Consider the following 111,075-nt stretch of genomic DNA (forward strand, 5'->3'; position numbering starts at 1 on the left):
CCGAAAACAAGCCGACGCCCGAGGAGATCCGGACCTGCCGCCCCTTCCTCAAACGCTCGCGGGAAATGTTGCCGAGCGCGCGGGTGTTCATTGCGCTCGGGCAGATCGCGCACCAGTCGACGGTGAAGGTGCTCGGCGGGAGGCTGCCCAAGGCCCCGTTCGCGCATCTTGCCGAACACCCAATGCCCGGCGGTGAGGTGGTGCTCGATAGCTATCATTGCTCGCGCTACAACACCAACACGGGGCGGCTGACGCCCACGATGTTCCAGGCGGTGTTCGCGCGCGCGCTCGAACTCAAACCGTCTTGAGATAGTCGAGATAGGCGCCCTCGGGAGGGCCGTCGAGCGCGCCCATGACGGGCGCGAGCGCATCCTTGGGCAGATGTTCGCCCGCGGCCTTGTGCGCGTCGACCGTTTCCCATCGTTCAATGAAGACGAAACGGCGTTCATTGCCCACATCGCGGAGCAACTCCACCCCCTCGCTGCCGGGGATGCCCCGCACGGCGTCGGCGAGCTGCCGCAGAGCCGTTTCCAGAACTGCATCCTTGCCCTCGGCGGCGTGCATTACATAATGGCGCGCAACGGTCATGTTACTCTCCCTTGTCTGCGAGGTCAGATATCCTCGGCCAATCGGCCATAGAGATCGGGGCGGCGGTCGCGGAAGAAGCCCATGCCTGCACGGTGCTTGGACGCACGCGCGAGGTCAAGCGTCGCGACTATCGCGCCGGTGTCTTCCCGGCCAAGGCTCTGCTGATAGTCGCCCCACTCGTCGGCGATGAAGCTGTGACCGTAGAAAATCTGGCCATTTTCGTTGCCGATGCGGTTGGCGGCGACAATCGGAACGACGTTCGACACGCTGTGCCCCACCATCGCGCGTTGCCACATGCGGCTGGTGTCGAGTTCGGGATCATAGGGTTCGGAGCCGATCGCGGTGGGGTAGAAGAGCAGTTCGGCCCCCATCAACATCATCGCGCGCGCGCACTCGGGATACCACTGATCCCAGCAGATGCCGACGCCGATCGTTCCATAGCGCGTCTCCCACACCTTGAATCCCGTATTGCCGGGGCGGAAGTAGAATTTCTCTTCATAGCCGGGCCCGTCAGGGATGTGGCTCTTGCGATAGACGCCCATCACCTGGCCTTCGTCGTCGATCATCGCCAGGCTGTTATAATGATGCGGCCCGTCGCGCTCGAAGAAGCTGGTCGGGATATAGACCTTCAACTCGGCGGCGAGCTTCCCCATCGCCAGCACCGCGGGATGCTCGGCGGTCGGGCGTGCGCGCGCGAACAGCGCTTCGTCCTCGACCTGGCAGAAATAGGGACCTTCGAAGAGTTCGGGGGGGAGGATGATCTTCGCGCCACGCGCTGCGGCGTCGCGGACGAGATCCGAGACCGCGGCGATATTGGCGTCGATGTCGTCGGTGAGCGCGAGCTGCAATGCGGCGACGGTGATCTCGGTCATCGGGAAAACCTCTTCGGAAACGGTGCGCGCGACATAGAGGCCCGCGCCCGCGCGGCCAAGGGGGCGGCGCGGAAATGCGTACCCGGCCGGGCCGGGGCGGTGGCCTTAACTTCACTTAACTTCGCATTTTTCCCACAAGCGCGCATGTTGATTCGGCTTCCTCAAGGGGCGGGTCAAAATGTGACCGGAGGAAGCGTATCAAGAGCGGGATGTGTAGGACAGGGGTGCGGGTGGAAGTGCTATCGGATGGCTTGTTTTAAGGAAAGCTGCGGTTAGGTTTCTTCTGCGGACATGCCTTGAAATGCCGCTCAGAGCGTTTCAGCCCGTTTCCAAGCCGAGAAGTTCGGGGTGGGCAAAGCCCACCCCGCGCGTCTTACAGACCGTCAAGGCCCTTGCTGACCAGGATATTCACCGCAACGCGGCGGTTCTGTGCCTTGCCGTCGACGGTGTCATTGCTTGCCACCGGATCCGCTTCGGACATCCCTGTGGGGGTCAGCATGCGATAGGGTTTCCAGCCGCAGGCCTGCTGAAGATAATTGACGACGCGACCGGCGCGCTTGTCGCTCAGCTCCTGGTTGAATTCCTGGCTTCCCGTGGAATCGGTGTAGCCAACGACGAGCAGCAGAGCGTTATCCATCCCCTCGGCCTGGCTTGCCGCGGCGCAAAGATCGGCTTGCGCCTGTTCGGACAGCACCGCCTTGCCGGTGTCGAAGTTCACGTTCGTCGTGCCTTTGACATTGTACTGGTCGATATCACCCATGCGGCCGCGCAGCGCCTCCGTTGCCTCAGTCTGTTCGGCAAAGCGCTGGTCGGTGCCGTTATGGATCATCGACGCGGTCTTGAGGTCCTTGTTCTTGAGAACGATCTGGCTCGCCATCAGGTCGCCGCCGCCCTGCAATGTATCGACGGTGACGGGCAGGCCGTTGAGCAGCGATGTCGCGGCAAGCCTGCTGCGATTGAGGCCCAAAAACCCCCCGCTGGCCTTGATCCGGGTGCTGTCGTTGATGGCGATGATCGTCTTGGTGCCATCGGCGGACGTGACCTGCATTCTGTCGCCGCTGCGCGCAGAGATGATGCCTTCGATCTCTGGCCCTTCGGTCATCTCAGCCGCTTCAGGCGAAGACGTGTCAGATACAGTTCCCGAGAGACCGGCCTCGGGCTGGGCCTGCTCTTGCGCAGCCAGGCTGGCCGATGCTGTCCCGGCAAGCATGGCAAGCAACAAAAATACTCTTGGGCTTTTGGAAACGACATTCATTACGTTACTCCTTGTCAGCCCCCCCTCCATCTAGCTTCATTGAGATGTGCGGCATGTAGCCGCACCTGAGCACCATGGATTTCCCGCCTGTTCGGACAAACCTTTCGCGCAGATGAACGCGCCCGGTGACTGAGGTGGTTGTGCGGGTAATTCGACCGAATCGTGCGGCGGACCGATGCAAACTGCGCCGCACGAACGAGCGCTCATGCAGGCAAGATTGAGAATCCGTTTCTCACCCCATCCGAAGCATTCGTCTGGCGCCGCCTTCGAGTCGGCTTTCGGTGAGCCCTGGACCAGTCTTGAATGACCGGTTGAACCCGCCCGCGCAAAGCCGCCGTTCGCCCCTGCACCCGCTCAAAGCCCCCGCACCCGCGGTCTGCGGGCGGCTTGCAGCTTTTCCTCGGCTTCGGCCAGCCATCGCTCGGTCGTCCGTCGCCGCGCATCGGCCTCTGCTGCCGCATCGCGGTCAGCACGCTCGATCGCCTGACGGCTGGCGGTGCAGTTGCGGCGCCATTGGCGGTCATAGGCGGCCATAGCGCGGGTGGCGCGCGTGTCGCGTTCGCGCCCCAGCGCGGTGAAGACGCGCAACTGCTTGCCAAGCGCGAGTTCGCGGCGGACGCCGACGAGCTGGCCGCCACGGATGACGCCGACCAGATCGCCATTGAGCGACCGGTCGAGCAGCTCGGCCTTACGATCGCGCACTGCTTCCTCCTGCGCGCGTGCCCAGGCATCGTCGAAGCTGTCGGCGCCGAGTTTGAGTCGAAGCTGATAGGCGCTGCGCGCGCTCATCCCCACGGCGCGCGCGGCATCGGCGACCACGCCATAATGCGCGAGCGCGACGATGAAGGCGCGCTGGCGATCGGCATTCCAGCCGCTTCGCCGGCGACGCTCCATCGGCACGGGATCGAAGGCGAGGAGATCGGCGAGGCCGTCATCCTCATCAATTGCGGTCGGACTGGTCGGCATCCACCAGCTTATCGCCGATCGGGGCGGCTGTAGGACAGCGGGATTTTCGGTGGGCTCCGGGGCTGAGCCCAACCTTGAGGCGTGGCGGCGCTCGCGATCGAGGGGGTTCGCTGTCAGTCAGTGCTCCGGGCTTGACCCGGAGCCCATGCCTGAAGCGGCGCTACCCCCGACGACATGGACTCCTGCTTTCGCAGGAGCACTGAGGCATGATGGCTTCGCGCGGAACCCGGTTGGCTTTCAGCGCGGAACCTGCTGGCTGATGCAGTGGAAGCTGCCGCCGCCGAACAGGATATGGTCGGCGCGTAGCCCAACGGCTTTGCGATCGGGGAAGAACGCCTGGATCGCGGCAACTGCTGCATCGTCGTTGGCGGTGCCATAAACGGGTACGACGACCACGGCATTGCCGATGTAGAAGTTCATGTAGCTCGCCGGGATCACCTCGCCGTTACGGATGACGCGGCCGGGGGAGGGGATGGGGACGACCTCGACACCCATCGCTTCGGCGCGTGCCTTCGCATCGGCATAGATGGCGGCATTGGGATCGTCCTCGCCCTCCGCGACGGGGAGCGCGAGGCGATTGGGACCGACGAAGCGCGCGAGATTGTCGACATGGCCGTCGGTATGATCGTTGAGCAGGCCGTCGCCGAGCCAGAGCACGCGATCGAAGCCGAGATCGCCCTTGAGACGCGCCTCGATCTCGTCGCGCGTCAGATCGGGATTGCGGTTGGGATTGAGCACGCACTGTTCGGTGGTGACGACAAGCCCCGTGCCACCGGCGTCGATCGCGCCGCCCTCGAAGATCCAGTCGCAGCGCGTGACGGGGAGGGAGATGGTGTCCGCGAGGATGCCGCCGATCTCGCGATCGCCGGGCAGGTCGTATTTGCCGCCCCAGCCATTGTTATCGAAATGACGCGCCTGCCGGTCCGCGCCGGTGGCGACGATGATCGGGCCGGTGTCGCGCAGCCAGATATCGCCGAACACATGCTGTTCGACGATCACGCCGGGCGCTGCGAGTGCGCGCGCGGCTTCGGCGGACTGCACGTCGGCCGCGATCAGGTGGACCGCTTCGCCCGCGCCATCGGCATGGACGGCGTTGGCGAAGGCCGCGACCTCGCGGCGCGCGAGGTCGAGAACGCCGGGCCATTCGGGCTCATGGCTGGGAAAGCCGATCCAGACGCGCTCGTGCGGCGCCCATTCGGGAAGCATCGTTAGAGTCATCAGAATTTACCGCTCGTCCTGAGTAGCCGTTGAGCTTGCCGAGACGGGGTATCGAAGAACCGGCACAGTGCGTCCTTCGATACGGGCTCTCGGCTGCGCTCGATCCCTACTCAGGATGAGCGGGATTGGGAATGGCTGACGGTCTTGGAGCCAAATCAACTTCGCGCCTTCGCGCCTTCGCGTGAGCCAGTGAATGTGTCACGCGAAGACGCGCAGAGGGCTACTTCCCCGCGCGGCTCTTGTCGCGGGTCGCGCGGAATTCGTCGCCCTCGTTCCAGTTGGGCCAGGCGCTCGAATTCGCGAGTTCACGGCCGAGCGCGTAGTAGAGCTGGAGGTCCTGCACCGCGCCGTCCCAGTTCCAGTTGGGATCATATTCGTCCGACGCCTGATGATAATGCTTGTCGGTGTATTCGGCAGCGATCTTCTTGCCGCGCGCGACGCCACCGTCGACCTGATCGTCGCCGCTGCCCGCGTTGAACATCGGCACGCCGAGCTTCGCCATGCTGAAATGGTCCGAGCGGTAGTAAAAGCCCTTTTCGGGCGTGGATTCGGGCGAGATGTAGCGCCCCTGCGCCTTCACCGCCTTTTCGAGGATCGGGTCGAGCTGCGATTTGCCGATGCCCACCGAGGTCACGTCCCTGGTGGGGCCGAGGATGTTGAGTCCGTCCATATTGACGCCGCTGACCGTGTTGGCGAGCGGATAGATCGGGTTCTCGGCGTAGTATTTGGAACCGAGCAGCCCCGATTCCTCGGCGGTGACCGCGAGGAAGACGAGCGAGCGGTCGGCGGCACCCGCCTTGACGTGCGCCTCGGCCATCGCGATCAGCCCCGCGGTGCCCGTGGCATTGTCGAGCGCGCCGTTGCAGATGTCGTCGCCGGTCTCGTCGGGCATGCAGCGGCCGAGATGATCCCAATGCGCGGTGTAGAGGAAGGTCTCGTCGGGACGCTTCGTGCCCGGAAGGATACCGATCACGTTCTTCGACTTGCTGCGCTTGATGGCGTTGTCGAAGCTGACCGAGGCTTTCACGCCCAGCGGAACAGCCTTGAAGCCGGGCTGTTTCGCCGCGGCTGCGAGCGCCGCAAAGTCCTTGCCCGCCGAGGCGAAGAGCGCTTCGGCCGCGGGCTTCTGGATCCAGCCGACCGCCTGGCTCTGGTCCATATGGTTGTTCACGTCGTCCGCGCCGAGTTGCGGGCCGGTCCAGCTCGAATCCACGGTCTTCCACCCGTAAGCCGCCGGCTCGGTGTCGTGCACGATGATCGCGGCCGCGGCGCCCTGACGCGCGGCTTCCTCGTACTTGTAGGTCCAGCGGCCATAATAGGTCATCGCGCGGCCGTTGAAGGTGCCGCCGACATCGGGCTTCTGCCAGTCGGGATCGTTGATGAGGATGACGACGGTCTTCCCCTTCACGTCGACGCCGGTATAGTCGTTCCAGCCGCGCTCGGGCGCGTTGACGCCATAGCCGACGAAGACGACCTCGCTGTCCTTGACCGCGATATTGGGCAAGACGCGGTAGGTGCCGATCACCATGTCCTTGTGGAGCGCGAAGGCGAGCGGGGTCTTGCCGCCCGAAATCGTCAGCGGCGTGACGTTGCTGTTGGTGATCTCGACCAGCGGGACATCCTGGAACCAGCTTCCCTTGTTGCCGGGCTTGAGGCCGGCCTTCTGAAAGCGTTCGGCGATCAGCGCGACGGTCTTTTCCTCGGCGGGCGTGGTCGGCGCGCGGCCCTCGAAGGCGTCCGATGAGAGCGTCTCGGTGACGGACTTGAGAGTCTCGAGCGAGATCGCTCCCGGCTGCGCGTGGGCGCTGGCGGCGGCAAGGGCGAGCGGGGCGGCCGCAAGCAACAGAATTGAACGCATCGGCGATGTCCTCGGAAAATGCTTTGGTTGCGGACTTCATGGCAGCGCCGCGAAGCGCATGCAACGCCGCGCCGACCAATTCGCTATTGCGCGCGACCAATGTTCGCGGCAGCATCGTCAATGTACTGAATTCTGGGGGGAATAGAATGCATCGTTTTGTTGCCGCGTTGTTTGCGGCCACCATGCTCGTGCCTGTCGCGCAGGCGCAGGAAGGCGACGCAGCCGCCCTGTTTGGGGCTCGCGAATATGTCGAAGATGTCAGCCTGTCACCCGACGGCCGTCGCATTGCATTCATCGTGCCCGCCCCTGGGCGTGGATCAACGCTCTACACCGCCGAGGTCGCGGCTGGCGCTGCTTCGGTCCAGGCAGCCTATTCGGACGGCGATCCCGAACGTCTGCGCGACTGCGGCTGGGTGTCGAACACGCGGCTCGTGTGTCAGGTGAGAGGGATGACCGATCAGGGTGGAGTGAAGATCGGCTTTTCACGGCTGATCGGTGTGGATGCCGACGGCAAGAATATGAAGCTGGTGAGCGCACGGACGGGATCGCGTGCGCTGCGCATGAACCAGTATGGCGGGGACGTGCTCGACTGGTTGCCGGGCGAAGACGGCGCGATCCTGCGTACGCGCGACTTTGTGCCCGAATTTTCGACCGATACGCGCCTTGCGCAGAAGGAAAACGGTTTGGGCGTGGAGCGCGTCGACACGCTGAGTCTGTCGAGCAAGCGCATCGAATCGCCGAAGACCGACGCGGTCGAATATATCTCCGATGGCTATGGCCGGATCCGCATGATGGGCAGTCTTCCGAAGAGCGACATGACGGGCTATTCGCAACAGACGCTCAAATATTTCTATCGCCCCAAGGACGGCGATGGCTGGCGCGAGTTCGGCAAGCTCGATCTGGTGACCAACGCGGGCTTCAATCCGATGGCGGTCGATCGCGATCTCGACGCGGTCTATGGCTTTCGCGGCAAGGACGGTCGTCAGGCGCTGTACCGCATCGCGCTCGACGGCACGATGAAGGAGGAGCTGGTCTATGCGCATCCCGAGGTGGACGTCGACGGACTGGTACGCATCGGACGCCAGCATCGCGTCGTCGGGGCAACCTTCGCGACCGACAAGCGGCAGACCGTCTTCTTCGATCCCGCGCTGAAATCGCTCGGCGCGGCGCTTTCCAAGGCGCTGCCGGGGCTGCCTTTGGTGACCTTCATCGATTCGAGCCTCGACGAAAGCCGGCTGCTGCTTCGGGCAGGGAGCGACACCGACCCGGGGCGTTATTATGTGTTCGACAAGAAGGCCAAGAGCCTGAACGAGGTACTGCTGTCGCGGCCGCAACTCGAGAATGTGAAGCTGGCGCCCGTGAAGCCAGTGAGCTTCAAGGCGGCGGACGGCACGATGATTCCGGGCTATCTGACGTTGCCCGCAGCAAGCAACGGCAAGAACCTCCCGACCATCGTGATGCCGCATGGCGGCCCCGGATCGCGCGACGAATGGGGCTTTGACTGGCTCGCGCAATATTACGCCAATCGCGGCTACGCCGTCCTCCAGCCCAATTTCAGGGGATCAGCCGGCTATGGCGACCAGTGGTTCCAGAAGAACGGTTTTCAATCGTGGCGGACCGCGATCGGCGACGTGAACGATGGCGGGCGCTGGCTGGTCGCGGAAGGGATCGCCGATCCGTCGAAGCTGGCGATCGTCGGCTGGTCCTATGGTGGCTATGCCGCGCTCCAGTCGGCGGTGCTCGATCCAGACCTGTTCAAGGCGATCATCGCGATCGCGCCTGTCACCGATCTGGAAAGGCTGCGCCAGGAATCGCGCAACTACACGAACTTCCGCCTGGTCGACGCCTTTATCGGGGCCGGGCCTCATGTGCGCGAAGGTTCGCCCGCGCAGAATGCCGACAAGATCAAGGCGCCCGTGCTGATGTTCCACGGCGATCTCGACGCCAATGTCGATGTCGCAGAGTCCCGGTTGATGGCCGAGAAGCTGACAGCGGCGGGCAAGAAGCACGAACTGGTCGTCTATCCCAAGCTCGAGCACTCGCTGGTGGATTCGAAGGTACGAACGGAAATGCTCAGCAAGAGCGACGCGTTCCTGCGGACGTCTCTCGGCATCAAGTGAACGAAAAAGGGGTGGCCGTTTCCGGCCGCCCCCATTACCTGCCCAATCGAAAACCGATCAGCGCGAGTAGAACTCGACGACCAGATTGGGTTCCATCTTCACCGGATAGGGCACTTCGTCGAGCGAAGGCACGCGGGTGAAGGTGACCTTGGCAGCGCCATCGACCGCGACATAGTCGGGGATGTCACGCTCGGCGAGGCTCTGCGCTTCCATGACCAGCGCCATTTCCTGCGCCTTCTTGCCCAGCGTGATCTCGTCGCCCGGCTTCACCAGACGCGACGCGATGTTGCACTTCACGCCGTTCACATAGATGTGGCCGTGCGAAACGAGCTGGCGCGCCGAGAAGATCGTCGGCGCGAACTTGGCGCGGTAAACGAGCGCGTCGAGGCGACGCTCGAGCAGGCCGATCAGGTTCTGGCCGGTGTCGCCCTTCATGCGGGCGGCCTCGAAATAGGCCTTTTTGAACTGCTTCTCGGTGACTTCGCCGTAATAGCCCTTGAGCTTCTGCTTCGCGCGGAGCTGGATGCCGAAGTCCGACATCTTGCCCTTGCGGCGCTGGCCGTGCTGGCCGGGGCCGTATTCGCGGCGGTTGACGGGGCTCTTGGGGCGACCCCAGATGTTCTCGCCCATGCGGCGATCGAGCTTGTACTTGGCGCTGTTGCGCTTCGACATGTCAGTTCCTTCAATTGCTACAACGTGATCCGTCCGCAAGGGACGGGGTTAGTCCCGGTACCGCTCTGCTGGTGATCGATGATCGAGGCAGGGCCGCCGCTTCACCGGGGTGCGGGGCCAATTGCGAAGGGCGCGCTAATACGCGCGCTGACGTGAAAGTCAAGTCTCGTGGCCCTGTCAGAGCACGCCGCTGCGGCCTTACTGGGTCATGCGCTGAACGTTGCGAAGGTCGTTCGCATTGCGCTGGTCTTCCGTCGCCCATTCCTCAGCCGTCTTGCAGATTTTCTTCTTGGCGAGGCGCGTACCTGTCGCCTGCTTGTTGGCGCGGCAGATCTTTTCAGCCTTCGGCTCCTTGGCTTCGTCGGACGACGCGAAGGCCGGCGTCAGGACCAGGGCGGACGCAACACAAGCAACGAACAAACGCATGGCAATTGCCCTTTCATACGAACTCAAGATGCCGCTGGAGAACATAATTCCTCACAAATGTATATGGTGATATTGCGTGCTCGACGTGGCAGTTTTGCGCCGCTAGATCGCCGCCATGATCGAAAAACGCAAAGCAGCCGAAGCGTGCGAGACGATGATGGAGGTTCGCGCCGGCGTCGATTCCATCGACCGTGAACTGTCCAGGCTCCTGGGGGAGCGCTTCCGCTTCATGGAGGCGGCGGCGCGGATCAAGCCCGAGCGGAACATGGTGCGTGACGAGGCGCGCAAGGCGGAGGTGATCGCCAATGCGCGCGCAAATGCAGCGATCAACGGTTTTCCAGCCGAGGTTGCGGGTGATCTCTGGGAAGTGCTCGTCGAGGCGTCGATCGCCTATGAGCTCGACGTCTTCGATCAGCGCTGACGCGGATTGGCGAGGCTGGAGAGCACGCCGCGCAACGTCCGCACCTCCATGCTGTTCCAGCCCGGCTTGGTGAGCAGCGTGCGCAGCGTGCGCCGCGTGGAAGGCGCGCGATCGGGCGGGAAGAAATAGCCGGCCTTATCCAGCATCGTGTCGAGCTGTCCGATCATGCCGTCAAGCTCCTCCTGCGGCGCGGGCGGATCAATCTCGACCGAGGGTGGCGAGGCTAGGGCTACCCCCCCCTCGGCTTCGCTCGGGGCATGCTTTGACCATTCATAGGCGACGAGGATCACCGCCTGGGCGAGGTTGAGCGAACCGAATTCGGGATTGATCGGGACGGTCAGGATCTTGCGTGCGACCGCGACATCGTCGGTTTCGAGGCCGGAGCGTTCGGGGCCGAAGAGGATCGCCGATTTGCCGGGTGCGGCGCGCATTTCCTGCGCCGCCTCTTCGGGCGTGACCACGGGCTTGGTGACACCGCGCTTGCGGACGGTGGTCGCGTAGATGTGCTGGCAGTCGGCGACAGCTTCGGCGACGCTATCGAAGACCTGTGCGCGTTCGAGCACGATATCGGCGCCCGAAGCGGCGGGGCCCGCCGAAGGGTTGGGCCAGCCATCACGCGGGGCGACGAGCCGCATCTCGGTCAGCCCGAAATTGAGCATCGCGCGCGCGGCCTTGCCGATGTTTTCGCCGAGCTGTGGACGGACGAGCACGATGGCGGGGGCCCTTCGAGACGGCACTTCGGCTTCGCTCAGTGCCTCCTCAGGATGAGCGGACATGACGGTATCCTTTTGCATCCGCTCATCCTGAGGAGAGGCTGAGCTTGGCGAAGCCTCGTCTCGAAGGATTGTTCCGCGGCGGGAAAGTGCACGAACCGCATCCCAATCGCCCCGAATAAGTGCTTCCTTCTTGGCGCGCGACCAGCCCTTTAACTGCTGCTCTACGGCAAAGGCTTGATCGCGATCAGGAAAATTCTCGGCCCACACCAGTTCGAGGGGGCGGCGGGTGTGCGTGTAACCGGGAATCTCGCCGTGTTGATGCTGGGCAACGCGTGCGTCCAGATCATCGGTGTGGCCGATATAATAACTGCCATCGGCGCAGCGGAGCATATAGGTGAAGAAGCTCACCGCATGCCCTCTGGCTGCGGTCCTTCGAGACGGGCCTTCGCCATGCTCAGTCCCTCCTCAGGATGAGCGGGCGGGGCGAGGCGGCAGCGCCGGATCACTTGTCCCCCATTTCCTTCACCGACCCTGCGAACTCCTCGAAATCCCTGGCTTCGGTGAAATCCTTGTAGACCGAAGCGAAGCGGATATAGGCGACGCTGTCGAGCGCCTTCAGGCCGTCCATCACCATGCCACCAAGCTGGGCGGCGGTCACTTCGCTCTCGCCGCTCGTTTCGACCTGGCGCTGGATAGCGGAGACGAGCTTGTCGATGCGCGCCTGATCGATAGCGCGCTTGCGGCACGCGATCGCGATCGAGCGTTCGAGCTTTTCGCGTTCGAATGGCTCGCGGCCGCCTTCGCTCTTCACGACGGTCAGTTCGCGGAGCTGGATGCGCTCGAAGGTGGTGAAACGCGCGCCGCAACCCTCGCACTGGCGCCGCCGGCGGATCGCCGCCCCGTCTTCGGTGGGGCGGCTATCCTTTACCTGGCTGTCGTCATGACCGCAGAACGGGCACTTCAAGGATCAGGCCCCCGGATAGATCGGGAAGCGATTGCACAGCGCGCGGACGCGGGCCTTCACATCGGCCTCGACCGCTGCGTCGCCCTGCTCGCCCTTGGCCTTCAGCCCGTCGAGCACGTCGGCGATCATGTTGCCGATTTCGCGGAACTCGGCGACGCCGAAGCCGCGCGTCGTGCCCGCGGGGCTGCCGACGCGGATGCCGCTGGTCTTGGTCGGTGGCAGCGGATCGAAGGGGATGCCGTTCTTGTTGCAGGTGATCGCCGAACGCTCGAGCGCCTCGTCGGCGTCCTTGCCCGTCACGCCCAGCGGGCGAAGGTCGACGAGCGCGAGGTGCGTGTCGGTGCCGCCCGAGACGAGATCCGCACCACGCTCCTTGAGCGTCGCGGCGAGCGTCTTGGCGTTCTCGACCACTGCCTTGGCGTAGCTCTTGAACTCGGGCTGGAGCGCTTCGCCGAACGCGACCGCCTTTGCGGCGATCACATGCATCAGCGGGCCGCCCTGGAGGCCGGGGAAGACCGCCGAGTTGATCTTCTTCGCGATCGCTTCGTCATTGGTCATGATCATGCCGCCGCGCGGTCCACGCAGCGTCTTGTGCGTCGTAGTGGTGACGACATGCGCGTGATCGAAGGGGGTGGGGTGGACGCCGCCCGCGACGAGCCCCGCAAAGTGCGCCATGTCTACCATGAAGATCGCGCCGACTTCATCAGCGATCGCGCGGAAGCGTGCGAAATCGATATGACGCGGATAGGCCGAGCCGCCCGCGATGATCAGCGTGGGCTTGTGTTCCCTGGCGAGCTTTTCGACCTGATCGAAGTCGATCAGATGATCTTCCTGGCGTACGCCGTACTGCACCGCGTTGTACCATTTGCCCGACAGCGCGGGGCGCGCGCCGTGCGTCAGGTGACCGCCCGCGTCGAGGCTGAGGCCCATGATCGTGTCGCCGGGCTTGGTCAGCGCCAGCATCACCGCGCCGTTCGCCTGCGCGCCCGAGTGCGGCTGAACGTTGGCGAAATCGCAGTTGAAAAGCTTCTTCGCGCGGTCGATCGCGAGCGTTTCGACCTCGTCCGAAGGTGCGCAGCCCTGATAGTAGCGCTTGCCCGGATAGCCCTCGGCATATTTGTTGGTGAAGACCGAGCCCTGCGCCTCGAGCACCGCGCGCGAGACGATGTTCTCGGAGGCGATCAGTTCGATCTGGTGCTGCTCGCGGTCGAGTTCGTGCGCTACGCCCGCGAACACCGCGGGGTCGGCATCGGCGAGGCCGCGGGTGAAGAAGCCGGTGGGCTGGACGTCGCTCAGATTGGCGGGATTGGTGCTCATGCGGACTCCTTCTCGAAGCGGGGATGGGAGAGCTTATCGACGCGGCGGGCATGGCGATCGCCGCCAAACTCGGTGGTGAGAAACACCGCAAGGCAATCCTTGGCGATGTCGACTCCGATCAGCCGTGCACCCATCGCGATCACGTTCGCGTCATTATGCTCGCGTGCGAGCCGCGCGGAAAGATGATCCGAGACGAGCGCGCATCGCGCGGCGGGGTGGCGGTTGACCGCGATCGAAATGCCGATGCCCGATCCGCAGAGCACGATGCCGCGATCGGCCTCGCTCTCGGCGATCGCGTGCGCGAGCTTGTAGCCATAGTCGGGATAATCGACGCTCTCGATGCCGTCGGGGCCGAGGTCGGTCACCTCATGGCCCTGTTCGCGCGCCCAGTCTGCAAGCGTCGCCTTCAGGTCGACAGCGGCGTGATCGGAAGCGATGGCGATGCGCATGGCTGCGCTCCTGAATGCTGAGGATGAATCGAATGCGCGCTCTCTAGGCGAGCCGCGCACGAAACGCCACCCAATATGGGCATGGACAGGGGCGGGTCCAATAGGGCTATATCGCGGCCTCGCACCGCCAAGTTGAGGATGATCCCATGCGCCATAGCCTTTTTCTGATCGCTGCCGCGGGGCTGCTCGCCGCCTGCGGAGAAAAGACGGCCGACAACGCCGCCGGCACCAACGAGGCGCTCGGCAATATCGAGGAAGTGCCCGCGAACGAGGAGCCCGTCGACGCCAACGCCGTCGACATGGGCGCCGCGGATACCAGCGTCACCGATGGCTGGGTCGGCAAATGGGTCGGTGTGGAGGGGCTCGCGCTCGATGTCGCCAAGGCGGATGCGCCGGGAAGCTATACCCTGAAGGTGACACTGCTTGACGGCACGAGCACCTATACGGGTGCCGGGGCGGGCGAAGTGATCCGCTTTACGCGTGACGGCAAGGAGGCGACGCTTCGCCGCGCGACCGGCGACGAGACCGGGCTTAAATATCTGGCGGGCAAGAAGGATTGCCTGATGATCCAGCCCTCCGAGGGTTTCTGCCGCGACTGATCGCGCAATCAGGAGGGATGCCCCCTGCCGAATGGCGGGTGCGCCAACGCGGCGGCGATCTCTATAGTCGCATCTTGCGCGACCGGGCGCTTTGGCGTTCGATTTTCACGCGACCAGTCGCTACACGCGCTGAAAATTACCAGAGGATACAGGCTTGATGACTTCCTATGACGTGCTCATCGTTGGTGCCGGTCACGGCGGGGCGCAGGTGGCGGTGGCGCTGCGTCAGCACGGCTTCGAGGGCACGGTCGCGATCGTCGGCGACGAGCCTGAAATCCCCTATGAGCGCCCGCCGCTCTCCAAAGACTATCTCGCGGGCGAGAAGGCTTTCGAGCGCATCCTGATCCGCCCTGCGACATTCTGGAGCGAGCGCAAGGTTGACATGCTGACGGGCAAGCGCGTTGCCGAGGTTGATCCCGCAGCCAGGACCGTGACGCTCGCGGGCGGCGAATCGATCGGCTATGGCAAACTTGTCTGGGCGACCGGCGGCAGCCCGCGGATGCTCGCGTGCGAGGGCACCGATCTCAAAGGGATCCACGTCGTCCGCACCAAGGCCGATGCCGATGCCATGATTGCTGCGCTCGACAGCACGACCGACGTCGTGGTCGTCGGCGGCGGCTATATCGGGCTCGAGGCCGCGGCGGTGCTCGCCAAGTTGGGCAAGAGAGTGACCGTGCTCGAAGCGCTACCGCGCGTGCTGGCGCGCGTCGCGGGCGAGCCGTTGTCGCGCTTCTACGAGGCCGAGCACCGCGCGCATGGCGTCGAAGTGCGCCTCGACGCGAGCATGGCGGGCTTCGAGGGCGAAGGCGGTGAAGTGTCCGGCGTGCGGATGGAGGATGGCGAGGTGATCCCCGCGCAGATGGTGATCGTCGGCATCGGCATCATTCCCGCCGTCGGTCCGCTGCTCGCCGCGGGGGCCGCGGGGGGTAATGGCGTCGACGTCGATCCCTTTTGCCAGACGTCGCTCCCCGACATCTATGCGATCGGAGATTGCGCCGCGCATGTGAACGATTTCTGTGACGGCGAGCGCATCCGGCTGGAATCGGTGCAGAACGCAAATGATCAGGCGAACACCGTCGCCAAGGCGATCCTCGGCGATCCGCAGCCCTATCACGCGGTGCCGTGGTTCTGGTCCAACCAGTACGACCTGCGCCTCCAGACCGTCGGGCTCTCGACGGGGCATGATGATGTCGTGCTGCGCGGCGATCCCGCGGCGCGGTCCTTCTCGGTGATCTACCTCAAAAAAGGCCGCGTGATCGCGCTCGACTGCGTCAACGCGACCAAGGACTATGTCCAGGGGCGCAAGCTCGTCACCGAACGCCTGTCGCCCGACAAGGCGAAACTTGCCGACGCGAGCGTACCGCTGAAAGAACTCGCCGCCTGAAGCGCGTGCCGCTACAAGAGCGGTGCTGCAAGGGAGCCGCGTTTGGACCATGCGACGCGCAAAGACGGCGCCGATGAGGCCCGTGCGCAACTGACCGCCGCGCTCGCGCGCGTGGCGGCGGAAGACCGCGCCGCGCTACGCGACGTGTACGACCGCACCTCGGCGAAACTCTTTGGCATCTGCCTTCGTATCTCGCAGGATCGGCAAGGGGCGGAGGATATATTGCAAGAGGTCTATGTCAGCGTATGGAAACGGGCGGGCAGCTTCGATCCGAAGCGCGCGAGCCCGATCACATGGCTGGCGACAATCGCGCGCAATCGCGCGATCGATTGGAAGCGTGCGCAGGGGCGACGGCAGGCCGAGCCCGTGGAGACCGCGCTGCAGCTTGCCGACGATCGCCCGCTCGCGCCCGAACTGCTGATCGCCGAGGAGGAGCGGCGGCGTCTCGCCGATTGCCTCGAAATGCTCGAGACGCGGCATGAACAGGCGATCCGCCGCGCCTTTTTCGACGGGCTGACTTATGCCGAGCTTGCCGAGCGCATGGATGTGCCGCTGGGTACGATGAAGAGCTGGATCCGCCGTGGTCTGATGCGGTTGAAGGACTGTCTCGACAATGGCTGAGCCCGAGATCCCTTCCACGCCCGACGAACTCGCCGCCGAGTTGGCGCTGGGCGTGCTCGAAGGCACCGAGCGTGTCGAGGCCGAGCGTCGGATGCTCGCCGATCCCGAATTCGCGCGCGCGGTAGAGGCGTGGGGTGAAAGGCTGGCGCCGATGGCGTTTGCGGTGCCGGCCGAGGCGCCTCCCGAAACGCTGTGGCCGCGAATCGATGCCGCTATCGGCCGGGCGGCGCGCGGCGGCGACGTCGTCGTTCAGATGCAACGGTGGCGCATGCTTGCAATCACGTCGAGCGCCATCGCGGCTTCGCTCGCCGCCTTCCTGGTGCTGGGTCCCGTAAGGGCGCCCGCGCCGGCGCCGCAGGGTCCAGCGATGATCGCGCAGCTTTCGCCTGAGGACGCGGGCGCGGTGCTGCTGGCGGCATGGCATCAGGACAAGCGCATGTTCCGCGTCACGCCCGCGACGATGGCGATGCCCGAGGATCATTCGCCTGAATTGTGGTTGATCCCCGCCGATGGCCGTCCGCGCTCGCTGGGCGTCATCAGGTCCACGGGGCAGACTGATATCGTCATCCGCGCCGAGATGATGCCGCTCGTGACGGGTGGCGCCACGCTCGCGATCACGATCGAACCCAAGGGCGGTTCGCCGACGGGCAAACCGACGGGGCCTGTCATAGCATCTGGAAAAATGTCGACGATTTAGAGCATCGTGAGTTAAATCAGACCCGCTCATCCTGAGGAGCCGTTGAGCTCGTCGAAGTGAGCAGGTGTGAACGTCCCCCGGACGTTCACAGCCGTGTCCGGGGGACACGGCGACCTGCCTCACCGTCTCGAAGGACGCATGGAGCCAGATCCTTCGAGACGGGTCCCTTCGACGCCGCCTGCTGCGTCGCTCAGGACATGCTTCGCCTTCGCTCAGCCCCTCCTCAGGATGAGCGGTGAGGCGATGCCGATTCAACGCACAATGCTCTAAAACTTCCGTGCATCCGCGATCCTCTTCGCTGCGTAGCTGCGGCGCGTCCCTGCCCAAGGGGCCACCGACAGGAAGAGGAACGACAAGATGCAGAAATCCCCGCTCAAGATGATTTCGGTCGCATTGGTCTCGATCGCGCTGGCCAGCGGCGCTGCGACTGCGCTTTATGCCGGCAATCCGATGGTCGGCGGCGCTGCGATGTATCCGACCAAGGACATCGTCGACAATGCGGTCAATTCGAAGGATCACACGACTCTCGTCGCCGCGGTCAAGGCGGCGGGGCTGGTCGACACGCTGAAAGGGGCGGGGCCGTTCACCGTCTTTGCGCCCACCAACGCCGCGTTCGACAAGCTACCTGCAGGCACAGTCGATACCCTGCTCAAACCCGAGAACAAGGCCATGCTCACCTCGGTGCTGACCTATCACGTCGTCCCCGGCCGCATGACCGCGGCCGATATCGAGGGCGCCGCCAGCAGCAACGGCGGCAAGGCGGAGCTGAAGACGGTCCAGGGCGAAAATTTGACCGCGTGGAAACAGGGTGGCGCCTGGTATCTGACCGACGCCAAGGGCGGCAAGGCGAAGATCACGATCGCCAATGTGATGCAGAGCAACGGCGTAATCCACGTCATCGACACCGTCGTGATGCCCTGACCAACGCCGAAGGTCCGCGCTCGCCAGGCCCTCCAGTCACGGTCGGCGCATGGACCCAGAGACTGATCGTTCGAGGAGGCAGCGCTACGCGCTTCCGCCGAAAGCGTGACTCAGGCTCTGTTGATATGGTTGCGACCTTGATCGTTTCAGGCTGATTCAGCCTGAAACGATCAAGGTCGGGGCCCGCCGCAATCCCGGTCGGCGGGCCCAACCGTCTTCGAAGCTACGTCGATCTGTCATACCCCGGTCATCGCCGGCCCATAGGGCGCTGCTCAGCCGGCGGCGCATGGGGCGCTCGCGGTTCGGGAGGGCCACATGGGCGCAGCCGCAATCAGCGCAGGTTCGGAAAATTCAAGGCAGGATCGCGTCCGCCAGGCGGTTCTGCGCGACATGAAGCTGAGCAAGCAGGGGCTTCTTGACCGCGCCTTCGCGCTCGCCTTTCGCCGACTCGTCTATGCGCAGATCTGGGAAGATCCCGTGGTCGACCTTGAGGCGCTGGCGATCACGCCCGACTGCCATGTCGTCACCATCGCGAGCGGCGGCTGCAACGTGCTGTCGTATCTGACCGCCAACCCCGCTGCGATCACCGCGGTCGACCTCAACACCGCGCACATCGCGCTCAACCGGCTGAAGCTGGCCGCGGCAGGGCACCTGCCCGGACACGATGCCTTCTACCGCTTTTTCGGCGAGGCCGACCGTGTCGAGAATATCGCGGCCTATCACGATCATGTCCGCCCGCATCTTGACGATACGTCGCGGCTCTACTGGGAAGCGCGCGACCTGACGGGGCGGCGCCGCATCACGGGCTTCGCCAAGGGCATCTACAAGCGCGGCCTGCTCGGCAATTTCATCGGCACCGCGCATCTGCTCGCGAAACTCTACCGCCTCGATCCGAGCGAACTGCTGGCAGCCGAAAGCCTCGAGGAACAGCGCGCGATCTTCGACGCGAAGTTCGCGCCGGTGTTCGACAAGAAGTTCGTGCGCTGGCTGACCGACCAGCCCGCTTCGCTCTTCGGACTGGGCATTCCGCCTGCGCAATATGAAGCGCTCGCGGGCGACGACCCCCAAGGCATGGCCGCGGTGCTGCGCCAGCGGCTGGAGAAGCTGGCCTGCGACTTTGACATTCGCCAGAACTATTTCGCCTGGCAGGCCTTTGGCCGCGGCTATGGCAAGGGCCCGGGCGCACCCGTGCCGCCCTATCTCGAGCGCGGCAACTATGAGGCCGTGGTGGAACGGATCGGCCGCGTCGAGATACGCCACGCCAATTTCGTCGAGTATCTGGCACAGAAGACGGGTGCGAGCCTTGATCGCTATGTGCTGCTCGACGCGCAGGACTGGATGAGCGACGCACAGCTCACGCATCTCTGGGCGGAAATCACGCGCACCGCGAAACCTGGCGCGCGTGTCGTCTTCCGGACTGCGGCTGAGCCAAGCCTGCTGCCTGGGCGCGTGCCTAGCGCCCTGTTCCATCGCTGGCATTATGAGGCCGAGAAGTCGGCCGACTATACACGGCGCGACCGCTCCTCGATCTATGGCGGGGTCCATCTCTACGTGCTGAAGCCGTGAGCGCGGTGGCAAGTGTCGATGCCGCCCGGCACATGGACGGCATCTACCGCTATCAGCGGCATATCTACGACCTGACGCGCAAATATTATCTGCTCGGGCGCGACCGGCTGATCGCGCGCCTGAACGTGCCGGTGGGCGGATCGGTGCTCGAAATCGGCTGCGGGACGGGGCGCAACCTGATCGCGGTCGCGCGCGCATGGCCGCACGCGCAATGCTTCGGCCTCGACATTTCGCCCGCGATGCTGGAAACCGCGACGGCTACCGTCGCGCGCGCCGGATTTGCCGGGCGGCTCGCGCTTGCGCAGGGTGACGCCACCGCATTCGTCCCAACGGCACTGTTCGGCCGCGCGGCGTTCGACCGGGTGTTCCTCTCCTACACGCTCTCGATGATCCCGGGCTGGCAGCGCGCCATCGGGGCGGCGTGCGATGCGCTTACCGAGAGCGGCACGCTTCACATCGTCGATTTCGGCCAGCAGGAACGGCTGCCGCGCACCTTTCGCATACTGCTCAGGGCATGGCTCTCGCGCTTCGACGTTAAGCCGCGAGCAGATTTGCCGAAGGTGCTCGCCGATGTCGCCGACGCGCGCGGCATGGTCCTCGAATTCACGCCGCTCTGGCGCGGCTATGCGTGGGAAGCCGTGCTCAGGAAGCCGAGGCGGGCTGTTTGATATCGGCCGCCCAGTCGATCGCGGCCTGTTGTTCGCCGGGTTCGAACGTCTTCAGCTCGATGAAGGGCAGCAACATGCCGGCGCCGTGGATCATCGTCCTGATCCATTGCTTGTCGGTCACCACCGCCTCGCGCTTGAAGCGGGTCCAGTCGCGGATATGGCCAAAGCCATAGCGCAGATCCTCGAGCGCCGCCTTGAAGGTGATGTCCTCAAAGCCCGTCAGATCGAGCATCACGGCGATGCGATCATGCGCCTTCAGCTTGGCGTCGACGTCCGCGATCAGACGGTCGAAATCCTCCTTGGTGAGCGTGCCCGAAATGGCATAGGCGCCCAGATGATCGGGCGACGGCAGGATTGTCAGCATGGCATACCTCCTGCCGCAGGAACGCCGCCCTGCCTGACGCGGTTCCGCGCGGCTTATTCGGCGTTTCGCGTCGCGGTGAAGGAAAAGGCGATGTCGACCCCGGCGGCGATCGCCTCGGTGTCTGCCCATTCGCCCTGGCCCACGCCAAAGGCGGTGCGGTCGATCCGGCTGGTGCCCGAGACGCTGGCCTTGTCTCCGTCTATGCGCAGCGTGAAGCGCAGCGTCGCCGGCTTGCTGATGCCGCGCAGATCGAGCGTGCCACGCGCTTCATAGCGATCGCCGTCACGGTGGCGAATATCGCGCGACGTGAACACCGCGCCGGGATGCGCCTCGGTGTTGAAGAAGTCGCTGCCCTTGAGTGCATCGTCGCGCTGGCCATCGCCCGTGCCCGCCGACGCGAGGTCGACGGTGACGCGGATGTTCGACTTGTCGAGCATATCGGGGCTGAACCTGATCGAGGCGCGCCAGCGCCCGAAGGTGCCGTTGATCGCCTCGCCGTTCCAGCGCGCGGTGAAGCCGAGCCGGCCGCCTTGGGCTATTGTCCAGTCGGCGAGCGGTTGTGCCTCCGCTACGGGCACCGCTTCCTGTACATTTTCGGCAGGGGCCTGAACAATTTCGGCCGGGGTGGGCGGTGCGACGGGCGCTGGTGTCACCGGCACCGCCGCGGGAGCAGCAGTCCGCGCGCGATCGGGAAAGGCCATCTTGCCGGCTGTGAGCCCCGCCAGAATGAGCAATAACGCGCCGATCGCGGCGGGGATCGCACGGCCGCGTGCGAAGGGGATCATCCGCTGGAGCTCGGGCTTGCCGAGCAGCCATTGATGGCGCAGCGCACCTGCGATGTGGAGCACGAACAACCCGACCGCGAGCCATGCCATGCTTTCGTGGATCACTTCGGCGGGGTCGTGAAGCGCGCGGCTAACGGGAAGATGCGGCAGGGGGATGACGCCGTAGAGCAGCGTCGGCACCTGGATCTTCGAGGTGGAGACGATCACCCAGCCGGCCAATGGACCGATGATCATGACCGCATAGAAAAGCCAGTGGACGATATTGGCGAGGGTGCGTGCCCATGCCGGGCCTTCGGAGGGCACCGGTCGCGGTACGGTGAAGCGGATGGCGAGCCGGATCAGCGTGAGCACCAGGATGGTGACGCCCACCGACTTGTGGAGTTGGTAGCGCTCGAAGAGTTCGGGGCTGTTGGGCCCCTCGAGCGCCCAGCCCAGCGAAATCTGGAAGGCGAGCGCGAGTGCGATCAGCCAGTGGAGCGTGATGGCGGCATAGCTGTAGCGGGTTGGCGGCACGGACACCTCTGATGGCGTGGCTTCCGTGTTGGTGAACAGCATAACCGGCTTCGGTACAAGCCGTTGTGGCTTACGCCGCCTTGCGCATCTCCAGCCGTTCCCAGATCTCGACAAGCGCCTGGGTGAGTTCGCGCATCATCGCTTCATTGTGCGCGGGACCCGGCGTGAAGCGCAGGCGCTCGGTGCCGCGTGGTACCGTGGGATAGTTGATCGGCTGCACGTAGACGCCATACTCGGCAAGCAGGATGTCGCTGATCTTCTTGGCCTTGACCGGATCGCCGACCATCAGCGGAACGATGTGCGTGGTCGAGGGCAGGACGGGAAGACCGGCTCCGGCGAACAAATCCTTCAGCATCTGCGCCGCGGCCTGCTGGCCGTCGCGCTCGACGCTCGAACTCTTCAAATGGCGGACCGCCGCAAGCACGCCCGCGACGAGTACGGGCGAGAGCGAGGTCGTGAAGATGAAACCCGGGGCGTACGAACGGATGACGTCGATGATCATCCGGTCGGCGGCGATATAGCCGCCCATGACGCCGAACGCCTTGCCCAGCGTGCCTTCGATGATCGTGACGCGGTGCGCGACCTCGTCACGCTCCGAAATGCCGCCGCCGCGCGGGCCGTACATGCCGACCGCGTGGACCTCGTCGAGATAGGTGAGCGCGTTATACTTGTCGGCGAGATCGCAGATCGCGGCGATCGGCGCGATATCGGCGTCCATCGAATAGACGCTTTCGAACGCGATAAGCTTGGGCGTCTCGGGATCCTCGGCCGCGAGCAGCTCCTCGAGATGTTCGAGGTCGTTGTGGCGGAAGACGCGCTTCTCGCAGCCCGAATTGCGGATGCCCGCGATCATCGAGGCGTGGTTGAGCGCGTCGGAAAAGATGATGCAGCCGGGCAGGATCTTGCCGAGCGTTGCGAGCGTCGCCTCGTTCGAGACATAGCCCGAGGTGAAGAGCAGCGCGCCCTCCTTGCCGTGCAAGTCGGCAAGCTCGTTCTCGAGGTCGATATGGTAGTGGGTGTTGCCGCCGATGTTGCGCGTGCCGCCCGAGCCGGCCCCGACGTCATGCAGCGCCTCTTCCATCGCGGCGATCACCTTGGGGTGCTGACCCATCGCGAGATAGTCGTTGGAGCACCAGACGGTGATCGGCTTGGGACCATTATGCCCCGCGAAACAGCGCGCATTCGGGTAGGCACCCTTGTTGCGCAGGATGTCGATGAAGACGCGGTAGCGGCCCTCGGCATGGAGCCGATCGATCGCCTGGCTAAATACGCGCTGATAATCCAATGCTCTGCCCTTCAGACTCTTGTCTGCCTCTGGCCCTTTTGGCCAGCCTTTACGCTTCGTGCCCCCCGAATGCCAGCGCGAACGGTTCGCAACAAGACGCGATTATTGCGATCAGAGTGGATGGGCGGATCGATCAGGCGCGAACCCCTCGACCCGCGCAACCCGGAACGGATGCGGACATGCTAACCAGCTCGCCTCTTGAGGGCCGGTGCGAGCATGCCGACATCGCGCCGGTAACGCTCGTAGTCCTCCCCAAACAGCCGCACGAGGTCACGCTCCTCATACTGGATGGCGATGAGCATGTAGATCGACATCCCCACCGCGAGCAGGAGGTGGCCCGCGCTCATCACCGGGGTTGCCCAAAAGGCGATGAAGAAGCCGCTATAGAGCGGATGCCGCACCATCTTGTAGAAGAAGGGCTGGCGGAACCTCGGTTCGGCGGGCGCCGCGTCGCGCAGATGCAGCCAGACCTGCTTCAGCCCGAACAACTCGAAATGACTGATCAGGAAGGTGCTCAGAAGCACGATGAGCCAGCCCAGGCCAAACAGTCCCCACAACACCGCTGCGCCCACCGGATTGTCGACGGTCCAGACGTTGGTCGTGATCGGTCGCCATAGTGCAAAGAGCAGGATGAGCACCAGACTTGCCACCAGCACATAGGTGCTGCGTTCGATCGGTTTGGGTACGATCCGCGTCCAGGCGCGTTTGAAGCCCTGTCGCGCCATGATCGAGTGCTGCAGGCCAAACAGCATGATGAGCAGGGCGTTCACGACGAGCGCTGGAGCCAGTTCGGAAGCGGGCCCCCGGTCTACCGTCCGCGGGACTGCGGGGAAATTCCCGACAAACGCGATCAGGTAAAGAAAGGTCGAAAAGAAGACGAGATACGCCACCACACCAAACAGCAGGTATAGCCCTCTGGCCATGATCCCCTCCATGTCGTCTGGTCGTTTCGCAGACTTATCACAGTTCGGGCGAGCACGCTAAACCTTCGGCACGCCGGCGTTAGCGGCTTGAATGGCCTAAAGTGTTTCGTCGAGCGTAAGCCCATAGCTGCGAAGCGCGGGCCGCATGGCTTCGAGATCGGGATTGGCGGCTGTGAAGACTATCGTCCCCGGACCAGGGGCGCCGGGCCATTGCTGGCCTTGCGTGAGAGAGGCGATCCGGCGCGCTATGCCTTCAGCCCCGTGGACGAAAGCGAGAGCGTGGGGCGAGGCGGCGGCAAGTTCGGCCTCGACCAAAGGAAAATGCGTGCACGCGAGGACGACGATATCGAGGCGATCGCCGCCGGGCTGGCCGGTCATACCCGTCATGGCGCGCGCGAAGATCGCCGGGTCGGGCGTTTCGCCGCGCAGTTTCGCTTCCGCGGCCTCGACCAGTTCGGCGGAGCCATGGCGCAGGACAAGGCAATCCGCCGCGAACCCGGCGGCGAGGTTGTCGACATAGGGTTGGCGAACGGTGGCGTCGGTGCCGAGCACGCCGATCACGCGGCTTTTGGACGCAAGCGCCGCGGGCTTGATCGCGGGGACGGTGCCGACGATCGGAAGCTCGAGCGCCGATCGGACGTGCGCGAGCGCGATCGTCGACGCGGTGTTGCACGCGATGACGATGATGCGCGGATGGTAGCGTTCCGCAAGTCGGCCCAGCAGCGCGGGAACGCGCGCCGCGATCTCCGCCTCGCTCTTGGTGCCGTAGGGAAAGCCCGCATTGTCCGCAGCATAGACGAACGGCGCATGCGGCAGCAGCGCGCGGGTTGGCGCCAGCACCGAAAGCCCGCCGACGCCGGAATCGAAGAACAGGATCGGGCGGGTGTCGGTCATCGCCGCTTCCCTAGAGCACTTCCCGAAAAAGTGGGAACCGGTTTTTCGGTCAGGAAGTGCTCCAGATATTGAGACGAGAGCCTTTCTTATCCGGCAAGGCGATTCCGCCTTGCCGGGAAAGGCTCGAGCAGCGTCCCGCGCGCGTGCAATTGCGCCGTACTGATCCAGATTGTTGCGAGAGCGCGATAATTGGCTATGGTCCGGCTCTGAAGAAAGGGCGGTGGACGCGATTGTGATTGGGGCACCCTGGATCGCGCCGGCGACGGCACTCATCATGGGCTATCTGCTCGGCTCGATCCCGTTCGGGCTGATCCTGACGCGCTACTTCGGCGCGGGCGATCTTCGCGCGATCGGATCGGGCAATATCGGCGCGACCAACGTGCTCAGGACAGGGCGCAAGGGGCTTGCCGCGGCAACGCTGCTGCTCGACGCCGCCAAGGGCGCTATCGCCGTCCTGATCGGCGCAGCGCTGGTCACCGGCGGGGGTGCGCTCGCCGCGGTCGGCGTGTTTTTCGGACATTTATATCCGGTCTGGCTCAATTTCCGGGGCGGCAAGGGGGTTGCCACCTTGTTCGGCATCGCGATAGCTGCCAACTGGATTTGCGGACTGATCTACGCCGTGATCTGGATAGGAGCGCTGGTGATCACCCGGACCTCCTCGCTTGGCGGCATGAGCGCGGCGATCGCGCTGCCCGTGGTTGCAGCCGTGATCGGGCGCTTCGATCTGGTCGTGCTGTTCCTGATCTTCACGTTGATGGTTTTGTGGAAACACCGCGAAAACATCATGCGACTGCTGGCGGGAACCGAGCCGCGCATTGGCGAGAGCAAGGATCCGGGCGAGGGTGGCTGACACCGAGCCGGCGCTGCGAGCGGAGGACGACCGGCTCGACCGGCTCCGCCTGATCCGCTCCGCCAATATCGGTCCCATTGGCTATGCGCAGTTGCTGGCGCGCTTCGGCACGCCCGCAGCCGCGCTCGATGCGATCCCCCGGCTTGCTGCGCGTGGTGGCGGACGGGTGCCGCGCATTGCCGATGCGGCGGGTGTCGCAGACGAAATTCGCGCGGTCGAGCGCCTCGGCGCGCGCTATCTGTTTCGCGGTCAGGGCCTGTACCCACGATTGCTGGGTGAACTTGAAGATGCACCGCCGGCGCTGATCGTGCGCGGCAAGCTCACGCTTCTCGACAGGCCCGCGATCGCGATCGTCGGCGCGCGCAACGCTTCGGCTGCGGCGTGCCGCTTCGCGCGGCAACTCGCGCACGAACTTGCCGGGGAGGGGATGCTGGTCGTCTCCGGCCTCGCGCGCGGCATCGACACCGCAGCGCATGTCGGATCGCTGGGCTTTGGAACCGCGGGCGTGATCGCAAGCGGGATCGATATCGCCTTTCCGCCCGAAAATGCCGAGCTTCAGGAGCAGATCGCGCGCGATGGACTGCTGATCGCTGAACAGCCGCCGGGACGCGAGCCGCTGGCACGGCATTTCCCGTCGCGCAACCGGATCATCGCAGGCATGGCGCAGGGGAGGGTGGTGGTCGAGGCGGCGCCCCGCTCGGGCTCGCTCATCACGGCGCGACTTGCCAATGAGGCGGGACGCGAGGTGATGGCGGTACCCGGATCGCCGCTCGATCCGCGCGCCCAGGGCTGCAACCTCCTGATCCGCGAGGGGGCGACGCTCGTCCAGTCCGCGGCCGACGTAATCGAGGCGATCCGGCCCCTCGACGGGCGGATCGTGGCGCAGGGCGCACTGGGTTATGATGGCCCCCCGACCGATCACGACGCGAGTGAGAGTGAGCGGCGGATCGTGACGAGTCTGCTCGGCCCCGTACCGGTGAGCATAGATGAGATCATTCGGCAGGCTGACATGCCCCCCGCCATCGTCCAGACCGTGCTGCTCGAACTCGAGCTGGCCGGGCGGCTCGACCGTCACGCAGGAGGCCGTGTGAGCATCATCGTCTGATTGCCTCTTGACGCCTGCCCCACTACCTCACCAGCCTCACGCGTATACGCGTAACAGGGATCAGAACCACTTCCATGCAGCTTGTCATCGTCGAATCGCCCGCCAAGGCGAAGACCATCGAGAAATATCTGGGCGGCGATTTCCGCGTGCTCGCCTCCTATGGCCATATCCGCGACCTGCCTCCCAAGGACGGCTCGGTAGACCCCGATGAGGGGTTCGCGATGCAGTGGGAGAATTACGCCGACAAGGGCAAGCAGCTCAAGGCCATCGCTGACGAGGCGAAGAAGGCCGACCGCCTGATCCTCGCGACCGACCCTGATCGCGAGGGCGAAGCGATTTCGTGGCACGTGCAGGAAGTGCTGCGCGCGAAAAAGGCGCTGCCACAAAAGGTTGACCGCGTTACCTTCAACGCGATCACAAAGGCGGCGGTGACCGATGCGATGAAGGCGCCGCGCGCGCTCGACGAGGATCTGATCGACGCATACCGGGCGCGCCGTGCGCTCGACTATCTGGTCGGCTTTACGCTTTCGCCCGTGCTGTGGCGCAAGCTGCCCGGCGCGAAATCGGCGGGGCGCGTGCAGTCGGTCGCGCTCAGGCTGGTGGTGGACCGCGAGCGCGAGATCGAACTGTTCAGACCCCAGGAATATTGGTCGGTCTTCGCCGATATGGAGCAGGACGGGCAGGGCTTCATTGCGCGGCTCGTACGCTTTCAGGGCGAGAAGATCGACCGGCTGACGATCGGCAATGCGGGCGATGCTGAGAAAGCCAAACAGGCCGTAGAGGCGGGGCGCTTCAGCGTCGCTTCGGTCGAGACCAAGCCGCTCACGCGCAATCCGCCGCCGCCCTTCACCACCTCGACCCTGCAGCAGGAGGCCGCGCGCAAGCTCGGCTTCTCGGCGAGCCACACGATGCGCGTGGCGCAGGCGCTCTACGAGGACGGCGCGATCACCTATATGCGTACCGATGGCGTCCAGATGGACGGCAGCGCGATCTCCGCGGCGCGCAAGGCGGTCGCCGATCGTTATGACGGCAGTTATGTGCCCGACAAGCCGCGTCAGTACACGACAAAGGCCAAGAACGCGCAGGAAGCGCACGAGGCGATCCGGCCCACCGATTTCTCGAAGGACAAGGCCGGCTCGGGCGATCATGCGCGGCTTTACGACCTGATCTGGAAGCGCGCTCTGGCAAGCCAGATGGCCTCCGCGCGGCTCGAACGCACCACGGTCGAGATGACCGACGGGACGGGTCAGACCGCGCTGCGCGCAACGGGGCAGGTCGTGCTCTTCCCCGGCTTCCTCGCGCTCTACGAAGAGGGCCGCGACGATCAGGAAGACGAGGACAGCCGCCGCCTGCCGCGCATGGCCGAGGGCGACGCGCCCGCGAAGAAGGCGGTGCATTCGGAACAGCATTTCACCCAGCCCCCGCCACGCTTCTCCGAGGCGAGCCTCGTCAAGAAGATGGAGGAACTGGGGATCGGGCGTCCGTCGACCTATGCGTCGACACTGCAGACATTGAAGGACCGCAATTACGTCCGCATCGAGAAGAACCGCTTCTTCGCCGAGGAGAGCGGGCGGCTGGTGACGGCGTTCCTCGAACGCTTCTTCGAACGCTATGTGAGCTATGATTACACCGCGGGTCTCGAGGAGGAACTCGACGAAATTTCGGGCGGCCGCGCGCAGTGGCAGGCGGTGCTTGAGGCGTTCTGGAAGGATTTCAAGCCCAAGACCGCGCAGGTGATGGAGCAGAAGCCGTCGGACATCACCGCAGCGCTCGACACATTTCTTGAGCCCTTCCTGTTCCCCGACAAGGGCGACGGCAGCGATCCCCGGCTCTGCCCCAATTGCGGCGAGGGCCGGCTGGGGCTGCGCGGCGGGCGCTTCGGCGCGTTCGTGGCGTGCTCCAACTATCCGGAGTGCAAATATACGCGCCGTTTCGCGCAGGGCGGCGGCGAAGGGGAGAATGGCGACGCCGGTCCGGCCGAACTGGGCGAAGATCCGGTGACGGGCGAAAAGGTGACGCAGCGCTCGGGGCGCTTCGGGCCCTATATCCAGCTCGGCGAGGGCAAGGACGCCAAGCGCGCCTCGATCCCCAAGGACGTGCCGGGCGAGGATTTCGGGATCGAATGGGCGCTCAAGCTGCTGTCGCTGCCGCGCACGATCGGCGACCATCCCGAAAGCGGAAAGCCGATCACCGCGAGCATCGGTCGCTACGGCCCCTATCTGGCACATGACGGCAAATATGCGCGGCTGCAATCGACCACCGAGGTGTTCGAGACGGGCATGAACGCGGCCGTCGTCAAGCTCGCCGAGGCGGCCAGCGGCGGCGGACGCCGTCAGGGCTCGCGCGAACCGCTGAAGGTGCTGGGCGCGCATCCGCGCACCGAGCTTGAGATCAAGCTGATGGAAGGGCGCTTCGGCCCCTATGTGACCGACGGCACCACCAACGCGACGCTCCCCAAGACGCTCGCGCCCGACCAGTTGACGCTGGAAGAGGCGGCGCAACTGATCGACGATCGCGCGGCGAAGGGGCCTACCAAGGGCAAGAAGAAGCCCGCGGCGAAGAAGGCGCCTGCGAAGAAGGTACCGGCCAAGAAGGCCGCGCCGAAAAAGGCGGCTGCGAAGAAGAAGGCGGAGTGACCGGGACGGCGGGCTGGGGCGCTTAAATCGTCACCAGCCTGTCGTCGCCGAGCGATGAGAGCAGGCCGACGAGCCCGCCCGCCTCGATGTCCGGGCCGAGTGCTTCGGCGTCGAGAGATGCGAGCGCTAGGCCCGTCTGGCAGGCGATCAGGCGGACGCCCATTGCGCCGCATTCCTCGACAAGCTGCGCGAGCGTGGGAAGGCCAGCCGCAGCATAGCGCGCATCATCGGGGCATACATGCGGTGGAGCGGCCAGCGCGACCGCATCGGCGTGGAGATAGACGCGCGTGGGTGCATCGGTCGCGGCATTGGCGGCTGCGATCGAGAGCGCCGCGTGAAAGCACGACGGATCTGCGCTGGTGACGATGATGGTCAGGCCGCGCATGCCGGGCATCCGGGATCCTTTGGCAAATTGAGCGTGCGGAACCGGAACGATAGCGCGTCGACGAGCAGCAGCTTGCCCGCGCTGTCCTCGCCAAAGCCCGTAATCGCGCGGATCGCCTCCAACGCGGCGAGGCTGCCCATGACGCCGGTCAGCGCGCCGAGCACGCCCTGATCGGCGCAGCTCACATCGGGTCGGTCGGGATCATGGCCCACAAAGCAGCGATAGCAGGGCTTGTCGATCTCCCAACCGCGATAGGTGGCGAGCTGCCCCTCGAACTGGCCGACCGCGGCTGAGACGAGCGGGATGCGCAGCTTGAGCGCGGCGTCGGCGACGGCGAGGCGCGTCGTGAAATTGTCGCAGCCGTCGAGGACGACATCGACGCCGGCGAGCAGCATTTCGGCATTGTCGGTGGTGATGCGCTCTTGCCGGAGCGTCAGCGCGACATCGGGGGTCAGGCGCGCGACGGCGTCGGCTGCAGCCTCGACCTTGGGGCGGTCGATATCGGCGGTGGCGAACAGGGTCTGGCGCTGAAGGTTGGAGAGCGAGACTGTGTCGTCATCGATCAGCGTCAACCGGCCTACGCCCGCGGCGGCGAGATACTGGATCGCGGGCGATCCGATCCCGCCCGCGCCGATCAGCGCGATATGGGCGGACAGCAGTTTCGCCTGACCCTGTCCGCCAATCTCCTTGAGGATGATGTGGCGGGCATAACGGTCAAGCTGGGTGTCGGAGAGGTTCATCACGCGATCCGGTTCATACCCGTTCGTGTCGAGCGAAGTCGAGACACGTCTGACGCTTGTGCTGACGTCCCTCGGCTACGCTCGGGATGAACGGTGTGCCTTACCCCTGGAGCGCGTGGACGCCCGTCGAGCCGAAGCCGCCCGCGCCGCGCGCGGTGTCGTCAAGTTCCTCGACCTCGGCGAAGACAGCGCGCTGGACCTTTGCGGGGACGAGCTGCGCGATGCGTTCGCCGCGGCGGACCTCGAAGGACTCGCTGCCGTGGTTGATCATGATCACCTTCATCTCGCCGCGATAATCCGCGTCGATCGTGCCGGGCGTATTGGGCATGCTGATCCCGTGCTTGAGCGCTAGCCCCGAGCGCGGGCGCACCTGCACCTCATAGCCCTCAGGGATAGCGATCGCGAAGCCGGTAGCCACAGCATGACGGCCGCCGGGGGCGAGCGTCACGTCCTCGGCCGAGACGATATCCATGCCCGCGGCATGTTCGGTGGCATAGTGGGGGAGGGGCAGGCCCTCGCCATGAGGCAGGCGCTTGAGCGCGATCGAGATGGTCATTTTCGCCTTTCGAGAATCGTATCGAGGGCATAGCGGCCCGCGCCCTGAGTCGCAAAGAGCAAGCCAAGCCCGACGAGGACGATTGCGGGCCACCATTCGCGAAAGCTTTGGTTCCAGTGGACCATGACGACGGCGACGATGAAGTTGAAGGCGAGCAGCAGCCCGGCCCAGCGCGTGAACATCCCGAGGATCAGCGCGATGCCGATCAGGAACTGCGCCCAGACCGAAAGCGGCGCCATGAATTCGGGCGCGGCGAAATTGTTGACCTTCAGGAAGCCGACGAACTCGGCCATGCGCCCGGCGCTGGCGATATTGTCCCAGACGCCGTAGATCAGGAAGCTGCCGGTGAGCCAGCGGAGCGCAAGGAGCGCGAGATCGGTGAAACGGGCAAGCGGAGTGAGCAGCAGCAGGTCACGGTTCATCGGTCTTCCCCCTTTGTCGCGCCCGTCAATCCTCCTTGAGCGCAGCGGCGATGCGTTCGGCAATCCTCATAGCGACGACGTCCTTGGGCTGGTCGTCCCAGCTCTCGACGCCGTTTCCGGTCACGATATGGACGCGGTTTCGGTCGCCTCCCATCACGTCACCCGAGACATCGTTGGCGATGATCCAGTCGGCGCCCTTGCGCGCACGCTTCGTCTCGGCATGCGCGAGCACGTCATTGGTCTCTGCGGCAAAGCCGACGAGCAGACGGGGGCGCTTGTCGGAGCGCGCGAGCGTGGCAAGGATGTCGGGATTTTCGGTGAGCGTCAGCGTCGGGGCGGTTTGATCCTCAGCCTTCTTGATCTTGGTTTCTGCCGCTGCCTCGGTGCGCCAGTCGGCGACCGCGGCGACCATCACCGCGGCATCGGCAGGAAGTGCGTTGTCGACGGCGGTCGCCATCTCGCGCGCCGTCTCAATATCGATCCGGTCTACGCCCGCCGGGGTGATGAGATCGACGGGGCCGGAGACGAGCGTCACGCGCCCGCCAAGCATCGCAAGCGCGCCCGCAATCGCAAAGCCCTGCTTTCCCGACGAGCGGTTGGCGATATAGCGCACGGGGTCGATCGGCTCATGCGTCGGGCCGGCGGTGACGAGGATATGGCGCCCGGCGAGCGGCAGCGATGCTTTGGGCTTCGCTGGCGCGGTGAAGCCGCCGAAATGCGCGCGGATCGCTTCCATGATCGCCTCGGGCTCGGGAAGGCGGCCGGGGCCGAATTCGCCGCACGCCATCGGACCTTCGTCGGGATGGAGCACGATCACGCCGTCATCGCGCAGTCGCTTCACATTGCGCTGCGTGGCGGCATGCCCCCACATGCGCACGTTCATCGCGGGAACGGCCATCACGCGCTTGTCGGTCGCGAGCAACAGCGTCGCGGCAAGGCTGTCCGAAATGCCATTGGCCATCTTCGCCAGCAGATCGGCGGTGGCGGGGCAGACGATAACGAGATCGGCCTCGCGGCTAAGGCGGATATGCCCCATCTCGGCCTCGTTCTTGAGATCCCACAGGCTGGTGTGGACGGGTTGTTCGGAAAGCGCCGCAAGCGTCATCGGCGTGATGAACTGTGCGCCGCCATCGGTGAGCACGCAGCGCACCGACATGCCCGCCTTGCGGATCAGACGGATGAGTTCGCACGACTTGTAGGCAGCTATGCCGCCGCCGACGATGAGGAGGATCCGTTTGCCTTGCATAGCTCAATAACCCGTCAACAGCATGTCCAGCGCGTTCATGATTTCACCATGTCGATCAGCCAGCGAGGTAACCGGCCTGTCCAGAATTTTCACGGGGACCGCCAAGGCAAGTTGCGTTACCATAACGACTTTCTCGCCATTTACATCGAATATCGGGTGAAGGCGCGTTGCCGCCTTGGCGCCCGAGGCGGGCAGCAGCGGCACCGTGAAGCGCGTGTCAAAATCGCCGAGGAGATCAGCCTGACAATCCAGCAGATAGCCAGAGCCGTCCGGCGCTGTGTAGACATCGAACCGCGCCATCAGAACCGACGATAACGCGCGAGCGGCAGGCCGTGCTCTTCAACATAGCCGTTCCAATACTCGATCGCCTCGCGGTTCTCTTCCAGCCATTGATCTGCCCGAGTCTTCGCCACCTGTTCCTCCAGCCCGCGCTCGCAGGCTTGGGAAATGTTGACGTTGAGTCGTTTTGCTTCCTCGATCAGTTCAGCGCTGAGCGACACATTGGTTGCGCGCTTCTGTGCGGCATTCGTGCGGGCCATGGTGTCCTCGTCAGTTATGCGCATAAGATATGCGCATAGGCGTTTGGGTCAAGCCCAACCCGAAAGCGCCATCGCCGCGGCCGCGCCGGCCGCGGCCGCCAGCACGGCCACCACCGCGTAACGCCAGCCGCCGCCGATGCGGATCACCTCGATCTCCTTGAGCGGCGGGGAGGGAGGCGCGGCGCCCAGCGGCGGGAATTCGGCCTCGATGCGGCGGATCAGGTCGGGAAGCCGGCGCAGCGTCCGGAAATCGAGGATCAGCCGGTCGGCGATCGCGGCCTCGGGCCCAAGCTCGGTGCGCATCCATTCCTGAACGAAGGGCCCGGAGGTTTCCCACATGTTGATGTCGGGATCGAGCGAGTGCGCGACACCCTCCACCATCACCATCGTCTTCTGGAGGAGGAGCAGGTGCGGCTGGGTCTGCATGTCGAAATCGCGCGTGATCGCGAAGAGCCCGTCGAGCATCTGGCCGATAGAGACGTCTTTCACGGGAAGCCCGCGGATCGGCTCGCCGACTGCGCGCAGCGCGGTGGTGAACTCGTCGACATTGTGGTGCGGCGGGACATAGCCCGCCTCGAAATGGATCTCGGCGACGCGGCGGTAATTCGCGGTCAGCAGGCCATAGAGGATTTCGGCAAGCCAGACGCGCGCCTGACGGTTGATCCGGCCCATGATGCCGAAATCGATCGCGCCGATATCGCCGTTGGAGAGAACGAACAGATTGCCCTGGTGGAGATCGGCATGGAAGAACCCTTCCGAGATCGCCTGGCGCAGAAAAGCGCGGACAAGACGCCCCGCTATCGCCTTGGGGTCGTGACCCGCAGCGATCAGGTCTTCGCGCTTCGAAAGCTTGATGCCGTCGAGCCATTCGAGCGTCATCACGCGCCGTGCGGTGCGCTGCCAGTCGATCGCGGGGACATGATAGCCCGGCTCGGCCTCCATCGCCTCGGCGAGTTCGGAGGCCGATGCAGCCTCGCGGCGCAGATCGAGCTCGCGCAGCGTCCACTGCCGGAAGGTCGCGATGACGAGGCGCGGGCGCAGCCGTGCGAGCTCGCCGCCGATCGCCTCGGCCTGCGCAGCCGCCCATTCATAGGTCTCAAGCGCCTCGGCGAATTCTTCCTCAATTCCCGGGCGCAGCACCTTCACCGCTACCGTATGTCCGTCGGTCGTGACCGCCTTGTGGACCTGCGCGATCGAGGCTGCGCCAACGGGATCGGGATCGATGCTCTGGAACAGCGCCTCGATCGGCTTCCCCAGCGATTCCTCGATGCTCTGCCGGATCAGTTCGAAGGGGGCCGGGGGCAGTGCGTCCTGCAGACGCAGCAGGTCCATCGCCGCGTGCTCGCCGACCAGATCGGGGCGCGTCGCGAGCGACTGGCCGAGCTTGATCGCGGCAGGGCCGATTGCCTGAAAGGCCTCGGAATAATTGGGCTGTTTGGGGACGCGCGCGCCGAAACGCGCGAGCCGCATCAGCCGGCGCACGCGCGGCGGGGTCAGTGGATCGCGCTCGATCCCGCGCAGCGCGCCGTGACGTGCGAGCGTCCGTCCCCATTTGAGCAGGCGCCAGGTGTGGACGACGGGGTGGGTCATGCAGATGTACCCCGGCGAAGGAGTATCGGGTCGGATCGTCCCCCGGGCGATCCTTGAACATGCGGGGCATGTTCAACCCGATGCTGGTCCAGAGTTTCCCGTCGCGCTGGATCCCGGCCTTCGCTGGGATATGAAGCGCCAAGGCGCATCATATCTTCCAGCCGCTATGGATGGCGACAAGGCCGCCGAGCAGCGGCTCGACGCGTGTCTGGACGAAACCGGCCTGGCCGATCATGCGTTCAAAGCCTGGCATATCCGGAAAACGGCGGATCGATTCGATCAGGTAACGATAGCTGTCCTCGTCCTTCGCCAGCACCTTGCCGAGCTTTGGTACAAGCTTGTGCGAATAGCTGTCGTAGACCTCGGCGAAGCCCGGCCAGAGCGTGGTCGAGAATTCGAGGCAGAAGAAGCGACCGCCGCGCTTGAGCACGCGGTGCGCCTCGCCCAGCGCCTGTTGTATATGCGTCACGTTCCGGATGCCGAAGGCGATCGTGTAGGCGTCGAAGCTCGAGCTCGGAAAGGTCAGCGTTTCCGCATTTTGTTCGGACCAGATGAGTCCTTCAAGCTTGCGCTTCTGCGCGCGCTCCATCCCGACCGTGAGCATTTCGGGATTGATGTCGGAGACCGTGATCTGCGCGCCCGAGGGGTGCATGCGAAAGGCGATGTCCCCGGTCCCGCCCGCCATGTCGAGGATTGCCTCCCCGGCACGCGGCTTCACCCGGCGGACAAACCGGTCCTTCCACAGACGGTGCATGCCCCCCGACATCGCGTCGTTCATCAGGTCGTAGCTTTTGGCGACATTGGAAAAGACCGCGCGGACGCGGCTGGCCTTTTCGCTGGCGTCGACATTCTCATAGCCGAAGGAAACGGTCTCGCTCATGGGCGCTTCCTGTAGCCAAGGCTTGTTGCGGGGGCAAACGCTGACTGGACTGATTTTCGTATGAAAACCAGTCCAGACCCCTCTTGCGCGATTTCCAAGCCGCCGGGTGGTTCCAACCCGCTCGAAATCGCTCTAGCTGTTTCTTATGCCAGAATTGCCAGAAGTCGAAACCACCGTCCGCGGCCTCGCAACCGTCCTGCAGGATCAACTGCTTTCATCGGTGGAGCCACGCCGCGCCGATCTGCGTCGCGCCATTCCCGTCGATCTGCGTCAGCGGCTCACGGGCGCGCGGGTCACCGGGCTTTCGCGCCGCGCCAAATACGGGCTGATCGATACCGATCGGGGCGACACGCTTGTCTTTCATCTTGGCATGTCGGGGCGCTGGCGCGTCGATCCCGAGGATATCGGCGTCCATGACCATCTGGTGATCGAGACCGGAGCGGGGCGGCGCATTGCGCTCAACGACCCGCGACGATTCGGATCGCTCGACCTTGTCGAGTCGGCGGCGCTCGAAGATTTCGCGCCCTTCGCCGCACTGGGCCCCGAGCCTTTGGGCGCGGATTTCGACGGGGCGCATCTGGTGCGCGTCTTCAAGGGCCGCGTTGCGCCAATAAAGGCGCTGCTGCTCGACCAGCGGACCGTGGCGGGGCTTGGTAATATCTATGTGTGCGAGGCGCTCCACATGGCGGGAATCGCGCCGACGCGTGCGGCGGGACAGGTCGCACGCAAGCGGCTCGATTCGTTGGTGATCGCGATCAAGGACGTGCTTGCCGCCGCGATCGAGGCGGGGGGATCGACACTCAGGGACTATGCGCGACCCGACGGCGAACTCGGCTATTTCTTCAAGCAATGGCGCGTTTATGGGCGAGAAGGGCAGGGTTGCCCGGGGTGCGGTGCTTCGGTACAGCGCCGCGTCGACAGCGGCCGATCGACCTTTTACTGCGGAAAATGCCAACGGTAGAGCCTGGTCGGTGGAGATTGAAGCGCATGGCGCTTCAATCGAGAACGTGAATCAGGCTCTATTCAATAGTTGGGACCTCGATTCACGTTTCAGGCTCATTTTAGCCTGAAACGATCGAGGTCCGCTGGTTGACGATCGGACGAACCAACGTTATTGGGGCCGCTTTCCGGGCGCGGACGACTCCGCGCCTTGTTCATTTTCGCAAACGAGGCATTGACGATGGCGAATACGCCGCAGGCAAAAAAGCGCATTCGGCGGAACACCCGTCGCGCCGAGATCAACGGCAACCGTATCGGCCGCATCCGCACCTTCGTGAAGAAGGTCGAAGCTGCGCTGCTCGCGGGCAACAAGGACGAAGCCAAGGCCGCTCTCGCCGGCGTTCAGCCCGAACTGGCTCGCGGTGTCTCCAAGGGCGTCCTTCACAAGAATACCGCCTCGCGCAAGTTCTCGCGCCTCACGAAGCGGGTCGCAGCCCTCGGCTGATTGACCCATTTCGGGAACGAGCTGCAATGCCCGCCGACGCAAAGCGTCTGGCGGGCATTTCATTTTTGTTACGCTTACGTGTCACAACCCAAGCTTAGTCCACGATTCGCGCTTTCGACTAATTGCGCGCCTGTCTGTAACCAGTAGAAAATCCTCATAATTTCAGGGGATTTGGGCAATCGCACGGGATTCCTGAGTCAAGCTGGTTTATTTCAATATTTTGACATGAGCGGCCTTGATCGCGCTCCGATTCCGTCCGTAAAACTCCTCTTCCCGGTGAGTCGAATCGCTTGCCGAAGCAGCAGATTTCAGTAGCTTTTCGTGTCGGAACAATGAGTTGCGGCCAGGATATAGTGTTGCGTGCAAAAAGGGGCGCTCCAACAGGGGCGTGTGGGGCAAGGGGCGAGGCGTGTACCTGATGGCGGATTCCGAAAGGCTGGGCAGTGCGGTTGAGGCGAATCAGGGAACGCTGATCGACGCCTGGACTGCCGTTCGCGCCGGCCTGCGCCGCGATTGCGGCGCAAGGACCTTCGATCACTGGCTGAAGCCGATCCGGCTCGGTAAATACCGCGTCGAGGACCGCACGGTCGAGATGGTGCTGCCGTCGCCATTCATGGCACGCTGGGTCGAATCGCACTTTGCCGAGCGGCTCGCGCTCGCCTGGCGCACGCATGCCCCTGAAATCCGTGCGGTCGAGATCATCGCCAACGACAATATCGACGGTGCCGCGGTCTATTCGGCGGAGATCGAAGCCAAGGACGCGCCGCTTCCCGTCGAGGAGGTGCTGTCGTCGGAGACAAGCACGCTCGATCCGCGCTTCACCTTCGACACCTTTGTGACGGGCGAGGCCAACGCGCTAGCCTGCAATGCGGCGCGCGTGCTTGCCGAGGGCGGCGTGGCATTCAACCCGCTGTTCATCCACGGCGCGACGGGGCAGGGCAAGACGCACCTGCTGCACGCGATCGGCCATGGTTTTGCCGCGCGCAATCCTGGCTCCACGGTGCTCTACATGTCCGCCGAGAAGTTCATGGTGGAGTTCGTTTCCGCAATGCGCGCGCGCGATACGCTGGGCTTCAAGGCGCGGCTGCGTTCGGCTGACCTGCTGATGATCGACGACGTCCAGTTCATCGCGGGCAAGGGTTCGACGCAGGAAGAGTTCCTTCACACCGTCAACGAGATCATGGCCACGGGCCGCAAGCTCGTGATCGGCGCGGACCGCAGCCCGCAGGCGCTTGAAGGCGTCGAGGGGCGCATATTGTCGCGTCTCGCAATGGGGCTGGTGGCCGATATCCGGCCTGCAGACTACGCGCTTCGCCTGGAAATTCTGCGCCGCAAGGCCGCGGGCCACCCCGGCATCCCCGAAGAGGTCGTGCTGTTCCTCGCGCAGCGCATCGCGAGCAACATTCGCGAGCTCGAGGGCGCACTCAACCGCGTGGTTGCTTATTCGCTGCTCAATGCGCGGCCGATCGACCTCGATTTCGTGCAGGAAGTGCTCGCCGACGTTCTCCAGGCGAGCCAGCGCCGCGTGACGATCGACGAGATCCAGCGCCGCGTCTGCCAGCATTTCGACATCCGCCAGAACGACATGGTTTCGGCCCGCCGCGCGCGCGCGATCGCCCGCCCGCGCCAGATCGCTATGTACCTCGCCAAGCGCATGACGCCGCGTTCGCTGCCCGAGATCGGGCGCAAATTCGGCGGGCGCGACCATACCACCGTGATCCACGCCGTTCGCCAGATCGAGAAGCTTCGCGCGAGCGACGCCGAGATGGACAACGACATCCGCACGCTGATCCGCACGCTCGAGGGCTGAGCGCGCCCCACAATCGATAGAGCGCGCCAGCGGGTGCGCCGGCGTCGGTTGATGCAGCCACTTTTGCCCACCCGAATCTTCACGTACTTGATCCCATTCACTGAGTTGGGGGGCGGGAGTGAACGGCAAGCATCTCATAGGAACCGGCATAGGGCTTGGCTTCGCGGCTATAGCGGTCGTGCTGGGTATCAACCATTTCGCCAACGCCGAGGGTGGCGCGAAGCCCGCTGCGGCACCCGTTGATGAGCGTGTCGCAGCCGTGCGCGTCAACCTGGCGGACGATCAGACCTATTACCTGACCGCCAAGGTCAATGGCGTGCCGATCCGTTTCCTTGTCGATACCGGGGCTACGATCACCGTGCTGCGCCTTGTTGACGCGCAGAAGGCGGGCATTGCGTTGCGTGCCTCCGATTTCACAGGCGATGTCGAGGGGATCGACGGCCATGCCGCGGTTGCCGAGATTGTCATCAATCGCCTCGAAGCGGGCGAAATACTCGTCAGCAATATCGAGGCAGATGTCGATCAGGGGGCGCTGGACGTATCGCTGCTGGGGCAGAATTTCCTGTCCAGGCTCGAGCGCATCGTCATCGAGGACGGCGTCATGACATTGCAGGGCAAGCCCGCCATGTGAGGGAAGGTCATCTCCACTGCACTGCGCGGTGGTAAAAAAAAGCCCCGGCATCGCCGGGGCTTTTTTCGTCAGTAGCCTCTCGCCTCGCTCTTGGGCGGGGGCGGGACGGTGATCTTGACGGTCTCGCCCGAATTGCCCGGGAAGCCCGTGAACATCGCCTCGATCAGATTGGGCACGAGGTAGGTGAGCTTGTTGCTCGACGACACTGCCTGTGCCTTGCCTTCGAAGACGCGCTGGCCATCGGCCCTGCGTTCGATCACCATGTTCAGGTCGCTGGTATAGACGGTGTAGCTCTGGATATCGTTATAGCCAAAGCCGCCGAACATGAAGGGATCATAGAAGCCGCGGACATAGCCGTAGCGGCCCCAGCGACGGTACGGACCCCAGTAGAAGGGATCATTGTAAAAGCCTGCGCCATAGCCCGTGGGATAGCTGCGGATCTTTTCTCGCCCCTTGTCGATGCCGTAGTCGAGCTTGACCACCAGTGTCGCGTCACCGCCGCTGGCCGGTTGATAGCCAAGCTGCGCCAGACGGGCGCTGACGAGCCCGGCATATTGCGAGAATTCGAGGCCGCCTTGCATCTCCGGATCGAGCGCAGCCACGGTAAAGGTCTGTCCCTGCGGCACCGGCATCGCCTGGAAGCGGCTGACGTCCGCCTTGAAGTTGGTCGCGCAGCCGCCCAGCGCAAGCAGCGCCACCGGAGCGATTGCGAACATGATCTTGCGTTGGATCGACATTGTCGGGGCCCTTGATTGCCTATGCGCGTGTAAACTCAGTTGCCTACACGCATAAGTCAAATTGGCTGAACAAGAATTGAACGCACGGTCCGTCGATCAGGTTGCACGCCTCGTCCTGTGGACCAGTCCCAGCGCCTCATAGGCGGCGTCGAGCGTCGGCTGCGCGAGCGTGCGCGCCTTTTCAGCGCCCTTGGCGAGGTGGTCGTCGAGTGCGGTCGAATCCGAACGCAGCGCGTTGAAGCGCGCGGTGATGGGGGCGAGCGTTTCGACAAGAAGATCGGCGAGCGCTGGCTTGAACTGGCCGAAGCCCTGGCCGGCATATTCAGCCAGCACCTCGGCGGGCGTCTTTTCGGCGAGCGCGGCAAAGATGTTGACGAGGTTCTTCGCTTCGGGCCGGCCTTCCAGGCCGTCGAGGCTTTCGGGCAGCGGCTCGGGATCGGTCTTCGCCTTGCGGATCTTCTGCGCAATCATGTCGGCGTCGTCGGTCAGGTTGATGCGGCTCATGTCCGATGGATCGGACTTGGACATCTTCGATGTGCCGTCGCGCAGCGACATGATCCGCGCCGCGGTCGCGCCGATATAGGGCTCGGGGATCGTGAAGATCTCGCGTTCGAAATCGGTGTTGAACTTGATCGCGATGTCGCGCGTCAACTCGAGATGCTGGCGCTGGTCCTCGCCGACGGGAACGTGGGTCGTCTGATAGATCAGGATGTCCGCGGCCTGGAGGACGGGATAGACATAGAGGCCGACGCTCGCGCCCTCGCGGTTCTTGCCCGATTTCTCCTTGAACTGCGTCATGCGGTTGAGCCAGCCGATGCGCGCGGTGCAGTTCAGCAGCCAGGCAAGCTCGGCATGCGCGGGCACCTGCGCCTGGTTGAACAGGATCGACCTGTCGGGATCGATGCCCGCGGCGATCAGCGCCGCCGCCATTTCGCGCGTGTTCTGCCGGAGTGCTGCAGGATCATTATGGACGGTGATCGCGTGGAGATCGGCGAGGAAATAGAGGCACTCACCCTCGTCCTGCATCTTCACCCAGTTCTTGATCGCGCCCAGATAGTTGCCGAGGTGGAGATTCCCCGTGGTCTGGATTCCGGAAAGAACGCGCATCAGACTGCCTTTTTCTTACGCATGAGGACGAGGATCGCATCGCGGTCCATGCCGCCGATGAGGAACGCGACGAGGAAATAGACGGCGCCGCCGGTGCCGACGAGCGCGAGGACGCCCGCAAGCCGTTCGGCGACCGAGCCAGCGAACCAGTCGCCCAGCAGCATGCGCACGCCCGCGAGCGCCGCGACCATCGCGAGACCCGCGGCGAACTGGCGGGCTATCCGGCCCCATAGCCAGGGCTGGATGCGGAAATGCCCGCGCTTGCTCAGGATCACATAGAGCATCACGCAGTTGAGCCACGAGCAGAGCGAAATCGCCGCGGCAAGCCCATAGATGCCAAAGGACGGGATCAGCGCGAAGTTGAGCGCGATATTGGCGAGCAGCACCACGCCCGCGGTCTTCACGGGTGTTTTGGTGTCCTCGCGCGCATAGAAGCCCGGCGTGATGACCTTGACCAGCACATAGGCGGGCAGGCCCGAGGCGATGATGGCCAGCACGTTGCCGGTGATATAGGCGTCGTTCGCCGTGAACTTGCCGCCCTGGAACAGCGCGGCCACGAGCGGACCCGCGACCACCGCCAGCGCGAGCGCGGCGGGGAGGCAGAGCAGCATAGACAGGTCGACCGCATTGCCTTGCACCTTGGCGGCCTCTTCGGGCTCGCCCTTGGCGATGAAGCGGCTGATATGCGGCAGGATCGCGGTGCCGAGCGCGGTGCCGATCACCGAGAGCGGGAGCTGGTTGAGGCGATCCGAATAGTTGAGATACGACATCGAGCCTTCGGGCAGCCGCGTCGCGAAGAACGTGTCGATGAGCTGGCTGATCTGGTAGACGCCCGCGCCCAGCGTCGCGGGGATGACGACAACGAAGAACTGCTTCACCCCCGGAGTCATTCTCGGCTTGCGCAGCGCCAGCGACACGCCCGCCCGGCGCGCGCTGTTCCAGAGCAGTGCGAGCTGAAGGAAGCCGCCCGCGGTGACGCCAATTGCAAGCGCGGTTGCGCTCGCAGCCCCACCGGTCGGCACGACGAGCAGCGCAATGAGCATCGCGACGTTCAGCAGCGCGGGCGCGAAGGCCGCCGCGGCGAATTTGGTCAACGAATTGAGAATGCCCGAGAAGAAGGAGACGAGGCTGATCAGCAGCAGATAGGGAAAGGTGATCCGGCTGAGGAAGACGGTCAGCTCGAATTTCTGCGGCTCATCGGCGTAGCCCGAGGCGATCGCCCAGACAAAGGCGGGCATCGCGATCTCGAAGATCAGCGTGAAGGCCAGCAGTGTCGGGATGAAGAAGGCGAGCACCTCTTCGGAGAATTTTTTCGCCTCTTCCATTCCGCCGGGGCCGTGAAAGCGCTGGCTGAACAGCGGCACGAACCCGGCGGAGAAGGCGCCTTCACCGAACAGGCGGCGAAAGGTGTTGGGGAGGCGGAAGGCGACGAGGAAGGCATCTGCCTCCCCGCTCGCCCCCATGATGCGCGACATGAGCATCTCGCGCGCGAAGCCGAACACGCGGCTGACCATGGTCAGCCCGCCGATCGTGCCCATCGATTTGACGAGGTTCACGCGCGCATCCCCCTATGAAGGCGAAAGGGTCAGGCCTGGCCCGCCGTTTCGATCTCCGCGAGCTGATCGCCCTGCGCCTGAAGCTGGCTCATATAGAGCGCGCCGAAATCGATCGGCTCGAGCATCAGCGGCGGGAAGCCGCCATCGCGCACGGCGTCGGCAAGGATGCGGCGCGCGAAGGGGAAGAGGATGCGCGGCGCCTCGGCGAGCAGGAAGGGCTGGAGCTGCTCTTCGGGAACGTTGCGAAGGCCGAAGAGGCCGGCATAGGCGAGCTCAACCTGGAAGGCGACCTTGTCCGCGGCTTCGGCGCGAACGTCGATCTTGAGCATCACTTCAAACACGTCGTCGGCGATCTTTTGCGGGCCGATGTTGAACTGGACGTCAATCTGGGGCTGGCCCTGCCATTGATAGACCGCAGGCGCGTTGGGATTTTCGAAGGAAAGATCCTTAACATACTGCGAAATAATGGAAACCTGTGGAAGATTGTCCGCGCCGTTCGCCTGCGTTGCTTCGGTTTCCGCCGTGCCTTGTTCTTCGGCCATCATGTCCTGCCTTGATCGAATTGAAAAATGGTGCCGCACCGCGGCGCGGAGCGTGCCGGGCGACTAGCAGCCGCCGCGTGCTAGGGCAATGCTGCGCGCTCTGGCGCGCAAATGGGGCAATGCCGTGCGCTCTCGCTTTTGCCATCGGCAGCGCGTATGGCGGCGATTTGAAACACTGGTTCCCAGCGCCTATATCGGGCGTTCGGGTCTGGACGGAGGTAGCGTGGTTACGGTTGTCATCCTGGCGCTTGTATCGGTTTTCCTTGCCTTGCGGCTCTATGCCGTGCTCGGCAAGCGCACGGGGCATGAGCAGCAGCCGCTGCCGCGCCCGGCCGAGGAGCGCCTTGGCCCGCCACCCGCCGCGGGCACCGTCACCGATATCAGCCCCGAGGCCCGCGTACTCGGCGACCCGTCGATCGGCCCGGCTGCACAGCGCGGCTTGAAGGCGATCATGGCGGCCGATTCCGCGTTCGATCCGGCGCGCTTTCTCGAAGGCGCCAAATACGCATATCGCATGGTGCTCGAGGCCTATTGGTCGGGCGACGAGGCACAGCTTGCCGAACTGGCGGGTGACGATGTCCGCGCCGCCTTTTTCCAGGCGATCGCCGACCGCAAGGCCGCCGGGCATGTGCTCGACAACCGGCTTGTCGCGGTCGAGCGCGCGATGATTTCGGATGCCGAACTCGACGGCCAGATGGCACGCATCACGGTGCGCTTCGACGCCGATATCGCAGCGGTCACGCGCGACGGTGATGGCAATGTGATCGCGGGCTCGCTGAGCGATGCGGTGCCTACGCATGACGTCTGGACATTCAGTCGTCATATCCGTTCCGACGATCCCAACTGGCTGCTGGTCGAAACCGACGAGGCCGCCTGACGATGCTTCGCCAGCGGGCGGGGATGGTGCTGGCGATGCTGGCGCTCGGCGCGTGCGCGACGGTGCCGCCGCCAGCGGCTGCGCCGTCATCACCGCCAATCTCGTCATCGGCTGAACCGACTCAAATCAAGCCGCCCGCCAACGCGAACGCGCTTGGCGTGTCGGCGGGCCCGGCGATCGCCACGCTCGCGATCACGCCCGAACAGGCGCTGCGCGCGCTGGCCGCTTTCAGGATCAGTTGCCCCTCGCTCATCCGTCGCACCGATGCGAGCGGACTCACGCGCGGAGATGACTGGAAGGCCGTCTGCGATGCTGCGCCGGGCTGGTCGAACGCCGACGCTGCCGGCTTTTTTCGCGCGCATTTCGAGAGCGTGCGCGTAGGTGACGGCAAGGGCTTCGCCACGGGTTATTTCGAACCCGAGATACTGGGCGCGCGCACACCGGCACCGGGTTTTGCGGTTCCTGTCTACAAGAAGCCCGACGATCTGGTTGAGGCCGACCTCTCGCTGTTCGGCGACCGCCTCAAGGGCAAGCGGATCCGCGGCCGCGTCGAGAAGGGCGCGCTTGTGCCCTATCATGACCGCGGCGCAATCGAGGACGGTGCGCTTGCCGGGCGCGGTCTCGAAATCGCGTGGGCGGCCGATCCGGTCGAGTTCTTCTTCCTGCAGATCCAAGGGTCGGGCCGCCTCAAGCTGCCCGATGGCGGCGTGATGCGCATCGGCTATGATGGGCAGAATGGCCGCGACTATACGGGCATCGGCAAGCTGCTGCTCGACCGCGGCGAGTTGCAGCGCGGCAAGGCCGGGATGCAGGGCATCATGGACTGGCTGCGCGCCAATCCCGAAAAAGGCCGCGCGGTGATGCGCGAGAACAAGAGCGTCGTCTTTTTCCGCGAGCTGACGGGAGCCGGGCCGCTGGGCGCGCTCGGCCTGCCCGTGACCCCGCGCGCAACGGTTGCGACCGACCCTGCTTTCGTGCCGCTTGGCGCGCCGGTCTTTCTTGCGCTCGATCGCGCCGAAACCGCCGGCATATGGGTGGCGCAGGACACTGGCGGCGCCATCAAGGGGGCCAATCGCTTCGACACATTCTGGGGTGCCGGGGCGGATGCACGCACGATCGCGGGGGGAATGTCCGCGCGCGGCGATGCACTGATCTTTCTGCCGCGCGGTACGCTGGCGCGGATCGCGGGGGCGGGGGACGATGGCGGGACGACGCCTCGACGCTGACGAGCGCGCGCTCTGGGCGCGTGTCATAGCAAGCGTTACGCCACTTGTGCCTGTCCGCACCAAGGACGATCCGGTGGTGCCCGCTACGGAACAACCTGCAATCGCGCCCAGGCGCGGCCGCAACATTGTCGCGCCGTCCCCGCCGCCGTCGCCCCAACCGCGCCCCGCTATCGGCGAGACGCTCGACGGAAGCTGGGACCGCAGGCTTACGCGCGGTGCGATCATTCCCGATATGGCCGTCGACCTTCACGGCCACACGCTCGATTCAGCGTACCGGCTTCTCGATTCAAGTCTTGACCGCGCCGTCCGCAGTGGCGCGCGCGTGATTCTGCTCATCACCGGAAAACCGCCGCGGGCCGATTTGCGCGGCGAGCGGCCGATGCGTGGCGTGATCCGCGCCGCCGTTGGCGACTGGCTGTCAGCGTCGCGTCACGCCGCGCATATCGCGACGGTCCGCAATGCGCATCCGCGCCATGGCGGCACCGGCGCGCTGTACATCATCCTGAAACGAGATCGTTGCGCCGCGTAAAGCCAAATTTAACGAGATTCTGGCAGGAAAGCTTAATCGGGGTGGCCAATGGGGTGGTGCTCCGGTTCTGGGAACGAGCGTGGGAGCATCATGGAAGGCGTATCGCTAAAGAGCCGCGCTATTGCTTTTGCCATATGCGTGGGCGCCGGGGCGTTCATCCTTTCGGTGCTGGCGGGCGCAGGCACGGCCAGCCATACCGACACCGCGGCCAATGCGCTGATCGTTGCGATCATCTGTGCGGTGATGAGCTGGGCTTCGGCCGATCAGGCGCTCTCCGCGGTCGCCGACGCGGTTGACAGCGCGATCAAGCGACTCGCGGCAGCCGCGCATGGCGACTTCGAGACGCCCACGCCCGAGGAAGTGCGCCAATGCCTCCCCGAACTAGCCGACAGCATGGACGCGCTTTTCCTCGAGACACGTTCGACCTTCGACAGCATTCACAATCTGGCGATGTTCGATCCGGTCACCTCGCTTGCCAATCGGACCAATTTTCGTCGCGACGTTGAACGCGCGATCGGCGAGCTGCCCGCGACCAGCACTTCCGCGCTGCTCTTCGTCGACCTCGACAATTTCAAGGCCGTCAACGACACGCTCGGCCATGCCCAGGGTGACCATCTGCTCGCGAAGGTCGCCAATCGCCTCCGCGCAGTGCTTGCCGCCGAGCGGCACGCTGGTCGTGAAGGCCGCTTTCCCGGCATGATCGGACGGCTGGCCGGGGACGAGTTCACGATGTTCCTGCCCGATATCGCCGGGATCGAGGATGCCAGGCGCGTCGCGCAGCGCATCCTCTACGCGCTCAACGAAGATATCGAGCTTTCGGGGCACACGATACGCGTGGGCGCCTCGATCGGCGTCGCGATCTATCCGGAGCATGGGCGGTCGCTGACGACGCTCATGAAAGCGGCCGACGTGGCGATGTATCACGCCAAGGCGAACGGGCGCGCGCAGGCGCAGTTCTATACCGATGCGCTCGCCGATGCGCTGAGCGAGCGTCTGCGGGTCGAACAGGATCTTCGCAAGGCGCTGACGCACGAGCATTTCCGACTGGCGTTCCAGCCGCAGATTTCGCTGATGACCGGCGAGATCACCACTGCCGAGGCGCTGTTGCGCTGGGAGCACCCCGAAGACGGCACGCGCATGCCCGGCGAGTTCATCGAGATTGCCGAGGAAAGCGCGCTGATCGTCGAGATCGGCGACTGGGTGATCGACGCGGTGGCCGCGACCATCGCGCGCTGGGACCGTTTCGGCATCGAACAGCGTCTGGCGATCAACATCAGCCCGCGCCAGATCGAGCAGCACGACTTCTTCACGCGGCTGCGAGAGCGCATGGAGCATCACGGCGCCCCCGCTCGGTTGCTGGAGCTCGAAATCACCGAAGGGCTCGCCATGACCTGTGGCGACGCTGTTTTCCACGAAATGGCTGCGTTCCGCCGCGACGGCGCGATGATCTCCATCGACGATTTCGGAACCGGCTATTCGAACTTCTCGCGGCTGCGCGACATGCCGATCGATCGCGTGAAGCTCGATCGTTCGATGATCGCCGACATCGCGGTTTCGGATCAGGCGCGCGCGATCATCCATGCGGTGATCGAACTGATCCACGGCCTCGGCCACAAGGTTGTCGCCGAAGGGGTGGAGACGCGCGAGCAGCTCGACGTGCTCAAGGTAATCGGCTGCGACGCGGTGCAGGGTTATGTGATCGCGACGCCGATGGACGAGCACGAATTCGTCGACTGGGCGCGCGCGGAGCGCTCCGCGCTCGCAGGTTAACTCGCAAGCGCCTCGCGGATCACCAGCTCGAAGATCTCGGTCAGTGCGTGGATGTCCGCGATGGCGGCCGCCTCGTCGAGCTTGTGCATCGTCGCGTTCGACAGTCCGAACTCGACCACAGGGCACAGCTTCGAGAGGAAGCGCGCGTCAGACGTGCCGCCGGTCGTCGAAAGTTCGGGCACCAAGCCGGTGACCCTGCGGATCGCACCCGAGACGATGTCGGACAGACGGCCGGGTTCGGTCAGGAATGCCTCTCCCGATATGCGCGCGACGAGCGAAGCGTTTGGCGATTCCTCGGTACAGATGGCGCGGATGCGTTCGACCAGCGCCTCTCCCGAGTGGAGATCGTTGAAGCGGATGCTGAGCCGCGCCTTGGCGAGCGCGGGGATGACGTTGGTCGCGGGATTGCCCACCTCGATATCGGTGACTTCGATATTGGACGCCTGAAACCAGTCATTGCCCTGATCGAGTTCGATCACGTCGATGCGCGACAGGATGCGGACGAGTGCGGGGATGGGATTGTCGGCCATGTGCGGATAGGCGACATGGCCCTGCGTGCCCGCGACCTCGATCCACATATTGACCGAGCCGCGACGGCCGATCTTGATCATGTCGCCCAGTCGGTGGACCGACGTCGGCTCGCCCACAAGGCACAGATCGGGCTGATGGCCATTTACGCGCATCCAGTCGATCAGCTCGACCGTTCCGTGGACAGCCGGGCCTTCCTCATCGCCCGTGATGATCAGGCTCAGCGTACCCGGATGATCGGCTGAGCGCGCGGCGGCTGCGACAAAGGCGGCGATCGAGCCCTTCATGTCGACCGCGCCGCGGCCGTAGAGCAGCTCGCCGCGGATCTCGGGGATAAAGGGATCGCTCGTCCAGCCAACGCCCGGGGGCACGACGTCAAGATGGCCGGCATAGGCGAAATGCGGACCGCCCGAGCCGCGGGCGGCGAAGAGATTCTCGACCGGGCCATCCGGCGCTTCACCCGCGATGAACCGGTGGACCGTAAAGCCGATCGCGCCCAGCGCGTCTTCCAGAACATCGAAGACCGCGCCTGTGGCTGGCGTGATACTCGGGGCGGCGATCAGCCGGCTGGCGAGGTCGATAGGGTCGATGGACGCGGTCATGCGCTGCGACTAGCTTGCCGGAATGCGTTTGCCTAGCGGAAGGATACCATGCCCAAGCTCGAGCTCGAGACGATCCCGCAGATCAATCTGACGGGTTATCCGCCCGTCTATGCCGACAAGGTTCAGGGCCGCTGGTATCGCCGCCTGGCGCCCGCAACCGGGATCGTCGATTTCGGCGCCAGCCATGTGACGCTGAAGCCCGGCGCCTGGTCCTCGCAGCGCCATTGGCACGAAGGCGAAGATGAACTGGTGGTGATGATTACGGGCGAGGCGGTGCTGGTCGACGAGAGTGGTCGCCACCCGATGCGGCCCGGCGATGTTGCGACCTTTCCCAAGAACGACCGCAACGGGCATGTTCTCATCAACGAGAGCGAGGCCGATTGCGTGTTCGTGGCGATCGGGCGTCCTTCGGCCACCGATTGCCACTATCCCGATATCGACATGCACCTCGACAGCGCGGCCGGCGGCTTTCGTCGCAAGGATGGAAGCGAATTCTGACGCTAATGTTACTTCGGTGCTGCCAATGGCGCCAATTGTGCTATAACAAAACGGCAATGAAGGGCCGCGTGCGTAATGGGTAATCGAGTTCTCATCGTCGAAGATGAGCCAACCTTGCTCCATGTTCTGGAGGCTACTCTGGAATATGGAGGCTTCGAGAGCGTCGTTGCACGGACCGGCCGTGCGGCGGCGGAGTTGTTCGACTCGGGTGGAATCGATGCCGTGCTGCTCGACATGGGGCTTCCGGATATGAGCGGCGGCGAGTTGTTGCAGCAACTGCGCCAGCGATCGAATCTGCCGATCATCGTCGTTTCGGGCCATGACACCGAAAGCGACCGTATCGCCGCGCTCGACCTCGGCGCCGATGATTTCGTGCCCAAGCCCTTCCTTCCCGGCGAATTGCTTGCGCGCATCCGCGCGGCGCTCCGGCGCTCTGAGGTGCCCGCCGGCACGGCTCCCACGGCCGACAACGGCACGCTGTCCATCGACCCCGTGCAGCCGCTTATCACGGTGGGCGGTGAGGTCGTCTATCTGACGACGCATGAGCACAAACTGCTCACCATCCTCGCGGCACGGATGGACCGCGCGGTGACGGTGGATGAAATCGTCACCGAAATATGGGGTAGCGCCGATCCGCTGCACCAGGGCAATCTGCGCGTCCTGATCCACAAGCTCCGCGAGAAGATGGAGGCCACGCCAAAGGCCCCGCGTTTCCTGCTCACGGTGCATGGCATCGGCTATCGCCTGCGGGCACATACCAAGGAAAGCGCTTCGGCGGCGGCTTGAACCGGCGTTGCGGCGCTGGCACAGACGCGGACGAAGGGAGACGCCTGTTGCGCATCGCAGTTCTGACATTCGACGGCTTCAATGAGCTGGATTCATTCGTTGCGGCGGCGATCCTGAACCGGATGCGGGCAAGCGGATGGAAAGCGAGCATCACCGCGCCCACCGAGCAGGTGACCTCGATGAACGGCGTCACCATTTTTCGCGAAGAGCCGCTCGAGTTCGCGGCAGAGGCCGACGCGGTCATCATCGGCAGCGGCATCCGGACGCGCGAAATCGCGGGGGATCCGGAACTTCTGAGCCGTATCCGGCTCGACCCCGAGCGCCAGCTCATAGGCGCGCAATGCTCGGGGACGCTGTTGCTCGCAAAGCTGGGCCTGATCGGCACGATGCCCGCCTGCACGGATCTGACCACCAAACCCTGGGTGATCGAGGCGGGCGTCAACGTCATCGACGCGCCCTTCCATGCGCAGGACAATATCGCGACCGCGGGCGGCTGCCTCGCGTCGCAGTATCTGGCAACGTGGATATTGCTGCGCGCCGGATCGCGTGCCGACGCCGAGGCGGCAATGCACTATGTCGCGCCGGTGGGGGAGAAGGAAGAATATGTGACGCGCGCGCTGGGCGTGGTTACACCCTTTGTGGCGCAATCATCGATTGCCGCCTGAGAGACCACAACCGCCTCGCTGCTGATCTGCGCCTCGCGCATTGAGCGGCTGGGCCTTGAGCCTCCTCAGCCCTGATGCTCAGCCTTTACTGCGGCTTCAGCGGCCTGGAACCCGATCTTCGAATGGTGCCCGTCGCAAAAGGGCTTGGTCTCGGACGCACCGCACCGGCAAAGGAAGATCCTGCGTTTGCTCGCGAGTTCGTATCGATTCCCGTCCGCATCGGTCAGCTCGAGTTCGTCGAGCGCGCCTTCGACCTGATAGGGGCCATCCTTCAGCGCAACCGCCTTGATTGCCATGACGATCTCCATGCGAGATTGAGGCTGCGCCCATCATAGCACGGCTTGGGGATCGAGGGCGATTACGCGCCTTGCGGCGTGCGCTCGAACTTCTCGATCACCCAGTCTTCTTCCTGCGCGCCCGCGATCCAGTCCTGCATGAAGGGATGGTTGATCACCGCCTGCATATAGGGTTCGGCGAAGCGCGCGATGGGAAGCTGATAGGTGATGAAGCGCGTGATCACGGGCGCGAACATCATGTCGGCGGCGCCGAAGTCGCCGAACAGGAATTGGCCATCGCCCCCGAAGCGCGCGCGAGCCTCCGCCCAGAGCTGCATGATGCGGGTGATGTCGTGCGTCACCTCGGGCGAGGGCGGTTGCGGCTGATAGATCTGGCGGATGTTCATGCTGTGCTCGCGGCGCAGCGCTGCGAAGCTCGAATGCATCTCGGCCGACATCGATCGCGCCATGGCGCGGGCCGCTTCATCCTCGGGCCAGAAGAGCTTGCGATCGGTCTTTTCGGCCAGATATTCGATGATGGCGAGGCTGTCCCACACCACGACATCGCCGTCCCACAGGATCGGGACCTTGCCCGACGATGGCGCGAACTCGTCGCCTTCGCGACGCTTGTCCCAGTCCTGATCGTAGAGCGGAACGACGTTTTCCTCGAAGGGGAGCCCGGATTGCCGGACTGCGAGCCAGCCGCGCAGCGACCAGCTCGAATATGCCTTGTTGCCGATGAAGAGCTTGAGCATCGTTTCCCTTACAGTGTTATTCCCGCGAAAGCGGGAATCCAAGCAATGCCTGATTCTGCGTCGCGCTTCATGAATATCCTCTGGATTCCCGCTTTCGCGGGAATGACATCAAAGGGCAAGTCCCGCGATCTTGACGTAAAGCTTAGGTCAGCGACTCAATCACGGCCGCGCGCAATTCGGCCATGCCTTGCCCGGTTTCGCTCGAGGTGGCGATGATCTCGGGATGCGCCGCGGGGCGCGTGCGCGCCTCGGTGGCGGTGCGTTCCATAACCTCGGCAAGCTCGGTCGGCTTGATCTTGTCGGCCTTGGTGAGGACGAGGCGATAGCTGACCGCGGCCTCGTCGAGCATCTTCATCACGTCGCGGTCGACATCCTTGATGCCGTGACGCGCGTCGATGAGGACAAGCGTGCGCTTGAGCACCGAGCGGCCCCGCAGGAAGTCGTTGATCAGGAAGCGCCATTGCTTGACGACATCCTTGGGCGCCTTGGCGAAGCCATAGCCCGGCATGTCGACGAGCCGCAGGATCAGCGGATCGCCGACGTCGAAGAAGTTGAGCTCCTGCGTCCGCCCCGGCGTGTTCGACGTCCGCGCGAGGCCGTTGCGGTTGGTTAGGCCGTTGAGCAGCGACGACTTGCCGACGTTGGAGCGTCCCGCAAATGCGATTTCGGGCACGCTCATATCGGGCAGGAACTTGAGTGCGGGCGCGGACTTGAGGAACGCGATGGGCCCCGCGAAAATCTTCCGCGCGGCCTCGATCGCTTCCTCGGTCCTTTCGGTCTCGCTCACTTGGCCTCCGCCTGGCTGAGCGCCGGGTGGCGGCTGTAGAGCCACTTCTGCTGCGCGATCGAAAGGATGTTGTTGGTGAGCCAGTAGAGCTGCAGGCCCGCTGCGAAGGGCGCCATGATGAACATGAAGACCCAGGGCATGATGCCGAACACCTGTTGCTGCACCGGATCGGCGGGCGCGGGGTTGAGCTTGAACTGCAGCCACATCGAGATGCCGAGCAGGATCGGAAGGACGCCCAGCGCGATCATCGACGGCGGCGTGAAATTGAGCAGGCCGAACAGGTTGACCGGCGTCAGCGGATCGGGCGCCGACAGATCTTTGATCCACAGCGCGAAGGGCTGGTGACGCATTTCGATCGTGAGCAAGAGCACCTTGTAGAGCGCATAGAAGATCGGGATCTGGAGCAGGATCGGAAGGCAGCCCGCCAGCGGATTGATCTTTTCCTGCTGATAGAGCTTGAGCATCTCCTGCTGGAGGCGCGGCTTGTCGTCCTTGTGGCGTTCCTGCAGCGCCTTCATCTTGGGCTGCACCGCGCGCATCCCCGCCATCGACTTGAACTGCTTCTGCGCGATCGGGAACATCAGCAGGCGGATGATGAGCGTCAGGCCGATGATCGCGACGCCGAAATTGCCGAAGACGCGGAACAGCCAGTCGAGCAGATAGAAGATCGGCTTTTCGAACCAGTAGAACCAGCCCCAGTCGATCCCGCGGTCGAACTGCTTGATGCCGAGGTCGTCCTCATAGGCGTCGAGCACGCCGACTTCCTTCGCCCCTGCAAAGAAGCGCGAGGTGGTGCTGAGCGCCTTGCCCGGCTGCACGATCTGCGCCTCGGTCGTGAAGTCGGCCTGATAGGCCTTGTCCGAACCGACGCGGAAGGTGCCGTTCATGCTCGTGCCCTGGTCGGGGACGAGCGCGGTCAGCCAATATTTGTCGGTAAAGCCGAGCCAGCCGCCCTTGGATGAGTTCTGGACGCCGGCATTGCCGGCTTCATCGACGTCCTCGAAATTGATGTCGTAATTGGCGCTGCCGTTGAACACGCCCATCGGTCCGATATGGATCGTCCAGCTATCGGGATCCTTGAAGACGCCGTGACGGCTGACAAAGCCGAAGGGCTGCGCCGCGACCGCGCCCGTGCCGGTGTTGGTCACGGTCTGCTTGACCGTGAACATGTAATCCTTGTCGACCGCCAGGTTGATGTCGAAGCGCTGGCCCTGGCCGTTGTCCCAGCTCAGCGTGACGGGTGTTGCGGGGGTGAGGGCCGGGGCGCTCGCGGTCCAGATGGTGTCGGCGGTGGGGGCTGCAAGGCCCTGTCCGGTCCAGCCGAAGCCCGCCAGATAGCTTTCCTTGGAGCCCGCCGGCGAAAGCAGGCGGATCGGCGGCGAATCCTTCTTGATCGTCTCGCGGTAGCGCGTGAGCGTCAGGTCATCGATCCGCGCGCCCTTGAGGTTGATCGAGCCGCTGAGCGCGGGCGTATCGATTTTCACGCGTGGGGTTTCACCAAGCACCAGTGCGCGGTCACGCAGCGCCGCGGGCGTGTTGGATACCGGGCTGCCGGCGGCGCTCGGGACGGGCACCTGCTTGCCGTCGACAATCTGGGTCGCTGGCGGATTGGCCGTGGGGAAAAAGCGCTCGGAAAGGAAACTCCACCCGAACAGCACAAGCGCAGACAGCACGATCGCCAGGATCATGTTGCGATTATTTTCCAACGTCATTCCCCCAAATCATGGAACGGTCCAAATCATGGAACAGGGTCGTAACCCGAGCCACCCCAGGGGTGGCAGCGGGCGATGCGCCTGACAGAGAGCCAGCAGCCTTTGAGTGCGCCATAGCGGCTGAGTGCGGTGATTGCATAGGCCGAACAACTCGGCTGATAGCGGCAACTTGGTGGCAGGATTGCCGATGGGCCGATCTGCCACAGGCGTGCAATGCCGATGAGCAGCTTCGCGATCATGCGCCCTTGCCCTTCCGACACGCGCAAATGCCGTCACCCTGAACTTGTTTCAGGGTCCAAATGGATGCTGAAACAAGTTCAGCATGACGAAAAAGGGCCATCATCGCGCGGCCTTTGAGAGTGCCCTGGAGAGTTCGCGGCGCAATTCGCCGAAGTCGCGCTCAACCCCGCCCGCGCGTCCGATCAAGACATGATCGGCGCCCGCGATGCCGTGCTCGGGCAACAGCTCGCGGATGAGTGCGCGAAAACGGCGCTTCATCCGGTTGCGGACGACAGCGCCGCCGATCTTCTTGGTGACCGTGATTCCGTAGCGGACGAGCGATTCATCATCGTCGCGCGCGCGGACGAGCAGGACGAATCCTGGTGTCGCCACGCGTTTGCCACCGTTCGCCGCCAGATAGTCGGCGCGGCGGCTAAGGCCGATCAGGCCGACAGAACCTTGCGGCCGCGGGCCCGACGGGCGCGGATCACATTGCGGCCGCCCGGGGTCGCCATGCGGGCGCGGAAGCCGTGACGGCGGGCGCGCACAAGGTTGCTCGGCTGGAAGGTGCGCTTCATCGCTCATTTCCTCAAACGTCAAAATAGAAAATGGCCGCCTCAGGCGGGCGGCCGCTGTTGGGGGGCGGATATTGAAAACGGCTGTGGAAGTCAATCGGATTCGGCCACGTCTTGCCGCGCGATTTCGGCGCGTCGCTTTGCGCTTTGCCGCCGGAGGCCCCAGTCGGCCCAATCGCCATAGCGCGGATGCCGCTTCTTGAATTCGGCATAGCGCTTCTTGACCCAGCGCGAATTCTTGAGCGCCAGGCTCGCGCCGATTGCGAAGACGACGATTCCCCCGGGTCCCGGAAGCACGCCGACGACCGGTGCGAGCGCGATCAGCACGAAGCCCGTGACGACGAGCCCGAAGCGCACGCGCTCATCATGTCCCAGCGTGGAAATTCGTTCCCTCAGCCTCATGGCGACGATGTGGGAACGCGATCTTCGGCGCGCAAGCCGCGGCGGCGTAGCGCAGAATGAACACATCTCGACTCCCGGGCCATCTGTCGTCACAGTGCGCCGGAACAAAACGGGGGCGGAACATGGTATCCATTGTTTCGACAGTGGCTTATCTGGGGCTGGAGGCACGCGGGGTCGAGACGCAGGTGCAGGTCGCGGCGGGCGTGCCGGGCTTTGTCGTCGTCGGATTGCCTGACAAGGCGGTCGCCGAGAGCCGTGAACGCGTCCGCGCCGCGATCGCCGCTATCGGGCTTTCGCTGCCGCCCAAGCGGATCACGGTCAATCTTTCACCCGCCGATCTTCCCAAGGAAGGATCGCATTACGACCTGCCCATCGCGCTTGGGCTGCTGGGAGCGATGGGCGTGATCGATGCCGAGACGCTCGCATCCTATGTCGTGGTGGGCGAGCTGGGGCTGGACGGGCGCGTCGCGTCGTCGCCCGGCGTGCTGCTCGCTGCGCTGCACGCGTCGGCGGCTGGGAAGGGGCTTGTCTGCCCCGCGGCGCAGGGCCCCGAGGCGGCGTGGGCGGGCAGCGTCGAGGTGATCGCGGCGCCCGACCTCTTGAGCCTGCTCAACCATTTCAAGGGCAGCGCACTGCTGCGCCCGCCGGTGCCCGGCGAAGTCGCGCTCAACGGCCACGGCCCCGATCTTCGCCAGGTGAAGGGGCAGGAGACGGCCAAGCGCGCGCTCGAGATCGCGGCCGCCGGCGGTCATAACATGCTGATGGTCGGGCCCCCGGGGGCGGGCAAGTCGCTGCTCGCCTCGTGCCTCGCGGGCATATTGCCCGAGCTTGGTCCCGCCGAGGCGCTTGAGGTGTCGATGGTCGCCTCGGTCGCGGGCGAACTGACCGATGGTCGGCTGATCCGCGCGCGGCCTTTCAGAAGCCCGCATCATTCGGCGTCGATGGCGGCGCTCGTCGGCGGCGGGCTCAAGGTTCGGCCGGGCGAGGTGAGTCTCGCGCATCTGGGCGTGCTCTTTCTCGACGAACTGCCCGAATTTCAACGTGCCGTGCTCGATTCGCTGCGCCAGCCGCTCGAAACCGGCACCGTCAGCGTTGCGCGCGCCAATGCGCACGTCACTTTCCCCGCGCGAGTCCAGATGATCGCCGCGATGAACCCTTGCCGTTGCGGGCATCTCGGCGACCCCGCGCTCGCCTGTTCGCGTGCGCCGCGCTGCGCCGTCGACTATCAGGCCAAGGTCTCGGGGCCGCTGCTGGATAGAATAGATCTTCATGTCGAGGTGCAGGCGGTCACCGCCGCCGATCTTGTTCTCCCCGCGCCCGCCGAAGGCTCGGCCGAAGTCGCGGCGCGCGTGGCCTCCGCGCGTGCGATTCAGACAGCGCGCTATGAAAGCCAGGGTATCCGCACCAATGCCGAGGTCGATGGCGAGGCGCTCGAGGCCGTGGCCACGCCCGACGAATCCGGCCGCAAGCTGCTTGCGCAGGCGGCCGAGGCAATGCGGCTTTCGGCGCGCGGCTACACCCGGATCCTGCGCGTCGCGCGCACGATCGCAGATCTGGCGGAAAGCGAGAGCGTCGGCCGCATCCATGTCGCCGAGGCGCTCAGCTATCGGCGGCAGGCGCCGCGCAACTGAATTTTCTTGCCAGAAACGGCGATTGGCATAGTCTCCGTCGCCGTGCCGCCAAGAAGCGGCCAAATATAGGGGGAAATGTCATGGAATGGATGATCCTGCCTTTCAAGCGCTATGCCGATTTCGCGGGCCGCTCGCGGCGCAAGGAATATTGGATGTTCTTTCTGTTGAACCTGATCATCTATGTCGTCCTGATGGGCGCGACCGGCGGTTTCGCGATGATGACCGACCCGATGGCCGCGGCCAGCGGGGCAGGTGGTCTTTCGATGGCGGTGCTGCTTTACGCGCTGATCGTCTTCATCCCCGCGCTTGCGGTGCAGGTGCGGCGCTTCCACGATCAGGACAAGTCGGGCTGGTTTGTGCTGCTGAACTTCATCCCGTTCGTCGGCGCGCTGATCGTGATCGTGTTCATGTGCCTTGAGGGCACGCGCGGGGCCAATCGCTTCGGCCCCGATCCCAAGGCCGAGGAAGCCGCCGCCTGAGCGGAGCGTAAAGCAAGCTGTTGCGGGCGGCCCCGGTCTCGGCTAGGGCCGCCCTTCGCTGCCCCTGTGGCGAAATTGGTAGACGCACTCGACTCAAAATCGAGCGCCGCAAGGCATGCTGGTTCGAGTCCGGCCAGGGGCACCATTTCCGGTTATTTCAGATTTCCCGATTCGGCTTTTCGTCCAGATCGATCGCGGACCCGGCTTCAGCCGCTGCCAGTCATGGCCATGTTGTTCGCTGGCGCTCTTGCCGCATCGCGCTGCGAAGGCAGTTCAAGCATGCGGGCATATTCCTGCACGATCTCCGACAGGATCGAGAGCGCAAGCGTCGCCGGATCGCGGGTGGCCGGGATGAGGCCGATCGGACCGCGCACGGCGTTGCACACATGCTCCGGAACGCCCACGGCGCGCAGCAGATCCAACCGGGCGGCGTGCGTCCGCGGACTTCCGACTGCGCCAAAATAGAAGGCGGGCAGGTTGAGCGCTTGTGGCAGCAAGCCTTCCTCCCAATCCCGATCATGGAAGAGAAAGACGATCGCCGTCCACGGATCGGTGCGAACCTTCGGCAAGGCGGTGCGCGTGCGCAGTTCGACCGCCTCAATCCCCTGATCCGCCAGTTCGCCCAATGCGCGCGCGTCTGGCGTAAGCGCTGTGACGTCAGCGTCGAATCCATGCGCGAGGCGCGCAAGCGCCGCCAGATCGTCGCCCTGGCCGATCGCGACGAGGCGAAGCGCAGGTGCGTAGCCGATATCGAAGTGGTCGCTATTCCAGCCGGCGCGCGATCCGCCCGCCACCGGTTCTACGGACTGCACACCGAGATGCGAAAGACGCAAAGCCGCCGCGCTGCGCGCGTCGATTCGGGACACCGCGTCGGCGATGGCCTGATGATCGGGCCGGGGGTTGAAGAGAAGATCGATGCCGCCTCCGCATGGGAGGCGGATGTCGAGATAGGGCGAATTCACGCCGAACCGCACGAGCTTCGCGCTGCCGCTGGCGAGCGCCCCCAGCGCTTCGGCGACGACCGCCGCCTCGATGCAACCGCCGGAAAAGGAACCCAGATAGCGGCCGTCTTCCGCCACCGCCATTTGTGCGCCGAGCGCACGCGACGATGATCCTTCGATGCCGGTGAGTGTCACAAGAACGGCGTCGAGCCCGTCATCCGCACATGAGAGGATATAACGCAGTATATCGGCCGGAGCACTTGCAATCATTACCACCCCGAGCTGATTGTGTCCCGATCGCTTGCGGGCACGCAAGGCGGACTGGACAGGATAGATGTCATCATGATCGACGCCGGCAACATCGCTGCCATACTGCTCGCCGCGGGGCAATCGCGACGGTTCGGCGCAGACGACAAGCTGCTCGCCGAACTCGATGGAGAGCCCCTCGGACTCCATGTGGCGCGGCGTATGGTCGAACTGGCGGCGGGCCGCCTGATTGCGGTGTGTAGCAGCGCCGAAGGTCCGCTGGCGCACGAGCTGGGTGCCGCCGGCTTCGAGATCGTATCGAATCCATATCCCGAGCGCGGACTTTCGCATTCGCTTGCGAAGGGCATCAAGCTTGCGGCCGAGGGCGGGGCGGAGGCGGCGCTTGTCTGCCTCGCGGACATGCCGTTTGTCAGCATCGGTCATCTGCGCGCGCTATTGGCGCAGTTCGATCCGGAAAACACGCCGGTGGTGGCGTCCGACCGGGACGGAACCGCGATGCCGCCGGCGCTGTTCGCGCGATCCGTGTTTGACCGGCTCCAGCAGGGACAGGGCGATCAGGGCGGCAGGGCATTGCTTGCCGCCGCCACGCGTGCGGCGGCTGGCGAGGGTGAACTGGCGGACATCGACCTGCCGGAGGATCTGCTGCGGCAGCGCTAGGCGCGCAGCATCGCTGATTTCGCGCGATCATGCCACGTCGGGAAGCTTGTCGAGCAGCTTGTCGAGCGTGATCGGATAGTTGCGCACGCGCACGCCGGTTGCGTTGTAGATCGCGTTGGCAACCGCGGCGCCGACCCCGCATATGCCGAGCTCGCCGACGCCCTTGGCTTTCATCGGCGATGACATCGGATCGGTCTCGTCGAGGAAGATCACCTCCTGGTGCGGGATGTCCGCATGGACGGGCACCTCATAACCGGCAAGATCATGATTGACGAAGAAGCCGAAGCGCTTGTCGACCGCGAGTTCTTCCATCAGCGCTGCGCCCGCACCCATGGTCATCGCCCCGATCACCTGGCTGCGCGCCGCCTTGGGATTGAGGATGCGGCCCGCCGCGCATATGGCGAGCATGCGCCGGATGCGGATCTCGCCCGTAAAGGCATCGACCGCTGCCTCGACGAAATGCGAGGCGAAGGTCGATTGCTGGTACTTCTTGTCGAGGTCGCCATATTCGATGAAGTCTTCGGCGACGACCTCGCCGCCGCGGGCGGCCTCGCGAAGCGCCACGCTGCGGTTGCCCGCGCGGACCTGGCCGTCCGTAAACACCGCCTCGGCGGTATTGAATCCGAGCTTCTGCGCCACCGCCTCGCGCAGCTTCATGCAGGCGGCATAGACTCCGGCAGTCGAATTGTTCGCGCCCCATTGGCCGCCCGAGCCGCACGACACCGGGAAGTCCGAGTCGCCGAGCCGCACCATCACCTTGTCGAGCGGCAGGCCCATGGTCTCCGCCGCTGTCTGGGCGATGATGGTGTAGGTGCCGGTGCCGATGTCGGTCATGTCGGTCTCGACGGTGACCACGCCTTTGTCATCGAGCCGCACACGCGCGGCCGACTTGGTCAGCAGGTTGTTGCGAAATGCGGCGGCGACGCCCATGCCGACCAGCCAGCGTCCTTCGCGCCGGCTGCCTGGCTTGGCGCGCTTGTCCCAGCCAAAGCGTTCAGCGCCGGTCTTCAGGCATTCGACCAGCCGGCGCTGCGAGAAACGGCGCCCCGGCTGCTCGGGATCGACTTGCGTATCGTTGAGGATGCGGAACTCGACCGGGTCCATGCCCAGCTTTTCCGCCATCTCGTCCATCGCGACCTCGAGCGCCATCAGTCCGGGCGCCTCGCCCGGCGCGCGCATCGCATTGCCCTCGGGCAGGTCGAGCACCGCGAGCCGCGTCGCTGTCATGCGGTTGGGGGCCGCATAGAGCATCCGCGTCTGGTTGACCGCTGTCTCCGGCCCTCCGCCGGGCAGATCGCCCGACCAGCCCTCATGGCCAATCGCCGTGATCTTGCCGTCGCGCGTCGCGCCGATCCGGATGCGCTGGATCGTCGCCGGGCGGTGGGTGGTGTTGTTGGCCATCAGCGGCCGCGCAAGGGCGACCTTGACCGGGCGCTTCGCCGCCTTCGCGCCCAACGCAGCCAGGATCGCATCGGCGCGCACGAACAGCTTTCCGCCGAACCCGCCGCCGAGATAGGGTGAGTCCAGCCGCACATTCTCCTTGGGAATGCCGAGCGTCCTGGCGACATCGCCCTTGCCCCAGTTGATCATCTGGTTGGACGTCCACAAGGTCAGCTTGTCGCCTTGCCAGGCGGCGATGGACGCATGCGGTTCCATCATCGCATGCGACTGGTCGGGCGTGGTGTAGGTCGCGTCGAGCCTGACCGGCGCGGCGGTAAAGGCGGCTGCGAAGTCGCCGACCGCGGTGTCGGGCTTGCCGCTGAACTCGTTTTCGGGGGGCGGGGAGGCCGTGTCCTTGGCGGCCGCGAGATCGAAGCGGCCCTTGCCGCGGGCATAGTCAACCTTGACCAGCGCGGCGGCGGCGCGCGCCTGCTCGAAGGTCTCTGCCACCACTACGGCGATCGCCTGGTGGTAGTGCTCGATCTCAGGGCCGCCGAGCAGCTTTGCGGTGTTGAACCTGCCCTTGTTGAGCGTGCCCGCATTTTCGGCAGTGACGATGGCGAGAACGCCGGGCGAAGCCTTGGCGTCGGCCAGGTCGATGGCGATGATCCGTCCCTTGGCGATCGCCGCGCCGATGACGTAGCCATAGGCTTGGTTGGGCACGACCTCGTGCCGTTCATAGGCATAGGGGGCCTTGCCCGTGGTCTTGAGCGGGCCGTCGATCCGGTCGGTCGGCTTGCCGATTATCTTGAGCTGGTCGATCGGGTTGGTCGTGGCCGGGGTGTCGAATTTCATGGCTCAGGCCCTCGCTTGTGCCAGCGCCGCGCTGAGCGTGCGCTCGACCAGCAGCAGCTTGAATGCGTTTTCATGCGTCGGTTTGGCGCCCGCAAGCAGCGCTGTCGTCACCGCCCTGGCGCCGCGCGGCATTTCGGCCTCGGCGGCCTCTACGCGCCACGGTTTGTAGGCGACGCCGCCCAGCGCCACGCGGCCGCTGCCGTCACGCTGAATGATCGCGCCGACCGAGATCAGTGCGAACGCGTAGGACGCGCGGTCGCGTACCTTGTGATAGATGTGCGTTCCGCCGACGGGCTTGGGAAGCGTGACCGCGGTGATCAGCTCGCCGGGTTCGAGGGCGGTCTCCAGATGCGGCGTGCTGCCGGGCGCGCGATAGAAATCGACGATCGCAACAGTGCGCGTTTTCCCGTCGGGGCGCACCGTCTCGATGGTTGCGTCGAGCGCGCGCATGGCGACCGCCATGTCGCTTGGGTGCGTCGCGATGCATGCTTCGCTTGCGCCAATGACCGCGAGCGTGCGGTTGAATCCGCCGATCGCGGCGCAGCCGCTGCCCGGCGTGCGCTTGTTGCAGGGCTGGTTGGTGTCGTAGAAATAGGGGCACCGTGTGCGCTGGAGCAGATTGCCTGCGGTCGTCGCGCGGTTGCGCAACTGGCCCGAGGCTCCGGCGAGCAGCGCGCGAGAGAGCAGGGCGTAGTCGCGCCGTACCCGCGCGTCCGCAGCGAGATCGGTATTGCGCACCAACGCGCCGATGCGCAGTCCGCCGTCGCTCATGGGCTCGATCTTGTCGAGAGCGAGGCGATTGACGTCGATCAGGTGCGCGGGTGTCTCGATCTCGAGCTTCATCAGGTCGAGCAGGTTGGTGCCGCCCGCGATGAACCTGGAGCCTGGCGTGCGCATAGCGGCAGCGGCCGCCTCGGCGGGCGCATCCGCGCGCTCATAGGTGAAGGATTTCATGCCTTCCTCCCCGCGACTTCGGTGATCGCGTCGACAATGTTGGAATAGGCGCCGCAACGGCAGATATTGCCGCTCATGCGCTCGCGGATCTCATCGACGCTGACGTGCGGGCGGGCGGTCAGGTCTGCACTGACATGGCTTGGCACGCCCGCCTTGATTTCGTTGAGCACGGCCACTGCCGAGCAGATCTGGCCGGGCGTGCAATAGCCGCATTGATAGCCGTCATGCGTAACGAAAGCGGCTTGCATCGGATGCATTTTCTCGGGCGTGCCCAGCCCCTCGATCGTGGTGATGCTGTCGCCCTCGTGCATCACCGCAAGGCTCAGGCACGAATTGATCCGCCGTCCCTCGACGATCACCGTGCACGCCCCGCACTGGCCGTGGTCGCATCCCTTTTTCGTGCCCGTCAGGCGCAAATGCTCGCGCAGCGCGTCAAGCAATGTGGTCCGCGTATCAAGCTCGAGTGCGCGGGCCTGTCCGTTAACCTTGAAGGAAACCTTGACCATGGCGGGCTTCTCCGCAGGTTTTGGGTTTTGGGCGCGGACCGGAGCGGCGGCCGTCGCCGCCACCGAAGCCGCGCTGCCGACGAGGACCCCGCGCCGGGACATCTCTATATCGCCTGGGGCTGGCATGGCGTGCTTCGATCCTTTCTCATTTTTCGCTCGTTCGGCGGCGCTGCGGTGAACGCACAGGCTATCGCTATGGATGCGGAGCCGCTGCTGCATTGCGCCTTGGCTCAACAGGCGGCTTCGCGAATTCACAATAACTTATGTGCCGGGGGACGATTAGTCACTATATCTGCAATTCATGAAAGCCTCAGCGCGTCCGCCCGGCGCCTCGGCGATTGTGGTCCCGCTGAGCAATAAGCATCCCTCGTCCTGCGATTAGGCGCTAAGCACGGCATGGAATTATATCTGGAGTTCATCAATGCGACGCGAAGAGCTTGTCGACCTCAACGCGTTCCAGACGGTGGCCGCGGGCTATCACCTCTATTACCCGAGCCGCCGCCAGAACTCGCCCGCCTTCGCGTTGCCGGTCGAAGCATTGCGTTGCCGGGAATGAGAGCACGCCCGGCTCCGATGCGCTGGCGCGCGATGAAGGCCGATGACGTATCCGCGGTCGCCGACGTCGCGACCGTGATTCATCTCGACTATCCCGAGAATCCCGCGGTGTTCGCGGCATGTTTCGCGCTCTATCCTGCGGGCTGCCATATATTGGAGGGCGATGACGGCAGGGTGGCGGGCTATCTGGTTTCGCACCCCGGGCGACTTGATACGCCCCCCGTTCTCGATGTGCCATTAAAGGAGCTGCCCGAGCCGCAGGACTGCTATTTCCTCCACGACCTCGCGCTCGGCGCTGAAACGCGCGGGCGAGGCTTTGCGGGGCAAGCCGTCGACATGGTGATCGAGGAGGCGCGTCGCGGCGGTTTTGACAGGATCGCGCTGATCGCAGTGGGCGACGCGCACGGCTTCTGGGCACGGCAGGGCTTCGTTCCGCTAGGCGACGGGTTGCTCGATCCCGCCAAGGGTTATGGCGTGGAGGCGCGCGCACTCATCCGCAGGCTATGAGCATCGTGCGTTAAATTGGCATCACTAATCCGCTCATCCTGAGGAGCCGTTGAGCCCTTCGACGCCGCCTGCGGCGTCGCTCAGGATAAACTTCGCCTTTGGCGAAGTCGAAACGGCATCTCGAAGGACGCACCGAGCCGGTCCTTCGAGACGGGGCTTCGACAAGCTCAGCCCCTCCTCAGGATGAGCGGGTCTGATTAAGCGGCGCACGATGCCCTAGGCGGCGTGGACGAATTTGATCCAAAGCCGGATGGCAGCGAGATGGACCATGCCGAGGAAACTTGAGGGCGTTTGATCGTAGCGGGTGGCGACGGCACGATTGATTTTCAGCTTGCCGAACATTCGCTCAATGCCGTTTCGCTGCCTGTAGAGCTGCCGATCGTGCTCGATCCTTTCTCGGCGATTGGAGCGCGCCGGGATGACAGCCTGTATGCTGCGGCTCGCGAGATCGGCGCGAATGGCGTTGGTGTCGTAGCCTTTGTCGGCCAGCAGAGCCGCCGGAGCGCGGTCCGGCAGGCGGATCAGCGTGTCATAGGCCGTGCAGTCGGCGGCTTCACCACCAGTCAGGTGGAAGGCGACGGGGCGTCCTCGGGCATCAGCCAGACAGTGAAGCTTACTGGTGAACCCGCCCCGCGAGCGGCCAAGAGCGCGTCGACAAGTCCCCCTTTTCCGCCCGCTGCCGAGACCTGGGCGCGAAGGGTGGTGCTGTCGATGCTGTAGTGTCCGGTGTCGGCCATGATCTCGGCAAGCGTCACCGACACGGCCTCCCAGACCCCGGCCTCGCTCCAACGACGGAACCGCCGGTAGATCGTGTTCCAATTGCCGTATTTTGGCGGGACATCGCGCCAAGCAGTCCCACAGCGCAGCCGCCAGAGTATGCCGTTGACTATCGAGAGATTCTGCTCAGGCCTGCGGCCGCGCCCTCGGTTCTCTGGCTCGATCGGCAGCAGACCCTTCAGAACGCGCCATTCTGCTTCGCTCAGATCGCCCCGGCTCAAACCTGCCTCCAAAAGGCAGCCTTGAATCAACCCACACCGTCCACGTCAACCAATTCGTCCACGCCGCCTAGATAATCGCCCCGCGATATCGCGCCCAGTTCAAAAAGAGTTCGGGCCAGATCGCGGCGGGCTTGCCTTTCGCGCGGCTGAGCCCGAAGCCGTGGCCGCCCTCCGTGAAAATGTGGGATTCGACGGGGATCGAGCGTGCCTTGAGCGCATCGCGCAACAGCAAACTGTTCCGCACCACCACAGAATTGTCGTCCTCTGCATGGACGAGGAAGCAGGGCGGCGTGTCCGCCGCGATGTTCAGATGCGGTGAGTGCGCACGCTCGAGCGTCAGGGTCGCATCCGTGCCGATCAGGTTGGCGCGAGACCTTTCGTGCGCGGTCGGCAGCGCCATCGAGATGACCGGATAGATCGGCGCCGCAACGACCGGGCGCGCTGACAGCCGGTCCACGGCGTCGACGGGGGCGTAGGTCGGGGCGGCGAACCGCGCGGCCAGATCGGCGCACAGATGGCCGCCTGCAGAAAAGCCGATCGCCGAGACGCGGTCCGGGTCGATCCCGTAATACGGCGCGCGGTGACGGATCAGCCGCATCGCACGCTGCGCGTCGGACAGCGGCGTATCGGGCCCTGCTGCCCAGCCTTCATGCGGCAGGCGATAGAAGAGCACGAAGGCGGTGATACCGCGATCGGCGAGCCAAGCGCCAAGCTCATATCCCTCCTTGTCGACGACCACCCAGCTATAGCCGCCGCCGGGCGTAATCAGCACAGCGGCTCCGTTTGGCTTGGCCGGGCGGAACACGACCATGCGCGGACGCGTGATGCCGAAAACCGCGCGGTCGTTGATTAGCGGATCGGTGCTGCGTTCGTTGACGGTTTCCACAGGCGGCGTCGCGGGCATTCCCGGCGCACCCTTTGGCCAGAGGTCGATCGTCTCGGTCGGTTGAGGCCGGGCAGGGGGCAGCGCACTGGTCGACGGCGGTGGCGTCTGCGCTGCTGCACGAACGGCAAGGCCCGCCGCGGCCATGCCGCCCAGAAGCGCGCTCCGCCGGTCGATCGTCATACCAGCGCCCGATAGGTGAAGTTGGCGAAGCGCGCCTCACCGCTGCCCGCGGCGTAGAGCGCAGGCCGCAGACTGAGGAAATCATAGGCGACATTGTGGTGATAACCCGAAACCTCCATCTGAACGTCGAACTTCTGCCAGCTCGCGCCCTTGTCGGTGCTGGTGTGGATGGTCAGGATATTGTGGTCGTTGGTCAGGCGCAGCCGTAGCGCGCGGACCGGGCCGGTTGCGTTGTCGCGCTGCCCCGGTACCGCGCCGCGCGGGCGCTGCAGTCCATAGCGGTGCATCACCAGCCCCTTGTCGCCAAGCCCGAGCCCGGCATAGAGGCGGCGGTTGTAGAACAGCAACATTCCCGCCTCGGCGCCGGGATCGACCTCGATATCCGCCTCGAAGCGGTAGGCCTGATCGCCCGCAAGGCAACTGATCGGCGAGCAGTCGCTAGGCGAACGCCCCTTGGCCTTCACATGCAGCACGCCACCCGCCCGCCGAACGCGCGCCATCTCGCCCGGAGCAGGGTCGTAGAAGCTCCATTGAATGCCGAACTTGTCGGTCGAGAAATCGTCGCTGAGCGCCAGGCCGTGGGGCTGGGGTCCAAGGTCGACGGGTTTGGCGAGGGGACGGGACAGATCGCCGCCGAGCGGCTTCACCCAGCCCTCAGCGGTCCATTCGATCGGCTCGAGCAGCGTCTGGCGCCCCAGCGTCCAATAGCCGTTTTCATAGCCGTGATAGATCATCCACCATTTGCCGCTCGGCCCTTCGAAGATCGTGGCATGGCCGCGCGACCACCATTTCTCGGCGGCCGACTTCGTCTTGATGACGGGATTGCCCGGATCATTCTCCCACGGCCCGTCGAGCGAGCGCGATCGCGCCATGATGACCATGTGCCCCGTGGGCGGGCCCGCGGTGCCGCCGACCGCGAGGATCATGTAATACCAGTCGCCGCGCTTGAGGATCTTGGGCCCCTCGGGCGCGAAGGTCTCCACCACCCAGTCCTCGGGATAGCGCCAGGGGTCATAGACATGCTCGACCCTCCCCACCGTCGAAAGCCCGTCGGGCGCGAGCTTCACGCGGTCACCGCCCGACAGGAACAGCCAGCGCGAGCCATCCGCAGCCACGGCATGGCCGGGGTCGATATGATCGGGCAGGTCGAGGTCGATCGGCTCGGACCACGGGCCCTCGATCCGCTCGGCATGGATGACATAGGTCGATTTCCGGTCGGGAAAGCGCGCGGGGATATAGCAATAGAAGCGCCCGCCATGCTTCACCAACTCGGGCGCCCAGACCGAACCTATCGGCGTTTTCAGCGCGGCGGTGACGGGCCGCCAGTTCACCAGATCGCGCGAATGCCAGATGACGATGCCGGGATAGGCGTCGAAGCTGGAAAAGGTCAGGTAATAATCCTTGCCGTCTTTCAGGATCGTCGGATCGGGGCGATCGCCCGCAAAGACGGGATTGAGGAAGGTGCCATTGCCGAGATCGGCCCTGCGCTGTCCCTCGAAACCCTGGGCCCAGCGCATTCCCGCATGCGGGTCCAGCGAACTCGACGCCGCCGAACCCTGTGCACGCACGCCGGGGATAAGCGGCAGCAGCCCGGTAGCCGCCAGCGCCCTGAGGCTGTCTCTACGATCGAACACGTCACTCTCCGAAAAAAATGGCCAGCCTCCACAGGGGGGCTGGCCAGTCATCGTTTCATGCGGGGAAGCGCATGATGATCACATCTTGAAACGCGCACCGAACAGGATGGTGCGGCCGAAATGGTTGTATTCGTAGTTCCGGTTGGCGTCTTCGTCGGTCCAGCGGTCGCGATACTCGTCGGTCAGGTTGACGCCTTCGAGCGAGAGCTCGATCTGCTCGGTGATCTTGTAGCGGACCGAGGCGTCGACGTTGATCGTCGAATTGTAACCCTCGAAGATATTGCCGGTGCCGCTGTTCTGATCGTTGAAGCCGCTGCGATAGCTGACCGAGGCACGCGCGCTGAACTTGTCGTCCTCATAATAGAGCGTGCCGTTAAAGGCGCGCTTGGAAACCTGAAAGAGCGTCGAGTTGCGGGTCTCGCCGATCAGCGGGCCGCCCGGCACGACCGCGGGGCCGGCGACGTCATAGTCCGCCTTGGACTTGACGAAGGTCGCGTTGACGATGCCGCCGAAATGCGACCAGAAGCCCGGCAGGAAGGTGAAGGGCGCCTGCAACGCGATTTCCACGCCCTTGAGGCTCGCACCCTCGCCGTTGGTGATCGAGTTGATCGTCCAGATCTGGCCCTCGGGATTCTGTCCGGCGGGCGAGCTGGGCGGGATGATCGAGGTCGGTAGCCCTGTCGAGGCGAAGGTGCCGCTGCGCGTCTGCGCAATCGGGAAGCTCGCGATATCCTTTTTGAACAGCGCGACCGAGAAGATTGATTGCGGTGCGAAATACCACTCGAACGCCAGGTCATAGGCGGTGGCGCGGAACGGATCGAGGAATGGGTTGCCGAAGTTTACGCGATAGTTGAAGCCATCGACGGTGCCGCCAGGTGTCAGGTTGCCCAGCGTCGGGCGCGTCACGACATCGGCAATCGCCGCACGGATCACGATGTCCTCGTGCGGAAACAGCGCCAGGTTGGCCGAGGGCAGCCAGTCATCATAGCTGCGTTCGACGGTAACCGACGTGCCGCTGCTCAGCCCCGTCGAGGACTGATCGGTCTTCACATAGCGCATGCCCGCATTGGCCGCATATTCGAGCCCGAAAATGTCGCCCTTGGCATTGAACTCGAGATAGCCGCCGGTAACCTTCTCGATGACGCTGCGCGTATTGCCCGCGTCGACCTGAGGCGTCCGCTCATAAAGCTTCGTAAAGGCCGTGCCCGTTTCCAGATTGGGGATCAGCCACTGGGTCGTGGTGCCCGCCGGCGCTCCGGCCCTGCGCAGCGTGAACAGCTCGGAAAGCTCGGGCGTTGCCTGGAAACCGTAGATGGCGGTCGGCCCGACGTTCGTGTTGGGCGTACAGGTGATCGTGCCCAGCACCAGATCGCGCCCGCCGGCATTGGGGCACACCACGGTGTCGCGCAGGAAGCCTGCGGTGTCGAAGCTGAACCGGCGATAGACGCCGCCCGCCTTGACCTGGAAGCCGTCGGTCACGTCCCATTCGGTCCGAAGCTGAAGCGTCCGGAACTTGTTGACCGTATCCGAAGGCCGGTCACGGATTTCCGCGAGCTGGAAGTTGGCCGGCTCGGTGATGCTGGTGCCGAAGCTCAGGACCGGATTGCGCGAATTGGTGTAGTCGTAGCGATAGCCCTGCGCATCGCGGTCATCGAAGACCAGCGTCGTCTCGACGGGGATGCTTGCATCCGACTTGGAGAATCCGCCGAGCAGCGTGAAGCGGAAACTGTCCGACAGCTCCTGATCCCAGGTGGCGCCGGCCTGATAGAATTCGGTCTTCGATTTGCGCAGATAATGCTCGGTGCGCACCCAGGCATCGTTGAAGGTACCGCTGATGAGATTGTTGTCGGCGTCGATCGTATAATCGGTCACGTCGATCGAGCGCTCGTTGCTGCGGAACAGCACTTCGCCCCATTTCTCTTCGCGCGTTTCCTTGAAGCTCGAATAGAGGCCGTCGATCGAGAGCTTGGTGCGCTCGCTCGGCTCCCACTGGATGCTCGCGGTCATGCCGAGCCGGTCACGATCGTGGCGAATCTCGCCATAGCGCGGAATGCGCGGGTGGAAGGCAAGCGAGACCGCGTCGCATGCGGCATTGCGTCCGGGCGTATAGACACCGCCGCTGTTGGGACGTGGCGTGGTGCTGGTGGCGCTGGCAAACCAGCACGGCGTTCCGTTCACCGAGTCAAACCGCGCCTGCGCCCAGCGGACCGTGTTGTTGCCCATCTCGAGCGTCTCGCCCTGCTGATAGGCGGCGGACACCGAGACGCCGAAAGTGCCGTCGGGCGATTTCCAGCCGATCAGGCCCGCAAGCCGCGGCCCCAGATCCTCGCTCAGCGTGTTGTATTGGGCCTGCGCCGAGGCGACGAGCGTCAGGCCGTCCTTGCCCCCGAGCGGATTGCCTGTGTTGAGATCGACCACCGCGCCCAGCGAGCCTTCGTCGAGTGAGGCCTCTGCGGTCTTGTGGACGACGATCGAGTTGAACAGCTCGGATGCGAACACGTTGAAATCGAATGCGCGGTCGCGATTGGCGCTCGCGCCATCGGTCGAGGTGGCGACCGTCTCGAGCCCGTTGACGCGCACGCGCGTGAACTGCGCGCCAAGGCCGCGCACACTGATCGCACGGCCTTCGCCGCCATCACGCTGGATCGAGATGCCGGGGATGCGCTGCAGCGATTCAGCGAGGTTCTGGTCGGGGAACTTCGCGATGTCCTCGGCCACGATCGCGTCGACCGCGCTCACCGAATCGCGTTTTACATTGAGCGCGGCGTCGAGCGAGGCGCGGAAACCGGTGACGATGATCTCCTCGGCTTCGGCCGAGGCCTGCGCGTCCGCTGCGTCCCCTGCGCCCGGCTGGGCCTCCTGCGCAAATGCGCTGCCCGTCGCCAATACCGCGAATGACGCACTGCACAGCAGCCGCAGCGCGGCTTTCGATCCATTATGGCGATTGATCACCCGCATTCCTCTTCTCCCCTTCTGCCGCCGGCTATCGCAGCGGTCCAGTGTTTCCTCACCGGTTATGACACCGGTATCCATCCGAGTCGCAGCAACGCATTCACACGCGTTTCCGCAACGCAAAATTGGGGGAGTTTGGGCATTTTCGCGATGCGAGGGCCCCGTCCTCTCCCGTTGCGCCGCATTCATGCGGTCGATTTTCCGGTCATTTGCGTCGAAGTAACCGGTGTCATAAGGACATTGAGGCGAACCCCCTTCTATGTCAAGAAGGCAATGAGAGAGAGGATGGCGTTATGCGTTTGATGTTGTTTCTGTGCCTCATGCTGGCGGGCGCGGCTCCTGCCGCCGCGCAAAAGCCCGCCTTTCCGGGGGCGGCAGGGTGGGCGGCCGAGACGCAGGGCGGCCGCGGCGGCCGCATCATTCGCGTGACCACGCTCAATCCCGAAGGCCCCGGCAGCCTGAAGGCCGCGCTCGAGGCCAGGGGGCCGAGGACGGTGGTGTTCGAGGTCGGCGGCGTGATCGATCTCGGTCGCTCCACGCTTACGATCACCGAACCTTATTTGACGATCGCCGGGCAGACGGCCCCATCACCGGGGATCACGATCATCCGCGGCGGGATCGATCTGAAAACGCATGACGTGATCGTGCGCCACATTCGCGTGCGCCCCGGCGTCGATGGACAGCCCAAACGTAGCGGCTGGGAGGTCGACGCCTTTTCCACCGTCGGCGCGTACAATGTCATCGTCGATCACTGCACGATGACCTGGGGGCTCGACGAGAATCTCTCGGCTTCGGGGCCACGCTTCACCGGCAGCACGCCCGCAGAATGGCGCAAGGGGACGTCGCACAACATCACCTTCTCGTACAACCTGCTCGCCGAGGGGCTTGCCAACGCCAGCCATCCCAAGGGCGAGCATTCGAAGGGCTCGCTGATCCACGACAATGCGACGGGCATCCTCATTTATCGCAACATTTACGCGCACAATGTCGAGCGCAGTCCGCTCTTGAAGGGCGGCGTCCAGGCCGCCGTGGTCAACAACCTCATCTATGATCCGGGCAAGCGCGCGGTGCATTACAACCTGATGGCGCTCGAATGGGCGGGGCATCCCTATCAGACGGGCGAGCTTTCGGCGGTCGGCAATGTCATGCGCGGCGGGCCTTCGACCGATGAAGGGCTTCCCTTCCTCATGCTCGGCGGCGATGGCGATCTGCGCTATCACGGCCGCGACAATCTGGCGGTCGACAAGAATGGCAAGCCGCTGCCGATGTTCGGCCGCTATGGCGAAACGCGCGCGAAGCTGATCGAGACGGACAAGCCGGTGATCTGGCCCGCAGAGCTCGACGTGTTGGCAGCGCGCGATGTCGAAACGCACGTGCTCGCCAATGCCGGTGCGCGACCCTGGGACCGTGACGAGCACGACATCCGCGTCCTCTTCTTCGTCGCCGAAGGGCGCGGTGAGATCATCGACGACGAGAAGCAGGTCGGCGGCTATCCGGTGTTCAAGGAAACGCGCGCGCCCTTTGTCGAGACGGAATGGAACCTCGACACCATGGAGCCGAAATCAGGCCGCTATCCCGGCCAGAAGGGCCCCATCCAGGAGACCATGTCGAGCCGCGACCGCGCCATGCGCAACTGAGGTCGAAGGGCATGGCCCACGGCACCTCGGCGGGTCGCGATAGCTAAAGTTCCGTGAACCGGAGACGCGGCTAGCACGGCCTCGGACGCGACGGGGTGATCCGGATCACAGTGAGCGATATCAATGTCAGCTTTGTCGTGGTTAGCGGACGTCTCGAACTCCCTCTCCCTCAAGGGAGAGGGTTGCGCAGACTTGGCGGCTGTGCCGCCTAGTCGGAGCTGGGTGAGGGGGCGTAAGTCAACGGCAACGCACGACTCCCGAGCTTCCGGCCCCTCATCCAACTCCGCCTAGCTGCGCTCACGCGCATCAAGGCTCCGTATCCTTCTCCCTTGAGGGAGAAGGTCTCCTTTTGGTCGAAAGACGACACACTTGCAAATCACAATGTTCCGCATTTGTTCTTGACATTGCGAACCATATTGGTTATATGAGGAGCCGTTCGCTGCATCCCTGATCAGCTTGCGGCGAACAGGCTTTCTCTTGTGGCGGTGTCACTCGAGAACGACCGGCGCGAAGTCATCCGGTATCAAAGACGAAGCTTCGCGTTATCGATCGCCGGCCCGATTTTCCGCCGGAGCGTCGCCCAACGGGCAAGACGGGACCGGGATCATGCGGCAGCGGGTCGTATGAGCCTGACCGGTCAGCGTGGCCCCGCACCGCGGCTTTCCGGTAGACGGCCTTGTCCTTCGGGCCAAGGGTTCACGGTCTGAGGCCACCTGCTCGGAACGGGTTCGAACGGCGACCTCCTGAAAGCCTGGACGCTTTCGACTGAATGCCAATGCCAAAGTCGTCCAGCCCGATGAGCCAATATGGCCTGTCTGGGGGGCAGGCCATATTGGCTCATCCCGTGGCAAGGACGCGCCGGTCGCAACAGCCTGTCTTCATTTTACGGCACAAACATGCCCGTATTTCCAACAGCGGCATCAACTCCCGGGCTGGATATACGGCACGCGCGCGAACAGCTCGCGTTCCCATTGGCGCGGGTCGTTCATGGCGCGCGTCTGCCTGTCGAAAACCATCGTCGTGCGTTGGGGCAGTGTGTAGCCGGGCCAGTCGGGCAGATCGGCATGAGCGGGGCTTCCGGCGCGTGCGAGTGCGGCGAAGGCGCGCATCATCTGTTCGCTCACCCGCTGCGCATCGGCACCCGTTCCCGTCAGCGATCCTTCGGCGTCGAGCGTGCCGAACACCAGCGGAATGTCGTGCGTGTGCGGCGCGCCACGCTCCGGGCGGACGGGCGATGGGAAGTCGAGTTGATAGACCCAGGTCGCGCGGGCTCCTGCGCGCGCGCGGGCATCGGCCTCCTCAACCTGGCCGCGCCAGCTTCGCCCGGCCGTCGTCGCTGCATAGAAGATGTCGGCGGGCGAATAGCGCGGATAGCGCTCGCGGAATTCGGCGACGACCCATTCGGGAAGTATGTCGATCTTCAGTTCGGGTGCGATCCGGTCCGCCAGATTATCCCAGTCGATCCCGACGATCCTCGGATGATCGGGCCCGAAAAAGCCGCGCGTCTCGTCGTGCGTGTTGCCGAGGATCATCGGGATCGCGTTGGACTGCGGATTGGGATCAGGCCAGAAGGGATGGCGCGTCAGCCATTTCATGTCGAGCACCGGGCCCATATAGACACCACCGCCAAGCACCGGATCGGTTGCTTCGAGCGCCTCTACAAGCCGCTCGGTGGGCAGTTCGAGCAGCGCGTCGAGGTTCGTCTCGGCCACGCCGAGTGCGGCCAGATAAGCGCGGGTGCGCGCGGTGGCGTTGAGCGGTCCCGATGCGGTCACCTGCTGTCCGCTCATCGTGGCCGCACTGTGGAACAGCCCCTTGGCGGCGGGCATTCCCATCATCGTCGCGATCTTGGCGCCGCCGCCCGACTGGCCGAACACCATCACGCGCCCCGGATCGCCGCCGAATGCCGCGATATTGTCGCGCACCCATTGCAGCGCGAGGATGAGATCGAGCTGGCCGACATTGCCGCTATCGGCAAAACGGGGGTCCAGCCGCGAGAGATACAGGTAGCCGAGCGCGTTCAACCGGTGATTGATCGTGACCACCACCGCGTCGCCGCGCGCCGCCAGGTGATGCCCGTAGTTGAGCGGGTCGATCACGCTACCCGTCGAATAGGCGCCGCCATGGATATAGACCATCACCGGACGTCTGGCGCGCGGATCGGTCTCGGGCGTCCAGATATTGAGGAACAGGCAGTCCTCGCTCGTCCTCGCATAGCGATCGCCCTTTTGCGGGCACGATGCAGCGAATTCGACGGCCTGTTGGATGGAGTGCGTGGCCTTGGGCGCGGCGGCTGCGCGGAAGCGGTGCTGGCGCGTGTCCTCGCCATAACGAATCCCGCGAAAGACCTTTACGCCGTGCTCGCTGAGCCCGGCATACCGGCCGCCAGCAGCGCGCACATCGGCCGAGGGTTTTGCGGACAATATGGCAGGCGCGACGCCGAACGCGAGCCCGCCCGCGAGCGCCGCGCGGCGTGTCAGCCTAGCGGCGAACATCCAGTTCGCCCGACAGGAAGGCTTCGATATCAGCGCGGCCGAACAGGCTGGCGTCGCCGGGCAGCGAGTGCTTCAGGCAGGTAAGTGCGAGTCCCGAGCGCACCGTCCAGTCCGCGTCTGCGCCGATATGCAGACCGTGGAGCACACCTGCGGCGAAGGCGTCGCCCGCGCCGATCCGGTCGACGATTCCGGCGACGACGACCTCGTCGGTCTGATGCGCGCCCTCGCGCGTGTCGATCCGCGCGGCGATGCGGTGCCGGTCGGCGTCATCGACATGACGCGCCGTGGACGCGATCAGTTTGAGCCTTGGGAAGGCCGCAAAGGCGGCTTCGGCAGCTTCTCGCCGCCGTTCCGGGCCGTCACCGTGGAAGGTGTCGCCAAGCAGCAGCGATACGTCGCGGTGGTTGCCGAACAGCACGTCGGCATGGTCGACAAGTTTGGTCAGGACCGCCTTCGGATCGCTGTCCCAGCTTTCCCACAGACGCGCACGATAGTTGCCGTCGAAGGACACAGGCACGCCAAGCGCCGAAGCCGTTTCGGCGGCTGCAATCGCGGCGGCTGCCGTCGCGGGGCCGAGCGCGGGCGTGATGCCCGAGAGATGCAACCGGCTTGCGCCGTTCAGCAGCGCGGGCCAGTCGAAGACGCCCGCGGGCGCTTCGGCGAAGCTTGAATGCGCGCGGTCATAGACGACCTCCGAGGCGCGCAAGCCCGCGCCGGGCGTCAGGAAATACAGTCCCATCCGCCCATCGCGTCGCTGCACCGCGCTGCAATCGACGCCGTGCCCGCGCAGCGCATCGATCGCCGCCTGGCCAAGCGGATTGTCGGGCGCCGCGCTCACCATCTTCGTGTCGTGACCGAGCCGCGCGAGCCCCACCGCGACATTCGCTTCCGCGCCGCCGACATGTACGTCGAGCCTGCCCGACTGGAGCAGCAGCTCGCGCCCCGGCGCGGTCAGCCGCAAGAGCAGCTCTCCGAAGAAGACGATGCGACCAGCCAAGCGATCCCCCTTTATCAGCGTGCGAGCCAGCCGCCGTCTACAGCCAGGATATGGCCTTGAACATAGTCCGCGGCGGAGGATGCAAGGAATACGGCCGCGCCCCCCAGATCCTTGGGCCGGCCCCAACGGCCCGCCGGGATACGCTCCATGATCTGGCGGTTGCGCGTCTCGTCGTCCTGCAGCGCTGCCGTATTGTTCGTGGCAATATAGCCCGGCGCGATCGCGTTGACGTTGATGCCCTCTGCCGCCCATTCATTGGCGAGCAGCTTGGTGAGCCCGCCGATCCCGCTTTTCGACGCGGTGTAGCTAGGCACGCGTATCCCGCCCTGAAAGGTCAGCATCGAGGCGATGTTGATGATCTTGCCGCCGCCGTTCGGGATCATGTGCCGCGCGGCCGCTTGGGCCAGAAAGAACACCGATTTGAGGTTGGTGTCGATCACCGCATCCCAGTCTTCTTCGGTGAAGTCGATGCTGTCGGCGCGGCGGATGATCCCCGCATTGTTAACGAGAATGTCGAGGCGGCCGAGCTTGTCGACCGTCTCTTTCACGATGCGATCGGCGGGCTCGATCGTCGACAGATCGGCGCTGATGATCTCGGCGCACCGCCCCATCGAACGTGCCTTGGTGACGGTCTCTTCGGCGGCGGAGCGCCCCACCGCCGCAATGTCCGCGCCCGCCGCGGCGAGCGCCAGCGCAATGCCCTGGCCGATACCCGTATTGGCGCCCGTGACGACCGCCACCTTGCCCGAAAGATCGAAGAGACTGTTCATGGGTTCATTCTTCATTCCGTTCGTCCCGAGCGAAGTCGAGGGACTTTGTAATCGCGCTGACGTGTCTCGACTTCGCTCGACACGAACGGGTTATGATGGTTCGATTACTGCAACTGGCAGATGTCGAGGACATTCATGTCGGTATAGTCCTGATTCTCGCCCGCCATCGCCCAGATAAACGCGTACGCTTTGGTGCCCGAACCCATATGGATCGACCAGGGCGGCGAGATGACTGCCTCCTCGTTGCCCATCACGATATGCCGCATCGCCTCGCCCTCGCCCATATAGTGGAAGACGCGGTCATTGGGGCCTTCGAGTTCGAAGTAGAAATAGATCTCGCTGCGCCGCTCGTGAATGTGCGGGGGCATGGTGTTCCAGACGCTGCCGGGCTTGAGTACGGTCAGTCCCATGACGAGCTGCGCGCTGTCGCACACACCCGGGATGACGAGCTGGAAGATCGTGCGCTCATTCGATTCTTCGAGGCTGCCGCGCTCGAGCGCATTGGCGTCGGCGATCGAGAGTTTGCGCGTGGTGAAGGCTTTATGCGCGGGGCAGGAGGCGAGATAGAAGCGTGCGCCTTCGCCCGAAAACAGCACCTCCTTCGCGCCCATCGTCACATACAGGCAGTCCTTGTTGCCAAGCACGAAGGTTTCGCCGTCGACGGTGACCGTACCCTCGACCGAGCCGACGTTGACCACCGCAAGCTCGCGGCGCTCAAGGAAGGGGTGGCCGGCTGCCGAGGGCGGCTCGGTCTGGTCGGGCAGCTTCACGGCGGCGCTGGTAACGTGGACACCGCCGATCACGAAGCGATCGGCATGGGTGTAGTTCAGCACGCACTCGCCCGCGCGAAAAAGGTTCGAGATCAGATACCGATCGCGAAGTTCTTCGTTGGAGACGCACTCCATCATGTCGGGGTGCGTGGCATAATAGGTGCGATCGAACATCGTCTACTCCGTTAAGCAATTTATTCAGGCTGCCGCGGCAACCGGGGGGAATTCGGGATCGTCGAGCTTATAGGCCTTCTTCACCAGCCCATAGGCCAATTCCTGCGCCAGTTCCGCGGCCTCCCATTCGGCCAGCCGGTGCTCGGCGACGAGGCGGGCGAGGAAGGCGCAATCGACGCGGCGCGCGACGTCGTGGCGCGCGGGGATCGAGAGGAAGGCGCGCGTGTCGTCGTTGAAACCGACGGTGTTGTAGAAGCCGGCGGTCTCGGTGGTCATCTCGCGGAAGCGGCGCATCCCTTCGGGGCTGTCATGGAACCACCAGGAAGGGCCGAGTTTCAGGCAAGGATAATGCCCGGCAAGCGGTGCGAGTTCACGCGCATAGGTCGATTCATCGAGCGTGAACAATATGATCGAAAGCCGCGTTTCGGTGCCAAAACGGTCGAGCAGGGGCTTCAGCGCATGGACATAGTCAGTGCGCGTCGGAATGTCGGCGCCCTTGTCTCGTCCATGGCTTTCGAACAGCACGCGATTGTGATTGCGGCATGATCCCGCATGGATCTGCATCACCATGCCGTCCTCGACGCTCATCGCGGCGAATTCTGTCAGCATCTGCGCGCGGAACAGTTCGGCGTCGGCGGGCGTCCAGTTGCCGGTTGCGATCTGACGGAATAGCCGCTCTGCCTCGCCGGCCGAAAGATTGGCGGTGGCGGCGGTGGGGTGGCCATGGTCGGTCGCCGTGGCACCCGCCGCGCGGAAATCGGCGCGGCGCTTGCGATGCGCCGCCAGATAGCCGCGCCAGTCATAGACGTCTTCGCCGCTCAATTCGGCAAAGCGCGCCATCGCGACCGCGAAGTCGTGATGCTCGGGATCGACCACTGCATCGGGGCGGTAGGTGGTGACGATCCGGCCCCGCCAGCCCGAGGCGCGGATTGCGGCGTGATGGTCGAGGGGCTCGTGCGCGCCCTCGGTCGTTGCGAGCAACTCGATCCCGAAACGGTCGAAGAGCGCACGGGGGCGAAAGGCTGGAGTCGCCAGCGCCGCTCCGATCGCATCGAAATACGCGTCGGCGGTGTCGGCGGACAGCGCCGTGTCGAAACCGAAGACCTCTGCGAAAACATGATCGAGCCAGATGCGCGAAGGCGTGCCGCGAAAGAGGTGGTAGTGCGCAGAAAACAGCCGCCATGCCTCGCGAGGATCGGTCGCAGGCACCCCGTTGCGGTCGGGAACCCCGAGCGCGTCCAGTGTGACACCCTGACTGTAGAGCATGCGGTAAAGATAGTGGTCGGGCGCGAGCAGCAATTCGGTCGCATTGGTCCAGGGCGCGTCGCTCGCGAACCAGGCGGGATCGGTATGGCCGTGCGGGCTGATGATGGGGAGGGCCGCCACCTCGCGGTAAAGCGCGCGCGCAATGTCCCGCGTGCGTGCATCTGCCGGAAACAGGCGATCCTCATTCAATTTCAGCGGCCTTGTCATCGCTCTCCCGAGTCCCTTGGTGCGGACTTGATGGGTTATTGGTAACCGGTGTCAGAAAATTGTTCAAGGCGGAAAGCCCGGCTATTGCCCGGCGTTCAATCGACTTTGGGCGGAGGCGCCACCGACGCGCGCCGGATCAGCGACGAAAGGAAAATCGCGGGCTCCGCGGCTGCGTTGCCCTGGCCGGTCGCATCGCCGACGAGCTTCAGCGCCGCCGACCGCGCCATCGCAGCAATCGGCCAGCGGACGGTGGTGAGCGGTGGCCAGATATGCGCCGCGATCGGATTGTCGTCGAAGCCGATCACAGACAGATCGCGTGGAACCTCGAGCCCTCGCTGGCGTGCGGCATGGATCACGCCCGCCGCCATCTCATCGTTCGATGCAAAGATCGCGGTGGGGCGGGGGAGGTGGTCGAGCAGCCGGTCGCCCGCGGCAAGCCCCGATTCAAAGGTGTAGTTGCCGTCAGCGGTCAGGCTGGCCGGAAGCGCGATCCCGGCGGCGGCAATGGCGTCCTCGAAACCCTGGCGTCGTTCCCGCGCAGAGCGGAAACCGTGCGGGCCAAGCACCAGCCCGATGCGCCGGTGCCCCGTCTCGATCAGATATTGGGTCGCCGCACGCACCGCCTCGCGGTCGTTGGACGCGACCATATGCTCGGACGCGTCAAGTTCGGCCGAACCCATGCGCACGTAGTGGCAGCCGATTTCATCGCACAATGCTGCGAGCTCGTCGTTCTCCGAGATCGGCGGCATCAGCATCACCCCGAACAGCCGCTGGCGCTCGAGGAAGCGGCGTATGTCGTCGAGCATCGTCGGTGAGCCGCGATTGACGGGGTGAATGACGAGTTCGAACTCTGTTTCGCGCAGCGTCTCCAAAATGCCCTGTTGCACGCTGAGCACGGTCTGCGCGGTCGGGTTGTCGTGGACCAGGCCGATCAGGAAATTGCGCCTCAGCGCCAGCGCGCGTGCTTGCGGATTGGGGATGTAGCCGAGATCGTCGATCACACCGAGCACGCGTTTGCGCGTATCGTCGTTGAGCAACGGCGAGTGGTTGATGACTCGGCTGACGGTCTTTTTGGAAACCCCGGCAAGCCGGGCGACATCGTTGATCGTCGGTTGAGCGCTTTTTTTCATGGGCAATTGCATAGCTGTTCGTCCCGTTCGCGCCAATCGCCCCTGACGGGAATTGCGTCGTGCACTGACACCGGTTACCAAAGAAGCAAGGAAAGGATCAAGTCGTGACCGAATCTGCGATCATCAGGATCACCCCGGAGGACAGCGTCGGGACGACCTTGCGGGCCGTTGCGGTCGGCGAAACGCTGAGCGTCGGGGATGCAACGCTGATCGCTGCAGAGGCCGTGCCCGCGGGACACAAGATCGCGCTGCGGTCGATTCGATCGGGTGATCCGGTGATCAAGTTCGGCTTTCCGATCGGCACCGCGTCTTCGGCGATTTCGGCGGGCGCGCATGTGCACAGCCACAATCTGGCGACAGCGCTCGCGGGCACGCAAGGCTATCGCTACATGCCCGATCCGTTTCCGTTGACGAAGCGCGATCAGCCACAGCGAAATTTCGAGGGCTATTTGCGCGCCGATGGCCGCGCGGCGACGCGCAACGAGATCTGGGTGTTGCCGACCGTCGGATGCGTGGCCCGCACGGCCGAGAAGATCGCGGCGAGCGCACATGCGCGCCATCGCGGTACGGTCGACGGCGTCTATGCCTTCAAGCATCCTTTTGGCTGCTCGCAGCTTGGCGATGATCTCGGGGCGACGCGCACGGTGCTGGCCGGGCTAGCCAGCAATCCGAACGCCGCCGGTGTCCTGATCGTGGGGCTGGGGTGCGAATCCAATCAGACGTCAGCGCTTCTGGAGACGATCGCGCCCGAAATCCGGCGCAATATCCGCGTGCTGGGCGCGCAGCAGGCAGGCGACGAGGTGGCCGATGGTGTGGCGTTGGTCGACGCGCTTGTCGCCAGTGCCTCTTTTGCAAGGCGGACGACGATCGCACTCGACAAGCTCGTCATAGGTGTGAAATGCGGCGGGTCCGACGGCTATAGCGGGCTGACCGCCAATCCGCTGGTGGGACGAATCAGCGACGCCGTGACCGATGCCGGGGGCACCGCGATTCTGACCGAAATACCCGAAATATTCGGGGCGGAGGAACTGCTCATGCGCCGTGCCGCCGATGAGCATGTGTTCGACGCCACGGTGGCGCTTGTGAACAGTTTCAAGCGCTATTTCATCGGGCACGGCGAGCCTGTTTCGGAAAATCCGTCGCCGGGGAATATCGCGGGCGGAATCACGACGCTTGAGGAAAAATCGCTGGGGGCGGTGCAAAAGGCCGGCCATGCACGCGTCACCGATGTGCGATTATATGGCGAGCGCGTGCGGCACCCCGGACTCACTCTGCTTGAGGCGCCGGGCAACGATGCGGTCTCTTCGACCGCGCTCGCGGCGGCGGGTGCAACATTGATCCTGTTCACCACCGGCCGGGGAACACCGCTCGGTTTTCCTGTGCCGACGATCAAGATCGCATCCAATAGCGAACTTGCGGCGCGCAAGCCCGGCTGGATAGACTTTGATGCGGGAAGCGCGCTCACCCATGGTTTCAACGCTGCGACGGACGCGCTTTTGGATGTAGTGCTGGCGACAGCGTCGGGAACGCCGACCGCAGCCGAACGCAATGACGAGCGCGAGATAGCCCTGTGGAAGCGGGGAGTAACCTTGTGAGCGGAGCTCTTCCGAGCACCGCTGTCTAGTCACTCTTCAATGTCGATGTCGGCGGTGAGCACGACGGGCTTGCCCCGTGGAAGGTTGACCGGCGTCGCTCCCGGCCAGACGCAATTCTGCATGCTTTTTTCGCGACGCAGGATCCAGGCGGTGATGGGCTTGCCGTTCACCGCGCACCGCATGACGACGGCGCGGGGGAGAGAGGCGGGAGCGGAATCCCAGCTAAACCGCATCTCCTGACCCGCCGGCACCGCCTGCCGCCGTGCTTCGACCGGTTTGCCAAGGCTTTCGAAGCGGAGTCGTTCGGCATCGCGCAGCCTGAGCGAGATCCCGCCATAACCCTTGTCGTCCGCACTGCCGCCAAGCGCCAGGCCGTCGACGAGCGGAACCAGCGTCAGGCGAAGGCTCAGTCCGTTTTCGCTTATGCGGATATCGGCGCTTTCGCGCAGCACTGCGCGGCCGGCCACGATCCAATCGGTCGTCATCGTGCCGCGTGCGCCGTGATCCGTCACCTTGCTCGAAACGGGTTTGAAGGTCATCCCCGTCAAAAGCCAGCCGTCAGCGCTTTGCGCGCCGTCGAGCACAATCTGATGCCATGCCCAGAAAAATCCGCGATGATGGATGTGATCCTCGGGATAGAGTTCGGTCAGAACCGTTCCCCTCGCGCTGAGCAGCGGATGCACGAAGGCGGCGGGCGGCGTCGCTCCGGCAGCCGTCAGCTTCGGATCGGGCGCTGCAAGCGGCACGAGTTGCGCCACGCGCCGGCCTTCACGCTGCAGCCACAATCCATCCCGCGGTGCGGCCGGTGGCGACGTGCCCGCGCATGCGGAGAGGAGGAGAGTGCCCAATGCCGCCATGCCGGACAGCCACGAAACAGGCTTCATCGCATTGCCTTCTTGCCAATGACACCGGTTTCCAATACGTCAGTTGAAAGCAATCGACAAGCAGTCAGGGGAGTAGCCGAGGGTGGAAGAGTCGCAGGCCGGACTGGAGCAGGACCGGATCGCAGAAGCCTTTGTATCGGCGCGTCGCGCTGCTCGCGGCCTTTCCGACTATCCCGGAAACATTCCGGAATCTCTGAAATCTGCCTATTCTGTGCAGGATGTAGCGATCCGCCTCCAGGGCGATTCGGTCGCGGGATGGAAGGTCGGTCGCATCATGCCGCCGCTCGACGCGCAGTTCGGCGCCGATCGCCTTGCCGGTCCAATCTTCGTCGCGGGTGTTTTTTTTGAGGGGGATGGGAAACCGGTTTCCATGGCGGTCTTTCAGGACGGATTCGGCGCGGTCGAAGCCGAGTTTCTGCTGCGGATCGGCACGCAACTCGATCCTGCCAAGCGATACTATTCGCTCGAGGAAGCCGCTGACGCGATCGATGCGGTTCATGTCGGATTGGAGATTGCGAGCTCGCCGCTTGGCGCGATCAACGATCTCGGGCCGGCGGTAACCGCTTCGGATTTCGGCAATAATAACGGCCTCGTTATCGGCGCCGCCATTCCGGATTGGCAGAATTCGGGATTCGCGACGTGGCCGGTGACTCTCGCCATCGACGGCGCGGAAATCGGCACAGGTCGCGGCGACAGCATGCCCGACGGACCGGTCGGCGCGGCTCGTTTTCTGTTCGAGCTGATGGCCCGGCGGGGGATCGCGCTCCAAAAGGGGCAGTGGATATCGTCCGGTGCGATCACCGGCGTCCATCGCGTGGCGCCGGGCGCGTCGGTTGAGGCGCGCTTCGGTGCGGACTATGCGGTGCGTTGCACGATAGAGGCGGCGACCGCTCGATAAACGGGAGTAACAGGATGACCTCGATCGAGGCAGAAGGTGTCGCTACGGCCGCTGCACGCGCTGGCCGCTACCGCTGGGTGATCGTCGGACTGCTCTTCGTCGCCACCGCCATCAACTATGTCGATCGGCAGATGATCGGCGTGCTCAAGCCGACGATTCTCGGCGATCTCGGTTGGACCGAGACCGACTATGCGAATGTCATCTTCTGGTTTCAGGCGGCCTACGCCATCGGCTATATCGGCTTCGGGCGTCTGGTCGACGTGGTCGGCGCGCGGCTCGGCTATGCGGTGGCCTTTGTTATCTGGCAACTGGCGCATATCGCGCACGGCGGCGCCTATTCGGTCACGCAGTTCGCGATGGCGCGCTTCGGGCTTGGCATTGGCGAAGCGGGCAATTTCCCGGCGGGCATCAAGGCGGTCACCGAATGGTTCCCCGGCAAGGAGCGGGCCTTCGCCATCGGCGTATTCAATGCCGGCGCCAATGTCGGCGCGATCATCACACCCATTCTGGGCATGACCCTCGTCCCCGCCGTCGGCTGGCGCGCCGCCTTCGTCATCACGGGCGTTGCGGCGTTTGTCTGGCTGATCGCCTGGTGGATCATGTACCGTCACCCGCGCCAGCATGCCAAAGTTTCGGCGAGCGAGCTTGCCTGGATAGAGCAGGATCCCGCCGATCCCGTGATCCCGATCGCCTGGCGCAAGCTTATCGGCATCAAGGAAACCTGGGCCTATGCGCTCGGCAAGTTCTTCATTGATCCGATCTGGTGGTTCTTTCTGTTCTGGCTGCCGGGTTATCTTGGCACGCGCTATGGGCTGGACCTGATGACCTTCGGACCACCGCTCATCGCCATCTATCTTTTGTCCGACGTTGGCAGCATCGCCGGGGGCTGGATGTCATCGCGCCTGATCAAGGCGGGCAGGACGGTCAACGCGGCGCGCAAGATCACGATGCTGGTTTGCGCGATTGCGGTTTTGCCGATCTTTTTCGCGCAGTCGATCGACAATCTCTGGCTGGCGGTTCTCGTGATCGGCATTGCAACGGCCGCGCATCAGGCGTTTTCCGCCAATCTCTATACGCTGCCTTCGGATGTGTTCCCGCGCGGCGCAGTGGGCTCGGTGGTGGGCATCGGAGGCACCGTCGGCGCGATCGGCGGCATGCTGATGGCGAAATATGCGGGTTTCATCCTCGACAGCTTCGGCACCTATACGCCGCTGTTTGCGGTGGCGGGCAGCGCATATTTCCTCGCGTTGCTGGCGGTGCATCTACTCTCGCCCAGACTCGACCGCGTCGAACCGCGCTGACGTGCCCTAGGCGGCGTGGACGAATTTGATCCAAAGCCGGATGGCAGCGAGATGGACCATGCCGAGGAAACTTGAGGGCGTTTGATCGTAGCGGGTGGCGACGGCACGATTGATTTTCAGCTTGCCGAACATTCGCTCAATGCCGTTTCGCTGCCTGTAGAGCTGCCGATCGTGCTCGATCCTTTCTCGGCGATTGGAGCGCGCCGGGATGACAGCCTGTATGCTGCGGCTCGCGAGATCGGCGCGAATGGCGTTGGTGTCGTAGCCTTTGTCGGCCAGCAGAGCCGCCGGAGCGCGGTCCGGCAGGCGGATCAGCGTGTCATAGGCCGTGCAGTCGGCGGCTTCACCACCAGTCAGGTGGAAGGCGACGGGGCGTCCTCGGGCATCAGCCAGACAGTGAAGCTTACTGGTGAACCCGCCCCGCGAGCGGCCAAGAGCGCGTCGACAAGTCCCCCTTTTCCGCCCGCTGCCGAGACCTGGGCGCGAAGGGTGGTGCTGTCGATGCTGTAGTGTCCGGTGTCGGCCATGATCTCGGCAAGCGTCACCGACACGGCCTCCCAGACCCCGGCCTCGCTCCAACGACGGAACCGCCGGTAGATCGTGTTCCAATTGCCGTATTTTGGCGGGACATCGCGCCAAGCAGTCCCACAGCGCAGCCGCCAGAGTATGCCGTTGACTATCGAGAGATTCTGCTCAGGCCTGCGGCCGCGCCCTCGGTTCTCTGGCTCGATCGGCAGCAGACCCTTCAGAACGCGCCATTCTGCTTCGCTCAGATCGCCCCGGCTCAAACCTGCCTCCAAAAGGCAGCCTTGAATCAACCCACACCGTCCACGTCAACCAATTCGTCCACGCCGCCTAATATCCCCCGGTTACGCCGGAATACTCTTGGGGTAGTCCGGCGTAACCCGGCGTATCGTCGACAAAGACTCCGGCGCACCTTGCTTCGTAGGATCACGTAGTTACGTTAGATCTGAACGATCCTATCTTCATGCGCCCCGATCCACTGGCAAGGGAGTTATCGCCGATGAAGACCATCCTGCTCCATGTGCACGACGATGCCGGCCAGGAGGCACGACTGCAGGCTTCGCTAGACATCGCACGCGCGACCGAAGGTCATATCTCGTGCGCTCAGATCACGCCCCTCGAATATTTCGTGGGTACCGATCCCTTTGGCGGCATGTATGCGGTCAAGGAGGTGCTCGCCAAGCTGCGTACCCAGGAAACCCTGGAGCGCGCGCGCCTTGAGGCGCGTCTCGAAACCGAGGGCGTGTCCTGGGATTGGCGGCAGTTCGACGGCAATGTCGTCCAGACGCTGGTCAGCTATGCGCGTCTTGCGGACGTCGTGGTGCTCAGCCAGCCCATGCGCAACGGCGATCCGTTGACCGAACCGATACCCGTGGTGCCCGATGTTGCGATCCACGCGCGCGCGCCGATCCTTTCCGTGCCGGTCAAAGCTCAGGCGCTGAACGTGGCGGGCAAGGCCATGATCGCATGGAACGGATCCTACGAGGCCGCGCACGCGCTGCGTTTCGCGCTGCCGCTCCTCCGCCTTGCGGAATCGGTCCATCTTGTCGAGATCAGCGACGATGCGCGGGAGTTTCCGTCGACCGCGGCCACCGACTATCTCTCGCGACACGGTATTGCAGCGGAGATGCAGGAAATACCACGGGCCGGGCGCGACGCTGGCGCAGCGCTGCTCCACCAGGCAGCGGAACTGGGCGCGAGCTATGTGGTCATGGGCGCTTATGGCCATTCGCGGCTGCGCGAGATGATGCTCGGCGGCGTTACCCGCAAGCTGTTAGGCGAGTCCCCGATCCCGCTGCTTCTGGCCCATTGAAGTCATTATCGGGCGGCGTTGCCGGGAGCGCCGTGAAGTCGCTCGTCCCAACCGGTGCAGCGTCGATTTGTTGTGGACCCTCGCGGCCATAGCGGGTTATGCTATGCTGACATAGGTGTTAATAGAAGATGCGGTACGAACCGCGCGCGAGAGGAAGAATGGCTGTGGAGCATTTCGACGTGCTTGTCGTCGGGGCCGGCATTTCCGGCATTGGCGCAGGGTATCACCTTCAAAAACATTGCCCGGGCAAGCACTACGCGATCCTTGAGGGGCGCGACGCAATGGGCGGAACCTGGGATCTGTTTCGGTATCCCGGTATCCGATCCGATTCGGACATGTACACATTGGGCTATGCCTTCAAGCCATGGACCAATGCCAAGGCCATCGCCGACGGTCCCTCGATTCTCGACTATCTGCACGAAACGGCGCGCGAGCACGGCGTCGATGGCAAGATCCGCTATGGCCACAAGGTCAGGCGCGCGAGTTGGTCGAGCGAGGACGCGCGCTGGACGGTCGAGGCTGAACATGCGGGCGAGACGCGGCGCTTTACCTGCGGCTTCCTCTTCATGTGCAGCGGCTATTATGATTATGACGCGGGCTACACGCCCGAATTCAAGAGTATCGAGCAGTTCGCGGGACAGATCGTCCATCCCCAGAAATGGACCGGGGACGTCGATTACAAGGGCAAACGCGTCGTCGTGATCGGCAGCGGCGCCACCGCGGTGACACTGGTTCCCGAAATGGCCAAGGACGCGGCGCATGTGACGATGCTGCAGCGTTCGCCGACCTATATTGTTTCGCGGCCGTCGGAGGACCGGCTGGCCAACCGGCTTCGTTCGGTCCTGCCCGCCAAGCTCGCTTATGGCATCACGCGGTGGAAGAATGTGCTGCTCGGCATGTTCTTCTTCAATCTGGCGCGCAAACGACCCGAGCGCGTGAAGGGCAAGATTCTCGAAGCGGTTACGGCAGAGCTAGGCCCCGATTATGACGTCGAGACCCATTTTTCGCCGCGCTACAATCCCTGGGATCAGCGGCTGTGCCTTGTCCCCGATGGCGATCTCTTCGAGTCGCTGCGCGAAGGCAGCGCCTCGATCGTCACCGACACGATCGACAGCTTCACGCCGCGAGGAATTCGGCTTTCGTCGGGCACCGAACTGAACGCCGATCTGATCGTGACCGCGACGGGGCTGAACATCAAACTGTTGGGCGGGCTCGAAGTCGTCGTCGACGGAGTGCCCGTCAATCCCGCGCGTTCGCTCGCCTACAAGGGGATGATGTATAGCGGCATTCCCAATATGGCCTCGTCCTTCGGCTATACCAATGCGTCCTGGACACTGAAGGCCGATTTGACCTGCGGCTATGTCTGTCGACTGCTCGAGCATATGGACAAGATCGGCATGCGGCAGTGCACACCGATTGCCGCCGATGACCAGGTGCCTGAGGAACCGTTCCTCGATTTCACCTCGGGCTATGTGCAACGCGCCGTCGACAAGATGCCAAAGCAGGGCGCGCACCGGCCGTGGCGCGTGCACCAGAACTATGCGCTCGACCTCCTGGCATTTCGCTTCGGAAAGCTTGAGGACGACGCGATGGTCTTTTCCAATCCCCGACGCGCATCCGAGCGCATCAAGGCGACCACCGCCCGGGAAGCGCCCGCGCCGGTCGTCGCGCCCTGACGGCTTGATGTCTGCGAAACCACGAAAGGCCACAAAAAAGGGCGGTTAGGCGCCCCGACGGATGCGGGCTGCCTCCTATAATGCCGGTGAGTACGCGGCTCGGCGCGCGCCGGGCGCAGCGGCATTGGATCGCTTTTCAGACCCGTGTTCTCGCGATGAACGCTGCAGTCGAGGCGGGCAGGGCCGGTGAAGCGGGGCGCGGATTCGCCGTGGTCGCCGATCTTGTAAGCTCGCTGGCCATGCGCGCCGAGGAAGAGGCGCAGCGAGCGCGTGATGGTCTGATTGCGACTCAAACCGAGATCGGCACCGCCGTGGAAGCGGTGACGCGTGTGGATCGTGCGCTCGAGGAAATCGCCGCCGAGGTGACCAAGGTTCATGGGCTGCTTGGCCGGATGTCCGAGGACAACGCTGCGCAATCCGACGCGATTTCCGAGATTGCGACGGCAATCGGCGCGATGGACCGGTCAACGCAGCAGAACGCGGCGATGGTTGAGCAGACCTCCGCCGCTGCGCGCGGGCTGACCGATGAGGTGGCGACGCTCGCCGATCAGGCCGGGCGCTTTCGGACGGGCGCGGAGCGGCCTGCCCGGCGTCGCGCTGCCTGAGCGTCGCCTCGTTGTTCCGTCGCTGCTCCGCCGCCGCCCGTCCTTATCGGCCAGGCGCTGCATTTTCGGGTTGTGCCGGCGCTCAGATTTTGGCTTTTGGCGCGCATGACAATCGCCCGTCCGCGCCGTAGCGCGCTCTATCTTCCCGCTTCCAACGCTCGTGCCATCGAAAAGGCGCGCACGCTGGATGCGGATGTCGTCATCCTCGACCTTGAGGATGCGGTAGCGCCTGAGATGAAAGCGCAGGCACGCGCGCAGGCGGTGACCGCAGCCCGCGAAGGCGGATTTGGCGACCGTGAACTCGTCATCCGGGTGAACGCGATTGATACGCCGTGGGGATCCGACGATCTCGCCGCGGTCGCGAACGCAGGCGCGGATGCCGTTCTGGCGCCCAAGGTCAGCAGCGCCGATGATGTCGCGGCCTATCGCAGCCGCCTTTCCCAGGTTCCGCTGTGGGTGATGATCGAGACATGCGCGTCACTTTTCCGACTTGATCAGATTGCGGCAGCGGGTCCTGAGTGCCTCGTCATGGGCACCAACGATCTCGCCAAGGAAATGCGCGCACCGCTGACGCCTGAACGCACCGCTTTTCACCCGGCGCTGGCAATGACCGTCGCCGCTGCCCGCAGCGCCGGGATTGCGGTGCTCGATGGGGTCTGCAACGCGATCGAGGATCCGCAGGTTGTGGGTGCCGCCTGCGCGCAGGGCGTCGAATTCGGCTTCGATGGGAAGACGCTGATCCACCCCGCGCAGATCGAGGCATGCAATGCGGCCTTCTCCCCCTCGCCAGAGGCGCTCGCGCACGCCCGCGCCGTGGTTGCAGCCTTTGCCGACCCGGCCAATGCGGGCAAGGGCGCGATCCGGGTGGAAGGCGGGATGGCGGAACGGCTCCATCTGGCGGAGGCCGAGCGGCTCATCGCAGTCGCCGCAGCGATCGCGAGCCGCTGACATGAGCGAGATGCGCGGAGGGATCGATATTGACTGGCGGCGGCTGGTCGACGGTACGCTTGCCTATGAAATGCCCTGGCCTGCCGCCGATGGCGATCGGTTCGAGCGGATCGCGCGCGGCTTTGCTGCGCATTATCAGCTCGACTGGCGTTCGCCCGACGCCTTCGGCTTTTCGCGCGGCGAGGGCTATACGCGCTTTGGGCGGCGCGATGCCTTCAACTATGTCGATCGCGGCAGGGTCGAGCGGCTTCACGCGGAGGCGCAGCCGCTGGACAGTGAAGGTGGGAATGTCGTGCTGCTTCCGCCGGGTTATCGGGGGCTGCGCTTCACGCTCAACATGCGCGTAATCCTGATCTTCTACGCGGTGTTGCTGGCGACAGTGTATCTGGCCTTTTTCCCCGCGACCCCCGTGATTGCATGGATCGCCGGGTTCCTCGCCATCTACGTGCTCCACATTCTGCTCGTGATCGCCAGCCTGAGGCGCAAGCTCGCAGGTTGGGTGGCGCGCGAGAGCTGGCACTGATCCAGGCCGGTCGCTGGCCCATAAGTCGTTCTCTGCTGTCGAAAAGCGCGGCGATCTGTTTGCATCGATATCGCGCCGTGCGCGTCTCCCGCGTCGATGCGGGAGCGCGCCCGGAGCGGCTTCGCGCCGCAGTCGGACGGGTCAGCCTTCGCTGGTGGAGGCCGTCCCGGGGGGAACGTCGAGTTCGGTCTGCGCCTTGCCCGCCCAGAAATGATCCATGCTGTACGGATTGGCCGGGTCCGATGCGAGCACCAGGAAGCCGCCTGCAATCGCCACATTCTTCAGGAACATCACGAGCTGCACCGGCTCGGCGAAGTTCGTGTGGAACATCAGCGCCGTGATCAGGCAGAATCCGGCGAACAGTATCGCGGTCGCGCGCGTGAACACGCCCGCCAGAATGAACAGTCCACCGATCAGCTCGAAAAAGGCCACCGGCCAGGCAAGCGCCTCGGGCAAGCCCGATCGGCCGATCGTGGCGCTCGTTTCCGCGATATCGACGATCTTGCCCCATCCACTGAAGATGAAGATCGCCGACAGGAGGATGCGTCCGATCAGCGTGGTTAGCCCATTGATCGTAGTCATGATTCCTCTCCCTTCTAACGAGGTATGGAGAGGTTGCGCCTATCCGCGCGCGGCGTCAACGAATGTGGCGTTACACGCGGCGGTTTCGCCACCGCCACGACCACGGCCGGCGATCCGGTTCCACAGGCGTCGTACCGGGCTCACGCTCAACTACCACCGTTCTGCGGCGCGCCCGCCATGCGTCGAAGCTATGGGCGAGCGTGCCATAGGCAAACAAGCTGAAGAAGCCTCCCGCCAGACCCACATTCTTCCAGAAATGCGCCGCCTGCATCGGATCGGCGAAATCATTATGAAACATCAACGCCGCGAGCAGGCAGAAAATCGCAAGCAACAGCGCCGCCAGGCGCGCGAATATGCCCAGCAGAATCGCGAGGCCGGCCACGAGCTCGAAAATGGCAACCGGCCAAGCGAGGTTCGTTGGCAGCCCGGCTGTTGCCATATACGCAGCCGTGCCGGAAATGTCGGTCATCTTGCCGATGCCGCTGATGATGAAGATGGCAGAAAGCAATATCCGACCTATCAGCGCGAACAAGCTACTGATTATGCTCATGTCGATCCTCTCCTGGCGGCTTCGCCCAATTCAGGAACGCGCGACGTGCGCCATGGTGCCATCCTCGCTCATTTGACGGGATTCACGTTGCATTCTTTTCATTTGCGGCTGTTTCACGAACATGACATTCAATTGTCATAAAACTGAAACACAGTCGTCACTGAAGCGACACAGACGGGAGTTTGGAGAGATGATGAAGAATGTCGCAGCCGGCTTCTCCGTGGTCGTTCTTCTGGCGCTTTCGGGCGCGGCGAATGCCGCTGGCGAGCCCAATCGCTATGGCTTCGATCAGATCGCAGCAAAGGATCTGAAGGCAGCGGAAACGCGGCTTGATGCGCAGCGCGCCAAGGAGCCCAATGAGCCCTCGGTGCTGCTCAATCTCGCCTATGTCTATAAGAAAACCGGACGTGCAACCGAAGCCGTGACGCTGTATAATGAGGTACTGGCCCAGCCCGATGTGCTGATGGCGCTGGGCGACGGCCGACCCGCGTCGAGCCATGCCATCGCGCTAAAAGCGATGGACCGGCCCAATGGATACGCCGCACGCTAATAGCGTATTCAGGGAGGGGAGGGCGGTACCCCGGGTTCCGGTCTGTTAGCTCCGGGCCGTAGCCACCGGGGTACGCCCGACATCCCGTCTTTATGATCGTGTTTTGGCGCGCTGCACGTGGGTGATACCGGCAGACGCGCTGAACGCAATTACAGCCGGGGCAACGTCACGCCGCGCTGGCCCATATATTTCCCCGCGCGGTCGGCATAGCTGGTCTCGCAGGGCTCATTGCCCTTGAGGAACAGGAACTGGCACGCGCCCTCATTGGCGTAGATCTTCGCGGGCAGCGGCGTGGTGTTTGAGAATTCGAGCGTCACATGCCCTTCCCAGCCGGGCTCCAGCGGCGTGACGTTCACGATGATTCCGCAGCGCGCATAGGTTGATTTGCCAAGGCAGATGACGAGCACGTCGCGCGGCACGCGGAAGTATTCGACGGTGCGCGCGAGCGCGAACGAGTTGGGCGGGATGATGCAGACGTCGGTCTTGCGATCGACAAAGCTGTTCGCCGCGAAATCCTTGGGATCGACAACCGCTGAATCGACATTGGTGAAGATCTTGAATTCGTCAGCAACACGCGCGTCATAGCCATAGGAACTGAGGCCATAGCTGATGCAGCCGTCACGGCGCTGGCTTTCGACAAAGGGCTCGATCATGCCCGTCGCCTGCGCCTGTTCGCGGATCCACTTGTCGGAAAGGATGGACATTTTTGCTCCGTCAGTGGGGTTAGTCGACGCCGAGATCGGCGGGGCCGAAGGCGTGGGGGAGGAGGTCCGAAAGCCGGTGCGTTTCCAGGGCATGACCGTCGGCCGACGAACAATGGACGAGAATGTCGCGTCCGCCAAGTTGCACCGCCTCGTTGAGGATCTGGCGGCAACGGCCGCAGGGGCGAACCGCGTCGCCGCCGGTGATGGCGCCGTTCGCGCCGAGCATGCCGCCGATAACGCCGATCTCGGTCACGTGTCTCAGCTTGCCTTCGCTGTTTGCCTTGGCAAGCGCCACGGTCTCGGCGCACAGCGACAGGCCATAGCTTGCATTTTCGAAATTGGCGCCAGTCACCAATGTGCCGTCATCGAGCAAGAGGGCCGCGCCGACACCGAATTTCGAATAGGGCGCGTGCGCGAATGATGCAGCGGCGCGCGCGGCGTCGATAAGTTTTTCCCTATTGGTCATTCGCGCACCACATTCCATTCGACGGGCCCTTCGACGCCGTCGATACGACGGAAATCGGATGCGCGCCACATCACCCACGGCGAATCTTCCTGATCAGGAGCGATGAAATTGCGCGCGCGCCATTGCGTCCGCTGGATCACGGCTCCAATCGCATATGCGTCTTCGAAGTCGTCCTCGACGCGCAGAATGGCGTGCTTGCCGCTATGCGCCTCGATCATGCCGACCAGCGTGGCGACCTGTTTCTGCACATGCGCCTGCGACGGACGCATCGCGCAGTTTTCCTCGAATTGCAGCACAATGGCAGGCGGAAGCGCCTTAGCTTCGCGTGGCACCGTCGCGATGAACGCGGTGGCCTGCTCGGCGGCGTCGCGGCACAGATTGTAGCCGTGCCAGGCTCCCCGACGGAGCTCTGCAGAACGGCTCTCCGCCCAGTTCGTTTCGAACATGGGGTCGCGCTGCGCGCCAGCGGTCGCCTGAACATAGGCGATGTCGGCACCCTCGGCCTTGAGCGTCGGCCAATGGATGGCTCCCTGCGCCGCCGAGACACTGACTCCCTGGATAGGAAATTGCTCAGTTTCCGGATGCCAGCCGCGCGCATAGCCCCAGGCCGCCCCGGCCAGCCCGCACAGCGCAAGCACAGTCGCGCTCAGCAGCGCGAGCTGCCTCTTCACCGTCCTTCGCCCCATGTCCCCCGTCTTACCCCTTGATGTGCAATACGCAGATCAGCGTGAAGAGCCGCCGCGCGGTGTCGAAATCCAGGTCGATCTTCCCCTCGAGCCGCTCGACCAGCAGCGACGCGGCGTCATTGTGAATGGCGCGCCGGGCCATGTCCACCGTCTCGATCTGCTGCGGCGTTGACTGGCGGATTGCCTGAAAATAGCTGTCACAGATCGCGAAATAGTCCTTTATCGGCCGCCGGAAGCGTCCGAGCCCAAGGATGATCGATTCCAGCGGCGCCTTGTCTGCGCGGCCGATGTCGATGGCGAGCCTGCCCTCCTCGACGCGCAGCCTGATCGCATAAGGCCCCGCGTAGCCGTCCGCGTGCTCGCGCTGCGGCGCGAAGTGGTTGCCCTCCAATATGTCAAAGATGGCGATCCGGCGTTCCTGCTCCACATCGGCGCTGCGCCAGATGATCGTCGCCTGGTCCAGCTCGATATCGATGATGCGCGGGTCCGCCATTGCTACGGCCTGTATCCGGGAAGCGTGCGCGCCTCAACTGCTTCGCCACGGCCGCAATCCTGTGCTATTGGTTATCCACAGTTTTTCCACAGGCGTCGGGGCTAAACATACACAAGTTGCTCCGGGTTGAGCCCGGTCCCCGTGTGCGCGAGAAGCAGAGCCATGGCCGATCCGATCCGACTCATTACCGCCAGTGATGGCGAGCAGCCCGAACTCCCCCAGAATATCGAGGCGGAGGCGGCGCTTCTTGGCGCGATGATGCTCGACAATCGCGTCGCCGAAGACGTCATGCAGAAGCTGCGCTCCGAGCATTTCTACGAGCCCGTTCACGGTCGCATCTACGACGCGATCCTGAAGCTGGTGACCAAGAACATGATCGCGAGCCCCGTCACGCTACGGCCCATGTTCGAGGGCGACGAAGCGATGAAGGATCTGGGCGGGCCCGCCTATCTCGCCCGCCTGACAGGCAGCGGCGCCGCGCTCATCGCCGCGCGCGACTTTGCCGAGCAGATCTACGAGCTTGCGATGCTCCGCGCGCTGATCGGGGTGGGGCGCGAGCTCGTCACCAAGGCGATGGACACTTCGGACGAGGTCAATCCGAAGAAGCAGATCGAGGACGCCGAGGTTGCGCTCTACCGCGTCGCCGAAGAGGGCGGCGAGACGGGCTCGGTCAAGAGCTTCCTGCAGGCCAGCCGCGTCGCAGTTGAAATGGCGGAAAAGGCGCTCAATGCCGGGGGCGGGCTGTCCGGCGTCACGACCGGGCTGACCACGCTCAACTCACGCATCGGTGGCCTTCACCACTCCGATTTGATCATCCTCGCCGGACGTCCCGGCATGGGCAAGACTTCGCTCGCGACCAATATCGCCTTCAATGCAGCGAGCCGCTGGCAGCGCGACATGGAAGACGGCATCGATCCCAAGAAGAGCGTCGGCGCGAAGGTCGCCTTTTTCAGCCTCGAAATGGCGGCCGACCAGCTCGCGACGCGTATCCTGTCGGAACAGTCGGGAATCAGCGGCGAAAGCCTCCGCATGGGCAAGATCAGCCAGCAGGATTTCCGTAATCTCGCCCGCGCATCAGGCGAGCTTGAGAATCTGCCGCTCTATATCGATGACACGCCGGGCCTCACCATCGCCGCGCTGCGCACGCGTGCGCGCCGGTTGAAGCGCCGCCACGATATCGGCTTCATCGTCATCGACTATCTCCAGCTCCTCCAGGGTTCGGGCAAGTCGAGCGACGGCAACCGCGTACAGGAAATCTCGGAGATCAGCCGGGGCCTCAAGACATTGGCGAAGGAACTCAACGTTCCCGTGATCGCGCTCTCGCAGCTCAGCCGTGCGGTTGAATCGCGCGAGGACAAGCGCCCGCAGCTTTCCGACCTTCGTGAATCGGGCTCGATCGAGCAGGACGCGGACATGGTGTGGTTCGTCTACCGCGAGGATTATTACCACTCGTTCAAGAAGCCGTCCGAGCCCAATGCCAACTCGACCGCCCAGGAACATGACGCCTGGAACGCCTGGCTTCAGGAGGATTTCAAGATCAGCGGTCTTGCCCAGCTCATCATCGCCAAGCAGCGCCACGGCGCCACGGGTTCGATCAAGATGCGCTTCGACGCCAAGATCACGCGCTTCGGCGATTATATCGACGATAACCGCTTGCCCGAGCAGTATAACTAGCGGCGCCGCGGGCTAAATTTGATCATATCCGTGCTCCGGGCTTTGACCCGGAGCCTATCGTCGAAGCGACGGTGTGCCTGCCGACATGGGCTCCTGCCTTCGCAGGAGCACTGATGCTAGTTTAACGTACGGGACTTTAGCTTCGCAGTCGCTCGATTGCCTGGGCCAGCGCGACGTAGAGCTTGCCCATGTCGGAGGACAGGATCGTAACGCCCAGCGGTGATCCGTCGCGCGTGGCCAATATGTTGCGCAGCATCGCCTCGAAATCGTGGATGTAGCGGTTTACCTGCTCGCGGAATTCGACGTCTTCGTCATAGTGACGCGCGATCTCGCGGACCTCGCCCGCGTCGAGCAGCCTGACCGCACGCCGGGTGAACACGCCGCGATCGCCCTTGAGATAGGCCGCCCAAGCGGTGTCGGTGACGTCGTTGGAGAGGATCTTGGCGACATCGATCGCGGTCGAGTTCAGCGATTCGATCAGCAGCGCGACCTTTCTCGACAAGGTGTCGCGATTGGCCTCTTCGGCTTCTGTCCGTGCCTGTTCGATCCGCGCTTCCACATTGGATGTGGTGTCGGCGATCGTGAGCATCTGGCTCATCAAACGCTCGGACGCCTTGTTCGCGGCCTCCATCGCGCGCGCGGCGGCCGCGGCGATCTCGGCCATCTGCGCCTCAACCTTCGCGGTGATCGTCTCGCGCATCGCTTCCTCGCTCGCGCGGCCGAGCGCGGCGCTCGTTTCAGGCACGATCGACGCAAGCGTCTCGCGTGCGCGTTCGGACGCCTGAACCGCGGTCTCGCGCACGCGAACGAGCGACTCGACGAGCTGAGGGCCAGCCGATTCGGCGAAACGGGTAGCCTCGTCACCCGCGAACCCGATCGCCTTGCCGAGCTCCTCGACCGATTTCTGCTTGTCCGCGATCTGGCGGTCCATGTCGGCGACCAGCTTGTCGATCGCCTTGCGTTGCTTGACGAGCACCGTTTCCGCTTCGGTCAGACGATTGTACGCGCTCAGCGTTGTCATCTCGAGCTTCTCGGCCTCGGGGACGACCGAGATGAGCAGCGTCTTGCTGGCGCTGACCTTGGTATCGAGCCGATCGAGCGCGCCGGGCAGCGTCTCGTCGAGCTCGCGCGCGTTGGCGTCGAGCGCGGTCAGCAGCGACTCGGATTTCTGGATCAGCGTGTCGGCGACCGATCCGCCGCGCCGCAATACCTCGGTCATCCGTTCGGCATGACCCTGAAGATGACTGATCGCATCCGACAGCCTGCCCGTACGCTCGCTTCCAGTCTCGTCGAGGCTGACGAGACGCTGCTCGGCCTCGGCAAATGCGGTCTGCAGCGTCGTCACCATCTCGCGCGACACCGCCTCGTGCGTTGCGAGCAACTGTCCGAGCTGCTCGATCTTCGTGTTGATGTCGGTGACGCGTGTGGTCAGCGCGCGTGCGGCTTCCTCGCCCGTCTGCCCGAGCGCGGCGTGCGATTGCTCGACCATCGCGAGCATCGCGGCGCTCTGCGCTTCCATGCCCTTGCGTGCCTCGTCGACCGCGTCGGCCGCGCGCGACAGTGCGGCGTCGACCGAATCGGTCATCTGTCCTGCTGCTAATTCGAGCCGCGCGCCCGCTGCATCGCTGGTGCTCTCCATCCGCGCGAGGTGCGCCGCAAGCCGCTGCGCCGCGCCACCCGCGACCTCGTCGGCCTCACGCCCGCGTAGCGTGAGCGACGAAAGCTGCGCTTCGAGAGCGCCGGCATTCTCGTGCGCCTTGAGGCCAGCCTCGCGAAGATCCTCGGCCATGCGCCGCGTCTGGACCTGCGCCTTGGGAAGGTCGGCGAGCAATACGGTCATGTCAGCGCGCGCCGCGGTCGCCGCGGTCTTGAGAGCATTGGCCTGGCGACCGAGCGATTCGACCTCGCCATGCATCGCGTCGCTGACGACCTTCATGCGCGCCGCGGCTTCCTCGCCGATGCCCATGAGCTGCTGCGACTGCTGGGCGAGCAACTCCCGGTTCTCGTCGATCCGCTGGGTGACCGAGCGAAGCACTGATTCGACCCACTGCGATTCCGACCTGAGCGTGGCGGCGGTGGCGGCGAAGCGCCGCGCCTCGCGCTGGCTCGTGCGCATGAGCAGGAGATAGACGACCCCGATCAGCGCGAGCGGGGCGCTGAGACTCGCGACGAGCGCGGCAATATCGGCAGGCGCGGGGAGGCGCCCGCCGAGCGTTTGCCAGAACATCCACAGCGCGAAGCTGGTCCAGCCAAGCGCCAGCACGAGGCAGAATGCGGCGACGGCGCGATCGCGTCCCGGTGAAAACTCTTCGACCTCCTCGGGATACCACACGGCCTCAGCGACCTGTGCTTCAGCCTCCGGTGACAGCTCGTCGCTGCCAGCTTCAGCCCCGGTTCCCGTCGCTCTGCGCCGGATGTCGATGATCCGTGATCCCCCTGTCATGGTGTATGTTTATCATGAATTCGCGGCCAAGGAACACTTCGTGGAAACCGCTCTTTAAGGCTCATCGGATATATCGCACGGAATGGCATATGATCCTGGAGCATTGGATACGGCGCTTGCTGCCGCGGTTGGTAACGATCCGTCGCTCATCGCGGAGTTGCGGCGCGCATTTCTGGAGAGCGCGGAGCGGCAGCGAGACCTTTTGTCGCGCGCGCGCTGCGACGCCAACTGGCGCGCGGCGGCGTGGCGCCTGAAGGGGATCGCGGCAAGCTTTGGTGCGGTCCGCCTCATGGACGCCGCCGAGCAGGCATCCTGCTCGGTGCCCGGCGATCCCGCCGTATTCCGTCGCATTGACGCTGCGCTGGCCTCTTTCGACTGCTGAACCCCCCTTTGCACAGGGGCGCGGAAAGCCTATCGACCTTCAAGGATTTTTGGGGGTTGAGGGACGTACGTGGCGCTCGCCAGTCTGATAGTCGGCTGTTCGGACCGCGAGGATGACAATCGCGGCCTGCGCGCTGCGTTGCCCTTTCTCGGCCAGACGCTGATCGAATATCAGGTGCGGCAGGCCGCCGCTGCGGGTGCGCGGCATGTCGTCGTGCTCGTCGAGCGCGTGCCCTCGGCGCTGGTCGGCGCCGTCGATCGCCTGCGCCGCGACGGCATCGCAGTCGAACTTGCGCGCAGCGTTTCCGACGCCGCCGATCGCATCCATCCCGAGGAAAGGTTGCTGCTCATCGGCGACGGCATCATTGCCCGGCAAGAGGTGATCGACAAGGCGGGCAAGGCGAATGCGCCCAGCATCTTCACGGTCCCCGATGCCAGCGAGACGCTGCGTTTCGAGCGCATCGACGCGGGTGCGCGCTGGGCGGGGATTGCGATGGTTGATGGTGCCACGCTGCGCCGCACCGCCGCGATGCTGGGCGACTGGGATCTTCAGTCGACGCTGCTCCGCCGTGTCGTCCAGGCCGAGGCGAAACGCGTCGAGGCGGGGGCGGGATCGGTGTGGCTCGTCGATCGCGCCGATGAGGGCCGTCAGGCCGAGACGCTGCTGCTGAGCGGCAAGGGCAATGATTTCCTGCCTGGATCGCTCTCCGAGGCGATCACCGCATTCCTCCTGGGCCGCAACATCAAACCCTTATGGCTCCGCACCGGCTCGATCGCGATGGCGGCGCTGGCACTGCCCGCCTTTGCCAATGGATGGATCGCCTCCGGCACGTTGGCCTTGGCTCTGTCCGGCCCGATCGCGGCAATCCCGCGCCGAATGGACGGAGTGGCGCTGCGTGCCGCCAAGTGGAACCGGCTATGGCGGTTGGGCCGCGATGTCGTTTTCGCGATTGCCGCAGGCGTGCTTGCGTGGCGGTTGGCAAAGGACGGTGCGGGCTGGGGTGTGTGGGCACTGGCGCTGACCACCATCGCATTGATGGGCGCGGTATCGGGGCAGGACCGGCTGATCGGCCGCGCTTACATGAACGCGCCCGCGCTTGCCGGCCTGTATCTACCCTTCGCTTTTTTCGGCTATCCGACGGGCGGGCTCGCTGCGACCGCGCTCACCGCATTTGGTGCGCTTCTCTTCGGTCAACGCCTGCTCGCCCGTCGTCTCCGTGATGGGAGTTTCCCCGCGGCCGAAAAGGCCTGAGGCCTATTTCTTCGCGAGTTCGCTGCCGGAAGCTTCGGGCAGCTTGACGCCTTCCTCGACCCATTGCTCGCGTGTGCGGCAAATGCTCTTCTGCATGCGCGATCCGGTAAGTGAGGCCTTGTAGCAATATTTGCCGGTCTTCTTATCGAGCGTGAGCTGCGCCTTTTCCGAATCCTTGGTGTCAGCGGCAAAGGCCGGGACCGATGAGGCGGCGATCGATGCCCCGATGACGGCGGCGCGAATGAATGCGGTGGAATTCTTCATCAGTGATTCCCTTTCGAGTATCGTTGGCTCACCGGGCTACGCTCGGTACTCACCCCGTCTTCGACGAGGCGTGTCAGTTGTATAATACAGTAAGCCGCCACCCGGACGCGCGTTTCGACGAACTGTCATTTGAGTTCGACGTGCGGACGAACGGCGAGGGGCGCGCGAAACCGGGCGAAACGGCGCTAAGAGCAATTTAACTATAGTCGCGTATCGCCGATGCCATGTTCGCAGAGGACGGTGACAGAATGGCGCGCGAGCCGATCGGCGCCGAACGGCTGCTGGCCGAAGCAGCGCGGGCGGCGCACGGCAATCGCCGGCGGCTGGCGTCGCTTGTCGATCTCTTCCTGCCCGATACCATGCGCCTCAGCGACTATCAGCGCGTCACCGTGCGTCGCTTCATCGCGCGCCTGGTGGCCGCGGTCGAAGGCGATGTCCGCCAGCGGCTTGTATCCGAACATGCGGCGCGCTTTGCGCCTGAACTGCTCGCAGCGCTCGGCAGCGCGCGCGTGGCGATCGCCATGCCCGTGCTGGAACGCGCGCGGGCACTCCATGACGTCGAACTTGTTTCGCTGCTGCTCGCACGCGTCGAGGAACAGCGTGTTGCCGACGATCTGCGTCGCAATGCCGCCGCCAATGGCGAGGTGAGCACACTGATCGAGGCGCTGCTTGCCGATGCGGATCCCGCGCTGTCCGCGGCGGCGATGTCGCTGCTCATCGCCGAGAGCCGCCGTTATTATGTTTTCGAGGATGAAATTCTGCCGCGCTCGGATTTGCCCGCAGATCTTCACTATCGGCTGGTCTGGTGGGTCGCAGCCGCTCTGCGCGACTATATGACCCGGCTGCACGGTGCGGATCCGGCACATGTCGACACCGCGCTGATGGACGTCGCGTCGACGATCCTGTCCAGCCATGACGAAGGCGAAACGCTCGAATCCGCGGCGATGCATCTTGCCCGCTTGCTCGGCGAACGGGGCTGGCTCGACGATCAGGTGCTCAGGGCCGCGTGCGTCGAGGGGCGACTGGCGCTGCTGATTGCGATCCTCGCATCGCGTGCGGGACTCGATTTCGAGGCAGCGCGCGACATGATCCTGCCCCCCCATGGCGATCGCCTGATCCTGTTAATGAAGGCGCTCGACGTCGAACGCGAGACCGCGGCTGCGATTTTGCTTGCGATGGGCCCGGGGGATGCGGGATTCTCCGACGCGATGAATGCCTATGACACCCTTGCGCCGGCCCAGGCGATGGAAGCGATCCGCCCCTGGCAGATCGACTGCGGCTATCGCAACGCCATCGCTGCGCTTGCAACGCGGCTCGCCGAGCGGGGCAGCGGATGGGTGCCATGACCGCGCTCACCGCGCATGGCCGCGTGGACCGACAGGGCAGGCTCGTCGAAGCCGATCCGGCGCTCCGCGACCTGCATTTGCGCGCCGGTGGCGAGGAGGGCGGGGTCCTCGCGGTGCCCCAGATCGCGACGCTCGCACGGCTTGCGCAGCGGCTGGGCATCCTGATCTCGCGCGCGATCATCGCTGCCGATGGCGAGAGCGATGTAGATCTGTGGGTGCGGGCGCAACCCGAAGGCAATGAGGTCCGCCTTACTGTCGGCGGCTGGAGTCGCCGTCTGGCTCATGCGCCCGACGAGACAAGCGAGATTGATCGGGAGACCGATTTTCTGCGTGCAAGCGCGGACTGGCTCTGGGAAGCCGACGAGAATTTGCGGATCGTGGCGTTGTCCGCGTCTGCCGAGGCCGCGATCGGCGGCGCGGCAAGCACCGTCATCGGTCAGCCGCTCACCAAGCTGCTCAAGCTGGTCGAAACCGACCAGGGCACCTTGCCATTGCTGGAGGCGCTCGCCGCCAAGACGCGTTTCGAGGATCAGGTCGCAGAGATGCGCGGCATTTCGGGGCGCGTCAGGCTTGCCGCGGTGCCGCTGCTCGACGGCGTCGGCCGTTTCCGTGGCTTTCGCGGCAGCGCGAGCTGGCTCAACGTGCCTGCGCGACTGGCGCATGACGACGATGCCATTGGGGTGCCCGATGCATTCGGCGAGCGACTCGACAAGGCGCTGCGGGAGCCGCTTGCGAGGATCATTGCCAATGCCGAAAGCATCCGCGCGCAGAGCGACGGGCCGCTGCGTCGCGACTATTCCGATTACGCGACCGATATTGCCACTGCCGGACGGCACCTGCTCGCGCTCGTCGATGACCTGGTCGATCTTCAGGCGATCGAGCGCCCCGATTTCCAGCTTGCAATGGACGAAATCGACATTGCCGATATCGCGCGCCGCGCTGCGGGGCTGCTCGCGGTGCGCGCCGCCGATCGCGGCGTGAGGATCGACAAGCCAGCTTCGGATGAACGGCTGATCGCGCGCGGTGAATTCCGCCGCGTGCTCCAGATTCTGGTCAATCTGGTGGGCAATGCCGTGCGCTACTCGCCCGAGGGATCGATGGTGTGGATCCGTGGCGAGGACGAGGACGGACGCGTCAGAATCGTCGTCGCCGATCAGGGCAAGGGCATCGACCCCGACGAGCACGAGCGGATTTTCGAGAAATTCGAGCGCATCGATCAGGATGAGCCCGGCGGCAGCGGACTTGGCCTCTACATCGCGCGCAGGCTGGCGCGCGCGATGGGCGGCGATGTCGTCGTGGACAGCGCGCCCGGTCAGGGCGCGCGGTTCACGCTCATTCTGCTTTCAGCCTGATCAGCGCCCGGCCGATCAACGCCTGTCGACCGCGACATAGTCGCGCTGTGCCGGACCCGTGTAGAGCTGGCGCGGACGACCGATCTTCTGCTCGGGATCCGAGATCATCTCGTTCCACTGCGCGACCCAGCCCGTGGTGCGGGCAAGCGCGAAGAGCACGGTGAACATCGTGGTCGGGAAACCGATCGCCGAGAGGATCACGCCCGAATAGAAGTCGACATTCGGATAGAGCTTCTTCGAGACGAAATAGTCGTCCTTGAGCGCGATCTGCTCAAGCTCACGCGCGACGTCGAAGATCGGATCGGTAACGCCAAGCTTGTCGAGCACCTCGTTCGCGGTCTTCTGCATGACCTTCGCGCGCGGGTCGTAGTTCTTGTAGACGCGGTGACCGAAGCCCATCAGGCGGAACGGATCGTCCTTGTTTTTCGCACGTGCGATATATTCAGGGATGCGATCCACGGTGCCGATTTCGCGCAGCATGTTGAGCGCGGCCTCGTTCGCACCTCCATGCGCGGGGCCCCAAAGGCAAGCGATACCCGCCGCGATGCACGCGAATGGATTTGCGCCCGACGAGCCTGCAAGACGCACGGTCGAGGTCGAGGCGTTCTGCTCGTGATCTGCATGGAGGATGAAGATCTTGTCCATCGCGTCTTCGACAACGGGGTCGACGACATAATTCTCGGCCGGAACGCCGAAGGTCATGCGCAGGAAGTTGCCGGTGTAGCTCAGCGAATTGTCGGGATAGAGGAAGGGCTGGCCGACCGAATATTTATAAGCCATCGCCGCGATCGTTGGCATCTTCGCGATCAGCCTATGGCTCGCGATCATGCGCTGGCGCGGATCGGTGATGTCGGTCGAATCGTGATAGAAGGCTGAAAGTGCGCCGACGACGCCGCACATGATCGCCATCGGGTGCGCATCGCGACGGAAGCCGCGATAGAAGGTGGCGAGCTGCTCGTGCAGCATGGTGTGGCGCGTGATCGTGCTGTCGAACTTTTCCAGTTCGGCCTTGGTCGGCAGCTCGCCGTTCAGGAGGAGATAGGCCACCTCCATGAAGCTCGACTGTTCGGCAAGCTGGTCGATGGGATAGCCGCGGTGAAGCAGAACGCCCTGATCGCCGTCGATATAGGTCAGTCCCGATTCGCAGCTCGCGGTCGAGGTGAAGCCGGGATCATAGGTAAAGGCGCCGGTCTGGCCGTAAAGCTTGCGAATATCGATGACGTCGGGACCAACCGTGCCCTTGAGCACGGGCATTTCCACATTCTTGTCGCCCAGCGCCAGTTTCGCTTGTGCTTCGGCCATATTCACTTCCTTCCTGTTCAAGCTCCGTCCCGGTCGGCTCACGCCGCCCGTTCTGCGATGCGCGCCAGCGACTCCTCTTTGCCGAGAAGCACCAGCACGTCGAATATTCCCGGCGAGGTCGAGCGCCCGGTGAGCGCGGCCCGCAAGGGTTGGGCAACCTTGCCCAAGCCAGTTCCCGCATCCTCGGCCACCTGCCGTAACGCCGCTTCGAGCGCGGGTACGGACCAGTCGGCCACCGTCTCCAAGATCGCGCCCGCTTGTGCCAGCAGGGTCGCTGCGCCGCCCTCTAGCAGAGTTGCGGCCTTTTCGTCGAGCGTGAGCGGGCGCGTTTCGAAAAGGAAAAGCGCACCCTCCGCGATCTCGTCGAGATTCTTCGCGCGCGGCTTGAGCGAAGCCATGGCAGCGGCGAGCAGCGCGCGCGCTTCGGTGTCGAGCGTGCGGCCTAGCCGTGTCTCGACGCGCGGCGCAACCAGGTCTGCAAGGCGCGCGTCATCGGCTTCGCGGATATAATGGCCGTTGAGATTCTCGAGCTTTTTCAGATCGAAACGCGAAGGCGAGCGACCGACACCGGCCAGATCGAACCACTCCACTGCCTGCTCGCGGCTGATGATCTCGTCATCACCATGTCCCCAGCCCAGACGCAGCAGATAGTTGGACACCGCTTCGGGCAGCAAGCCCATCTCGTCGCGATACGCATCGACGCCCAGTGCACCATGGCGTTTGGACAGCTTTGCGCCATCGGCGCCGTGGATCAGCGGGATATGTGCGTAGACGGGTTCGGCCCAGCCCATCGCGTGGATGATGCCGAGCTGACGAAAGGCATTGTTCAGATGGTCATCGCCGCGGATGACGTGCGTCACGCCCATATCGTGATCGTCGACCACGACCGCGAGCATATAGGTGGGCGTTCCGTCGGAGCGGAGCAGGATCATGTCGTCGAGTTCGCTGTTCTGCACGACGACGCGGCCCTGGACGCGGTCCTCGATCACCGTCTCGCCGTCACGCGGCGCCTTCAGACGGATGACGAAGGGCGCGCCCTCGGGCGCTTCCGAAGAATCGCGGTCGCGCCAGCGACCGTCGTAGCGCATCGGCTGCTTGGCGGCCCGCTGCTGTTCGCGCAGCGCGGTCAGTTCCTCGGGCGTGGCATAGCAGCGATAGGCATGTCCCGCATCGAGCAGCGCATTGGCCACCTCCGCGTGGCGCGCAGCGCGCGCGAACTGGTAGACGGTCTCATCATCCCAGTCGAGCGCCAGCCATTTCATGCCATCGAGAATCGCTTCGATAGCGTCGTCGGTCGAACGCGCGCGATCGGTATCCTCGATGCGAAGAAGGAACTTGCCGCCATGGTGCCGTGCGAAAAGCCAGTTGAACAGCGCTGTGCGCGCGCCTCCGATATGGAGGAATCCGGTCGGCGACGGTGCGAACCGGGTTACGACAGGCTGAGTTTCGACGCTTGCGCCCACGCGCGAGATCTCCAGTATATGCAGGATGGCCAGAGCGACCGGGCACGCCCCTAGCACGGGTTTTCCGATGCTGCAAAATGCCCGGTCGCGCACGCGGGGTGACGTTGCGGCGCGCGTGGAAAACTGGCTGGAGGTCGAGCGCGATCAACTGGCGCTCTGGGTTCCGGTGGCCCTCGGCATGGGCATCGCGATGTGGTTCTGGATCCCACTCCGAACGGGCTGGATCGTCCTGCTACTGCTGGCGGCGAGCTGCGCAATGGCTGGGGCTGCCATTGGGTGGTCGCGGCGAGCGGGCAAAGCATTGCTGTGGTTTGGCGTCATGGCCGCGGCGGGCTGTGCGCTGACATGGTGGCGCGCGGAAAGCCTTGCCGCCCCCGTACTCGAACGGCCGCTGATGGCGCAGTTTCGCGCGCAAGTGCTGGCCGCGGACCCGCTTCCCGCGCGCGGCGCGGTGCGCCTGTTGCTCGCTCCGATCGACACGCCGACGCTGCCACCAAAGGTGCGCGTGAATATTGACGAGGCGAACGCATCGCCCCGCCTCACGCGCAGCGCCGTGATTGACCTGCGCGCCCGGATCATGCCGCCTCCCGAGGCTGCGGTGCCCGGGGCATATGATTTCGCGCGGCTTGCCTGGTTTCAGGGAATTGGCGGGACGGGCAAGGCGCTCGGCGCTCCCGTAGTCGTCACACCCGCGCCGCCGGCCTTGGGCGCTGACTTCCGTCAGCGGCTGACCCGGCATGTTCGCGAGTCGGTCGGCGGCGCAGAAGGCGCACTTGCGGCAACGCTTGCGACGGGGGATCGTGGTGCGATCGCCGAGGAGGATGCCGAGGCGATGCGGCGCAGTGGCCTCGCGCACCTGCTTTCGATCAGTGGACTGCACGTGACCGCGGTGGTCGCCGCGGCGATGCTGATCGTGCTGCGCTTGCTGGCGCTCAGCCCCACGCTTGCGCTGCGTTGGCCGCTGCCACTGATATCCGCAGGCGCCGGGGCGCTGGCCGGGATCGGCTATACGCTGCTGACGGGCGCCGAAGTGCCCACGATTCGCTCGTGCATCGCCGCGCTGCTCGTGCTCGGTGGCATCGCGCTGGGGCGCGAGGCGATCACGCTGCGATTGATCGCGGCGGGTGCGCTGTTCGTATTGCTGCTCTGGCCCGAATCGATCGCAGGACCGAGCTTCCAGATGAGCTTCGCCGCCGTCACAGCGCTCGTCGCGCTGCATGAACATCCGCGCGTCCGCGCCCTGCTCTCGCGCCGCGACGAGGGACCAGTGATGCGGCTCGGCCGGTTGTTGCTCGGGCTGCTGCTGACGGGCCTCGCGGTCGAGATCGCGCTTTCGCCGATCGCGCTTTTCCATTTCCACAAGGCGGGCGCCTATGGCGCGCTGGCGAACATCGTCGCCATACCGCTCACGACCTTCGTCATCATGCCGCTGGAGGCGTTGGCGCTCGTCTTCGATCTGGCGGGGCTCGGCGCACCCTTCTGGTGGCTGACGGGCAAGGCGCTGGCGCTGCTCCTCGGCCTCGCCCACGCCGTCGCGAATGCGCCCGGCGCGGTCGCGGCGCTTCCGGTGATGCCCGCAGGCGCCTTTGCGCTCATGGTCGCGGGTGGTCTGTGGCTGTGTCTTTGGCGAACGCGCATCAGACGGTTGGGCATCATCCCCGTTCTTGCCGGTATGGTCTGGGCGCTCTCGGTCCCGCCGCCTGATCTGTTGGTGAGCAATGACGGCAGGCATCTGGCGCTGGCCGACGGCCGGGGCGGTTACGCGCTGCTGCGGCCGCGCGCGGGTGAGTATATTCGCGATGCGCTCGCGGAAAGTGCGGGTTTCGACGGCGAACTCACCGAACTCGACGGCCTGTCTGGCGCGCGCTGCACCCGTGATGCCTGCACCGCCGAGATTATCCGCGGCGCGCGGCGCTGGCGGCTGCTTGCGACGCGGAGCAATTATATGGTCCCGTGGGAAACGCTGCGCGACGCGTGCGCGAACGCCGATATCGTCGTCAGTGAGAGACGCCTTCCCGATGGCTGCCAGCCGCGTTGGCTAAAGGCCGATCGCATGCTTCTGGCCGAAACCGGCGGACTCGCGATCCATCTTGGGGCGCAGCACGTCCAGAGCGTGCGATCGCCCGGCGATCATCCGTGGCTCAATCCACCCCGGCCCGAGGCGCCGCCGCGACAGTCATATCGCGGCGACCGGCGTCAGTAACGGCGCAGCAATCCCGCAAGGCGGCCCTGAATGCGGATCTGGTCGGGGCTGTAGCGCTGCGGGTCATAGGCGCGATTGGCCGGATCGAGCCGGACCATCGCGCCCTCGCGGCGGAAATATTTGAGCGTGGCCTCGCTTTCCTCGACGAGCGCGACGACGATTTCGCCATCGCGCGCGACGTCGGTGCGCCGAATGAGCGCGTAATCGCCGTCGAGAATCCCCGCCTCGACCATCGAATCGCCCGACACCTCCAGCGCATAGTGCTCGCCCGAGCCGAGCAGCGCGGCGGGAACCGAGAGCATGTTCTGGCCCTCCAGCGCCTCGATCGGCATGCCCGCCGCAATGCGGCCATGCAACGGGATCTCGAGAACATCGTTCGCCGCGATCGGGATCTGTGCCGGAATTGAGGGCGTGGCGGGGGGCGCCTTGACGGCAGGCTTTGCATCGGCGCGTTCGGGCAGCTTGAGTATCTCGAGTGCGCGCGCACGATTGGGCAAGCGGCGGATGAAACCGCGCTCTTCGAGCGCGCTGATCAGCCGGTGCACGCCCGACTTCGATTTGAGATCAAGCGCTTCCTTCATTTCCTCGAAAGACGGGGAAACGCCGGTCTCGGCCAGCCGGTCGCTGATGAAACAGATAAGCTCATGTTGCTTGCGCGTCAGCATCACCGCACTCCCAAAGGAACGAACGGAGAACGTGTAGGAAACAAAAGAGTCCACGTCAAGTGATTGGCAGTATCTCGACGATTTCGCCTGCGTGCGCGGCCGCGGCGTTGGGCGGGCGCTGGATCAGGGCATTGGCAGAAGCCAGCGCTACCATCGCGGCGCTGTCCTGGCTTGCGGCGGGGCGGACGACGCCGGCGTCCCAGATTCCACGGACATATTCGGCACGGCCTGCGGTTTTGGGGAGGTCGCTAGCCAGCGTAGCACGATGCGTCACGGGTAGCGGGGCGGTCGCGCCGCAAAGATGCGCGACCAGCGGCTTCAGAAACAATATGGCGGTAGCGAATGCCGAAACCGGGTTGCCGGGCAGCCCGAGCGTAACCGCCGAGCCAAGCCTGCCCGCCATCAGCGGCTTGCCGGGCTTCATCGCGATCTTCCAGAAATCGAGCACGGCGCCCGCTGCCTCAAGCGCTGGGCGGACGAGATCGTGGTCACCCACAGATGCGCCGCCTGTCGTGACGATCACGTCGGCATCGCGCACGGCGTCGAATGCGGCGGCGAGAGCATCGATCCGATCGGGAATGATTCCGCCGTCGATGACCTCGACAGGCAGGTCTGCGAGCAGCGCCCGCAGCGTTACGGCGTTGGAAGATGGGAGTTGCGCGCCTAGTACCGGCGCACCGGGCGGAACGAGTTCGTCGCCTGTCGATATCAACGCCACCTTCACGCGTCGCCGAACCGTCAGTGCGCCATGGCCCCCGATCGCGGCAAGCCCGATCCGGGCAGGTGTCAGCCGGTCGCCCGCAGCGATCAGCCGGTCACCGCGCGCGAAATCGCTGCCCGCCCGCCGGACATGCTGGCCAATGGCCGCAGGGCCGTCGCCGGTCAGCGTCAATGTGGCGCCGTCGCGCTCGACCTCTTCCTGGATGACGATCGTGTCGGTGCCCGCCGGCAGCGGGGCGCCGGTGAAGATGCGGACGGCCTCATGCGCACCCGCAACGCCCTCGAACCCGCTCCCCGCAGCGCTTTCGCCCACGACGAGCCATGGCCCGGGCAGATCGGCGAAACGGATCGCGTAGCCGTCCATCGCCGAAAGATCGGCGAAAGGCTGATCCCTGAGCGCCGGCACATCCTGCGCGGCCCAGCGTCCGGCGGCGTCGGCAAGCGTAACCGTTTCGATCGAAACGGGATCGGCCAGCGCCAGCAGCCGCGCCTGTGCCTCAGCGACGGGCAGCAGGCTCATGCGCGCCAGTCGCCCGATTTGCCGCCCGATTTGGCGAGCAGTCGGACGCCGCCAATCTCCATGCCGCGATCGAGCGCCTTGGCCATGTCGTAGACCGTCAGCAGCGCGACCGATGTGGCGGTGAGCGCCTCCATCTCGACGCCGGTTTGCCCCGTCGTCCGCGCGGTCGCGGTCGCGGTGACGCCGCTATCATCGGGAACAAGTTCGATCTCGACAGATGACAGGGGTAGGGGGTGGCAAAGCGGGATCAGCTCGCTCGTCTTCTTGGCGGCCATGATCCCCGCGATCCGCGCGACCGCGAGGACATCGCCCTTCTTGAC

113 protein-coding genes, 1 tRNA gene and 2 pseudogenes (2 of these 116 cut by a window edge) are annotated in these 111,075 nt (G+C 64.5%); 46 read left to right on the forward strand and 70 right to left on the reverse strand.

What is annotated here, in order from left to right; genetic code table 11:
- Positions 1 to 308: the end of a uracil-DNA glycosylase gene (locus tag D3876_RS11970; RefSeq protein ID WP_119762458.1), read on the forward strand. Its footprint begins 349 nt before the window's first position; 308 of the gene's 657 nt are visible here — the last part of the coding sequence; its start codon lies beyond the left edge, outside the window; the stop codon is at positions 306 to 308.
- On the opposite strand, the gene D3876_RS11975 is transcribed toward D3876_RS11970, so the two are convergent.
- The 6 genes from D3876_RS11975 to D3876_RS12000 all read right to left on the reverse strand — a co-directional run bounded on the left by D3876_RS11975 (position 295) and on the right by D3876_RS12000 (position 6,757).
- Entirely contained in the window at positions 295 to 588 is a 294-nt protein-coding gene (locus D3876_RS11975; protein WP_119762460.1) for a putative quinol monooxygenase, read from the reverse strand. The genes D3876_RS11970 and D3876_RS11975 overlap by 14 nt on opposite strands.
- 23 nt (positions 589 to 611) lie before the next feature.
- Entirely contained in the window at positions 612 to 1,460 is an 849-nt protein-coding gene (aguB, locus tag D3876_RS11980) for an N-carbamoylputrescine amidase (protein WP_119762462.1), read from the reverse strand.
- Between the two features lie 373 nt (positions 1,461 to 1,833).
- Positions 1,834 to 2,715, reverse strand: a complete 882-nt coding sequence (locus tag D3876_RS11985; protein WP_119762464.1) for an OmpA family protein — start codon at positions 2,713 to 2,715, stop codon at positions 1,834 to 1,836.
- Positions 2,716 to 3,069: 354 nt separating this feature from the next.
- Entirely contained in the window at positions 3,070 to 3,681 is a 612-nt protein-coding gene (locus D3876_RS11990; protein ID WP_119762466.1) for a hypothetical protein, read from the reverse strand.
- Positions 3,682 to 3,918: 237 nt separating this feature from the next.
- Positions 3,919 to 4,899: an agmatine deiminase family protein gene (locus D3876_RS11995; RefSeq protein ID WP_119762468.1), complete on the reverse strand. Its 981-nt coding sequence runs from the start codon at positions 4,897 to 4,899 to the stop codon at positions 3,919 to 3,921.
- Positions 4,900 to 5,119: 220 nt separating this feature from the next.
- Entirely contained in the window at positions 5,120 to 6,757 is a 1,638-nt protein-coding gene (locus D3876_RS12000) for a M28 family metallopeptidase (protein ID WP_119762470.1), read from the reverse strand.
- 146 nt (positions 6,758 to 6,903) lie between these two features.
- Here D3876_RS12000 and D3876_RS12005 point away from each other — a divergent pair, with 146 nt between their 5' ends.
- Positions 6,904 to 8,877: an alpha/beta hydrolase family protein gene (locus tag D3876_RS12005; protein WP_119763783.1), complete on the forward strand. Its 1,974-nt coding sequence runs from the start codon at positions 6,904 to 6,906 to the stop codon at positions 8,875 to 8,877.
- Positions 8,878 to 8,934: 57 nt separating this feature from the next.
- On the opposite strand, the gene rpsD is transcribed toward D3876_RS12005, so the two are convergent.
- Positions 8,935 to 9,549: a 30S ribosomal protein S4 gene (gene rpsD / locus D3876_RS12010; RefSeq protein WP_119762472.1), complete on the reverse strand. Its 615-nt coding sequence runs from the start codon at positions 9,547 to 9,549 to the stop codon at positions 8,935 to 8,937.
- Between the two features lie 198 nt (positions 9,550 to 9,747).
- On the reverse strand, positions 9,748 to 9,975 hold the full coding sequence (locus tag D3876_RS12015) for a hypothetical protein (protein WP_119762474.1): 228 nt from the start codon (positions 9,973 to 9,975) through the stop codon (positions 9,748 to 9,750).
- Positions 9,976 to 10,090: 115 nt separating this feature from the next.
- On the opposite strand from D3876_RS12015, the gene D3876_RS12020 reads away from it, so the two are divergent.
- Positions 10,091 to 10,396 (forward strand): chorismate mutase, encoded by a 306-nt coding sequence (locus tag D3876_RS12020; RefSeq protein ID WP_238475343.1) that lies wholly within the window; start codon positions 10,091 to 10,093, stop codon positions 10,394 to 10,396.
- Here D3876_RS12020 and D3876_RS12025 read toward each other — a convergent pair.
- From D3876_RS12025 to rpiB, 4 genes are all read right to left on the reverse strand, one after another.
- Positions 10,387 to 11,520: a TrmH family RNA methyltransferase gene (locus D3876_RS12025; protein WP_119762476.1), complete on the reverse strand. Its 1,134-nt coding sequence runs from the start codon at positions 11,518 to 11,520 to the stop codon at positions 10,387 to 10,389. The genes D3876_RS12020 and D3876_RS12025 overlap by 10 nt on opposite strands.
- 94 nt (positions 11,521 to 11,614) lie before the next feature.
- Entirely contained in the window at positions 11,615 to 12,076 is a 462-nt protein-coding gene (gene nrdR / locus D3876_RS12030; RefSeq protein ID WP_119762477.1) for a transcriptional regulator NrdR, read from the reverse strand.
- Positions 12,077 to 12,079: 3 nt separating this feature from the next.
- On the reverse strand, positions 12,080 to 13,393 hold the full coding sequence (glyA, locus tag D3876_RS12035) for a serine hydroxymethyltransferase (protein WP_119762479.1): 1,314 nt from the start codon (positions 13,391 to 13,393) through the stop codon (positions 12,080 to 12,082).
- Positions 13,390 to 13,842: a ribose 5-phosphate isomerase B gene (gene rpiB / locus D3876_RS12040; RefSeq protein ID WP_119762481.1), complete on the reverse strand. Its 453-nt coding sequence runs from the start codon at positions 13,840 to 13,842 to the stop codon at positions 13,390 to 13,392. The genes glyA and rpiB overlap by 4 nt, the downstream gene beginning before the upstream one ends.
- A 146-nt stretch (positions 13,843 to 13,988) precedes the next feature.
- On the opposite strand from rpiB, the gene D3876_RS12045 reads away from it, so the two are divergent.
- From D3876_RS12045 to D3876_RS12075, 7 genes are all read left to right on the forward strand, one after another.
- Positions 13,989 to 14,441 carry a hypothetical protein gene (locus tag D3876_RS12045; RefSeq protein ID WP_119762483.1) on the forward strand — a complete coding sequence of 151 codons (453 nt, stop codon included), beginning with the start codon at positions 13,989 to 13,991 and terminating at the stop codon, positions 14,439 to 14,441.
- A 157-nt stretch (positions 14,442 to 14,598) separates the two neighbouring features.
- Complete coding sequence (locus D3876_RS12050) at positions 14,599 to 15,825, forward strand: NAD(P)/FAD-dependent oxidoreductase (protein WP_119762485.1); 1,227 nt, start codon at positions 14,599 to 14,601, stop codon at positions 15,823 to 15,825.
- Positions 15,826 to 15,867: 42 nt separating this feature from the next.
- A complete protein-coding gene (locus D3876_RS12055) occupies positions 15,868 to 16,446 on the forward strand; it encodes a sigma-70 family RNA polymerase sigma factor (RefSeq protein WP_119762487.1) in 579 nt (192 codons plus the stop codon).
- Positions 16,439 to 17,143 (forward strand): anti-sigma factor, encoded by a 705-nt coding sequence (locus D3876_RS12060; protein WP_119762489.1) that lies wholly within the window; start codon positions 16,439 to 16,441, stop codon positions 17,141 to 17,143. Before D3876_RS12055 ends, D3876_RS12060 begins: the two co-directional genes overlap by 8 nt.
- A gap of 357 nt (positions 17,144 to 17,500) precedes the next feature.
- Positions 17,501 to 18,064 (forward strand): fasciclin domain-containing protein, encoded by a 564-nt coding sequence (locus tag D3876_RS12065; RefSeq protein ID WP_182911997.1) that lies wholly within the window; start codon positions 17,501 to 17,503, stop codon positions 18,062 to 18,064.
- Between the two features lie 315 nt (positions 18,065 to 18,379).
- Positions 18,380 to 19,630 (forward strand): BtaA family protein, encoded by a 1,251-nt coding sequence (locus D3876_RS12070; protein WP_119762491.1) that lies wholly within the window; start codon positions 18,380 to 18,382, stop codon positions 19,628 to 19,630.
- 32 nt (positions 19,631 to 19,662) lie between these two features.
- Positions 19,663 to 20,298, forward strand: a complete 636-nt coding sequence (locus D3876_RS12075; RefSeq protein ID WP_119762493.1) for a class I SAM-dependent methyltransferase — start codon at positions 19,663 to 19,665, stop codon at positions 20,296 to 20,298.
- Here the strand turns inward: D3876_RS12075 and D3876_RS12080 are convergent.
- The 5 genes from D3876_RS12080 to murI form a co-directional block, all read right to left on the reverse strand.
- A complete protein-coding gene (locus D3876_RS12080) occupies positions 20,273 to 20,662 on the reverse strand; it encodes a SpoIIAA family protein (protein WP_119762495.1) in 390 nt (129 codons plus the stop codon). The two genes, D3876_RS12075 and D3876_RS12080, sit on opposite strands and share 26 nt — an antisense overlap.
- 53 nt (positions 20,663 to 20,715) lie before the next feature.
- The gene (locus D3876_RS12085; RefSeq protein ID WP_119763789.1) at positions 20,716 to 21,960 is read right to left on the reverse strand and encodes a YceI family protein; all 1,245 of its coding nucleotides are present in this window, start codon (positions 21,958 to 21,960) and stop codon (positions 20,716 to 20,718) included.
- 70 nt (positions 21,961 to 22,030) lie between these two features.
- Entirely contained in the window at positions 22,031 to 23,245 is a 1,215-nt protein-coding gene (gene hemA, locus D3876_RS12090; protein ID WP_119762497.1) for a 5-aminolevulinate synthase, read from the reverse strand.
- A gap of 182 nt (positions 23,246 to 23,427) precedes the next feature.
- Entirely contained in the window at positions 23,428 to 24,168 is a 741-nt protein-coding gene (gene mddA, locus D3876_RS12095; RefSeq protein ID WP_119762499.1) for a methanethiol S-methyltransferase, read from the reverse strand.
- Positions 24,169 to 24,264: 96 nt separating this feature from the next.
- On the reverse strand, positions 24,265 to 25,062 hold the full coding sequence (gene murI / locus D3876_RS12100; RefSeq protein ID WP_119762501.1) for a glutamate racemase: 798 nt from the start codon (positions 25,060 to 25,062) through the stop codon (positions 24,265 to 24,267).
- A gap of 274 nt (positions 25,063 to 25,336) precedes the next feature.
- Between murI and plsY the strand changes: the two genes are divergently transcribed.
- The 3 genes from plsY (at position 25,337) to topA (ending at position 29,653) form a co-directional block, all read left to right on the forward strand.
- The gene (gene plsY / locus D3876_RS12105) at positions 25,337 to 25,912 is read left to right on the forward strand and encodes a glycerol-3-phosphate 1-O-acyltransferase PlsY (protein ID WP_119763791.1); all 576 of its coding nucleotides are present in this window, start codon (positions 25,337 to 25,339) and stop codon (positions 25,910 to 25,912) included.
- Positions 25,905 to 27,017, forward strand: coding sequence for a DNA-processing protein DprA (gene dprA / locus D3876_RS12110; RefSeq protein ID WP_119762503.1), 1,113 nt, complete (start codon positions 25,905 to 25,907; stop codon positions 27,015 to 27,017). The genes plsY and dprA overlap by 8 nt, the downstream gene beginning before the upstream one ends.
- A 74-nt stretch (positions 27,018 to 27,091) precedes the next feature.
- Positions 27,092 to 29,653, forward strand: a complete 2,562-nt coding sequence (topA, locus tag D3876_RS12115) for a type I DNA topoisomerase (RefSeq protein ID WP_119762505.1) — start codon at positions 27,092 to 27,094, stop codon at positions 29,651 to 29,653.
- Positions 29,654 to 29,675: 22 nt separating this feature from the next.
- Here topA and D3876_RS12120 read toward each other — a convergent pair whose 3' ends face one another.
- From D3876_RS12120 to D3876_RS12160, 9 genes are all read right to left on the reverse strand, one after another.
- Positions 29,676 to 30,047, reverse strand: coding sequence for a DsrE family protein (locus D3876_RS12120; protein WP_119762507.1), 372 nt, complete (start codon positions 30,045 to 30,047; stop codon positions 29,676 to 29,678).
- Positions 30,026 to 30,778, reverse strand: coding sequence for a HesA/MoeB/ThiF family protein (locus tag D3876_RS12125; protein WP_119762509.1), 753 nt, complete (start codon positions 30,776 to 30,778; stop codon positions 30,026 to 30,028). Before D3876_RS12125 ends, D3876_RS12120 begins: the two co-directional genes overlap by 22 nt.
- A gap of 100 nt (positions 30,779 to 30,878) precedes the next feature.
- The gene (gene dut / locus D3876_RS12130) at positions 30,879 to 31,334 is read right to left on the reverse strand and encodes a dUTP diphosphatase (RefSeq protein ID WP_119762511.1); all 456 of its coding nucleotides are present in this window, start codon (positions 31,332 to 31,334) and stop codon (positions 30,879 to 30,881) included.
- Positions 31,331 to 31,756 (reverse strand): DoxX family protein, encoded by a 426-nt coding sequence (locus tag D3876_RS12135; RefSeq protein ID WP_119762513.1) that lies wholly within the window; start codon positions 31,754 to 31,756, stop codon positions 31,331 to 31,333. The genes dut and D3876_RS12135 overlap by 4 nt, the downstream gene beginning before the upstream one ends.
- Positions 31,757 to 31,781: 25 nt before the next feature.
- Positions 31,782 to 33,002, reverse strand: a complete 1,221-nt coding sequence (gene coaBC / locus D3876_RS12140) for a bifunctional phosphopantothenoylcysteine decarboxylase/phosphopantothenate--cysteine ligase CoaBC (RefSeq protein ID WP_119762515.1) — start codon at positions 33,000 to 33,002, stop codon at positions 31,782 to 31,784.
- 3 nt (positions 33,003 to 33,005) lie between these two features.
- Positions 33,006 to 33,302: a CcdB family protein gene (locus tag D3876_RS12145; protein WP_119762517.1), complete on the reverse strand. Its 297-nt coding sequence runs from the start codon at positions 33,300 to 33,302 to the stop codon at positions 33,006 to 33,008.
- Positions 33,302 to 33,541 (reverse strand): type II toxin-antitoxin system CcdA family antitoxin, encoded by a 240-nt coding sequence (locus D3876_RS12150; RefSeq protein ID WP_119762519.1) that lies wholly within the window; start codon positions 33,539 to 33,541, stop codon positions 33,302 to 33,304. Before D3876_RS12150 ends, D3876_RS12145 begins: the two co-directional genes overlap by 1 nt.
- A gap of 48 nt (positions 33,542 to 33,589) precedes the next feature.
- Entirely contained in the window at positions 33,590 to 35,131 is a 1,542-nt protein-coding gene (ubiB, locus tag D3876_RS12155) for a 2-polyprenylphenol 6-hydroxylase (protein ID WP_119762521.1), read from the reverse strand.
- Positions 35,132 to 35,279: 148 nt separating this feature from the next.
- Positions 35,280 to 36,011 (reverse strand): class I SAM-dependent methyltransferase, encoded by a 732-nt coding sequence (locus D3876_RS12160; protein ID WP_119762523.1) that lies wholly within the window; start codon positions 36,009 to 36,011, stop codon positions 35,280 to 35,282.
- A gap of 145 nt (positions 36,012 to 36,156) precedes the next feature.
- Here D3876_RS12160 and mutM point away from each other — a divergent pair, with 145 nt between their 5' ends.
- The 4 genes from mutM to D3876_RS12180 all read left to right on the forward strand — a co-directional run bounded on the left by mutM (position 36,157) and on the right by D3876_RS12180 (position 39,896).
- Positions 36,157 to 36,972: a bifunctional DNA-formamidopyrimidine glycosylase/DNA-(apurinic or apyrimidinic site) lyase gene (gene mutM, locus D3876_RS12165; protein ID WP_119762525.1), complete on the forward strand. Its 816-nt coding sequence runs from the start codon at positions 36,157 to 36,159 to the stop codon at positions 36,970 to 36,972.
- Between the two features lie 219 nt (positions 36,973 to 37,191).
- Positions 37,192 to 37,455, forward strand: coding sequence for a 30S ribosomal protein S20 (rpsT, locus tag D3876_RS12170; protein ID WP_119763793.1), 264 nt, complete (start codon positions 37,192 to 37,194; stop codon positions 37,453 to 37,455).
- Positions 37,456 to 37,873: 418 nt separating this feature from the next.
- Positions 37,874 to 39,265 (forward strand): chromosomal replication initiator protein DnaA, encoded by a 1,392-nt coding sequence (gene dnaA, locus D3876_RS12175; RefSeq protein ID WP_119763795.1) that lies wholly within the window; start codon positions 37,874 to 37,876, stop codon positions 39,263 to 39,265.
- Positions 39,266 to 39,383: 118 nt separating this feature from the next.
- On the forward strand, positions 39,384 to 39,896 hold the full coding sequence (locus D3876_RS12180; protein ID WP_182911998.1) for a retropepsin-like aspartic protease family protein: 513 nt from the start codon (positions 39,384 to 39,386) through the stop codon (positions 39,894 to 39,896).
- A 68-nt stretch (positions 39,897 to 39,964) separates the two neighbouring features.
- Here D3876_RS12180 and D3876_RS12185 read toward each other — a convergent pair whose 3' ends face one another.
- The 4 genes from D3876_RS12185 to secB all read right to left on the reverse strand — a co-directional run bounded on the left by D3876_RS12185 (position 39,965) and on the right by secB (position 43,838).
- The gene (locus tag D3876_RS12185; RefSeq protein ID WP_119762529.1) at positions 39,965 to 40,633 is read right to left on the reverse strand and encodes a DUF4136 domain-containing protein; all 669 of its coding nucleotides are present in this window, start codon (positions 40,631 to 40,633) and stop codon (positions 39,965 to 39,967) included.
- A 96-nt stretch (positions 40,634 to 40,729) separates the two neighbouring features.
- Positions 40,730 to 41,740, reverse strand: a complete 1,011-nt coding sequence (trpS, locus tag D3876_RS12190) for a tryptophan--tRNA ligase (protein ID WP_119762531.1) — start codon at positions 41,738 to 41,740, stop codon at positions 40,730 to 40,732.
- Complete coding sequence (gene murJ / locus D3876_RS12195; protein WP_119762533.1) at positions 41,740 to 43,296, reverse strand: murein biosynthesis integral membrane protein MurJ; 1,557 nt, start codon at positions 43,294 to 43,296, stop codon at positions 41,740 to 41,742. Before murJ ends, trpS begins: the two co-directional genes overlap by 1 nt.
- A gap of 29 nt (positions 43,297 to 43,325) precedes the next feature.
- Positions 43,326 to 43,838, reverse strand: coding sequence for a protein-export chaperone SecB (gene secB, locus D3876_RS12200; RefSeq protein ID WP_119763797.1), 513 nt, complete (start codon positions 43,836 to 43,838; stop codon positions 43,326 to 43,328).
- 223 nt (positions 43,839 to 44,061) lie between these two features.
- On the opposite strand from secB, the gene D3876_RS12205 reads away from it, so the two are divergent.
- The 4 genes from D3876_RS12205 to D3876_RS12220 all read left to right on the forward strand — a co-directional run bounded on the left by D3876_RS12205 (position 44,062) and on the right by D3876_RS12220 (position 48,240).
- Positions 44,062 to 44,715, forward strand: coding sequence for a Tim44/TimA family putative adaptor protein (locus D3876_RS12205; RefSeq protein ID WP_119762535.1), 654 nt, complete (start codon positions 44,062 to 44,064; stop codon positions 44,713 to 44,715).
- 2 nt (positions 44,716 to 44,717) lie between these two features.
- Entirely contained in the window at positions 44,718 to 45,941 is a 1,224-nt protein-coding gene (mltA, locus tag D3876_RS12210; RefSeq protein WP_119762537.1) for a murein transglycosylase A, read from the forward strand.
- A complete protein-coding gene (locus D3876_RS12215) occupies positions 45,916 to 46,470 on the forward strand; it encodes a Smr/MutS family protein (RefSeq protein WP_119762539.1) in 555 nt (184 codons plus the stop codon). Before mltA ends, D3876_RS12215 begins: the two co-directional genes overlap by 26 nt.
- A 90-nt stretch (positions 46,471 to 46,560) precedes the next feature.
- Positions 46,561 to 48,240, forward strand: coding sequence for a putative bifunctional diguanylate cyclase/phosphodiesterase (locus tag D3876_RS12220; protein WP_119762541.1), 1,680 nt, complete (start codon positions 46,561 to 46,563; stop codon positions 48,238 to 48,240).
- On the opposite strand, the gene dapE is transcribed toward D3876_RS12220, so the two are convergent.
- Positions 48,237 to 49,370 carry a succinyl-diaminopimelate desuccinylase gene (gene dapE / locus D3876_RS12225; RefSeq protein ID WP_119762543.1) on the reverse strand — a complete coding sequence of 378 codons (1,134 nt, stop codon included), beginning with the start codon at positions 49,368 to 49,370 and terminating at the stop codon, positions 48,237 to 48,239. The genes D3876_RS12220 and dapE overlap by 4 nt on opposite strands.
- A 48-nt stretch (positions 49,371 to 49,418) precedes the next feature.
- On the opposite strand from dapE, the gene D3876_RS12230 reads away from it, so the two are divergent.
- The 3 genes from D3876_RS12230 (at position 49,419) to D3876_RS12240 (ending at position 51,319) form a co-directional block, all read left to right on the forward strand.
- Positions 49,419 to 49,868 carry a cupin domain-containing protein gene (locus D3876_RS12230; protein ID WP_119762545.1) on the forward strand — a complete coding sequence of 150 codons (450 nt, stop codon included), beginning with the start codon at positions 49,419 to 49,421 and terminating at the stop codon, positions 49,866 to 49,868.
- A gap of 75 nt (positions 49,869 to 49,943) precedes the next feature.
- Entirely contained in the window at positions 49,944 to 50,654 is a 711-nt protein-coding gene (locus D3876_RS12235) for a response regulator transcription factor (protein WP_119762547.1), read from the forward strand.
- A 47-nt stretch (positions 50,655 to 50,701) separates the two neighbouring features.
- The gene (locus D3876_RS12240; protein WP_119763799.1) at positions 50,702 to 51,319 is read left to right on the forward strand and encodes a DJ-1/PfpI family protein; all 618 of its coding nucleotides are present in this window, start codon (positions 50,702 to 50,704) and stop codon (positions 51,317 to 51,319) included.
- A 65-nt stretch (positions 51,320 to 51,384) separates the two neighbouring features.
- Here the strand turns inward: D3876_RS12240 and D3876_RS12245 are convergent, their stop codons facing one another.
- From D3876_RS12245 to D3876_RS12280, 8 genes are all read right to left on the reverse strand, one after another.
- Positions 51,385 to 51,615 carry a CDGSH iron-sulfur domain-containing protein gene (locus tag D3876_RS12245; RefSeq protein ID WP_182911999.1) on the reverse strand — a complete coding sequence of 77 codons (231 nt, stop codon included), beginning with the start codon at positions 51,613 to 51,615 and terminating at the stop codon, positions 51,385 to 51,387.
- Between the two features lie 62 nt (positions 51,616 to 51,677).
- Complete coding sequence (locus tag D3876_RS12250) at positions 51,678 to 52,349, reverse strand: glutathione S-transferase family protein (protein ID WP_119762551.1); 672 nt, start codon at positions 52,347 to 52,349, stop codon at positions 51,678 to 51,680.
- 142 nt (positions 52,350 to 52,491) lie between these two features.
- Positions 52,492 to 53,136, reverse strand: a complete 645-nt coding sequence (gene yihA, locus D3876_RS12255) for a ribosome biogenesis GTP-binding protein YihA/YsxC (RefSeq protein ID WP_119762553.1) — start codon at positions 53,134 to 53,136, stop codon at positions 52,492 to 52,494.
- Positions 53,133 to 54,842 carry a membrane protein insertase YidC gene (gene yidC / locus D3876_RS12260; RefSeq protein WP_119763801.1) on the reverse strand — a complete coding sequence of 570 codons (1,710 nt, stop codon included), beginning with the start codon at positions 54,840 to 54,842 and terminating at the stop codon, positions 53,133 to 53,135. Before yidC ends, yihA begins: the two co-directional genes overlap by 4 nt.
- Before the next feature lie 32 nt (positions 54,843 to 54,874).
- Positions 54,875 to 55,087 (reverse strand): membrane protein insertion efficiency factor YidD, encoded by a 213-nt coding sequence (yidD, locus tag D3876_RS12265; protein ID WP_119762555.1) that lies wholly within the window; start codon positions 55,085 to 55,087, stop codon positions 54,875 to 54,877.
- Between the two features lie 100 nt (positions 55,088 to 55,187).
- Positions 55,188 to 55,514: a ribonuclease P protein component gene (gene rnpA, locus D3876_RS12270; RefSeq protein ID WP_338014332.1), complete on the reverse strand. Its 327-nt coding sequence runs from the start codon at positions 55,512 to 55,514 to the stop codon at positions 55,188 to 55,190.
- Positions 55,511 to 55,645 (reverse strand): 50S ribosomal protein L34, encoded by a 135-nt coding sequence (rpmH, locus tag D3876_RS12275; protein ID WP_119763803.1) that lies wholly within the window; start codon positions 55,643 to 55,645, stop codon positions 55,511 to 55,513. Before rpmH ends, rnpA begins: the two co-directional genes overlap by 4 nt.
- 90 nt (positions 55,646 to 55,735) lie before the next feature.
- Positions 55,736 to 56,044, reverse strand: coding sequence for a hypothetical protein (locus D3876_RS12280; protein ID WP_182912000.1), 309 nt, complete (start codon positions 56,042 to 56,044; stop codon positions 55,736 to 55,738).
- A gap of 122 nt (positions 56,045 to 56,166) precedes the next feature.
- Between D3876_RS12280 and D3876_RS12285 the strand changes: the two genes are divergently transcribed.
- The 3 genes from D3876_RS12285 to D3876_RS12295 all read left to right on the forward strand — a co-directional run bounded on the left by D3876_RS12285 (position 56,167) and on the right by D3876_RS12295 (position 58,299).
- Positions 56,167 to 57,675 (forward strand): YifB family Mg chelatase-like AAA ATPase, encoded by a 1,509-nt coding sequence (locus tag D3876_RS12285; protein WP_119762557.1) that lies wholly within the window; start codon positions 56,167 to 56,169, stop codon positions 57,673 to 57,675.
- An 80-nt stretch (positions 57,676 to 57,755) separates the two neighbouring features.
- The gene (locus D3876_RS12290) at positions 57,756 to 58,154 is read left to right on the forward strand and encodes a DUF805 domain-containing protein (protein ID WP_119762559.1); all 399 of its coding nucleotides are present in this window, start codon (positions 57,756 to 57,758) and stop codon (positions 58,152 to 58,154) included.
- A 60-nt stretch (positions 58,155 to 58,214) separates the two neighbouring features.
- A tRNA-Leu gene (locus D3876_RS12295) sits at positions 58,215 to 58,299 on the forward strand.
- A gap of 61 nt (positions 58,300 to 58,360) precedes the next feature.
- On the opposite strand, the gene D3876_RS12300 is transcribed toward D3876_RS12295, so the two are convergent.
- Positions 58,361 to 59,365, reverse strand: coding sequence for an XdhC family protein (locus tag D3876_RS12300; RefSeq protein ID WP_119762561.1), 1,005 nt, complete (start codon positions 59,363 to 59,365; stop codon positions 58,361 to 58,363).
- Positions 59,366 to 59,437: 72 nt separating this feature from the next.
- Between D3876_RS12300 and D3876_RS12305 the strand changes: the two genes are divergently transcribed.
- Complete coding sequence (locus D3876_RS12305; protein WP_147417657.1) at positions 59,438 to 60,019, forward strand: nucleotidyltransferase family protein; 582 nt, start codon at positions 59,438 to 59,440, stop codon at positions 60,017 to 60,019.
- A gap of 27 nt (positions 60,020 to 60,046) precedes the next feature.
- Here D3876_RS12305 and paoC read toward each other — a convergent pair whose 3' ends face one another.
- Genes paoC through paoA form a run of 3 tightly spaced genes read right to left on the reverse strand, consistent with a single transcriptional unit; the run spans position 60,047 to position 63,840 of the window.
- Entirely contained in the window at positions 60,047 to 62,254 is a 2,208-nt protein-coding gene (paoC, locus tag D3876_RS12310) for an aldehyde oxidoreductase molybdenum-binding subunit PaoC (RefSeq protein ID WP_119762565.1), read from the reverse strand.
- A gap of 3 nt (positions 62,255 to 62,257) precedes the next feature.
- The gene (locus D3876_RS12315) at positions 62,258 to 63,208 is read right to left on the reverse strand and encodes an FAD binding domain-containing protein (protein ID WP_119762567.1); all 951 of its coding nucleotides are present in this window, start codon (positions 63,206 to 63,208) and stop codon (positions 62,258 to 62,260) included.
- Positions 63,205 to 63,840 carry an aldehyde dehydrogenase iron-sulfur subunit PaoA gene (gene paoA, locus D3876_RS12320; RefSeq protein ID WP_119763809.1) on the reverse strand — a complete coding sequence of 212 codons (636 nt, stop codon included), beginning with the start codon at positions 63,838 to 63,840 and terminating at the stop codon, positions 63,205 to 63,207. Before paoA ends, D3876_RS12315 begins: the two co-directional genes overlap by 4 nt.
- A gap of 295 nt (positions 63,841 to 64,135) precedes the next feature.
- Here paoA and D3876_RS21305 point away from each other — a divergent pair, with 295 nt between their 5' ends.
- Both D3876_RS21305 and D3876_RS12330 read left to right on the forward strand, forming a co-directional pair.
- Entirely contained in the window at positions 64,136 to 64,270 is a 135-nt protein-coding gene (locus tag D3876_RS21305; RefSeq protein ID WP_274378983.1) for a hypothetical protein, read from the forward strand.
- Positions 64,267 to 64,776 (forward strand): GNAT family N-acetyltransferase, encoded by a 510-nt coding sequence (locus D3876_RS12330; RefSeq protein WP_238475345.1) that lies wholly within the window; start codon positions 64,267 to 64,269, stop codon positions 64,774 to 64,776. Before D3876_RS21305 ends, D3876_RS12330 begins: the two co-directional genes overlap by 4 nt.
- Before the next feature lie 216 nt (positions 64,777 to 64,992).
- Here the strand turns inward: D3876_RS12330 and D3876_RS12335 are convergent, their stop codons facing one another.
- The 5 genes and pseudogenes from D3876_RS12335 to D3876_RS12350 all read right to left on the reverse strand — a co-directional run bounded on the left by D3876_RS12335 (position 64,993) and on the right by D3876_RS12350 (position 71,432).
- Positions 64,993 to 65,625, reverse strand: a complete 633-nt coding sequence (locus D3876_RS12335; RefSeq protein WP_338014316.1) for an IS5 family transposase — start codon at positions 65,623 to 65,625, stop codon at positions 64,993 to 64,995.
- Positions 65,595 to 65,804: pseudogene (locus D3876_RS20870) on the reverse strand (transposase); the annotation flags it as partial. The gene D3876_RS12335 and the pseudogene D3876_RS20870, both read right to left, overlap by 31 nt.
- 37 nt (positions 65,805 to 65,841) lie before the next feature.
- The gene (locus D3876_RS12340; RefSeq protein WP_119762571.1) at positions 65,842 to 66,840 is read right to left on the reverse strand and encodes an alpha/beta hydrolase; all 999 of its coding nucleotides are present in this window, start codon (positions 66,838 to 66,840) and stop codon (positions 65,842 to 65,844) included.
- Entirely contained in the window at positions 66,837 to 68,357 is a 1,521-nt protein-coding gene (locus D3876_RS12345; RefSeq protein ID WP_238475407.1) for a family 43 glycosylhydrolase, read from the reverse strand. The genes D3876_RS12340 and D3876_RS12345 overlap by 4 nt, the downstream gene beginning before the upstream one ends.
- 195 nt (positions 68,358 to 68,552) lie before the next feature.
- Positions 68,553 to 71,432 carry a TonB-dependent receptor gene (locus tag D3876_RS12350; RefSeq protein ID WP_119762575.1) on the reverse strand — a complete coding sequence of 960 codons (2,880 nt, stop codon included), beginning with the start codon at positions 71,430 to 71,432 and terminating at the stop codon, positions 68,553 to 68,555.
- Between the two features lie 296 nt (positions 71,433 to 71,728).
- On the opposite strand from D3876_RS12350, the gene D3876_RS12355 reads away from it, so the two are divergent.
- Positions 71,729 to 73,063, forward strand: a complete 1,335-nt coding sequence (locus D3876_RS12355; protein WP_238475408.1) for a pectate lyase family protein — start codon at positions 71,729 to 71,731, stop codon at positions 73,061 to 73,063.
- 920 nt (positions 73,064 to 73,983) lie between these two features.
- Here the strand turns inward: D3876_RS12355 and D3876_RS12360 are convergent.
- The 6 genes from D3876_RS12360 to D3876_RS12385 form a co-directional block, all read right to left on the reverse strand.
- Positions 73,984 to 75,558, reverse strand: a complete 1,575-nt coding sequence (locus tag D3876_RS12360; protein WP_119762577.1) for a carboxylesterase/lipase family protein — start codon at positions 75,556 to 75,558, stop codon at positions 73,984 to 73,986.
- Positions 75,545 to 76,555, reverse strand: coding sequence for a sugar kinase (locus D3876_RS12365; protein WP_238475346.1), 1,011 nt, complete (start codon positions 76,553 to 76,555; stop codon positions 75,545 to 75,547). Before D3876_RS12365 ends, D3876_RS12360 begins: the two co-directional genes overlap by 14 nt.
- 14 nt (positions 76,556 to 76,569) lie before the next feature.
- Positions 76,570 to 77,325: a 2-dehydro-3-deoxy-D-gluconate 5-dehydrogenase KduD gene (kduD, locus tag D3876_RS12370; RefSeq protein WP_119763815.1), complete on the reverse strand. Its 756-nt coding sequence runs from the start codon at positions 77,323 to 77,325 to the stop codon at positions 76,570 to 76,572.
- 104 nt (positions 77,326 to 77,429) lie between these two features.
- Positions 77,430 to 78,269 (reverse strand): 5-dehydro-4-deoxy-D-glucuronate isomerase, encoded by an 840-nt coding sequence (gene kduI, locus D3876_RS12375; protein ID WP_119762579.1) that lies wholly within the window; start codon positions 78,267 to 78,269, stop codon positions 77,430 to 77,432.
- A 24-nt stretch (positions 78,270 to 78,293) separates the two neighbouring features.
- The gene (gene uxaC / locus D3876_RS12380; protein ID WP_119762581.1) at positions 78,294 to 79,742 is read right to left on the reverse strand and encodes a glucuronate isomerase; all 1,449 of its coding nucleotides are present in this window, start codon (positions 79,740 to 79,742) and stop codon (positions 78,294 to 78,296) included.
- Between the two features lie 95 nt (positions 79,743 to 79,837).
- Positions 79,838 to 80,872, reverse strand: a complete 1,035-nt coding sequence (locus D3876_RS12385; protein ID WP_119762583.1) for a LacI family DNA-binding transcriptional regulator — start codon at positions 80,870 to 80,872, stop codon at positions 79,838 to 79,840.
- A gap of 104 nt (positions 80,873 to 80,976) precedes the next feature.
- Here D3876_RS12385 and D3876_RS12390 point away from each other — a divergent pair, with 104 nt between their 5' ends.
- Positions 80,977 to 82,467, forward strand: coding sequence for a UxaA family hydrolase (locus D3876_RS12390; protein ID WP_119762585.1), 1,491 nt, complete (start codon positions 80,977 to 80,979; stop codon positions 82,465 to 82,467).
- Positions 82,468 to 82,496: 29 nt separating this feature from the next.
- Here the strand turns inward: D3876_RS12390 and D3876_RS12395 are convergent, their stop codons facing one another.
- Positions 82,497 to 83,351, reverse strand: coding sequence for a DUF6807 family protein (locus D3876_RS12395; protein ID WP_119762587.1), 855 nt, complete (start codon positions 83,349 to 83,351; stop codon positions 82,497 to 82,499).
- An 82-nt stretch (positions 83,352 to 83,433) separates the two neighbouring features.
- Between D3876_RS12395 and D3876_RS12400 the strand changes: the two genes are divergently transcribed.
- Complete coding sequence (locus D3876_RS12400) at positions 83,434 to 84,249, forward strand: 2-keto-4-pentenoate hydratase (RefSeq protein ID WP_238475347.1); 816 nt, start codon at positions 83,434 to 83,436, stop codon at positions 84,247 to 84,249.
- Positions 84,250 to 84,263: 14 nt separating this feature from the next.
- Positions 84,264 to 85,550: an MFS transporter gene (locus tag D3876_RS12405; RefSeq protein WP_119762589.1), complete on the forward strand. Its 1,287-nt coding sequence runs from the start codon at positions 84,264 to 84,266 to the stop codon at positions 85,548 to 85,550.
- 6 nt (positions 85,551 to 85,556) lie between these two features.
- On the opposite strand, the gene D3876_RS12410 is transcribed toward D3876_RS12405, so the two are convergent.
- Positions 85,557 to 86,189, reverse strand: coding sequence for an IS5 family transposase (locus D3876_RS12410; RefSeq protein ID WP_338014316.1), 633 nt, complete (start codon positions 86,187 to 86,189; stop codon positions 85,557 to 85,559).
- Positions 86,159 to 86,368 (reverse strand): annotated as a pseudogene (locus D3876_RS20875) (transposase); the annotation flags it as partial. The gene D3876_RS12410 and the pseudogene D3876_RS20875, both read right to left, overlap by 31 nt.
- A gap of 206 nt (positions 86,369 to 86,574) precedes the next feature.
- Between D3876_RS20875 and D3876_RS12415 the strand changes: the two are divergent.
- The 5 genes from D3876_RS12415 to D3876_RS12435 all read left to right on the forward strand — a co-directional run bounded on the left by D3876_RS12415 (position 86,575) and on the right by D3876_RS12435 (position 91,139).
- A complete protein-coding gene (locus tag D3876_RS12415) occupies positions 86,575 to 87,387 on the forward strand; it encodes a universal stress protein (protein ID WP_119762591.1) in 813 nt (270 codons plus the stop codon).
- 158 nt (positions 87,388 to 87,545) lie between these two features.
- On the forward strand, positions 87,546 to 89,063 hold the full coding sequence (locus D3876_RS12420; protein WP_119762593.1) for a flavin-containing monooxygenase: 1,518 nt from the start codon (positions 87,546 to 87,548) through the stop codon (positions 89,061 to 89,063).
- A 155-nt stretch (positions 89,064 to 89,218) separates the two neighbouring features.
- On the forward strand, positions 89,219 to 89,668 hold the full coding sequence (locus D3876_RS12425) for a methyl-accepting chemotaxis protein (protein ID WP_420801959.1): 450 nt from the start codon (positions 89,219 to 89,221) through the stop codon (positions 89,666 to 89,668).
- Positions 89,669 to 89,773: 105 nt separating this feature from the next.
- Positions 89,774 to 90,616 (forward strand): HpcH/HpaI aldolase/citrate lyase family protein, encoded by an 843-nt coding sequence (locus D3876_RS12430; RefSeq protein WP_119762597.1) that lies wholly within the window; start codon positions 89,774 to 89,776, stop codon positions 90,614 to 90,616.
- A gap of 1 nt (position 90,617) precedes the next feature.
- Entirely contained in the window at positions 90,618 to 91,139 is a 522-nt protein-coding gene (locus D3876_RS12435; RefSeq protein WP_119762599.1) for a hypothetical protein, read from the forward strand.
- 141 nt (positions 91,140 to 91,280) lie between these two features.
- Here the strand turns inward: D3876_RS12435 and D3876_RS12440 are convergent, their stop codons facing one another.
- Entirely contained in the window at positions 91,281 to 91,721 is a 441-nt protein-coding gene (locus D3876_RS12440; protein WP_119762601.1) for a DoxX family protein, read from the reverse strand.
- Between the two features lie 70 nt (positions 91,722 to 91,791).
- Entirely contained in the window at positions 91,792 to 92,271 is a 480-nt protein-coding gene (locus tag D3876_RS21250) for a DoxX family protein (protein WP_119762603.1), read from the reverse strand.
- A 193-nt stretch (positions 92,272 to 92,464) separates the two neighbouring features.
- Here D3876_RS21250 and D3876_RS12450 point away from each other — a divergent pair, with 193 nt between their 5' ends.
- Complete coding sequence (locus D3876_RS12450; protein WP_182912001.1) at positions 92,465 to 92,821, forward strand: tetratricopeptide repeat protein; 357 nt, start codon at positions 92,465 to 92,467, stop codon at positions 92,819 to 92,821.
- 149 nt (positions 92,822 to 92,970) lie between these two features.
- Here D3876_RS12450 and dcd read toward each other — a convergent pair whose 3' ends face one another.
- Genes dcd through D3876_RS12470 form a run of 4 tightly spaced genes read right to left on the reverse strand, consistent with a single transcriptional unit; the run spans position 92,971 to position 95,170 of the window.
- Positions 92,971 to 93,525, reverse strand: a complete 555-nt coding sequence (gene dcd / locus D3876_RS12455; protein ID WP_119762607.1) for a dCTP deaminase — start codon at positions 93,523 to 93,525, stop codon at positions 92,971 to 92,973.
- 19 nt (positions 93,526 to 93,544) lie between these two features.
- A complete protein-coding gene (locus D3876_RS12460) occupies positions 93,545 to 93,991 on the reverse strand; it encodes a cytidine deaminase (RefSeq protein ID WP_119762609.1) in 447 nt (148 codons plus the stop codon).
- A complete protein-coding gene (locus tag D3876_RS12465) occupies positions 93,988 to 94,662 on the reverse strand; it encodes a GH25 family lysozyme (protein ID WP_238475349.1) in 675 nt (224 codons plus the stop codon). The genes D3876_RS12460 and D3876_RS12465 overlap by 4 nt, the downstream gene beginning before the upstream one ends.
- Before the next feature lie 25 nt (positions 94,663 to 94,687).
- Positions 94,688 to 95,170 (reverse strand): UPF0262 family protein, encoded by a 483-nt coding sequence (locus D3876_RS12470; RefSeq protein WP_119762613.1) that lies wholly within the window; start codon positions 95,168 to 95,170, stop codon positions 94,688 to 94,690.
- 162 nt (positions 95,171 to 95,332) lie between these two features.
- On the opposite strand from D3876_RS12470, the gene D3876_RS12475 reads away from it, so the two are divergent.
- Positions 95,333 to 96,844 carry a replicative DNA helicase gene (locus tag D3876_RS12475; protein ID WP_119762615.1) on the forward strand — a complete coding sequence of 504 codons (1,512 nt, stop codon included), beginning with the start codon at positions 95,333 to 95,335 and terminating at the stop codon, positions 96,842 to 96,844.
- A 136-nt stretch (positions 96,845 to 96,980) separates the two neighbouring features.
- Here the strand turns inward: D3876_RS12475 and D3876_RS12480 are convergent, their stop codons facing one another.
- A complete protein-coding gene (locus D3876_RS12480) occupies positions 96,981 to 99,287 on the reverse strand; it encodes a hypothetical protein (protein ID WP_119762617.1) in 2,307 nt (768 codons plus the stop codon).
- Positions 99,288 to 99,369: 82 nt separating this feature from the next.
- On the opposite strand from D3876_RS12480, the gene D3876_RS12485 reads away from it, so the two are divergent.
- On the forward strand, positions 99,370 to 99,669 hold the full coding sequence (locus tag D3876_RS12485) for an Hpt domain-containing protein (protein WP_119762619.1): 300 nt from the start codon (positions 99,370 to 99,372) through the stop codon (positions 99,667 to 99,669).
- Between the two features lie 69 nt (positions 99,670 to 99,738).
- Positions 99,739 to 100,920, forward strand: a complete 1,182-nt coding sequence (locus D3876_RS12490) for a glycosyltransferase family protein (RefSeq protein ID WP_119762621.1) — start codon at positions 99,739 to 99,741, stop codon at positions 100,918 to 100,920.
- A 3-nt stretch (positions 100,921 to 100,923) separates the two neighbouring features.
- On the opposite strand, the gene D3876_RS12495 is transcribed toward D3876_RS12490, so the two are convergent.
- Positions 100,924 to 101,184 (reverse strand): hypothetical protein, encoded by a 261-nt coding sequence (locus D3876_RS12495; protein WP_119762623.1) that lies wholly within the window; start codon positions 101,182 to 101,184, stop codon positions 100,924 to 100,926.
- A gap of 248 nt (positions 101,185 to 101,432) precedes the next feature.
- Between D3876_RS12495 and D3876_RS12500 the strand changes: the two genes are divergently transcribed.
- Together D3876_RS12500 and D3876_RS12505 are read left to right on the forward strand one after the other, a co-directional pair.
- Positions 101,433 to 102,530: a DUF2336 domain-containing protein gene (locus D3876_RS12500; RefSeq protein WP_182912002.1), complete on the forward strand. Its 1,098-nt coding sequence runs from the start codon at positions 101,433 to 101,435 to the stop codon at positions 102,528 to 102,530.
- Positions 102,527 to 103,882: a sensor histidine kinase gene (locus D3876_RS12505; protein WP_119763819.1), complete on the forward strand. Its 1,356-nt coding sequence runs from the start codon at positions 102,527 to 102,529 to the stop codon at positions 103,880 to 103,882. The genes D3876_RS12500 and D3876_RS12505 overlap by 4 nt, the downstream gene beginning before the upstream one ends.
- A 15-nt stretch (positions 103,883 to 103,897) precedes the next feature.
- Here the strand turns inward: D3876_RS12505 and D3876_RS12510 are convergent, their stop codons facing one another.
- Positions 103,898 to 105,184 carry a citrate synthase gene (locus tag D3876_RS12510; RefSeq protein ID WP_119762627.1) on the reverse strand — a complete coding sequence of 429 codons (1,287 nt, stop codon included), beginning with the start codon at positions 105,182 to 105,184 and terminating at the stop codon, positions 103,898 to 103,900.
- Positions 105,185 to 105,222: 38 nt separating this feature from the next.
- Positions 105,223 to 106,647, reverse strand: coding sequence for a glutamate--tRNA ligase (gltX, locus tag D3876_RS12515; RefSeq protein WP_119762629.1), 1,425 nt, complete (start codon positions 106,645 to 106,647; stop codon positions 105,223 to 105,225).
- 67 nt (positions 106,648 to 106,714) lie between these two features.
- Between gltX and D3876_RS12520 the strand changes: the two genes are divergently transcribed.
- Positions 106,715 to 108,850 (forward strand): ComEC/Rec2 family competence protein, encoded by a 2,136-nt coding sequence (locus tag D3876_RS12520; protein ID WP_119762631.1) that lies wholly within the window; start codon positions 106,715 to 106,717, stop codon positions 108,848 to 108,850.
- Here the strand turns inward: D3876_RS12520 and lexA are convergent.
- The 3 genes in view from lexA to moaC are tightly spaced (at most 55 nt apart) and all read right to left on the reverse strand, a layout consistent with a single transcriptional unit that may run on beyond the window.
- The gene (gene lexA / locus D3876_RS12525) at positions 108,844 to 109,515 is read right to left on the reverse strand and encodes a transcriptional repressor LexA (protein ID WP_119762633.1); all 672 of its coding nucleotides are present in this window, start codon (positions 109,513 to 109,515) and stop codon (positions 108,844 to 108,846) included. The two genes, D3876_RS12520 and lexA, sit on opposite strands and share 7 nt — an antisense overlap.
- A 55-nt stretch (positions 109,516 to 109,570) precedes the next feature.
- A complete protein-coding gene (locus tag D3876_RS12530) occupies positions 109,571 to 110,755 on the reverse strand; it encodes a molybdopterin molybdotransferase MoeA (protein WP_119762635.1) in 1,185 nt (394 codons plus the stop codon).
- On the reverse strand, positions 110,752 to 111,075 hold the 3' portion of the coding sequence (moaC, locus tag D3876_RS12535; protein ID WP_119762637.1) for a cyclic pyranopterin monophosphate synthase MoaC. Its footprint extends 144 nt past the window's final position; 324 of the gene's 468 nt are visible here — the last part of the coding sequence; its start codon lies off the right edge, out of view — the gene reads right to left on this strand; it ends in the stop codon at positions 110,752 to 110,754. Before moaC ends, D3876_RS12530 begins: the two co-directional genes overlap by 4 nt.

Source organism: Sphingomonas cavernae (assembly GCF_003590775.1).
GTDB lineage: Bacteria > Pseudomonadota > Alphaproteobacteria > Sphingomonadales > Sphingomonadaceae > Sphingobium_A > Sphingobium_A cavernae.

Excerpts from the sequence above, each read along its gene's own strand:
- D3876_RS12530 (WP_119762635.1), bottom strand. The coding sequence starts at position 110,755 with ATGAGCCTGCTGCCCGTCGCTGAGGCACAGGCGCGGCTGCTGGCGCTG.
- D3876_RS12060 (WP_119762489.1), top strand. The coding sequence starts at position 16,439 with ATGGCTGAGCCCGAGATCCCTTCCACGCCCGACGAACTCGCCGCCGAG.
- D3876_RS12020 (WP_238475343.1), top strand. The coding sequence starts at position 10,091 with ATGATCGAAAAACGCAAAGCAGCCGAAGCGTGCGAGACGATGATGGAG.
- dcd (WP_119762607.1), bottom strand. The coding sequence starts at position 93,525 with ATGTCCATCCTTTCCGACAAGTGGATCCGCGAACAGGCGCAGGCGACG.
- D3876_RS12150 (WP_119762519.1), bottom strand. The coding sequence starts at position 33,541 with ATGGCCCGCACGAATGCCGCACAGAAGCGCGCAACCAATGTGTCGCTC.
- D3876_RS12440 (WP_119762601.1), bottom strand. The coding sequence starts at position 91,721 with ATGACTACGATCAATGGGCTAACCACGCTGATCGGACGCATCCTCCTG.
- D3876_RS12125 (WP_119762509.1), bottom strand. The coding sequence starts at position 30,778 with ATGAACCTCTCCGACACCCAGCTTGACCGTTATGCCCGCCACATCATC.
- D3876_RS12135 (WP_119762513.1), bottom strand. The coding sequence starts at position 31,756 with ATGAACCGTGACCTGCTGCTGCTCACTCCGCTTGCCCGTTTCACCGAT.
- D3876_RS12005 (WP_119763783.1), top strand. The coding sequence starts at position 6,904 with ATGCATCGTTTTGTTGCCGCGTTGTTTGCGGCCACCATGCTCGTGCCT.
- D3876_RS12485 (WP_119762619.1), top strand. The coding sequence starts at position 99,370 with ATGGCATATGATCCTGGAGCATTGGATACGGCGCTTGCTGCCGCGGTT.
- topA (WP_119762505.1), top strand. The coding sequence starts at position 27,092 with ATGCAGCTTGTCATCGTCGAATCGCCCGCCAAGGCGAAGACCATCGAG.
- D3876_RS12425 (WP_420801959.1), top strand. The coding sequence starts at position 89,219 with ATGAACGCTGCAGTCGAGGCGGGCAGGGCCGGTGAAGCGGGGCGCGGA.
- D3876_RS12435 (WP_119762599.1), top strand. The coding sequence starts at position 90,618 with ATGAGCGAGATGCGCGGAGGGATCGATATTGACTGGCGGCGGCTGGTC.
- D3876_RS12475 (WP_119762615.1), top strand. The coding sequence starts at position 95,333 with ATGGCCGATCCGATCCGACTCATTACCGCCAGTGATGGCGAGCAGCCC.
- D3876_RS12285 (WP_119762557.1), top strand. The coding sequence starts at position 56,167 with ATGGTATCCATTGTTTCGACAGTGGCTTATCTGGGGCTGGAGGCACGC.
- D3876_RS12160 (WP_119762523.1), bottom strand. The coding sequence starts at position 36,011 with ATGAGCGAGACCGTTTCCTTCGGCTATGAGAATGTCGACGCCAGCGAA.
- D3876_RS12045 (WP_119762483.1), top strand. The coding sequence starts at position 13,989 with ATGCGCCATAGCCTTTTTCTGATCGCTGCCGCGGGGCTGCTCGCCGCC.
- D3876_RS11975 (WP_119762460.1), bottom strand. The coding sequence starts at position 588 with ATGACCGTTGCGCGCCATTATGTAATGCACGCCGCCGAGGGCAAGGAT.
- uxaC (WP_119762581.1), bottom strand. The coding sequence starts at position 79,742 with ATGACAAGGCCGCTGAAATTGAATGAGGATCGCCTGTTTCCGGCAGAT.
- rpmH (WP_119763803.1), bottom strand. The coding sequence starts at position 55,645 with ATGAAGCGCACCTTCCAGCCGAGCAACCTTGTGCGCGCCCGCCGTCAC.
- ubiB (WP_119762521.1), bottom strand. The coding sequence starts at position 35,131 with ATGACCCACCCCGTCGTCCACACCTGGCGCCTGCTCAAATGGGGACGG.
- dapE (WP_119762543.1), bottom strand. The coding sequence starts at position 49,370 with ATGACCGCGTCCATCGACCCTATCGACCTCGCCAGCCGGCTGATCGCC.
- mutM (WP_119762525.1), top strand. The coding sequence starts at position 36,157 with ATGCCAGAATTGCCAGAAGTCGAAACCACCGTCCGCGGCCTCGCAACC.
- D3876_RS12385 (WP_119762583.1), bottom strand. The coding sequence starts at position 80,872 with ATGAAAAAAAGCGCTCAACCGACGATCAACGATGTCGCCCGGCTTGCC.
- D3876_RS12405 (WP_119762589.1), top strand. The coding sequence starts at position 84,264 with ATGACCTCGATCGAGGCAGAAGGTGTCGCTACGGCCGCTGCACGCGCT.
- D3876_RS12070 (WP_119762491.1), top strand. The coding sequence starts at position 18,380 with ATGGGCGCAGCCGCAATCAGCGCAGGTTCGGAAAATTCAAGGCAGGAT.
- mltA (WP_119762537.1), top strand. The coding sequence starts at position 44,718 with ATGCTTCGCCAGCGGGCGGGGATGGTGCTGGCGATGCTGGCGCTCGGC.
- D3876_RS12495 (WP_119762623.1), bottom strand. The coding sequence starts at position 101,184 with ATGAAGAATTCCACCGCATTCATTCGCGCCGCCGTCATCGGGGCATCG.
- D3876_RS12460 (WP_119762609.1), bottom strand. The coding sequence starts at position 93,991 with ATGACCAATAGGGAAAAACTTATCGACGCCGCGCGCGCCGCTGCATCA.
- secB (WP_119763797.1), bottom strand. The coding sequence starts at position 43,838 with ATGGCCGAAGAACAAGGCACGGCGGAAACCGAAGCAACGCAGGCGAAC.
- D3876_RS11990 (WP_119762466.1), bottom strand. The coding sequence starts at position 3,681 with ATGCCGACCAGTCCGACCGCAATTGATGAGGATGACGGCCTCGCCGAT.
- D3876_RS12300 (WP_119762561.1), bottom strand. The coding sequence starts at position 59,365 with ATGATTGCAAGTGCTCCGGCCGATATACTGCGTTATATCCTCTCATGT.
- D3876_RS12305 (WP_147417657.1), top strand. The coding sequence starts at position 59,438 with ATGATCGACGCCGGCAACATCGCTGCCATACTGCTCGCCGCGGGGCAA.
- D3876_RS12355 (WP_238475408.1), top strand. The coding sequence starts at position 71,729 with ATGTTGTTTCTGTGCCTCATGCTGGCGGGCGCGGCTCCTGCCGCCGCG.
- D3876_RS12510 (WP_119762627.1), bottom strand. The coding sequence starts at position 105,184 with ATGGCCGAAGCACAAGCGAAACTGGCGCTGGGCGACAAGAATGTGGAA.
- mddA (WP_119762499.1), bottom strand. The coding sequence starts at position 24,168 with ATGGCCAGAGGGCTATACCTGCTGTTTGGTGTGGTGGCGTATCTCGTC.
- D3876_RS12395 (WP_119762587.1), bottom strand. The coding sequence starts at position 83,351 with ATGAAGCCTGTTTCGTGGCTGTCCGGCATGGCGGCATTGGGCACTCTC.
- D3876_RS11985 (WP_119762464.1), bottom strand. The coding sequence starts at position 2,715 with ATGAATGTCGTTTCCAAAAGCCCAAGAGTATTTTTGTTGCTTGCCATG.
- D3876_RS12360 (WP_119762577.1), bottom strand. The coding sequence starts at position 75,558 with ATGTTCGCCGCTAGGCTGACACGCCGCGCGGCGCTCGCGGGCGGGCTC.
- D3876_RS12330 (WP_238475345.1), top strand. The coding sequence starts at position 64,267 with ATGAGAGCACGCCCGGCTCCGATGCGCTGGCGCGCGATGAAGGCCGAT.
- D3876_RS12520 (WP_119762631.1), top strand. The coding sequence starts at position 106,715 with ATGCTGCAAAATGCCCGGTCGCGCACGCGGGGTGACGTTGCGGCGCGC.
- D3876_RS12050 (WP_119762485.1), top strand. The coding sequence starts at position 14,599 with ATGACTTCCTATGACGTGCTCATCGTTGGTGCCGGTCACGGCGGGGCG.
- D3876_RS12415 (WP_119762591.1), top strand. The coding sequence starts at position 86,575 with ATGAAGACCATCCTGCTCCATGTGCACGACGATGCCGGCCAGGAGGCA.
- D3876_RS12315 (WP_119762567.1), bottom strand. The coding sequence starts at position 63,208 with ATGAAATCCTTCACCTATGAGCGCGCGGATGCGCCCGCCGAGGCGGCC.
- dnaA (WP_119763795.1), top strand. The coding sequence starts at position 37,874 with ATGGCGGATTCCGAAAGGCTGGGCAGTGCGGTTGAGGCGAATCAGGGA.
- rpiB (WP_119762481.1), bottom strand. The coding sequence starts at position 13,842 with ATGCGCATCGCCATCGCTTCCGATCACGCCGCTGTCGACCTGAAGGCG.
- D3876_RS11995 (WP_119762468.1), bottom strand. The coding sequence starts at position 4,899 with ATGACTCTAACGATGCTTCCCGAATGGGCGCCGCACGAGCGCGTCTGG.
- dut (WP_119762511.1), bottom strand. The coding sequence starts at position 31,334 with ATGACCATCTCGATCGCGCTCAAGCGCCTGCCTCATGGCGAGGGCCTG.
- rpsT (WP_119763793.1), top strand. The coding sequence starts at position 37,192 with ATGGCGAATACGCCGCAGGCAAAAAAGCGCATTCGGCGGAACACCCGT.
- D3876_RS12220 (WP_119762541.1), top strand. The coding sequence starts at position 46,561 with ATGGAAGGCGTATCGCTAAAGAGCCGCGCTATTGCTTTTGCCATATGC.
- D3876_RS12350 (WP_119762575.1), bottom strand. The coding sequence starts at position 71,432 with ATGCGGGTGATCAATCGCCATAATGGATCGAAAGCCGCGCTGCGGCTG.
- D3876_RS12280 (WP_182912000.1), bottom strand. The coding sequence starts at position 56,044 with ATGAGGCTGAGGGAACGAATTTCCACGCTGGGACATGATGAGCGCGTG.
- D3876_RS12185 (WP_119762529.1), bottom strand. The coding sequence starts at position 40,633 with ATGTCGATCCAACGCAAGATCATGTTCGCAATCGCTCCGGTGGCGCTG.
- coaBC (WP_119762515.1), bottom strand. The coding sequence starts at position 33,002 with ATGCAAGGCAAACGGATCCTCCTCATCGTCGGCGGCGGCATAGCTGCC.
- D3876_RS12505 (WP_119763819.1), top strand. The coding sequence starts at position 102,527 with ATGACCGCGCTCACCGCGCATGGCCGCGTGGACCGACAGGGCAGGCTC.
- D3876_RS12235 (WP_119762547.1), top strand. The coding sequence starts at position 49,944 with ATGGGTAATCGAGTTCTCATCGTCGAAGATGAGCCAACCTTGCTCCAT.
- D3876_RS12470 (WP_119762613.1), bottom strand. The coding sequence starts at position 95,170 with ATGGCGGACCCGCGCATCATCGATATCGAGCTGGACCAGGCGACGATC.
- D3876_RS12000 (WP_119762470.1), bottom strand. The coding sequence starts at position 6,757 with ATGCGTTCAATTCTGTTGCTTGCGGCCGCCCCGCTCGCCCTTGCCGCC.
- D3876_RS21250 (WP_119762603.1), bottom strand. The coding sequence starts at position 92,271 with ATGAGCATAATCAGTAGCTTGTTCGCGCTGATAGGTCGGATATTGCTT.
- D3876_RS12340 (WP_119762571.1), bottom strand. The coding sequence starts at position 66,840 with ATGACGATCGACCGGCGGAGCGCGCTTCTGGGCGGCATGGCCGCGGCG.
- D3876_RS12290 (WP_119762559.1), top strand. The coding sequence starts at position 57,756 with ATGGAATGGATGATCCTGCCTTTCAAGCGCTATGCCGATTTCGCGGGC.
- rpsD (WP_119762472.1), bottom strand. The coding sequence starts at position 9,549 with ATGTCGAAGCGCAACAGCGCCAAGTACAAGCTCGATCGCCGCATGGGC.
- kduI (WP_119762579.1), bottom strand. The coding sequence starts at position 78,269 with ATGTTCGATCGCACCTATTATGCCACGCACCCCGACATGATGGAGTGC.
- D3876_RS21305 (WP_274378983.1), top strand. The coding sequence starts at position 64,136 with ATGCGACGCGAAGAGCTTGTCGACCTCAACGCGTTCCAGACGGTGGCC.
- D3876_RS12015 (WP_119762474.1), bottom strand. The coding sequence starts at position 9,975 with ATGCGTTTGTTCGTTGCTTGTGTTGCGTCCGCCCTGGTCCTGACGCCG.
- D3876_RS12075 (WP_119762493.1), top strand. The coding sequence starts at position 19,663 with ATGGACGGCATCTACCGCTATCAGCGGCATATCTACGACCTGACGCGC.
- lexA (WP_119762633.1), bottom strand. The coding sequence starts at position 109,515 with ATGCTGACGCGCAAGCAACATGAGCTTATCTGTTTCATCAGCGACCGG.
- kduD (WP_119763815.1), bottom strand. The coding sequence starts at position 77,325 with ATGAACAGTCTCTTCGATCTTTCGGGCAAGGTGGCGGTCGTCACGGGC.
- plsY (WP_119763791.1), top strand. The coding sequence starts at position 25,337 with ATGGGCTATCTGCTCGGCTCGATCCCGTTCGGGCTGATCCTGACGCGC.
- D3876_RS12345 (WP_238475407.1), bottom strand. The coding sequence starts at position 68,357 with ATGCGCTGGGCCCAGGGTTTCGAGGGACAGCGCAGGGCCGATCTCGGC.
- paoA (WP_119763809.1), bottom strand. The coding sequence starts at position 63,840 with ATGCCAGCCCCAGGCGATATAGAGATGTCCCGGCGCGGGGTCCTCGTC.
- yidD (WP_119762555.1), bottom strand. The coding sequence starts at position 55,087 with ATGATCGCGAAGCTGCTCATCGGCATTGCACGCCTGTGGCAGATCGGC.
- D3876_RS12245 (WP_182911999.1), bottom strand. The coding sequence starts at position 51,615 with ATGGCAATCAAGGCGGTTGCGCTGAAGGATGGCCCCTATCAGGTCGAA.
- aguB (WP_119762462.1), bottom strand. The coding sequence starts at position 1,460 with ATGACCGAGATCACCGTCGCCGCATTGCAGCTCGCGCTCACCGACGAC.
- D3876_RS12430 (WP_119762597.1), top strand. The coding sequence starts at position 89,774 with ATGACAATCGCCCGTCCGCGCCGTAGCGCGCTCTATCTTCCCGCTTCC.
- D3876_RS12120 (WP_119762507.1), bottom strand. The coding sequence starts at position 30,047 with ATGCCCGGCATGCGCGGCCTGACCATCATCGTCACCAGCGCAGATCCG.
- D3876_RS12480 (WP_119762617.1), bottom strand. The coding sequence starts at position 99,287 with ATGACAGGGGGATCACGGATCATCGACATCCGGCGCAGAGCGACGGGA.
- D3876_RS12250 (WP_119762551.1), bottom strand. The coding sequence starts at position 52,349 with ATGCTCAAGCTCTTCATCGGCAACAAGGCATATTCGAGCTGGTCGCTG.
- D3876_RS12065 (WP_182911997.1), top strand. The coding sequence starts at position 17,501 with ATGCAGAAATCCCCGCTCAAGATGATTTCGGTCGCATTGGTCTCGATC.
- D3876_RS12215 (WP_119762539.1), top strand. The coding sequence starts at position 45,916 with ATGGCGGGACGACGCCTCGACGCTGACGAGCGCGCGCTCTGGGCGCGT.
- paoC (WP_119762565.1), bottom strand. The coding sequence starts at position 62,254 with ATGAAATTCGACACCCCGGCCACGACCAACCCGATCGACCAGCTCAAG.
- D3876_RS12500 (WP_182912002.1), top strand. The coding sequence starts at position 101,433 with ATGGCGCGCGAGCCGATCGGCGCCGAACGGCTGCTGGCCGAAGCAGCG.
- murI (WP_119762501.1), bottom strand. The coding sequence starts at position 25,062 with ATGACCGACACCCGCCCGATCCTGTTCTTCGATTCCGGCGTCGGCGGG.
- glyA (WP_119762479.1), bottom strand. The coding sequence starts at position 13,393 with ATGAGCACCAATCCCGCCAATCTGAGCGACGTCCAGCCCACCGGCTTC.
- D3876_RS12230 (WP_119762545.1), top strand. The coding sequence starts at position 49,419 with ATGCCCAAGCTCGAGCTCGAGACGATCCCGCAGATCAATCTGACGGGT.
- D3876_RS12145 (WP_119762517.1), bottom strand. The coding sequence starts at position 33,302 with ATGGCGCGGTTCGATGTCTACACAGCGCCGGACGGCTCTGGCTATCTG.
- D3876_RS12450 (WP_182912001.1), top strand. The coding sequence starts at position 92,465 with ATGAAGAATGTCGCAGCCGGCTTCTCCGTGGTCGTTCTTCTGGCGCTT.
- D3876_RS12420 (WP_119762593.1), top strand. The coding sequence starts at position 87,546 with ATGGCTGTGGAGCATTTCGACGTGCTTGTCGTCGGGGCCGGCATTTCC.
- D3876_RS12080 (WP_119762495.1), bottom strand. The coding sequence starts at position 20,662 with ATGCTGACAATCCTGCCGTCGCCCGATCATCTGGGCGCCTATGCCATT.
- trpS (WP_119762531.1), bottom strand. The coding sequence starts at position 41,740 with ATGCGCGTTCTTTCCGGAATCCAGACCACGGGGAATCTCCACCTCGGC.